Consider the following 80,761-nt stretch of genomic DNA (forward strand, 5'->3'; position numbering starts at 1 on the left):
CATTGGCTGTGCCCAGGCCCGCCGGAAGAGCGGGACGCTTATTCACGGCACGCTGCTCCTCCATCAGGATCCAGCCCTGTACGCCAGAGTATTTGGTGTTCGGGAAGAACGGGTTGCCCGGTCCATCGCCCCCATCCCCCTGGAAGAAAATGAAATCCCTGATCTGATCAAAGATCTGACAGGTGCATTTTCCGACGCTCTTCAAATTCCCTGCCGATCCATGGATCCACCCGAAATTCCTGAAGAATTAAAAACCCGATACCTCTCCGTCCGCTGGAATCCCCTCTTTGAAGCCTGAACCTTATTCTTGCGATCCGTTCAATTCCCGGATCACATTCCGGGCCAATGTCTGAAAGGCGATAGCCGCCGGAGAATCCGGAGCGATCATCACCAGGGGTGTGCCCTCGTCTCCGGACGGTGGAAGGGCCGGGTCGATAGGGATTTCCGCCAGGAGCGGTACATCGAGTTCTTCCCCTGTTCGGCGGCCTCCGCCCTGACGAAAAATCGGCGTCATCTCACCGCAATGGGGGCATACAAAGGTACTCATGTTTTCCACGATTCCCAGGACGGGGATCGATAGGCGTCGAAACATCTGAAGTCCCTTTCGGGCGTCCACGAGAGCGACATCCTGAGGGGTGGTCACAATGACGACCCCGGAGAGGGGCAGCGTCTGACAGAGCGTAAGCTGGGCATCGCCCGTCCCGGGAGGCAGGTCGATCACGAGAGCGTCCAGATTTCCCCACGCGACGTCTTTAATGAACTGTTCAATGGCCTTCATGACCATGAGTCCCCGCCAGATCACGGGGGAGTCGGAATCCGTGAGAAATCCGATGGACATGACCTGGATGCCATTTGCCTCCACAGGGAGGATCTTCTTTTCTTCATTCGCGTAGAGCTTTCCCTCCCGGATTCCCAGCATGATCTGCTGGGATGGACCGTAGATGTCGGCGTCCAGCATTCCGACCTTCCATCCCAGGGATTTCAGGGCGCAGGCGAGGTTTGTGGCAACGGTAGATTTTCCCACCCCTCCCTTTCCGGATGCAACAGCAATCTTATATCGAATCTGCTTGAGAAGATCACCCTCGGGATGGATAGGTCCCTGCTTCTGTGTCTGCGGTTTTTGCAGGTCCACGTCGACGGTGACGGTTTCCACCCCATCCAGGCCGGTCAGAACCTCCGTTATGCTTTCTGAAAGTTCCCGGTCCACGTTTTCCCGTTCGGAGGTCAGCTCCAGTCGGACATGGATCGCTGATCCCTCCGTGTGTATCTCCTTCACAAACCCGAAGGAGACGATGTCACGTGTCAAACCGGGGAAGGAAACGGTCTGTAAAGCCTGCAGAATCCTGTCTTTTTCAACCATCAGAGACTCCATCCCAGACGTTTCCGGGCTTCGAGCGAGGCCATGGACCGGGACCAGGGGGGATCCCAGACGATCTCCACAATGATCTCTTCGAATCCACTTCTCTGTAACGATTCTTCCACCATCTTCCTGATCTGGCTGTGGAGAGGGCATCCCCGTGTTGTGAGCGTCATTTGAATTCGCACGGAGGCTCCCTCGACATGGACACCGTAGATCAGGCCCAGATCGACAATATTGACCGGAATTTCCGGATCCATGACCGTGGATAGAATCTCCATAACTTTATCCTGCTGAAGTTGCGTCATCGTACACGTCCTCCTATCCATGTACAAACGGCAATGGGGATCACTTTCTTCCCGACCCGCCCTTCTCTTTCCGGATAGAATTCCCCATTTCCATAAATTTTTCATGCAATACATTTGTAAGAACTGAAACCCGGATGTAGCCGTGTGTCTGCAAATTCCAGGTCCAGCGACCAACCTGTTTTATGGTCAGAACTGCAGGACGAGGGTCAGAAGGCCGGCAAGGCTCCGAAATCCGTCCTGGACAAAGTCGGGAAGGACCGGACGTGACACGGCCCTTGTCAGAACAAGGGCCGTGCACAAAAGCGAACCGAGGAGAAGGAGAGAGGCTCCCAGTCGACGTCTCACTCGAGATCTTTCTCCTTCCGTTTCAGTTCACCTCGTTTCAGCTCGTCCACCTTCAACGTCGGGGTGATCGTACCCTTCTGCTGGGGAACCGGTGGACGCGTAGTTCGATCCATCACGTTGATCTGAACCGGAACGTTGATCTTTGCATAGTTTTTATCACTCGTAAAAACGGTGAGTGAACCCTGAAGGTCAAGGTCATCTTTGACCTCTCCCGTGTAATGCAAAAGAATCTGGTAGGATGATCCTTCCCGGATGGTCTTCCTTTCAATCTCCAGAGAAGGCACGTCCGTTGTCACATTTTCCACGGTAAAATCGGTGGCATCATGCTTGTTGACCGTTACGGCATAGGTGGTTCCAGGATAGACTGGGTCCACACCTCCGTCTTCGATCCAACCTTCCCCTACTCCGGGGATCCAGATCTTATACCAGCCGTCGCGGGTTTCGCGGACATTCAATGTCGTGCCCGGCTCAGCCACATGAATGACTTCGGCGTCAGCCTGCGGTTCCTTGTGAATGCTGACTTTTACATCCTTCACCCTGGCCTGATAGGCCTGGGTCCGAATGGTCATGCGGACCTGGTTGGGAATCGCGGAGACAAGCGGGTTCATTCGGACGAAGGCGTCGACAACCAGAAGAGGCATATCGGGAACGTCGGTCTTGATGGTGATCTTACTGCTCAGATTTCCCGTTGGAGCATCGGGCTTCACTTTCAGGGAAAGAGTGGCCGTCTGTCCCTCTGTAATGGCTGTACCCCATGCCGGATCGGAGGATACCTCCATATAATCCGGTTTCGCTTCAAGTCCCAGAAGTTTGAAGGTCTTTCCATCCGTGTGCTTGACCGTGACGGTCTGATCTCCACCCTTTGTTTCGTACCCTGTGAAACTCACGCGCTCCGGGACCAGGGTGAATACGGTTTTGATGGTCGCCTTCATGGTGAGTGTCGTCACGGGAAGTTTGGTGTCATTGGTTTCGACCCGTATGGTTTTGGATATGGGGCCGGAATAGTGGTCTGTCTTTACCTGGGCATGGATCTTTCCCTCCCCACCGGGGGGGATTTCCCGGTCAAACCGGGTGACTGCGCATCCTCACCCGGGTTTCGCGGAGAGAATCTTCAAGACCGCGGTCCCAGAATTTTTCACAAGAAAATCATGCTCCACAACCGTGCCTTTCATGACGATTCCGGCATCAAAGCTTGTCTGATCGATCGTCATACTCGGGGCACTGTCCTGTGCCATCAGCATAAATGCCGAAAGGAGGAGCAGGAGAAAAAAGATCCGTTTCATGGTGCCTCCTATTGAGATACAGAGGGTATTCTACCACAGGCCGCATTTCAACCCTTGCGACTCTGTCTCTGTTTGTACGAATCTCGAGAGGGTAGTGTTGGGACCCTATTTTTTCTTCCGGCGACTCCCGGTATCGTGAATCAGATAGTACGAAAGAGTCTCCAGGAAGATCTTCATGTCTACATATTCAAGGCGTACCCCGATCTTTTCCTGGATCCGCTTGGGGGCGAAATTCAGGATCGCCTTGATCCCCAGGGAAGTGAGCCGATCATACACATCCTGCGCACTTTCGGGATGAACCGCGATGACACCGATGTCGGCTCCGGTTTCCTGGATAATGTCCTTAAGATGAACGACATCCTTGATTTCCATCTTCTTTCGGGTCACGTGACCGATCTTTTTCGGATCCGTGTCAAAAAGCCCTACGACCTTGAACCCACCGGTGTTGAATCCCTTGAATCCGGCGATCGCCTGCCCCAGATGGCCGGCTCCGACAATGACGACGGAGTGCTCGACCGTGAGACCCAGAATCCTCTGCAGATGTTCACGGAGAAGCGGGACATTGTATCCGACTCCCCTGACCCCGAATTCTCCGAAATAGGCGAGGTCCTTCCGAATCTGAGCCGAATTGAGGTGAAACCGTCGTGCCAGCTCCTGCGATGAAACGGTAGAAGTCCCTTCGTCCTCAAGGGTAATCAGACACCGCAGGTAGAGGCTGAGTCGATTGATGGTTACATCGGAAATGTTTTGTAATTTTGTGTTCATTTACCATCCCCCCAGGAATGTACCGGCAATGTTTTGCGCCATGATCAGAAGCCGATCCGGGAAAACACCAAAAAATAGTAAAAAGAGCAGAGCGGTAAGGGAAGCAAAACCGACCCGCCAGTCCCCCGCCGGGAGATCCCGGTCTTCCGGAGATTTCATATAAAGGTAATAGACCACACGAATGTAATAGTAGATGGAAATGATGGAATTCAGAATCCCGATGAATACAAGCCCGGTGTAATGGGCGTTCAAGCCAGCCTTGAAGAGAGCGAACTTGGCCATAAAGCCCGCAAAGGGTGGAATTCCGGTCAGCGAGAAGAGGCAGGCCGCCAGAACAAAGGCGGAAAAAGGCCTGGAAAACCCCAGCCCGCCAAAATCACGGAGCGTGTGGGGCTCTTCTTCGCCGCGCCCGAGAAAACCGATCAGGGCAAAGGCGGTCAGGGTCATGACAACGTAAACGGGGAGATAGAAGAAAATGGCCGTGTAGGCTTCCGAAGTCCCCGCAACCACACCGATCAGCAGGTAGCCCATATGTGCAATACCCGAATAGGCCAGCATCCGCTTGACATCCCGCTGGGCCAGCGCCACCAGGTTTCCCATGATCATTGTGAGAATGCAGACAGCGCCCAGGATTTTGATGGGCACATCCCCCCCTGCCAGGGTGAAGAGCCGGATGAAAACCACAATTGCGGCCACTTTGGGCAGCGTGGAAAGGTAGGTTGTAACCGGTGAGGCCGAACCCTGGTAAACATCCGGAGCCCATCCGTGAACGGGAAAGACAGCCATCTTGAAGGCAAAGGCCGCAAGGAGGAAGAAGATGACGATGGTGAAGGTCGTCCCGTCGGACGGAATTTTCAGGATCAGGATATTCCCGGTGAGACCGTAATAAAAGGCCGCACCAAAGATGAGAATGGCCGAAGCGAAGGCCCCCATGAGAAAGTATTTCAGGGATGCTTCCGGGGCGACATCGGTGTCCCGGTAATAGGCCGTCAGGACATAGAGGCATACGGAGAGAAGCTCAAGGCCTATGAGGACGGACAGCAGGTTGGAACCTCGAACCATCCAGATCATCCCGACGGTCCCCCACAGGATAAGGGTGTAGAACTCTCCGCGGACGACACCGTCCCGCTTTAATAGGGCGGGGGCAAAGAGGATGGCGAGAAAGGTGCCCGCGATCAGCAGAGTATTGAGCCCCTGTGTAGCCAGAGAGGTATGGATGGAATCCATAAAGAACGAACCCGGGGCCTGGTTCCATTCCGCCCACCCGGAGAGGACGGTTCCAGCCAGGGCCAGGATCCATGCACCGGGCCTCAGGCGTTTGGCAAAGGCTTCCAGCAGAAGCATCAGAAGCCCGGTGACAATCAGGATAATTTCGGGGAAGAGGGACATGGGGTTCATGGAGCCACCCATAACTGATAATTCTTCAGAAATTCCTGTACTGCCGGTTCAATTCTGGAAAGGAAGGTGGAAGGATATACGCCGATCCACACGATAAAAATACCCAGGATCAGAACACAGATGATCTCACGAATCGAAAGATCCTGAAGTCCTTCGAGGGTTGCGGTGTTCACGGCGCCAAAAAAGACCTTTCGAACCAGGTAAAGAAGGTATACGGCGGCAAAAATAACGCCCGACGTTGCGATGATCGTTGCAGTCTTAAAGACGGGGAAGGCCCCTGCCAGTACAAGGAACTCACCGATAAATCCATTCAGTCCGGGGAGTCCCACCGAGGAGAGCGTGACCAGGAGGAAGAGCGCAAAGAAGACGGGCATGACCGCAGCCAGACCTCCATAATCTTCCATCATCCGGGTATGGGTACGATCGTAAATAAAACCAACCATAAGGAAGAGCGCCCCGGTGGAGAGCCCGTGGTTCACCATCTGAATCACACTTCCGGTAACCCCGAGGGAGGTCATGGCAAAGAGTCCCAGCATGACAAAACCAAGATGAGCCACGGAGGAATAGGCAACAAGCTTTTTCACATCCTTCTGGGCAAAGGACACCCAGGCACCATACGTGATTCCGACCACCGCCAGCACGACGAGCCAGGGGAGGGAGGCGGTATACGCCCGTGGAAACAAGGGGATGGCGAACCGGATAAATCCGTAGGAACCCAGTTTCAGCAGAACACCGGCCAGGATAATGGAACCGCCGGCAGGAGCCTCGACATGGGCATCGGGCAGCCAGGTGTGGACCGGGACAAGGGGAACCTTGATCCCGAAGGCAAGAGCAAAGGCCAGAAAACAGAGCATGGCTGCCCCGGTGGGGAGGTCTCCGTTGACATAGTCAGCCAGCTGAAAGGTGAGAATTCCCGTGGCGGCATGGTGCTGAACCACGAGGTACAGGATGGCGAAAAACATCAGAAAGGATCCAACGGCTGTGAATAGGAAAAACTTCACCGCGGCATAGATCCTGCGTTTTCCTCCCCAAACCCCGATGATGAGGTACATCGGAATCAGGAGAAGTTCCCAGAAGATATAGAAGAGAAAGAGATCCAGTGCGGAAAAGGCGCCGATTACGGCTGCTTCCAGCACCAGGAAAGCCACATGGTAGGCACGCACGTGAGTGGAAATGGAGCGCCAGCCAGCGAGAATCACCACCGGGAGCAACAGAGCCGTCAGAATGATGAGAAGGAGTGAAATTCCATCGACCGCAAGGTGGTAATGGACATTAAATTTCGAAATCCAAAGGAGGTTTTCTTCAAACTGGAACGAAGCGTTTGGTTCAAAGCGAAGAAAGAGTACAACCCCGGCTGCAAAAACCACGACACTGACCAGCAGGGAAAAGATACGCTGGGCGGTCTCGGATGTCCGCGGGAAAAAGAGGAGGAGAAAGGCTCCGGCAAGGGGAGCAAAGATCATGAAGGAGAGAATGGGCACACCGAAAAAGGTCACATCATCCTCCAAGGAAAAAGATCCAGATTACAGCCACGAGGGCCATGAAGAGGCCCAGGGCGTAATTCCGGACGTTACCGGTCTGGAAAAATCTCAGGATATCCCCGAACAGCTGGACAAAGAACCCGGTGAGATTGACCGTACCGTCGACGAGGAGGGTATCGATAACAAAAGAGCAGAAATCGGCCAGCTTCCGGAAGGGGCGGATTATGATCATCACGTAGAATTCATCCACGTAATACTTGTGAAAAACCACACTGTGAATACCCGGATGACGACGGACAAATCCCTTCACCTTTGTCCAGTCGGAATCTTTGAGATAGAGGGCCCGTGCGGTTAATATCCCGGCCAGAGCCACGGCGACAGAGAGGAAAATCAATACAATCTCCTCCCCGTGGGTCAGGTGCCCGGCATGTGCGATGTGACCATGAATCTCAGGGATGACCGGATCCAGGTAATGCTCGATTCGGTTCAGGGATCCGGGAATCCCGATCAGTCCCCCGACAATGGAGAGGATCCCGAGAACGATAAGAGGTATCGTCATGGATCGGGGTGATTCATGGGGGTGGGCCGAACCGCGGTAATCGCCATAGAAGGCAACAAAGACGGCCCGGAACATGTAGAAGGCCGTAATGAAGGCTCCCGCCAGGCCGAGACCGTAGAGGGTGAAGATCCAGGGAGAATGTTTCGCCGCCATAAAGACCGAGGCCAGAATACCGTCTTTGGAGAAAAACCCCGCGAAAGGCGGAATTCCCGAGATGGCCAGGGTTGCCGCCATGAAGGTCCAGAAGGTCGTGGGCATCTTCTTTCGAAGTCCGCCCATTTCAAAGATATCGTTCGTATGGCAGGCATGGATCATGGAGCCCGATCCCAGGAAGAGGCAGGCCTTGAAGAAGGCGTGGGTCAGTACGTGGAACATCGCGTACACGTACGCGCCCACTCCTGCGGCAAGGAACATGTACCCCAGCTGCGAGATGGTCGAGTAGGCCAGGATCTTCTTGATGTCCCGCTGCGCCACCCCCATCGTCGCCGCAAAAAAGGCCGTCACCCCTCCGACGATCGCCACAACGGCCATGGCTGTCGGAGAGAGGCGGAAGATGACGTTGCACCGCGTCACCATGTAGACGCCCGCGGTGACCATCGTGGCCGCATGGATCAGGGCCGAGACCGGCGTGGGACCCGCCATGGCGTCCGGCAGCCAGACGTAGAGGGGTAGCTGTGCGCTCTTGCCCGTCGCCCCGATAAAGAGGCAGAGACCGATGATCGTTGCGACGGGTGCATACACTTCCGGCTCAGCCAGGGCCTTTCCAAAAACTTCTCCAAAGGTCAGGGATCCGAAGGCGCCCATGATCGTGAAGATGGCAAGCAGAAAGCCGAAGTCTCCAATCCGATTCACGATAAAGGCCTTCATACCTGAATCGGCAGGCCAGGTTTCCTTGAAGAAGAAACCGATGAGGAGATAGGAACAGAGCCCTACACCTTCCCATCCGACGAACATCAGGAGGAAGTTGTCCGCCAGGATCAGGATCAGCATGGCCACCATGAAGAGATTGAGATAGGCAAAAAACCGGCTGTATCCCGGGTCGTCATGCATGTACCCGATGGAATAGATATGAATCAGGAATCCGACGAAGGTTACAAAACCGAGCATCAGGATGCTGAGGGCATCGATCTGAAACGCAAAGGATACGTGGAGACCCTTCAGTGAAATCCAGGGAAAGAATTCAACCGTGCGCGTGGATCCGTTGAAGTGGGTGAGGTATTGAACCACAACTCCGAGGGCATAGAGAGTGGCCAGCCCGACGCTTCCACATCCTACCCAGGAGACAAACCGTTTTCCAAGTCTGGCTCCGAAAAGGGCATTCAGCAGAAAACCGGCAAGGGGAAGGGCGGGAATTAACCAGAGGGGACCCATCTTACCACCTCAGGATATTGGCTCGATCAACATTCACCGTCTTGATCCTTCGGAAGAGGACGATGAAGATCGCGAGACCAACGGCCGCCTCAGCAGCGGCAATGGCGATTGTGAACAGCGTGAAGATCTGACCCTGGAGATCCCCAAGCTGGCGGGCAAATCCAAGAAAGGCCAGATTTCCCGCATTCAGCATGATCTCCACGGAAAGAAACATATGGATGGCGCTCTTCCGGGTCAGAAAACCCAGAGCACCGATGGAAAAGAGGGCCACGGCCAGGATCAGGATATGCTGGATGGGAACAATCATGACCACTCCTTCCTTGTCAGGATAAAGGCTCCCACAACGGCCGCCATGAGAAGAACGGTGACGGCCTCGAAGGGAAAGAGATAGGTGGAAAAGAGCGAATAGGCAAGATCACGCAGAGGATCGGGAACCATGGGTCGCTCGGGAAGAAAGGTGGTCAGGCGAACAACGCCTGAAATCACCACAAGAAAAGCAAAAAAGGAAATGTAGGATAGATATTTCTGAAGGGGGCGATCTTCCGGCTCTTCCACCTCTGCCCGGAGGTTTAATAGCATAATGACGAAGAGAAAGAGGACGATAATGGCCCCGGCGTAAACGACGATCTGAATGGCTGCGATGAAAGGTGCATCCAGCTGGAAGAAGATGACGGCAAGGGAACAGACCAGGACAACCAGGCTCATGGCGGAGGTCACGGGATTCTTGTGGAGGATCACCACCATCGAAAAGAGGAGGGCAATGAAGGCCATGGTGTAAAAGAGAATCACCGGCAGCATCAGATCACCCCCAGGATCAGGAGAGCGCTGACCACGAGAAAGTTGAGAAAGGCCAGCGGAATGAAGAGCGTCCAGCCCATTTTCATGAGCTGATCATAGCGGAATCGGGGAAGGGTCCACCGGACCCAGACAAAGAACCAGAGGAAAAAGGATGTCTTGACAGCAAATACGGCCAGAGACAATATCCCGCCAAGCATGCCCTCAGGGTGGCCGTAGGGAAGCTGCCACCCGCCAAAGTAGAGGGTGACGATCAGTGCCGACGCGGTGATCATGTGCGCGTATTCCCCCAGATAGAAGAGGGCAAATTTCATCGATGAGTATTCCGTGAAATAGCCGGCGACAAGCTCCGCCTCCGCTTCTGGAAGATCGAAGGGAAGACGGTTGGTCTCGGCAAAGGCGGTCACCAGGAAGACGCAGAACCCGATAAACTGGGGGAAGACATTCCAGTTCGGCAGAAATCCGAATAGAGTACCCTGCTGGGAGGAGACAACTTCCGTGAGCCTGAAACTCCCCGTGGTCATCAGAACCGTGAGGACGCTCAGCGTCATGGCGAGTTCATAGGAGATCATCTGGGCCGAGGATCGGATCCCGCCCATGAACGAATATTTATTGGATGAGGCCCAGCCGGCAAGAACCAGTCCGTAAACCGAGAGGCCGGAAAGGCCCAGGATCAGCAGCATTCCGACACTCACGTCGGAAATAATCAGGGGCACATCCCTTCCCAGGACAGGGAGGGAAGAACCAAAGGGGATGAAGGCAAAGGCGGTGAGCGCCGGCACAAAGACGAGCAGAGGAGAGAGAAGGAAGTAAAACTTATGGGCTTCCGAGGGAATAATCTCTTCCTTGAAGATAAATTTAAGGCCATCGGCAACGGGCTGAAAGAGACCAAATGGGCCGACTCGGTTGGGACCCAGGCGATCCTGGATCATGGCGCTTCCCCGGCGTTCAACCCAGGACATGACGGCAACAATCGTCAGCATTCCGCCAATCAGAACTCCAACCTTGACAAGGAGAATGAGGAGTTCAACCACGAATCTTCTCCAGCCGGGAAGGCAGATCGGCGTAGGTCAAACCCTGAAACGCCTCGATGGTCTGGAAGATGGCTTCGGCCGCAGGCCCGGGACATTCTTTTCCCATCCCGGCCAGTATCTCACTTCCATAACTCAAAAGCCCTCTCGTGCCTGCCGCGGGCTGAATGGAAGGACGAACATGCTGAAGGATCCTGTGGTCGTTCAGGTACGTTCCTTCCTTCTCGTGGAAGAGATGGCCGGGAAGGACGATGTCAGCCCGTTTCGCCAGCGGACCCCGGTGACGGGTTTCCGCAATCACGAAGGCATCCGAGGGAATGGATCTGACTTCCTCTTCCGTGAGGGGAGCCGGAAAGAGATTTTCCGACAGGAAGAGAACACGGGCATCGGCCGGGTATGCATCAAAAAGGGAAATCCCCAGAGCTGCCGCACCCTGTGTATTGGGGCCGGCGTTGTGGGAGACCATCCAGTGGCCCTGCTCATTCTTGATCTTCCGTTCCTCTCCCGGAGCCCGGCGAATCATGACCGTGTCCGCGATTGTCTTCAAAAGTGCCATCTCCTCGCAGGACTGGAATGGAGTAATGACGGCCACGGTTCGGTTGTCGGAGGAGAGTTTCCCGGCAATTTCCTTCAGGGCATCGGTCCAGGGAACGGGTTCTCCTCCCTGCATCGGTTCAAAAATATCTCCCCCGTTCATCCAGTCATAGGAGAAACGTCCGAAGTCACAGAGCCAGTGATGGTTGATCAACGGATTGGCCGCGGGAAGGAATCGTTTTACCGAACCGCTGCGGTGCTCCAATCGGATGGCACATCCATTCCCGCAATGGGGGCAGATGGAAGGGGTAGACGTCAGGTTCCACGATCGTTCATGAAACCGGAAATCGTAGACTGTCAGGGCCCCCACAGGGCAGATATCAGCCGTGCAGGCCGACCACGGGTTCTCCAGAGGCCTTCCATCGTGGGTATCGATGACCATTTTATACCCGCGCTCCGCAAAGGTCAGCTCTCCCGTCCCGGCAATCTCCTCGCAGAATCGAATGCAGCGGGAACAGTGGATGCAGCGGTTCATGTTCTGGAAGACGTGAGGTCCGATCTTTCGTCGTTCCAGCTTCGGGTTTACCCGCTTGGCCTCGGTGTACCGGCTTTTGGGAAAGGAATGCGCCTCGCAGAAATCCTGCAGGTCACATTCCCCTGCCTGATCACAGATCGGGCAATCCAGCGGGTGATTGATCAGAAGAAATTCCATCACCTGGGAACGGAGCTTTCGGACCCGGTCATTGTCGGTAAAGACGACCATTCCTTCCCGGACCGGCGTGGCACAGGCAGCCTGAAGCTTGGGGATCCCTTCAATCTCCACGAGACAGATTCGGCACTGTCCCACGACCCGTAATCCCGGGTGATAACAAAAATAGGGAATCTCGATGCCAACGGACCGCGCGGCTTCGATCAGGTTCAAACCCTCCCTGACCTCCACGTCTCTTCCATCCATAGTCAGCTTAACCATGGGTGCCTCTCATGGGACATCGGCCCCGGGATATATGAGCTTCAAATTCATCCCGGTACTTTTCCACAAAGGCCTTGACGGGCATGGCGCAGGCATCGGAGAGGACACAGATGGTTGTCCCCATCATTCCCTGGCAGATGTCAAGAATGAGTTCCAGATCCCCCTCACGGCCGTTGCCTTCCTCGATCCGTTTCATGATCAGATCGAGCCAGTGCGTGCCCTCTCTGCAGGGACTGCACTGGCCGCATGACTCATGGGCATAAAAGCGGGTGATGCGCTGGGTGAGCTTCACCATGCAGACGGAGTCATCCACAACAATGACGGCGCCCGACCCCAGCATCGTACCCATGGCAGCAAGCGTATCGAAGTCAAGAGAGACATCGATCTCCTCAGGTTTCAAAGGAGGTGCCGAGCTCCCACCGGGAATCACCGCCTTAATGGAACGACCATCGGGAATACCTCCACAGACCTTTTCAATCAGGTCCTTCAGGTTATAGCCCATGGGAAGTTCATATACCCCGGGCTTCCGCACATGTCCTGAAACGGCAAAGAGCTTGGTTCCGGTATTTTTAGGGTTTGGCCCGATCGAAGTAAACCAGTCCGCACCCCGGGTAATGATATGGGGCACACAGGCAAGTGTTTCCACGTTGTTCAGGATCGTGGGGCTGTCAAAGGCACCCACGACGGCGGGGAAGGGAGGCTTGAGCCGGGGATGGCCCCGGTGACCGGCAAGCGATTCCAGAAGACCCGTTTCTTCCCCACAGATATAGGCCCCGGCGCCGGAATGAACAAAGATGTCAATCTTCTTTCCACTCCCCATCACATTACGCCCCAGATATCCGTCCCTGCGGGCTTCCCTGACCGCTTTTTCAAGGATCTTGATGGCCCGGACAAACTCACCCCGAACGTAAATGTATCCGGCTTCAGCCCCAATGGAAAGGCAGGCGATCGCCATTCCTTCCAGGAGCATGTGAGGATCACATTCCAGGATCACTTTGTCCTTAAAGGTTCCGGGTTCTCCCTCGTCCGCATTACAGACGACGTATTTCGGTTTTGGGTGATCTTTCGGTACGAAGCTCCACTTGAGGCCGCACGGGAATCCAGCGCCGCCCCGACCACGAAGCCCCGACCGCTTTACCTCGTCGATAATGGAATCCGGGGTCATGGACAGGGCTTTTTTCAGTCCCTGGTACCCTCCCCGTTCCAGATAACTGGACAGGAGGTGCCCCCCCTCCACACCGACGGCACGGGTCAGAATCGGCTCCACGATCACGAAGGTTCTCCCGAAAGAATTTTTGCAAGGAGGAGATGGTCAACCGGACCCTCATAGTCATCGTTCACCATGAAAACGGGAGCACGGTCGCAGGCTCCAAGACACTCAGCCTCTTCCAGGGAAAACCTTCCATCGGCTGTGGTTTCTCCCGCACGGATCCCCAGCTGGGTCTCCAGCGCCGCCAGGAGATTATCGGCTCCCTTCAGCATGCAGGAGATATTGGTGCAGACCCGGATGTGCGTCTTTCCGGGTTTCTTACGATGGTACATTGTATAAAAGGAAGCGACCCCGTAGACTTTTGCCGGAGGAATTCCCACCAGTTCAGCCAGATAGTCCATGGTTTCCCGATCGATATAGCTCCAGGTTTTCTGGGCCAGGTGGAGGAGGGGTAACAGCGCACCTTCCCGGGTGGGATAACGGGAAAAAATCTCCTGTACATCTGATTCCATCTCCGGCGGAAAATGGCGCTTCATTTCTCCCACGTAAAGGCTCCCTCCTTCCAGAGATAGACAAATACGAGAGCCACGAAAGCAACAAAGAGACCCACCGCGGCAACCATGAACATCGGAGCGCCCCGGCTTGTGAGTGCCCAGGGATAGAGAAGGGCAGCCTCGACATCAAAGACGATAAAGAGGACGGCTACGATAAAAAACTTCACGGAAATCCGCTTTTTCACCGTATCCAGAAGGGGCATGCCGCATTCAAAGGGCTCGAGTTTACGCTTATGAGGTCGTTTCCGACCAAGGAGATGGGACATCACAATCATACTGATCCCCATTATCGTAGTGATCAGCAACATAACGACAAGAGCCCCGTAGTCCGATGTGAGCGCGTTCACAAGAACCTATCCTACCCTATACCCCCACCCAAGTCAATACAACCATGGACAGATTACGTTCCGTAAAAACTCTACAAACTACTGAATTTATATCATTTATCCTTCCGCCTTCCATCACCCTCCGACCCGGATGGTCACAGATGGGGAATCGACTTTGTCAGAAACCGTACATGATCCGGCTTCCAATCGGATGTCGCAGCGGTGGACCATCGACCTCGTCGGTGCTACCATGGAATCGTGACGGGATCCCGGTTTCGGGAATCCCCGGACAATCCCTAGGAGGAAGACCGATGCGTACCTTTCTTTCGTTCTCTCTTTTGCTCGTTTTCGTTTCCATACTGCCCGCACAAACCCCTGTACAGCCAGAGGATCCTGGAGCCTATGTTCCCAGGATCAAAGACAAGGTGCTGGAGGAGATAAAGGAGGCCAATAAGGAGAAAAAAAAGGAAGCTGAAGCAAGGACCGAGGAAATCCAGTCTGAGTGGAAGGAGCGGAAGAAAAAAGAAAAGGAGGACATGCCACAGTTTAAGGCCGTCATCGGGGAAATGGAGCGCCCGGCGTCCCTGGAAGACTTCACGAAGGTCTGGCACAATCCTCCCGTCGCCCAGTACCTGACCGGAACCTGCTGGTCGTTTTCCACAACATCGTACTTTGAATCGGAAGTGCATCGTCTGACGGGAAAATCGGTCAAGCTTTCCGAAATCTACACAGCCTATTACGAATATGTGGAAAAGGTGCGTTCCTTCGTGCAGACCCGGGGAAACACCTATCTTGGGGAAGGGTCGGAAGGCAATGCGGTCCCCCGGATATGGAAAGCATACGGGATCGTTCCTCTGCAGGCCTATCCCGGCGTACTCGCGGAAAACGGACGTCACGACCACTCCGTTCTCTTTGACAAAATTGAGGCCTATCTGGATTACGTCAAGGAACATGATTACTGGAATGAAGAGGAGGTCGTTTCGGTCGTTCGCGTGTACCTCAACGAGACCCTTGGGCCTCCGCCGGAAACCTTTACCTACGACGGTAAGACCTGGACGCCCCTATCATTCCTGAAGGACTACCTCAAGCTGGATCTGGACGCCTATGTGGAAGTCATGTCCACCCTGCGGTATCCCTTCTGGACCCGTGCGAAGTTTGAGGCCCCGGACAACTGGTGGCACTCGGAGGATTACCTCAACCTTCCCCTGGACACCTTCTACGCAGCCATTCGCCGGTCGATCGAAAACGGCTATTCCGTGGCCATTGGCGGAGATGTCTCTGAACCGGCCTATTCCGGAATGGATGAGGTCGCCTTTATTCCGTCCTTCGATATTCCCCAGTCCTACATCAACCAGACCAGCCGCGAATTCCGGATTGCCAACAACACGACGGAAGATGATCACGGGATCCATCTGGTGGGATACACCCGCATCGGGGACCACGACTGGTTTTTAATCAAGGATTCGGGCCGGTCTTCCCGGTGGGGACCCCACGAAGGCTATTACTTTTACCGGGACGACTATGTCCGGCTGAAGATGCTCACGTTCACGGTCCACAGGGATATGCTTACCGGGGAGCTCAATCGGCTTGTAACAAAGACAGAGTCCTGACAGGATCGAAGTAATCCGTTTCATGGCCATGCGGCTCCGCGGTCTGTCATCGCTCTATCTCTTCGAATGGGTTTCGATCGCATCCGGCCTCTTCTTGATTCTATTCTTCATCCTCTCGCCGGTCCGGGGTCCCTTTTACCTTGTGACTCTGGGAACTCTCTGGCTCTTTGTGAGAATTATTGCCCTGTCCCTCATTCTCCTGCTTCTCACTGTCGCGTTCCGCTCCCTTCGCCGCGGTCAAAATCAGACCTTTGTTGAAGCTCTCCAAGAAAGCGACCTGATCCGGGGCAGAACCTGGGGAGACCTGGTGAGGATTTCCCTTGCCTTCAGTCTCATGGAGACGGCCCATTTCTGTCTCAAAGTCTACATCCCGCTGATCCATTCCAGAACCTTCGATTCTTTTCTGTCGCAGGCGGATCGTGTCCTCCTGGCGGGAAGAGACGGCGTGGATCTGGTTTCCGCGATCTTTGCTTCACCGACCTCGATTCGGCTGATGGATCTTTTGTACAGCGGGTTCTATTTCTTTCTGGTGTGGGGATCCCTCATCCTCTTTCTGGCCCTCCTGCGGGGAAGAGAGCGGATCGCCTTCATGGATGCCTATGTGACCATGTGGCAGATTGGGCTGGCCATCTATATTCTCATCCCCTCCTGGGGACCTGTCTTTGTGGAACCCGAACGATATGCCGGTCTTTTACGCTTCATGACCCTGACCGTTTCCATTCAGAAACAGCTGTACCTGGAGACGTCTTCGATTATCCAGGGAAACTATGACATCGTGATTCGGTACTTCGGTATGGCCGCCCTTCCCAGCCTCCATGTAGCCGTTTTCACGATTTACACACTCTGGAGCCCAAGACTTTTTCGAGGGCTCGTCTATTTCTTCGGCGGACTTACGCTTCTATTTTTCGCCGGAAGTGTCCTGACAGGGTACCATTATGTTGTGGATGGTCTGGCAGGGATCGCCGTTGCCGGAATTGCAACGTTCATCGGACGTCGATTCCTGAAACGCCAGGGTTGAAACCTCTCCGGGATTGAAGAGCTATTTCTTATCCCTGGGTTCGTCCAGGAAGTCCAGCATCGGGAGGGGAACCACCACCGCCGTGGCGATATTGCCCAGATGGGAGGAGACACGCTTGCAGTACCGGGTCAGCAGAGCGTACCCGATGGCGGGATTGGCCGGCATGTCGGTCTTGTAGAGCTGGTCGATAAGTCCGTCACTCCGCTTGGTAATGTCCCGCATTCGATCCATCTGCTTCTGGGCAAGTTCCTTATCGCTGATCATGAAGGCTTTTTTCACATCGTCAAACATCGGAACCACGTCGTACTGCAGAGTTTTGATCTGATCCCAGTATTCAGAAACGTGCCTGCTCTGATCCAGGCGCTGAGCGACTTCATAGAGATTTTTGCAGTAATCCCCGACCCGTTCCGCGTCCTTCAGGACACTCATCAGGATCAGGGACGCAGGAAGGTCGACGATACCGGTCAGGGAGAGGTGCTCGATCAGGCGTCGCCGGACATCCTGGACCGAACGGTTGATCCGCTTGTCCGTTTCGTAGATAAAGTCATGGGCGTGGCTGATGTCTCCCTTTTCGTAAAGAAGAGTCAGGACCTTAACGTACATCGACTTGCTGTCTTCGAGGATCCGTGCGTGATCTTCAACGAGGTTCTTCAGAATCTGGTTGCTTCGATAGGTCTGGAAAAGCTTGGTCCACATGGGAGGCTCCTTAGAGATTGTAGCTGATCAGGATCAGCAGACCGGGAATAATGAAAAAGACACCGAGAATGAATACAGCGACGATCCACTTCTTCCGGGTTCCGTGATAGCCCATCCACCGGGCCATCGCAATTGGAATCCTGCGGATGGGCCGAATGGGGTAGATCAGAAGAATTCCGCTGATATTGAAGAGAAGGTGGACGATGGCGATGGTGAGCCCTTGTACGTTTCCGACCATGGAGGCAAGAAGGGCAGTAATCGTGGTGCCCAGGTTGGCACCGAGCGTCATGGGGAAGGCCTGCTCCAGTGTGAGGACACCCGCCGCCAGGAGGGGGACGAGGAGGCTGGTCGTCACCGAGGAGCTCTGGACAAGGACGGTGAACGACAGGCCCATGACAAAGGCGATGACGTCGTTTCTCGCGATGTACCGGTCAAAGACGATCTCGAGACGATTCATCATCAGGATTTTCATGAGACGGACCAGGAAGAAGAGGCTGAAGAAAAGCGTAACCAGGCTGAGGATCAGGATCAGGATGCCTGCCGGGCGCGCATGGATCCCCATGATGTCGACAAAGAGCTTCTCCACACCATGGGCCACAGGTTTGACGATCAGCTTCAGGGGACTCTGGTGGGTTGTCCCACCTCCCACGCCCACCAGAAGCTTGGAGATGCATTCCGCGGTTCTCTGGAGGTACCCTGTGGCCAGTTCCACTGGCAAAAGAACAAAGGCGGTGATCAGGTTGAAAAAATCATGAATAATGGCGCCGGAGAAGGCTCGCTCAAATTCGTCGGAACGCGTGATGTGCCCCAGGGAGACCAGCATGTTGGTCACGGAGGTGCCGATATTGGCGCCCATCACGATGGGAATCGCGTTCTCGATGGGAAGAACACCCGCGGCCACGAGACCCACGGTTATGGATGTCGTTGTGGAGGAACTCTGAATGATACTGGTCGAAAGCAGGCCGACAAAGAGGGCCACAAAGGGATTGCTGGTACTCTTGATCAGGCCAAGGGCGAAATCCTTCCCGAAGAGCTTGAAGGCCACGCCGATGAGATCGATGGACGTCAGGAAAAAGTACAGGAGAACGAAGACGGCGATCCAGCCAAGGTAACGTTTCAGGGATTCCACCGGACGATTATAGCAGGATGGTCAAGTGGTCTTCAGATAACCTTTTGACTTCGCCCGCGACGTGGTCTACACTCAGGTATCATCGACATTCAGGATCCGATTCCATGGTAACGGTACACGCTCGATCTCGACCTGTCGCCCGGTCGATTCAGGTTCTCATTCTCCTTCTTATCGGCGTCGCCGTCATCCTGTCCGTGTGGCATTTTTATCCCTTTCACCCCGTTCCCAGGAAGCAGCGCTCCCTGAAACATAATGTACTGACAGGTTTAATCTACCCGGACCATCCCGTCGCCGTTTTTGATTCGGAAGGAATCTTCAGGATCAGGGGAAATTATTCCATTCCCTATCCCCCACCGCTGCATCTCGATGCCGGATGGGCGCAAAGAACCGATTGGGGTATCTGGGCTCTTGGAACAAGATCCACGGTATCCTTCTACCTTTCCAGACCGGAACCGCAATACTTCTGGTTTCGATGCCGGCCGATGCGGAACGTGCCCGGAACCTCTCCCCAGACCCTTCAGATTGAGATAAATGGATACAGGAGTGAAACGGTTTCTCTCCAGGAGGAGATGCGTGATTACTCTATCCCCATTCCCCGAAGGGCGTTTCAAAGAGGGAAAAACGAACTGACATTGAACTTTCGATACGCCATCTCCCCGAAAGAGGTGGGGGAGAACAAGGACTCACGACCTCTCTCCGTTGCCTTCGCACGGTTTGGACTCCTTCCGGAAGACCTTCAGGAAGCGGCAAATTCACTCTATATAAATCCTACCTCACGGTTCGATGGTGAGTTCGTCTCTCTGAATCCGGGAGAGACGTTGAGCTTCAGCCTGGATTCGATTCCAGAAGTCGCCCATATCACATGCACGGTCGTATCAGATGGCACTGAATCCCCTTCGGCCTTATCGATGGTCCTCTTTGACGAAGAAACCGGTGCAAGAAAGAACGCAACGATTCCCGTGTCTCAACCATCCAAAAACTCCCGATCCCTTCCGGAGGCCAGAATCGAACTGGGCGCCTTTTCTGAACATCCCTGCACCGTATCTCTGCGTGCGGATCATCGTACGCATGATCCGATCCGCCTCGGCAACTTTATCCTCCGATACCGGGATAGAAAACCCGCACAGGAAGAGCGTGGATCATCAGCGAAAAACCTTTCCGGATCTCCAAACCTGGTGATGATCCTCTTGGACGCTGCCCGTCCGGACCATATGGGGATCTACGGTTACCCGAAGGACACAACACCCCATATTGACGCATGGGCAGGGAAATCCAGAATCTTCACCAACGCGGTGGCCACGGCTCCTTACACAGTAAATTCTGTTGCAACGATCGTAACGGGCTTGTCCTTTTTCACGCACGGCGTGGTCGATCTATCTGATCGTCTCTCATCAGAAGCCCTTACGATCGCCGAGTACCTGCATCATGCAGGTTACGAAACCGTCGCTTTTTCCTCAACACCCAACAATTCGCCTTCCAAAGGGTTTGGCCAAGGATTTGATAGGTTTTATGAAGTGTGGAAGGGTCAGGGGGGGCTGAATGGCCATGACCCCGGGCTGTTATGCCGGGAGGTGGAACAATGGATCGATACCCGGAAGTCACCCTCTCCCTTTTTTCTCCTGATCCACATGGTCCCACCCCATTCACCCTACAGCCCACCTCCGGAGCATGACCTCTTTGGGTCGCCTGATTTTCAGGGAACCCTGACCGGTGACCGGCCAACACTGGAAGCCATCGCGCAGGGAAGAAAGATCCTTTCAAAGGAAGAAAAGGAACGGATTATCTCTCTCTATGATGGGAATCTCCACTGGGCGGATGCCGCGGTAGGAACCCTTCTCTCCACTCTCGAATCCAGAGGCCTTGCAAAAACCACCCTGACCGTCCTGACCGCAGACCATGGAGAAGCCTTTTTTGAGCACGGCTCCACCGAACACAATACCACCCTCTATGAAGAGATGATCCACATCCCCCTTATCATCCGTGTTCCCGATCAGGAACGATCGGAACCGTCTTTCAGCGATGATCTTGTCAGCACTCTGGACCTCTCCGCGACACTGGCGGCCGCGGCCGGACTTCCTCCCCTTCCGGGAACGGATGGAAGAAATATCCTTCAGGATCCCCTGCCGGAACGCAATTCCTATTCCTGCCTGATGCGAAGTGCCGGGAACCATCCATGGCTTGGTTTTCGGACTCCGTGCTGGTCTCTGCTCCTGTCACCCGATCTTACATTCGAACTTTATCATCTTAAGACGGATCCTTACCAGGAAACCGATCTATCCGTGAAGAAGCAGAACATCCTGCGTTCCCTGCTGATTCGCTTCCATACATCTGCATCCATTGTTCCACCCCGGTTTGACGGAGGAACCTCGCCTCCTCCGGATGAAGAGACACAGGCCACGCTACGCTCCCTGGGTTATCTACAGTGAAAGGAAGGATTCTTATCCGGATTCCAGGGGACCTATTCCATTCCCGATCGCACATCTGGAGGGAAATACCGTGAACATATCGATACCCGCATTCCTGAAAGGGAAGATGGTCGCCATGACGCTCTGTTGCCTGATCGCCTTCGGGTTTCTCTTTGCCGGGGCGAATCATATCGTCTATGAAGTCCTGGGGGACGGCCACTATCACTACCTCTTTCTCGTTTCTCTCTTCGAGGACGGAGATCTGGATTTTTCCAACCAGTATGAAAGGTACGGTGACCCCTATGGAGCTGCGATTGCGAATCCCTTCCCACCCGGTTCCGCCATTCTGTGGGCTCCCTTCTACCTTTTCACAAGACTGGTTTTCCTTATTTCCGGAGATCCGTCCATCGATCCCTTCGCCTTTGCGTTCCAGAGTCGTGTCATGATTGGCACCGTCGTCCTGGCTCTCCTCCTGGCCGCGATGACATTCTTTTACCTGAGGCAGCGTTATGGTGCCGTGTGGGCCGCACTCGGCGTCGCAGGCGCAGCGCTGGCCACTCCATTTTTTCATTATGCTGTCATTGAACCCTCTTACGCTCACGTCCCTTCGGCCTTTTGCATCACCCTCTTTTTCTACTTCGCCCTGAAAGACCCGCCAAGACCTCTCCTTCTGGGAGGGATCGCGGGACTGGCAACCCTGACAAAGTTTCCCAATGGTCTCCTCTTCCCCATCTTCGGTCTGGCACTCCTGTTGAAGGACCGGACCCTGAAACGTCCCCTCCTGTTCGGCCTTGCCGGAGCCGTAACGATCTCGCCCCTTCTTCTTTATTGGAAATGGGCTTATGGTCACGCCTTTCTGATTCCCCAGGGGTCGTCCTACATGACGACTCATTTCCCTGGCATCTTCAACTCGATCTTTTCATCGCGCCACGGGGCTCTGACCTGGTCTCCTATCCTCTGGCTATCCATCATTGGCCTGGTCGTCCTGTCGTTCCGAAGGGATCTCTTTCTGCGCTGTGCTCTGATCTTCTTTCTCGGATCGATTATCGTGTCCGGTCTTCCATCAGACTGGTGGGCCGGAAGCGCCCTGGGAGCCCGCCGGTGGGTCGATCTTACCTTCTTCTCTGCGTTTGGACTTGCGGAGATCCTTCACAGGTTCTCCCGTCTGGCGATACGCTCTCCCCAAAAAGTTGCCATCACCCTGGCTTCCGTTCTGGTGGGAACCCTGATCGTAGTTCAGCTCACCATGGATCGCCTTTATGTTCGTGGAAGAATTCCCCACAATCAGGTCGTCACCTTTCCCGAACTCTATGAACCGGTCATGGAAGATCTTTACAGGAGGGTAGGAAACCCTTTCTCTTTCCCTGCATCGGCAGTTTTTGCCCTCCGTCACGGTGTCCCCCTGAGCGTCTATGACCGTTTTGTGGGGAAAATTCTCAACCGCGATTTCAACTCGGATGGGCCTGGACTGGATCCATGGCTGCCGGAACAGAAAATCTATTTTATCAAGGGATTTTCCTTCCGGAATGAACCCAGACTTCAGGGAAAGAACGCAAAGATCTTTCTTCCCCTTGCCCATCGTGCCGAATTATCCCTGACCCTTCTTCTTGACGGCAGCTCGAACCCGCCCCCCCTTGATCTGTCCTGGAATGGAACCTCCGTCGCCCGGATCCTGGAGTATGGCTGGAACGATCCAATTCGATTCAGGGTACCGGAATCGATCGTTCATTTCGGAACGAACGTACTGACCATCTCAAAGAAAACATCCAGTGTGACTCTCATTCCCGGGCCTCTCACCGTCGCACCATTCACGGGGGAATTTATTTCCGTCCTCCCTCTGGGCTATGTCGACTCCATCACTCCCGGTCCCGGGGGGGTCGGAATTACGGTTCAGGGTTGGGCTCTGGGACGAAGGGGTCCGGTAGAAGTTCGCGCTCTGAACTATCCGGGACGTCATGCAGTCAAAGCGCAATGGAGGGGATGCAGGGATGATCTTCGCTCCGTCCATCCTGACATGGTCGGATTTGAGCAGGCGGGATTCTCTCTTTATCTCAGGGGGGCAGGTGAGAGCCTCTCTTCCAGAACCGTCGTCCTTGAGATAGAGGAAGAGGGAGGGAAGTCGAATCTCCTTATTCGTACTGTTGCGGTGACGAATCCAGTGGACGCGGGAAATTCAGAACCATAACGAAAAAGGCAAGACCCGCACCGGTCCAGAGCGGAGCCATTTCACCTCCGGAAAGAACGGAAACGATCAGCCCGTTGATCGCCAGTCCCTCTACAAGGGCACACCCGATGATATGATTCATGACCGCCTCGCCCTGATTTGCAGTCACTTTTCGAAAAAAGGCAATTCCGATCAAGGCCATTCCGACCCCCGGGAGAAGTGCCAGCATCGCGGCCCCGGGCGGTATCACGGGCCTGGGAAGGTTCTGTCCCGATGACAGGATCCAGCCTACTGCGACGTAAATGATGCAGGAGATGAGGAACGCAATATGAATCAGGAGCAGGGAAGAGGGTGAGGATCGGTTCACGACGGCACCTCGCACAGGGTTTTTCCTAGTATACAATAGGGAAGAATGGAACCGGCCCCTGCGGATATTCTGACACTCCCTCAATGGGAGGAACTTCAAACCCGCCTCGGAGAATCGATACTCCAGATGGAAACGATTGCTCCCGACGTTTCAATCCGCAGGTTCTTCCGAATCTATCTATCCTCCATCACACGTGTTCTGATGGTCTATCCCTCCGATACGGAACGCGCGATCCTGGATCGGGACTTTACCATGATGACCTCCTTTGCCCTGGCCGGGCTCTCTCCTTCCGTCCTTTTTCGGGGACCATCATGGTTCCTTATGGAAGACGGCGGGACCATGGACCTTGCCGCATACATGGCTGAATCCGGAGAGAAAGGTCACAGCCTCCTCATTCGTTCAGCAGGATTGATTCCTTCGATCCAGGCCCTTCCAGGGGAGATTTCCACGATCAACCCGCCCTTTGATTCCACACTCTTCCAGCAGGAATTGACGATGACCCTGCGATGGTACATCAGACAATTTCTCGGGAACACAGCCAGTTCAGAGGTTGAAACTTTCTTTACAGACCTGGCGGAAACCGTGGCCCGGTTTCCGCGAAGATTTCTCCATCGGGACTTTCATGCCAACAATATTCTCGTTTCTCCTGCACAGACAGCTCTTGTCGTGGATGTTCAGGACGCCCGCCTCGGTCCGCGCGGGTATGATCTGGTTTCCCTTCTTCATGAACGTGCAGCTCTGTCTTTTCCTGAAAAGAGTCGCTGGGATTGGATCCGGGAAATCACGGAACAGTGTAACCTGGGTACATGGGATTCAGCGTTGGAGGAGGAATTCCACCTGACGCTGCTTCAACGAAACCTGAAGGCTCTTGGAACTTTCGCACGTCAGGTCATCTCAGGCAGAATGGCGTATAAGAACTTTCTCGAGGGAAGTCAGACTGTCTTGAAATCACTTCTAAACCGTCTCCACCTTTCGGCATTCCGCTCCCGTCTTCTTCCCTGACGACGTCTCCAGGTTCAGGTCGTTCCCTTTATCTTCCGCAGGCGTTCCAGATCTTTTCGTGAAGGCCTCCCCTTCCCTTCGTACCGGAGGCGCATCATCCGATCCACGCGTCGAATTTCAAGCTCCTCCTGAGTCGGCTCCGGTGTAACGTCTTCATAGAGCCTGCGGGCATCCTTTCGGGATACATTACCTTCCGTAACTTCGCGGATCACAACGTGCTGGACGGCCTCTCCGCGGTCAATTTCCAGACGATCTCCGATTTGTACCGTTCGGTGGGGTTTGACCCTTTCTCCCCTGACCCTGACCCGTCCCAGATCGATGGCCCGGGCGGCCTGGGATCGAGTCTTGAAGAGACAGGCAATATTCAACCAGGTGTCGAGACGCATGCCTTCCACAGCCTAGGATCCCTGGATCAGGTGTTTTCGGTAATAGAGAATTTCCGTGACTTCTTCATACCCCTCGGAGGAAAAGAGTGCCCGGGACGGATGGTTGTCCTCCTCGATCAGTCCGGCAACGATTCCGATTCCCTCATGGAGAAGAAATCTTTCCGCTTCCCGCATGAGAAGACGCGCCACTCCATGGTGACGGTGGTCCGGGTGGACCGCCAGCCGGTTTATCCAGCCTTTTCTTCCATCGTGGGTCACCAGTACGGCACCCACCAGGGCCGATTCATGGAAGGCGCCCAGAAAAAGAGACCGCGGATCTTCCATCTGGGAACAAAGCCTTGCTCGATCCTCCCTGCCTCCCGGTCGAATCGGGAGATCGGTCATGGACCAGAGATCGAAAAGTGTATCGAGATCTCCAGGCAGAAGAGATCGGAACTGGAGGTTCACAGCCGGGATTTGATCTGTTTCAGAATCTGAATGGAGAGTTCCCTGTCCCCCATATACCCGACACGGATGGACACCTCGGTCTGGTCCATATCTGTGGCCTTCAGCCAGATATAGATTCTCGTACCGTCGGCCATCTCAGCCTGGAGCTTTCCTTTTAGCTTGTCAGCGACTTCCCGGGTTTCATGAAATCCCAGTGCGATAAAGGACGATTTGACCGCTGCATGAACGGCGGGAAGAGGAGCCGGCACCGTTTCCTTCAGCTGACCGTTGACAAAGAGGTACCCTCCGGTAACCCCGATCACCCCGACAACCGCTGCGGCACAGGATGTGAGGAGAGCGGAGAGAAGGGCAAGAGTCACAATTGATTTCATGGCTTGGGAAACCTCCTGGACGGGTATGGATCAAAGTACGACATGGCAAGGGTCAGGTTGGTTCATCGTCAATCAGATCTTTATCCCTGAGTTTCGCAGGTTCGCGATCCCTCAAATATCCATGGTGACGGGCAAAATCGAGGAGCGTCTTTTCCAGCATTTTCCGTCCCCTGTACAAACGGGACATGACCGTACCGAGGGGGACTTCAAGAATCTGAGCAATTTCCTTATAGGAAAAATCTTCAATATCTGCAAGAAGAACAACCAGTCGGTACTCATCGGGAAGATTGCCCAGGGCATTCTGCACATCTTCATCCACAAGGGTTTCTAAAAACTCAAGTTCAGGATTCGATGAGGGTTCTCCCTTAATAAGAGATTCAAGAGATTCTTCAATCTCGCCGAATTCTACATTTTGCGGTGTTGACTTTCTTTTTCGATATTCGTTGATGAATGTGTTTTTGAGAATCTTGAAAAGCCAGGCTTTGAAATTTGTACCTTCCTCGAACTTATCGTAATACCGGTATGCCTTGTAATAAGCTTCCTGAACCAGATCTTCCGCGTCTTCCTGGTTTCGAGTCAGTCGATATGCCGTGGAATAGAGCGAATCCACATAGGGCAGGACATTGGCTTCAAAATCCCACTTTTTCTTGTGTCTGTTCTTCGATAGAATCATAGTCCCCGTGCCTGAAACGGTTTGGATATCAGTCGATCAGGTAGATTGATTATACTCTTGAGCAGCTCCCGGGGTCAAGGAAAGGAATAGATTTTCAATCTCAAATTTAGAAATAAGATCTTCAGAATCAGGCACACTCAGCCAAAAGATCCTGATTTCTGATCCTCTCCGGACGTACGTCTTTCAGGTAACCTCTCGATCTTCCATAATCGAAGAGAACCTGTTCCAGCATCTTTCGCCCCCGGTAGAGACGGGACATTACGGTTCCCATCGGAACACCGAGTATACCGGCAATTTCACGGTACGTGAGTCCCTCCAGATCGGCCAGGATGACCACGAAGCGATAATCTTCCGGAAGAGTCAAAAAGGCCTGATGCACGCTATCGGGGAGGGTGCCGTGCAAAGCACGCTCCTCCGGCGTATCTCCGGATGACAGAAAATCTTTCACATCCTCAAGATCCACGAGATCCGGAATTCTTCGCCTTCGCCGATACTCGTTGATGAAGGTGTTTCGCAGGATTGTGAAGAGCCAGGCCTTGAAATTGGTACCATCCTGAAACCTGTGCCGATACCGAAAGGCGCGAAGCGACGTTTCCTGAACCAGATCCTGGGCATCCTGGGGGTTGCGGGTAAGGCGGAGAGCCGTGGAGTACAGGATGTCGACGTAATTCAAAATTCGTTCCTCGAATTCTTCCTTCTGGGCGGATTGGAGTGTTCGTGTTTTCATGGCATCCAGGTAAAGAGCAAAATTCATGCCAGGTTTTTCAGTGATCCTGCGTCCCTGGTTGTCCCGGAGAAGTGACAGGCACTTCCCGCGGTGTCCCTCCTGAGGATCGGAACAAAAAAAAGGAAGGCAGCGCCTTCCTTTCAAGATGCGGTCAAAAAGGGTACAGAAATTCTTACTTGATCACAAAGGCGATCAACAGAGCGTAAATAACCAGGGATTCAATAAAGGCAAGACCAAGAAGAAGAGCGATACGGATCGGTCCTGCAGCACCCGGGTTCCGCGCCATACCCTCACATGCGGAGGAGATGGCACGAGCCTGCCCAAGGGCTCCGCCAAAGGCGGCAACGCCGATGGCAAAGGCGGCAGCAAGAGCACCCCACTTAACGCCCTGGTTTGCAGCGGCACCTTCCTCTGCCGCAAGGAGAGGCAGGGCAAAGATGAACAGTAACATGGCAACAAGTAAAATCGACTTTTTCACACGTTCCTCCTGATATTAATGTTCTTCACCCACGGCACCGCCAATATAGGCCATGGTGAGCATGATGAAGATAAAGGTCTGCATGGTTGCACCAATAATCCCGATCATCATTATCGGCCAGGGGACCAGGATGGGAAGAAGTTCGGAAAACTGGCCCGATACCGTATGTTCCCCGAAGATGTTACCGAAAAGACGAAGGCCGAGGGAAACAATGCGGACGGCATGGGAAATGGCCTCCACGGCGAACATAAAGAGGCCGATAGCTGCGACGGGTCCCATGAGCGTTTTGAGATATTTGAAAAATCCATGCCTCTTAATCCCTTCCGTGTTATAGAAGAGAAAGGCTGTGATCGAAAGGGCAAAGGTCGTATTCGGATTGGATGTGGGTGGGTTGAGAAAGAAGACGAGCCCCATGATGTTGGAGAGAAAGATAAAAAAAGTGAAGGCTCCGATAATGCCCAGGTAGGTGCGAGCCATACCGTGTCCGATCACATCCTCCATGAGGCCGCGCAGACCACCCACGATGGTTTCGAGCATGTGCTGCATCTTTCCAGGATGTTCCTGACTGATCTGTTTCCGGAACCAGAAGGAAAAGGCTGTAATGAAGAGAAGAATGACAAAGCCCATGATGACGTGGTCCGGGATTTCAAACCCCAGAACCGGCTCAAGCAAAGCATTGACCGGCCGAAAGAGGAAGGAATGGGCTTCATGCATGGAAGACCTCCTTCACGGCATAGGTCATGAGGGCCAGGACAAAGGTGGAAAACCCCAGAAGGACGCTCATCGCCCTTCCCGTCCAGAGGGCGAGCACGACAAAGAGGATGCTGACGATGAATAAAAACAGTACATTCTTCATAGAAAACTTTTTTGATTCTCCCCCGGCCGGAATTCCCATAATAGTCCGGCTCAGCAAAAGAAAGTTAACTATACCCAGAATCCCCCCACCTGTCAATGGCAGCAAATGGTCCGGCTTTCCAATCAGAATGGCGATCCCGTCACCCAGAAGGGTGTAGGCGAGGGTGAAAATCAGGATAAACCGGGTCATTCAGACAACGGGAAGCAGAGCAGAGCTCAGCACCTCGATAACCCAGTTGGGCATGAGACCGACCAGCAGGGTTCCCACGAGGCATATCACGACAGCCGTGGAGAGGCTCCAGTGTCGGCGAAGAGGAAGTTGCATGGTCTCGTCCCGCTGATACATGGCCACAATCGGCCCAAGGTAGTAGTAAAGGGAGACGGCACTCATCAGTACTCCCAGAACGGCAAGGATGACATAGCCGGCCTGAATGGCGGCCGCGAAGAGGAACAGTTTGCCTATAAACCCTGCGGTAGGTGGAATCCCCGCAAGTGAGAGCATGAAGACAAGCATACAGAAAGACAGGAAGGGGTGCGTGTGGTTCAGACCTCTGAAATCCTCAATCATCTCCCCTGCATAGGTTCTTGACTTCAGGAAGATCACCAGGGCAAAGGCTCCTGCCGTCATAAAAAGATAGGCAAGCATGTAGATCAGCACGGCTTTGATCCCCAGCTCACTGAAAGCCAGAAGACCCAGAAGGGCATATCCGGCGTGAGCGATGGAGGAGTAAGCCAGCATTCTCTTGATATTTTTCTGGACCAGGGCGACGAGATTACCAAAGACCATCGTGAGGGCAGCCGAGAGACCGATCAGGGTCGACCATTCCTGGTGCAGAGGCCCTAAACCTACGGCAAAGACTCGAAGCAGGACGGCAAAGGCGGCAGCCTTGGGACCAATGGCAAAGAATGCCGTAACGGGAGTCGGCGCCCCCTCATACACGTCAGGTGTCCAGACGTGAAAGGGCACGGCGGCCACCTTGAAGAGAAGGCCCGATGCGGTCAGAGCAAGACCTGCAACCAGCATCGGCTCTGCCCTCTGGATGGAGGAAGCGAGCACGGCGATATCCAGGCTTCCCGTCGCCCCGTAAATAAGGGAGAGGCCGTAGAGGAGAAGACCGGAAGAAAAGGCACCCAGAAGAAAATATTTGAACCCCGCTTCAAAAGATTTTTCCTGGTTTCTGCAGAAGGAGGCCAGAACGTAGGAAGACAGGGCCATCAACTCGAGCCCGACATAGATGGAGACCAGGTTTAGCGAGGTGACCATGAAGACCATGCCGGCAGTGGCAAAGATCAGGATCGCCGAATATTCGATGATCCCCCATCCACCTTCCTTGATGTATTCAAGAGAAAGAAGAAGGGTAAGAATTGAACCCGCTATGCACAGGCCGCTGAAAAAGAGGCCAAAACCGTCGATTGTCAACATTCCGGCAAAAGCGGTTCTCGCTCCTCCCTCCGCAGTCATGACCAGAGCCCCCATAGAGGCAAAGAGGGTCAGGAACGCAATCAGGATCCCCGGGCCTTTGGGTTCCTTTCGAATGAGAGCCGTCAGCAGCAGGATCAGGCCTCCGGCCGTCAGACAGAGTTGGGGAAGAAGAGCCAGGATATCAGTGTTCATCACCATGGCTCTCCTCGGAAGCCGGTTCCTTGGATACAGGTGCTTCCATCTTCATTTCGTGCTCGGGAAGCTGATAGAAACCTGAATCTACAATCTTGACGATGTACTTTACCGAATTTTCCAATCTCTCCAGGAAGGGCTTCGGATAAAGTCCGATCCAGAAAACCAGGATGATCAGGGGATAGAGAGTCCACTTTTCTCTGAGGGAGAGATCCTGGAGTCCTTCATTTTCCTTATGGGTCACTTCTCCGAAAAAGACCCGCTGGTACATCCAGAGCATATAGGCCGCACCCAGGACGATTCCGGTGGCGGCAAAGAGAGCCCAGACCCAGGATCGGTCAAAGGCACCCAGAAGGATTGTAAATTCGCCGACAAATCCGTTCATGGCCGGAAGGCCGATGGAGGAAAGCGTAATAATCATGAAAATGATGGCGTATACCGGCATCACTTTTGAAAGGCCGCCGTAGTCGGAGATCATTCGTGTGTGACGTCGCTCATAGACAATTCCGACCAAGAGGAAGAGGGCGCCGGTGGAGATTCCATGGTTGATCATCTGGAGCGTCCCGCCCGTGATCCCGGCCGGGTTGAGGGCAAAAATCCCCAGCATGACAAATCCCAGATGGGAAACCGAAGAGTATGCGACCAGCTTTTTCATGTCCTTCTGGGCCATGGCCACAAGAGCTCCGTAGATGATTCCGACAATGGCGAGGAAGACTCCTACCGGCAGCAATTCCCACGTCGCCTTGGGAAGGATGGGAAGAGAGAACCGGACAAAGCCGTAAGTTCCCATTTTCAGAAGGACGCCCGCAAGGATGACTGACCCGGCAGTAGGCGCTTCTACGTGCGCGTCAGGCAACCAGGTGTGGAAGGGAAACATGGGGACTTTGATCGCAAAGGCGATTCCGAACGCAAGGAAGATCCACCACTGCATCCCGGCTGGAATCATGGGAGCAATCTTATGGAATTGGAGCACATCAAAGGAGGGCGCATTCCCCAGACCCTCGATTCCGAAGAAACCCGTAGTGTTGTAAAAATAGAGAGCCAGGATGCCCAGAAGCATAAGTACGGATCCCAGCAGGGTATAGATAAAGAACTTGATCGCCGCGTAGAGTTTTCTGGGTCCTCCCCATATCCCGATCAGGAAATACATCGGGACAAGCATGATTTCCCAGAAGACGTAGAAGAGGAAGAAGTCCATGGACAGAAAGACACCCAGCATTCCCGTTTCCAGCATCAGGAGAAAGGCGTAATATTCCTTTTCCCGTTTTGTAATGGCCGTAAAAGAGCAGTATACCGAGATAAAGGAAAGCAGCGTCGTTAATAGAATGAGGAGCAGGGAGATACCATCCATGGCGAAGAAGTAATCCACGCCCAGGGAGGGTATCCACGAGATCCGCTCCGTAAACTGAAAGATGTCGAGTCCCGTGGCCTTCCAGTCATAGAGAGTCCACAGGGGCAGGCTGAGCAGGAATGTGACTCCCGTAAAGAAGGTGGCCAGCGTTTTGATCACCTTCGTTTGCTCCTTTCGGGTAAAGAGGATGATCAGGAGTGCTCCGGCCAGCGGAAGATAGGTGATGACGGACAGGATCGGTATGGTTTTCAAGGCATCCAGCATGGTCCCCTCACTTCATGAAAATGTAGATCGCGAGAGCGCAGAAGGCTCCCAGGCCAAGGATCAGGGCATAGTTGTGTACGACGCCGGTCTGGACTTTCCGGAAGACACGTCCCATCGCGTCCGCAAGCCAGGCCGACAGATTTACCAGCCCGTCGACAATTCGCAAATCAAAAAATCCGGAGAAGATACTCGTTCCCACGGTGGCATGGCGTGTGCCGTTGACAACACCGTCAATGGCCCGGGCATCAAAGGTTGCCGATCCATTGGCAAGATTCATGGTACCGGCCACTACGGTGGCGCCGTAAAGCTCGTCTACATAGTATTTATTAAAAACAACTCTGTGCAGGACGGGGTGACGGGTGACAAAACCTTTAACCCAGCCCCAGTCCCGATCCTTCATATAGAGAGCCCATGCGGTAAAGATCCCCAACCCCGCAACCGCCAGGGATCCAAGGATCAGCAGCCATTCCAGGGCCGGAGAGACATGGGCGGTATGGTGCTCCATGCCGTGAATCTCGGGGACAATCGTATTGAGAAAGTGCTTGATGAGGTTGAAACGTTCCGGAAATGGAAATCCCAGGCCGATCCATCCACCGACAAGGCTGAGCGCCGCCAGGACAATCAGCGGAAGGGTCATCGTGCGGGGCGATTCATGTGGATGAGCCGAGCCCCGGTATTCACCGAAAAAGGCGACAAAGACAGATCGGAACATGTAAAAGGCAGTAATGAAGGCTCCCCCCAGACCCAGTGCATAGAGACCGAAGACCCACCCGTGTCCCATACCCGAGGCAAAGACCGAGGCCAGAATACCGTCTTTGGAGAAAAACCCCGCAAAGGGAAAGATCCCCGAGATGGCCAGGGTTGCAATGAAGTAGGTACGGAAGGTAGTCGGCATGGACTTTTTTAGTCCGCCCATTTCAAAGATATCGTTCGTATGGCAGGCATGGATCATGGAGCCCGATCCCAGGAAGAGGCAGGCCTTGAAGAAGGCGTGGGTCAGTACGTGGAACATCGCGTACACGTACGCGCCCACTCCTGCGGCAAGGAACATGTACCCCAGCTGCGAGATGGTCGAGTAGGCCAGGATCTTCTTGATGTCCCGCTGCGCCACCCCCATCGTCGCCGCAAAAAAGGCCGTCACCCCTCCGACGATCGCCACAACGGCCATGGCTGTCGGAGAGAGGCGGAAGATGACGTTGCACCGCGTCACCATGTAGACGCCCGCGGTGACCATCGTGGCCGCATGGATCAGGGCCGAGACCGGCGTGGGACCCGCCATGGCGTCCGGCAGCCAGACATAGAGGGGTAGTTGTGCGCTCTTGCCCGTCGCCCCGATAAAGAGACAGATTCCGATAATCGTGGCAAAGGGCGCATAGAGTTCGGGATTGGCCAGAGCCTGGCCGAAAACTTCGTGATAGGAAAGGGACCCGAAGACCCAGAAGATGACAAACATCCCCAGAAGAAAGCCGAAGTCCCCGATCCGGTTCACGATAAAGGCCTTCTTTCCGGAATCAGCCGGCCATTTCTGCGTGTAGTAAAAGCCGATCAGGAGGTACGAGCAGAGGCCTACACCCTCCCAGCCCACGAACATCATCAGGAAATTGTCTGCCAGAATGAGGACAAACATGGCGAACATGAAGAGGTTGATATACGAGAAGAATCGTGTGAATCCCGGATCATCGTGCATGTAGCCGATGGAGTAAATATGGATCCAGAAACCGACGAAGCTCACAAAGAGAACCATCAGTGCGGACAGAGCGTCGATCTGCATTCCAATGGGAATGGAAACATCGACCAGAGTTCCGAAGATCGTGTGAAGCTGGCCCGCGGGAATCCAGAGGTACAGATTCAGATAGAAGGGTTGATGGATCCCCATGGACATGATCCAGTCAATCACGGCTCCAAAAGCCAGAACCGTGGAAAGCCCGACCGACGTGCACCCGATCCACGCAGTCGCACGTTTGGACATCGATCGCCAGAAAAGGCCATTGATAAGGAACCCGGCAAGGGGAAAGATCGGAATAAGCCAGATGAGGTTCTTCACTCAGCCCTCCAAGGATCTTATGACATCGGCTTCCACAGTTCGCCGCTGCCGGTAAATGGTGATGATAATGCCCAGGCCGATGGCTGCTTCTCCGGCCGCCACCGTGATCACAAAAATAACAAAAACCTGACCGGTCAGCTCTCCCCACTGCTGGGAAAATGCCACCAGGTTGAGGTTGACTGCGTTCAGCATCAGCTCGAGGCACATCAGAAGAGTAATGAGGTTCTTCCGCACCATGACTCCCACCATGCCGATGGAGAAGAGAAGGGCGGACAAAACCAGGTAATGGGTCGTGGTAATCATGGCTTCACCTCCCCCCTCCCCAGCAGAATTGCACCCACCATGGCAACAAGGAGAAAGACGGAAGCAACTTCAAAAGGTATAAGGTAGTTGAAGTAGAGGTGAAGACCCACGGCCTCCGTGTTGCCCCCGCCAGCCTGGAAGGCATCGAGAGGTACCGAAGGCGTCAGCACGGTAGCGGCCAGAAAGTGGATCAGGATAAAGGCAAGAAAGAGGGCAAGCAGAAAGGCCACAGGCCACTGACGATGCCATTTCCGGGTTCGCTTGAGCTCTTTCTGTGAGACAAACATGATGCCGAACAGGAAGAGCACCAGAATACCTCCTGCATAGACCAGAAGCTGGACGGCACCCAGAAATTCGGCATGGCGGAGGAAGAAGAGGGCCGCAACACCCACAAAGGAGACCAGGAGGCAGAGGGCAGCGCGCATCGGATTGCGCAGAAGGACTACCCCGACGGCCCCCAGGAGTGTGAGTGCCCCAAAGATATAGAAAAAGATCAGAGCCAGGCCGCTCATTCCTTACCTCCTCCACCTTCTCCGGATCCGGAAATCTCTCCGGGTGCCGGTTTTTCCAGAGCCTTATCCGGTCCAGCCGGTGCGGGCACGGGAGCTTTGGGTGCAGGTTTCTCCTCGGCGGGCGGATCGGGCAGGCCGGTATAGGTATGCAGCTTTTCCATGTCGAAATAGAGCTCTTCGTCCCGGCTGTATGTTGCCCCCTCATAGGTCTTGGTTGTCAGATAAATAGCAAGAGGCTTGGTCGGGCACGCTTCTTCGCAGAGACCGCAGAACATACAGCGTTTCACATCGATATCAAAGCGGTCCAGAACCTTTTTTCTCTTTCCTTCCGGTGTCTGCTCCGGATGCCATTCGATGTAGATAATATCGATGGGGCACGCCTTGGCACACATCTCACAGGAAATGCACACATCGGGAAGGAATTTAAAGATTCCCCGAAAGCGGTCGGTCGGATCAATCCGCTCTTCGGGGTATTGCACCGTGAACTTCTTACGGAACATGTGCTTCCACGATGTATAGAGTCCGACAAACAGGTCAATGAGAAGGAGGTTCCTGAACCAGCGTCCGAGGGATTGTTTCTCTTTCATCGTCCCTCCTCAGGCAAAGACCCAGAGCTTTAGCATGGCCAGGGCAATCACGTTCAGGATGGCGAGGGGAAGGAGCCATTTCCATCCCAGAGCCATCAGCTGATCGAAACGGTAACGGGGAAAGGTGGCACGGAACCAGATCAGAAGGAAGAGGAAAACAGCCACCTTGGCGAAAAACCAGAAGAGGGGAAGATCGATCATCGTTCCCCTTGTCACCGAAGGAAAGGGAGGAAGCCATCCGCCCAGAAAGAGAACGGTACCAATGGAGGATACAAGAACCATATTTGCGTACTCTGCCATGAAGAAGAGGGCGAATTTCATTCCTGAGTACTCGGTGTGGTAACCCGCGACCAGTTCCGATTCGGCCTCGGGGAGGTCAAAGGGTGTTCGGTTGGTTTCCGCTACGGCACAGACAAAAAAGATAAAAAAGGCGATAAACCCTGGAAAGATGAACCACATGCCCGATTCAGCCTGTGCTTCGACAATCCGAACCAGGGAGAGGCTTCCCGCAAGGATCAGGACGGCGACGATGGCAAACCCCTGGGGGATTTCATACGAAACCATCTGAGCAGCGCTTCGAAGACCGCCCATCAAAGAATATTTATTGTTGGAAGCCCATCCGCCCAGAATCAGCCCGTAAATTCCCAGAGAAGATAGCGCAAGAACCAGGATCATGCCGATGTTGACATCGGTCACGTAGAGGGTGACCGGTTCCTTCAAAAGACCGAAAATTGTGGATTCTCCTCCAAATGGGATCACCGAAAAGAGCATCAGCGCGGGGACAAAGACAAGGATAGGGCCAAGGAGATGAAGAAATTTTTCAGAGCGGGACGGAATGATATCTTCCTTGGTGATCAGCTTGATCCCATCGGCAATGGGCTGAAGAAGCCCGATGGGACCGGCCCGGTTTGGACCGATTCTTGCCTGCATGAATCCGAGGATTTTTCGTTCCGCCCATGTGGACCATGCCACGATAGTCATGACGATGGCTACAACCACCAGATATTTAATGAGCGGAATAACGACGAGACCCAGAAGAATGGAATTCATCGGTCGATCTCCCCGAGAACGATGTCCAGGGTCCCAATCACCGCTACGACGTCGGCGATGAGATGCCCTTTGCAGAGGGTTTCAATCGCCTGAAGGTTCACGAAGCAGGGCGGACGTACCTTGACCCGGTAGGGTTTATCGCTCCCGTCACTGACAATGGAAAATCCCAGCTCCCCTTTGGGGGCTTCCACCGAGAAATAGACCTCGGCAGGCTTGGGTTTGATAATCTTGACACCCTTGGCGATGATATCGCCCTCGGGGATCAGCTTGAGACACTGCTCGAGAATCCGGTTGGACTGCCGCATTTCCTCCATCCGGACGAGATACCGGTCATAGGTGTCTCCATTATTTCCAATTGGAATCTCAAAATCGAGGCGGTCGTAAACTTCATAGGGCAGGGCCCTTCGGACATCCCACTGGACTCCGCTTCCTCGAAGAGGAGGCCCCGTCAGTCCCCAGTCGATGGCTTCTTCCGGAGAGATGACACCGACGTCCACAGTCCGCAGTTTCCAGATCCGGTTCTCCGTCAAAAGATTGTGGTAGTCCTGCAGCTTCTCGGGAAAGAGCTCAACGAATTCCCGAACCCGGTCAAGCCAGCCCTCGGGTACATCACAGGGAAGGCCCCCGATCCTCATGCAGTTCAATGTAAGTCGAGCCCCGCAATATTCTTCAAAGAGATCGAGAATCATTTCCCGCTCACGGAAGCCGTAGAAGAAGGGGGTGAGAGCACCCAGATCGAGAGCGTGGGTTCCAAGCCAGACAATATGGCTTGCAATCCGTTGCAGCTCCGCAAGGATAATCCGGATGAACATGGCCCGTTCCGGAACTTCAATGCCAAGAAGTTTTTCAACGGCTCCGACGTAAGCCTGGTTATTGGTAGCGGCCGCCACATAATCCATGCGGTCCGTATGGGGGATATTGGCCTGGTAGGATTGATTTTCAAAGAGTTTCTCTGTCCCCCGATGGAGATAACCGATGTGAGGATCCACCGAGATAATGCGTTCCCCGTCGATTTTTAAAACCAGACGGAGTACCCCGTGGGTTGCGGGGTGCTGTGGGCCCATATTCAGTTCGAGTTCTTGAATGTCAAACATGTCAGTCCCCCTCCTTCGCGGGGGATTTTGCGGCGGGTGGGGCGGGGGCCTCTTTCATCACCGGTCCGCCACCGTCAGGATAACGATCCTCATAGACCGCAGCACCGGTATCGATTCCCCTGAGCGGAAAATCCTTTCTCAGCGGATGACCGTTAAAGCCTTCCCAGGTCAGAATACGGCGAAGATCGGGATGGCCGTCAAATTGAATTCCCAGGAGATCATAGGCTTCTCGCTCCAGCCATCCCGCCGTTTTCCATATGCCTGTTACTGTGGGTACGGCCTCCGATTCGGAAACCTCAACCTTCAGGCGAATCCGGTCCTGTGTGTTCATGTTGTGCAGGAGGTAGGCCACAGTAAAGGGTCGCTCCGCCTCGGGATAGTGAATCCCAATCAGATCGACGAGATAGGTGAACCCGGAGGTTTTGAGATGGGAGCAAAGGTCTGTGAGCTGACCGGCATCTACGGTACAGGTCAGTTCACCGGCATAGATCACGGCCGAAAGGACCGACTCTGCGAATTTTTCCTTTAATTCCACAACCCGTGGATGGTCCCACGCTTCGACAGCTTCGGGCTGGACCCTCTTGGCGGGGACAGCAGGAGGTTTCTGTTCAGCCACGGGAGGCCTCCCCGGCGCCAAACACCCTGGTCGCCATGATCTTTTTCTGCAACTGCATGATGCCGTAGATCAGGGCCTCGGGGCGGGGCGGACAGCCCGGAACATAGACGTCCACGGGGATAATCCGGTCCACACCCTGGGTTACGGCATAGGTCCGGTAGGGTCCGCCGCAAACGGCACAGGATCCCATGGCAATCACCCACTTGGGATCAGCCATCTGATCGTAGAGCCGTTTGACCACTGGAGCCATCTTCTCCGTCACCGTACCCGCGACGATCATGAGATCACACTGACGCGGAGATCCCCGGAAAACCTCGGCACCAAAACGTGCAAGGTCGTATCGGGGATCCATGGCGGCCATCATTTCAATGGCGCAACAGGCCAGCCCGAAGGAAAAGGGCCAGATCGAATACTTTCTGCACCAGTTGACGGCAAAATCGAGGGGAGTCGTTAAGCCCATTTCAATGCCTCTTTCTTCCATGCATAAACGTATCCAACCACCAAAATCGCCAGAAAGACAATCATTTCGATGAATCCAAAGAGGGCCAGCTTCTTCAGGGTAACGGCCCATGGATAGAGGAATACGGTCTCCACGTCAAAGATGACAAAGAGAACGGCGATGATGTAATAACGGATCGAGAATCTAAAATCGTGTGCCTGGTGCTCGATGGGATTACCGCACTCATAGGGTTCACTCTTGACGGGATTGGGCTTTCGACGCATCAAAATCCTTGCCAGGAGCAAAATCAGAATGGGAACGCTGAGAGCCACTAGTGAGGCGAGAAGAATCGGTACGTAGCCCTCCATAGTACGCACCTCCTTTCAGCGAATCGTGCCTATTGTAAGGGTTAGGGCCGATTTGTCAAGTTCAGGATACGCGCCTTTTATGTGAAATATTTCTTATATCAATTCATAGCAAACTACACAAGCATTTCGCGGCATGTTCGACGATACTTTCGGTCCTTTTTCACCATGCAGCAAGTAGTCAAAACAATAGAATGTAAGCACGAACTTACCCACCTTTAATTATGTGAAATATATCACTACATACCATAACCTCGCGATTTGACCCTGTCATGCAGATGAACGGTTCCGTCCCATCCATGGAAGGAATCATTCGTGGTCGTACTTACAGACGATACGCCTGCAGCGCAGGTGAAGGATTCGCAACCGGCTGCAGACCTGCATGCTAGAATGGCGAGGTGAGGATCTACACCGTTTCCGAGCTTCTTCAAAAGGTTCAATGGACGCTGGAGGACACATTCGGGACGGTCACGGTACGGGGAGAAGTTTCCCAGTGTACCCGATCCAGATCCGGCCATATCTATCTCACCCTGAAAGACGCTTCTTCCGCTCTCTCTTCCGTGATCTGGTCTACCACGGCAAGCCGGCTTCCCTTTCAGGTCGAAGAGGGGTTATCCTTCCTGGCCACAGGGCGTCTTACGATTTACGCTCCCCAGGGAAGGTTTCAAATGGTGATCTCCCACCTTGTTCCCGATGGGATTGGTGCCCTCCAGCTTGCCTTTGAGCAATTAAAAAAGAAACTGGCCGCCGAGGGTCTCTTCGATGGTTCCCGGAAGCGATCCCTTCCCGCACTTCCTCTTCGTGTGGGGTTGATCACCTCTCCCACGGGAGCAGCCATTCGAGATTTTCTTGCGATGGTATCCAGAGCTCCGGCACCTCTGGATATCACCCTCTATCCCGTGCGGGTGCAGGGTGAACTTGCCGCAAAGGAATGTATTCGAGGTCTGGAGGTCTTCGCATCTCTGAACGATGTTGACGTTATTGTCATTACAAGAGGTGGCGGTTCCCTGGAGGATCTTCAACCCTTTAACGAGGAGTCGCTCGCCAGGGCCGTGGCTGCAAGTCCCATTCCGGTGATTTCCGCTGTGGGGCACGAAGTCGATATGACCATCTGTGACATGGTTGCAGATCTTCGATGCCCGACCCCCACCGCAGCCGGAGAGACCCTCGCGCGACGCATGGAAACAGAAGTCCAACGGATCTCCGACCTGGAAGGAAGGCTTCAGAGCTATGTAAGAGGCTGGTTTGATGAGGAAATTCGGAACCTTCAAATCCTCCGTCGTCATCTCAACCTGAATCATCTTTCCCGAAGAGTCCTTGAGGCCCGGGAGAACCTGAACCGGATGAGACTACATATTCGCCGGGGACTTACCCTTGCAATGGACGATCAGTACCGATGCCACCGGGAGCGGGCCGTACAGGTGAAGGAGTGGATGACCGCACTCGTATTAACCCATGCTAAATCTCTCCCCACACGTCGTCAACTTTTTTCCCTTCTCCGCCAGAATTTTAAAAGGAACCGGGACTTCGTCTCGTCACTTTCCCGACAGCTAAAGCTCCTCGGTCCGAGACAGGTTCTCGCCAGGGGATACAGTATTACGAGGAAGAAAGATACGACTATAGTAAAATGCTCTACAGATGTGGATTCCGGAGAGATCCTCACCATCATGCTTCACGAAGGGAATCTGACATGCCGGGTCAACGAAAAGGATTAACGTACGAAAAGGCTGTCGCCGAGCTGGAGGCTATCATTCAGCGGCTGGAAGATGGAGAAGCCGGACTGGAGGAATCTCTCACCCTTTTTGAGAGCGGGATCGAGCTTCTCACATTCTGTGAATCCAAACTGAACGAGGCTCAGGGAAAAGTGGAGAAAATCCTTGAGCGTGCCGACTCCCTCTTCAGGGAATCCCTGCAGACTGAAGACAATGCTGAAGATCTGGAAAGCGAAGATTGAAGAGATTCTTCCGGTTCTTGTTCCCGAAGCGACGCCTCCGTCTCTTCGGGAAGCCATGCTCTACTCGCTCCTGGCTGGAGGGAAGCGGTTTCGCCCTCTTCTGGTTCTGGCCTCCGCCCACGCTCTTGGCCGGGAAGCCGACCCGCTCGTGGAAGCCGCCTGCGCCACAGAATTTATTCATACCTATTCTCTGATCCACGATGATCTGCCGGCGATGGACAATGATGTTCTGAGGAGGGGAAAACCCACCTCTCACGTTCGGTTTGGGGAAGCCACGGCAATCCTGGCAGGAGATGCCCTGCACACGGAAGCCTTTCATATTCTTTCCCTCCATCCTGCCACCGTTGCTCCAGAAATTCGTATTCGTTCCATCGAAACCCTGGCCCGAGCATCCGGTGCCGAAGGTATGGCGGGGGGCCAGGTTCTGGACATGGAGGCGAGTGAAGCCCCGGCCACCACAGCCTCACTGGAAGCAATCCACCGGGGAAAGACCGCACGACTCATCCAGGCCTCCGTACTCATGGGAGGTCTGTATGCCGGAGCTTCAGAATCGAGACTCTCCCAGTTTGAACAGTTTGGTCTTGACCTGGGCCACCTTTTTCAGATTACCGATGATATTCTGGATGAGACCTCCACCGCGGAAGCCATGGGAAAGAGTCCGGGAAAAGACCGCGAGCAGAACAAGATTACAGCCACCCGGATTCTTGGGCTTTCCGGGGCTCTGGAAAGCGCAAGGGGGCTGGCATCCCGTCTTGACAGCATACTTCAGACAATGGAAGGAGACGACCGACCCCTTCGTTCCCTTGTCGACCTCGTGACCTCCCATCTTCCCGAATGAACCTTTCCCCCTTTCTTCCCCTGACCCTTCGCTCCATCCTGGAAAAACACGGGGAAGACTGGCCTCCTCAATTTCTCATAGGGACGACTCTCTTTGCAGATATATCCGGTTTTACTCAACTCTCCGAAGCTCTGACGCGGATGGGACGGGAAGGATCCGAATATCTCACTCGAATCCTGAATGAAACCTTTACCGAAGTAATCGACCGGCTCCATTTCTGGGGAGGAGACGTCATGCGGTTTGCCGGGGATGCGGTGACGGTATTCTTTCCGGAATCCCGGGGTGAGCAGGCAGCCATCCATGCCGCCCTGGATATTCAATCCTTCATGAAAGCCCATCCCGAAGTACAGAGTCCCGTTGGAACCTTCCCCATCCGAATCAAGATCGGGATAGCCTCCGGTACTCATACCCTGATGATGGTCGGACAGGGAAACACCCGGGACTATGTCTTTGCGGGAGAACCTGTCGACGGATCGGCCGAAGCCGAGCATCACGCCGAAGCAGGTGATGTAATTCTTCATCCGACATGCCACGGTTCCGGTGGTACCTTTTTCAAAGTCAAACCTCGCACGCCGGCTTCCCCATCCAGTCACGGCATTTCGGACATTGTTTCCGTCTCGGAAGAACTTGGGCGTCCCTTTCTTCATCCCGCACTCTCAGATAAAATCCTCTCCGGCCATGCCCATCTGATGAATGAGCACCGAAAGGCCAGCATTCTCTTTGTTTCGTTTGGTGCCGTAAGTGATTATATGAACATTGATGAATTGACCTTCCTGCAGGATGTGTACTCCGAGGTTCGCCAGCTGATCGACCACTATGACGGCTATATCAACAAAGTGGATATGGGCGACAAGGGCAGTAAGTTTCTTATCACCTTTGGAGTACCCCGCAGCCACGAAGATGATGGAGAACGAGCGGTGGGCGCAGCCGAGGATTTGATGGAACTCTCCAGAAAACGTTCGATCCCCATGGCCATTGGAATTAACACGGGCGTTATTTTTTCAGGAATTCTGGGAAGTCAGCAGCGGTGTGAATTTACGGTCATGGGAGACGACGTCAACCTTGCGGCACGGCTTATGCAGCTGGCCGAACGGGACAGGATTGTTCTGAGTGAAGGAACGAAAAAAGCCGCGCCGTCCTATTCCTACCAGGCCCTGCCTCCGACAACCGTAAAGGGAAAAAAGGAACCGATATCGATCTTTATTCCTCAGAAACGGGGAGAGGGGCAGACGATACAGTCCCAGTTCTTTGTCGGGCGCACAGAAGAACTCCGAAATGCGATTGAATTCCTGGACTCCCAGAGGGGACAACCGGCATTGCTCGGCATCCAGGGTGAGGCAGGAATCGGAAAGAGCGCTTTCTTCAGCCGTCTCAGTGAGGAATTTGACGACAGGAGTACGCTTCTTTTCGGCCACAGTCAGCCTTTTACATCAAGGTTCCCCTTTCACCCATGGAAAAAAATCCTCTTTGACGGACTCAACCATCTCAAGGTTTCGGGTGCGGTTGATCCCGCAGGAAAATGGCCCGCTTATCTTAAAGATAAATATCCTGACCTTCTCGCCTTTGCTCCCCTTCTTCTGGACCTTCTGAACATACCTCACAGTCTCCCACCCATCCAGGCCGATGATCAGACACGGAAGAGCGTCATGAACCGACAGGTTCAGATCCTTTTGAACGGTCTTGCGGAGCAGGGGACCACGCGGGTCGTTCTCAACAACACCCAGTGGATCGATACGGAAAGTATCGATCTTATCCGTAATCTTCTTCGTATCATGGAACCTCCTTCTCCGGCTTTTATTCTCCTGGGCAGATCCCCTCTGGAAGGCATGGAAACTCACATCTCCACGCTGACCTTACTCCTCTCCCCCCTGAACCGGGAAGAATCCCTGGAAATTCTTGAACACCTCCTGGGTACCCGGCATATCCCCGAGAAGCTCCTGAACGAAGCCATGGATGCCTCTCATGGCCATCCACTTCTTCTCCGAGAAACAATCCGCACCTTCTCAGAATCGGGATATATCGCTCGAGATGCGGACCATCCAGAAATTCTCTTCCTGGACGAGACCCGCCGTCCCTCGATCCCGGCGACACTGGAAGACGTGGTCATGGCCAGATTTGATCGACTGTCTGCCAACAATCAGGCTTTGTTAAAAAAGCTCTCGGTTCTTGGAGACAACATCCCTCCAGGTCTGCTGAAACGGGTGATTTCCGACACCAGCCAGGAACGGCCTTCCCTGGAAGGACTGCTTATTGAGGGTGAATTTATTTCCAGACATCCAAAGACAGGCCATGTCTTTTTTGTTCAGAACCATATCCGTTCAACGATTTACGACAGCCTGGATTTTGGATCCCGACGAGATCTTCATCGTCTTGCCGCCCATGAATTTGATTCCTTTCTTCCCCGGAACCATCCGGACAGGGATCAGATCCTTGCCTTTCACTACATGGAGGCCAGGGATTTTGAGGGTGGGTGTGACTTCATCATCCGGGCTGCCCAGAAGGCCTATGTAAGTTATGCCTTCCCCACGGCGGTTCATTATGCGAAGGCCCTCCTGGATCAAGAATCGCTCCTTCTTCAGGGAGATCGCTTTACTGAAATGGCTTATACCTGCGGAGATGCTCTGATCAAGATGGGGAGGTTTCCGGAAGTGCTTTCCATCTTTCACGATGAATTCATCAGCAGAAGCCCGGAGGGAGACGGCAGGGCCCGCCTTCTCAAGATTGCCGCCGATGCCTATCGGCTCACAGGAAACTTTCCCCAGGCTTCGGAAAGCCTTGAGGATGCGCTGACCAATGCAGAGGATGATCTTCAGACCTTCCGTGTCCTGGAAACCAAGGGGACCATGCTGGCCCAGACCAGCCGATTTGAAGAGGCCATGGCACTCTTCACCTCTCTAACAATGGACTATCGGGAAAGGGTCTCTGCGGAGGACCTGGCCCGGACAGCCACGGTTCGGGGTCCCCTGCTCTTTATCACGGGGCAGAGGAACGAGGCTTTTGAACTCCTCGAACACGCGAAGGAAACCTTCATCAACCTGGGTGAGATCGCCACTGCAATCCGGATCCTCAACAACATGGGGAGTTTTCTGGGTATTTCAGGCGAGCATGAAGCTGCTCTTGAAGCCCTTCTGGAATCTCTTGAATATCAGGAAAAATTCGGCATCCAGCAATACCTCATCTCTACGATCAATGAAATCGGGACGGAATCAATGCTTCTGGGAAAATGGAAAGATGCTCTCTACCATTTCAAGCACGGACTCTCTCTATCCCGCCGATTTAATGACCCTCTGGACGTTCGGATCTACTGTAACCTTTCGGAGCTGTATCAGTACTGCGGCCGGTATAAAGATGCGATGCATTACTTACAACAGGCCCGCGAATCCGCCGAACGTCACCATTTCGAAACGATTCGTGTCACTTTTTACTGGGTTGAGTTTCTCTCCCTCGTCCGGTACAGTTCCGCTCTTCTTCGAATGACCCGGCGTCTGGAGCACGAAATTGAACAGGAGAAAGCCAATTATCTGAAACTTCTCTGTGACAGTTACAGGGCCCATGCCTTTTATCTGACGGAAAAGAGAGAAGAAGCCGCTTCGCTTGCTTCTGAAGTTCTTGAGAATGCACGGCGGTTCAACCTGAAAAAAGAGGCCTATCTCGCCACGCGAACTCTGTTTTCCTGCACGGAAGATGAACCTGTCCAAAGGGATTACATCAAGGAATTAAAGAGACTGGCGGCGGAAAACCACTCCGATCAATTTTCCCTGGAGACGCTGATTCTGGAACTGTCTGATCGAAAAGAGGAATCGTTGATTCAGGAAGGTGACGCGATCCTGGGACGGGCACCCTTTGCCCACCTGGCATGGATTTTCCATCTCAGGGTAGCCGAGTTTTGTCTTTCTATGGGAAATCGGGATGAAGCTGCATCCAGGATTTCACGGTCTCTTGGAATCTACAATTTTCTTGTGAGCCATTCTGGAAAGAACTCCATTGGATCGATTCTGGAACATTCAACGGAAGCCAATCTCCTTCACCGTCTGATTTCTGAACTTTCCATCGATTCCGGGAGCCCGCCTCCGGAACTCTATTCGATCCTCGATTAAACTCTTCGGTTTACGGAACGACCCGTACGCGATAGCAGGCGAAGGCGGCGCCGTCCGTAAATGTGTACCAGCACGTTACCGCGTCACACCACGTTCCGTCTCCCGCCGGGATCGTCTGCACCAGGGCCCGGCCAGATCCGTCCGGGTCCGTGTCCCGGTACACTTCGTAACTGAATCCCGTGTCCGAAGCCAGACGCTCCCATGTCACCGTCACGTCGCTCCCGCTCCAGACCACGTCACTCAGATAGGCAATGTACACCGGCGTATCCAGGCTCCCCGTGTAGTCGTCCGACCCTGAAGCGTTCGATCCCCACAACGTCGGAAGGACCACTTCCCCGGCCCCATAGTGATACACCACCGTCGGGCCCGATTCAAAGGTCCCCGAAAAGTCCCAGCTGTATCCCGTCATATCACAACAGGAACGATCGTCAAAGCTGAAGGCCGCGTCGTCCCATTCATCCTGACCCCACGTGTAGTAGGCCACCGGATTGATTCCCTCCGTGTCGATCGACGTCGAGGCATACGCTCCCTCGCATGACGTCCCCGAGTAGAGCGTCGTCCCGCTCGAGGTCAGCGTCGTCGAACTCTTGCAGTTCATCGCGTACCCGTTCTGAGACACGTCTACCCACGCGTACCCCTTCGAGTGGGTGTCCGTGAAAAAGACCCCTCCGTCTCCCGCTCCCACCGAACTCTCCGACACACCCACAAGAAGACCGTTCGACGACTTCGCGAAGGCTTCCACCGCGCCTGACGTCCCTTCCATACCCTCGTCCGAGGCTTCCCACGCGCACGTCCCCGAGGGCTCGCCCACGGTCGGGCACCCCTCTCCTCGATAGACCCGAATCCACGGGCTCGTCGGCGAATAGGCACATCCCAGAAAAACCGTCCCCGCACTCACCACCCCGATCGAATCCTGGTGGATCGCTTCAAAGTCGCAGTCCGTGTCCAGTCCCGCCGTCGCCTGTACTGTCCACGATCCTTCCCCGATCTTCAGCCATGCCGATCCGTCCCCCGACGCACGGGCCGGTGCCTTCACCCCCGCACGGGCACCCCACGTAAACCCGTTCAACGCGCGCTTCGGCGTGTAGCAGTCCCCGATCTCATAGACATTCGAAAACCCCGACGGCGCGTCAAAGGTCCACGTCCGACCGTAATCCGAGGAAAGGTAGGTACCCGAGTCCGCTCCTGCCCACATCTCGCAGTACGGCCCCCGGTACTCCACGTCGTATACCTCCCCCGTCGTCAATCCCGTGGATAGGCCCCAGAGATCACTGTAGAGAGGAGAGCTGGTCTCAAACTCCCGCCAGAAGGCACCATCTTCCTTTGTACCAGCGATCAGGGAGGCTGCCCCTCCTCCCAACGGTGTATCGGTCAGGGAAACAACAAATATATCGTGAACAACCGTTCCATCGGATCGACGGACCGAACCGGCAGGGTAGTAACTCAACCCGCTGTCAAAGGAAATCATAACCCCGTACCCCCGGGATGCGGCCGCGACAATCGCGGGTTCATCGGGCTTTACAGTCAGGTCGGTGATTTCCGGGGGAAGGTTGTAAAATCCATCGATCTTTTCCCACTGGGAGGTTTCCTGGCTGCATCTCCAGATCTTGTTGTTTGCGGTTCCGGCATAGAGATAGAGAGAGGAACTCGATCCCCGATGAAAACGGGGATCGAAGGCAAGATCGGTGATCTTCGTGTTCCAGAAGTTCATGAAGGGGTCGGCATCCACGGGCGCAGTCCAGGTTCCCTGTGCCTGGTTCAGGGAAGTCCAGTAGAGACCCTCCACCGTCCCAATCGTTGCGTTGTAGGAAACACCGTAAAAATAGGTCAACAGGTCCGGTGTGGAATTTGCATCCAGGGCAGGATGCATCCGGACGATCGGAATGATTCCCGTACTTCCGATCTGGACCTGGGCATAGGATCCCACACTTCCTTTCTCCACCGAATAGAGAAGACCCAGTCCCGAGGATCCCGCCATTACACTGGTATACTCTGAATTCGTTCCCATGTAACCATTGTCAAAAAAGGGTGATACCGCCACGCTGAGGATAGGAATACCCGGGAATTGCGCTGACGTCACGTTGGACCAGGAAGACTGACCGGTCCTCTTGTACAGGCCATCCACTGTGGCGGCAAAGAGGACATCATCAGAGGGAAAAGAGGGAGAAATCTCAAGGTCGTACCCGATGGGAACGACCGTATTATTGGGGGGCTGGGGAAAGGAAACTTCAAGGGCCCAGGTCAGCCCGGCATCTTCGGATCGGTACACCTTTGCCAGCCGGGTCATGGCAAAGAGTGTCGAGTCTGAAGAGAATCCAGGAGACAGCACAATATCGACGACCGGATCTCCCGGGGGAAAGGTATTAAGCCATATCCATGAAGAGCCGCCGTCATCGCTTCGATAGATGCCGTTTCTGGTCGTTCCCAGATAGAGGGTCTGTTTGCCCGGAGACTCTACCGGCTGAGAATCATCAAAGGCGGGATGGATGGCCACACAGGTCCCCTTGACACCCGACGGTGTGCCTGCGGGGACTCTGGGGTCGTAAAAGTACCGGACGAAGTATCCGCTTCCTCCCAGCCCTGCCGGATCATTCCAGATCCCGTACCGGCTCTTGTACATCCCGTCGGTCAGGGAGGAAGCAAAGAATACGGGCGGATTGGTGGGAGATATCGCCAGACGACTCACGTTTTTCGTCAGAATGGGATCGGTCGCGGCCGCCATCTGCCCTTCGTTCCCCAGTGGAATTGGCGGAGCAGCGGGTGCGTCACAGTCCTGTACAACAAGGCCGGTTCCCACCGTACCGACAAGGATTCCACCCCCACCCCCACTACCCTGGCATGCATCGGAATGAACCGATTTTGGAAAACCCCTGAATCCGGGAAAGGCCATATAGGGTTCTCCGGTAGCACAGGAATCGAGGGCATAAATTTCTTCCCTTGTCGCGGCAACGCTTTTGGCGCCGGTCTGGGGATCGACGGAAACGTCGATGAAATCCCCTGCGGGTATGGAGAAACCTACACCGCCGCAGTAGGGGGTAAAGGAGGAACCGTCATAGAGAAAGACTCCTTCATCTCTTGTTCCCGCGAGGACATCGAAGGGGCCAGATGTTCCATACATGGAATCGTAGGGAACGCCCGTTACGGAAAGATAATCGATATTGGTGGTGGCCAACGCGGACCAGGTCGATCCATCCCACGCAAAGATATTCCCCTCATCCGGACCCGAGGTTTCGGTTGCGGCAAAGAGGAGATCCCGGTCCACGTCGTAAAAGATGTCATTCAGGTTCAGGTTTAAACCCTGCGTATCCATAAGAACCCAGTCATTGGACTGCACGGTTTCACGGCTGATCTCGATCTCGTCGAGGTACCAGCCCTCCGCGGTATCCGCCGAATCGGAGGTGAAGAGAAACCGGATTTTCACGTTATTTCCCGTATAGGAACTCAGGTCGATGTCCCGAAAGGACCACCCGAAGGGAGGCCCTGAATAGGGAGGGAGGAGATTGGACCAGATCATGCCTCCATCGGTGGAAATCTGGGGGGTGCAGAAATCCTGCGCCCGGGTGTCATAATATTCGTTGTAATAGAGGTGGTATCCGTGACCCGGCATCGATCCCAGGTCGATGGGAGCAGCCAGAGTGAGCGTGGACCACTCGTTGTTATCGTAAAAGTAATAGCAGGCCGACCCGACCTGGCCTGCCTTGTAGGCGTGACCCGGGGAATAGTACCAGCAGCTGTCGATGTACCAGGACCCTGTGACTTCCCAGTTATTCATTCCCGATTCCGCTCCATCGGGATCAAGAAGACGTTCGGTTACCGTGGGTCCCACCCATGAACCCTGCCCCATGTTGTTGGAGAATGTGCGGGTAAAGATCCCGACACCCCGGATGGCAAGATAGACATCCCACGTACTCATGGCCCAGCCCGGAGCCATGGCGATGCTTACCGCATCCCGGTATCCCACCTGGTTTCCCGAACCATCCTCCAGTCCCGCCGTATCCGCCCAGACCCAGCCCGGGTCATAGGAAATCTTTCCATAGACTCCGTCTCCCGCCAGGGCCGCCAGCGCGCCGTCCGGGGTTCCATTAACTCCCGTGAGCTTCTTTACCGACAGATCGACAAGCCCGTTATTGTACGACGACCAGGAAATGGTGTTGTCATAGGGATCCCAGGAAGAATAGATACCTGCTTCCGTGGCAATCCAGATATCGACCTGGCTGGGAAAGCGGAAGATATCGTTGACCGATCCGGAGACCACACCCTGCTTTTCCCACATTGGCGTAGATCCGCCCCCGGCCATGGGGGCTTGAACAGGCTGGATTTCAATCAGGGGAGCAGAACGAACACGATTCTGAGCTACCGCCAGAGAACTGATCATGGCGAGAATAAGAAACCAGGGCAACCACCGCATAGGCCCTCCTCCCCCTTATCATACAATAAGCGCCAGTACTGCGATGTGATCTACGTCACATTTTCCCGCATGAATGCAGTGTTTTTTAATAAATCTACGGAACGACCCGTACGCGATAGCAGGCGAAGGCGGCACCGTCCGTAAATGTGTACCAGCACGTTACCGCGTCACACCACGTTCCGTCTCCCGCCGGGATCGTCTGCACCAGGGCCCGGCCAGATCCGTCCGGGTCCGTGTCCCGGTACACTTCGTAACTGAACCCCGTATCCGAAGCCAGACGCTCCCACGTCACCGTCACGTCGCTCCCGCTCCAGGCCACGTCACTCAGATAGGCAATGTACACCGGCTCATCCATGCTCCCCGTGAAGTCGTCCGAACTCGTGGCATTGGTGGCCCACAGCGTCGGAAGAACCACCTCTCCTCCAGGTGTGTAGTGATGCACCACCGACGCTCCCCAGTCAAACGTCCCCGAAAAGTCCCAGCTGTAGTCCGTCGTGTCACAACAGGAGCGATCCTCAAAGCTGAAGGCCGCGTCGTCCCATTCATCCTGACCCCATGTGTAGTAGGCCACCGGATTGATTCCCTCCGTATCGATCGACGTCGAGGCATAGGCTCCCTCGCACGACGTCCCCGAGTAGAGCGTCGTCCCGCTCGAGGTCAGCGTCGTCGAACTTTTGCAGTCCATCGCGTACCCGTTCTGCGACACGTCCACCCACGCGTACCCCTTCGAGTGGGTGTCCGTGAAAAAGACCCCTCCGTCTCCCGCTCCCACCGAACTCTCCGACACACCCACAAGAAGACCGTTCGACGACTTCGCGAAGGCTTCCACCGCGCCTGACGTCCCTTCCATACCCTCGTCCGAGGCTTCCCACGCGCACGTCCCCGAGGGCTCGCCCACGGTCGGGCACCCCTCTCCTCGATAGACCCGAATCCACGGGCTCGTCGGCGAATAGGCACATCCCAGAAAAACCGTCCCCGCACTCACCACCCCGATCGAATCCTGGTGGATCGCTTCAAAGTCGCAGTCCGTGTCCAGTCCCGCCGTCGCCTGTACTGTCCACGATCCTTCCCCGATCTTCAGCCATGCCGATCCGTCCCCCGACGCACGGGCCGGTGCCTTCACCCCCGCACGGGCACCCCACGTAAACCCGTTCAACGCGCGCTTCGGCGTGTAGCAGTCCCCGATCTCATAGACATTCGAAAACCCCGACGGCGCGTCAAAGGTCCACGTCCGCCCGTAATCCGAGGAAAGGTAGGTCCCCGAATCCGCTCCCGCCCACATCTCGCAGTACGGCCCCCGGTATTCCACGTCGTATACCTCCCCCGACGTCAATCCCGTGGAGGCATACCAGCGGGGATCCCAGGTCGGATCGGAGGGATCGGGATAATAGAGCGTTTTAAGGGAATCAAAGGTCCGGTAATGCATTCCGTCACCGAACGTTCCCGCCGCGATGAGAGCCGGTTCAGAAGGCGGTGTATCCGTAATCGTAAGGGCAGAGACGTCATGGATAATCGTCCCATTGCCCCTCTTTGGAATTCCGGCCGGAAAGAAGGTCAGGCCTCCGTCAAAGGAGATCATGACCCCATAGTCCATCGTTCCGGCCAGGACGATATTGGGCTCATCGGGCTTGACGGCCAGGTCGTTGATTTCCGGGGGAGAGGAGAAGAATCCCGCCATCTTGTTCCAGGTCCACTCCCCCCAGACGGCCCGCCACACCTTGGAATTGGAGTGTCCGGTATAGATGTAATTCGGTTTCGATGAATTGCTTCGATCGAATCCCGGTTCAAAGACAATCGAAGTAATCTTGAAATCGTCCTGTCCCCCGATATTCTGAGCCGGGTTCCACGTCCCGTTGGTCACGTTGTAGGTCGTGTACCCGAAGGTTGTCGATTCCCCCGAGGCAGAATAGACTCCCGAAGCAAAGAAGAGAAGAAGATCCCGGTTGCTGCCGACTGCATCTGAGGCCGGATGAAACTTCACGGTGGGTATAGAAGAAAAGGAGATATCGCCGACGGGAAAGATGGAGGAAAAAGTGGAGCCGAAATTTATCGAGTACAGCATGCCCTGCAATTCCGTTCCGATGACAATCGTACTGTTCTCATAATCCTGAATCGGAACCATGCTCTCATCGAACAGGGCTGAAAGATCGACACTGAGTACGGGTCCGCCGTCCCAGGCCTGGCTCCAGGTCCCCGGTGAAAGCCGTTTAAAAAGACCCTGGGTGGTCGCCGCATAGAGAATGCTGTCACTGGCATATCCCGGAGAGATGACAAGGTCGGTACCCTTTACGATATCAAGGGGATGGGACGGCACGGTCAATTGAGCTTCCATGGTCCAGTTGTTTCCAGCATTATTTGAACGATAAATTTTTGCGTTTTCAGTCAAAAGAAAAAGGGTTAGATCATTGGAAAAATCGGGAGAAATAACCATATCCACGATGGCTTCGGAGGACGGCATGTTGTCAAGGTGCGCCCAGGAACCGCCCCCGTCCCGGCTGGCAAAGACGCCGTCATCGAGAGTCCCGAGAAAGATCATCAGGCTGTCGGTATCCGCAACTCCCGTTTCGTCGTACCCGGGAGGAACCACGATACAGGAGGCGCGTACTCCCCCAAACTCCCCCGGATTATTCAGCGGATTGAAAAAATACCGGACAAAATATCCAAGATCTCCCAGGACCCCTCCCATGTTCCATATCCCGTACCGGCTCTTGTACATCCCGTCGGTCAGGGAGGAAGCCAGCATGACCGGCGGTTCCGAATCTCCGGGATCGGCATCGGTCACAATCAGCTTTGATACGTTCTTTGTCTTGATTTCCGATCCCTCCGTCATCTGGCCTTCGTTTCCCAGGGGAGACGGAGGCGATGCCGGTGTATTGCAGGGAAACCGGAAGAGACCGGTTCCCAGCGTCCCAACGATCAGGTCCCCTCCTCCTCCTTCTCCCACACAGTAATCGGACAGGACCGAAACCGGGGCACCCTTGAACGCGGAAAAGAGGATATAGGGTGTCGTACATCCGGAATCGAGCATATAAACGGAATGTTTTGTAACCGCCCCGCTTTTGAAGGAAGGGGTGGGCGGATTATCAATCGGAGGCGGATAGACCGAGACATCCAGGATATCCCCTTCGGGAAGTTGGAGGGGATCGGTCACACCGCACCAGGGGACAAAACCGGCTCCGTCAAAGACATGGACCCCATGGTCCCGGGTTCCCGCCAGAATTTCCCCCTGGACAGCACCAATCATTTCGTTACACGAAACACCGCCCAGGCTCAGGTATTCGATGCCGGCAGCACCCACCTCTGTCCACGATACTCCACCCAACGTGTCCAGCTGCCAGACGTTCCCCGTAAAAGACGAATCGTAGTACTTGGCCGAAGCGTAAAGAATTCCCATCCCGTCGATGTAGAGGTCGGTAACGTTGGGATTGGGAATCTGGGGGTTCAATTCCACCCACTCTTCCGCGGTCTCCGTTCCGATCGTAATATCATCGATATACCAGCCGGGGTAGAATGTATTCACGTCATCAGAAGCCAGGCGCCACCGGATCGAGACGGTCTGGCCGTTATAAGGGCTCAAATCGACCTTGACCTGGTAGGGCGTGCCGAGCATCAGGGTATCGCCGGACCACGCGGCCCTGCCGTCCAGGGGGTTACAGGCCGCTGAAATCGTGGAATTGTACTGACCGGTTATAATCTGCGGTCCGAGATCGGTCCAGACCCCGGCTCCAAGGACCGAGATTTCCAGGACGCCTCCATGCCATGCCATACCCCCCGCCTGGCCGTCCAGGCTGTAACTATGGTAGAAGGAGAGGATGTTGTCCGTTCCCAGGGTGATGTTGTTCAGCACGAGGGCATCGTCAATATACTGGTTGGTCACGAAGCCATCGGGTACAAACCAGGCATAGCTGCCGGTATGGGTGTAGCTTGTGGAAACAATCGACCAAGCATCCGGTTCGGGAAAGCCGCATGGGGGTGGGATCTGCGGGGGAATCTCCGCGTGGGACCATTCCGATCCTTCCGACTGCGAATCGAGATACTCTTCATAGATATAAGTAGAGGTCGTACACCACTTCCCGATAAAACCATCCCTGCAGAACGACTTGGTGTAGATCCCTTGTCCTGCGAGAGCAAGATAGATGGACCAGGGCTTCTGAGGATCGGGATTGGGACCGATTGTCACGCTCACGGCATCCCGGTATCCGAGTTTATTACCGCCTGAATCCACCAGACCATCATCGGGACTGTAGAGCCAGAGGCCGCCCGGACCGCCGGTCAGCCTTGCGTACACACCGTCACCCGCAAGAGTCAAGAGGGTCGTATCCATGTCCACGTAACACCCCTCCACCCGGGTGATGGACAGATCCCGGATGCCGAGGTTGTCGTCGAACCAGGGCTGAGCATTGTCCTGGGGGTACTGGGAGGCAAAAATTCCGCTCTCCGTTGAAATATAGGTTTCCAAAACGGGTCCCCCGGGTTTTACGACGGCATTGACGGATCCCGAGGCGATTCCCTGTTTTTCCCATGGAGTACTCTGGGCACAAAGCCCGCCCGCCATGATAAGAAATGACAGGCCTGCCAGGAATGATCGGCGCATAGTCCCTCCTGATTCAAGAATACATGATTCTTCCGCCCGAAGGTGTGACGGGGATCACATCTAAAAAAAACCGGGGCTCTGAGCCCCGGTTTTTAGTTTAAGAATTTAGTTATTCTACCAGGTCCCCCCCACCGGTCCGGCTCCGCAGACATACCCCGATCCGTTGGCCTGGATCCGGTAGAACGTATAGTTATTGCTGGCCCCGGCAAGGCTCCGGCTCGTCACATTCGCTGACGTGGTCGCAACCACACCCAGGCGTGATGCGGCGGTGTTGCTCACCCATATGCTGTAACCGCTCTCTCCGTCCAGATCGGTCCAGTACAGGGTCAGGGTATCGGTTCCAGAGTTGTACGTCACCTGATAAATCCCTTCGCCCGGCAGATCGGTATCCCAGTCCAGCTCTCCCTTCACGGTGAAGGTCCGTTCAAAGGGGGTCGGATCGGTACCATAGGCATTGGTAACCGAGAGGGACACGTCGAAGGCTCCCGTTCCCGTGTAAGTATAGCTCGGAGACTGAAGAACCGAAGATCCGATTCCGTCCCCGAAATTCCAGCTCTGGCTGGTTACATTCCCGGCCGAATAGTTATAAAAGGTCGTGGAGGAACCCAGGCAAACCTCGCAGGCCCCGGTGGCACACTCGAAGTAGGCGGAGGGGGTGAGAACGCCGATGTCTCCGGGCAGGGAAGACCAGATTCCGTCCCCCGTCAGCCCCGTATAGATTGTGGTTCCCCCTGAAGTCGCGGAAAGATCGTATGAGGCCGGGTCGGCGGCGGGAAGATCGGTCTTGACCCAGGCCCGGCCGTCGGAAGAGACATCGGAATAGTAGACACCGCCGTCATCACCATTTGTCAGGTAGGCGTCGCTTACGGCAGCCAGGATAAAGTGATCGACGGGATCCTGGTAGAAGGCCGTCACCTTCCCTGCATTCTGTCCACCCGGATAGGTGGGAAGGCCTTCGCTGGCCGGCTCCCAGGCCGCCCCGACAGCGGAACAGGAGGTGTCCAGCCGGTAGATCCCCTCGGTGTAGATATCGGGCGCACCCGATCCCACGCCGATCGATCCCAGGAGAACCGTCCCCGAATCGAGCTCCTTGATTGCCCGGAAATCTTCACACGGGTCGGGGATCGTCGCGTCACATTCCTGCCAGGCACCAAAGGAAGGCTGATAGTACCAGGCTGCGCCCGAGCCGATGCAGTCGCCGGGTCCCCGGGTGGGGGCAACCTGCTTACCCGAGGAACATCCCCAGGTAAAGCCGTTCAGGGCCCGTTTCAGACCGTCACTGAAGGAGACGTCGGTGAGGCCCCATCCGGCGGGAATTCCGGATACCGTGTCCCAGGTCACGCCAAGATCGGCAGAGTGTAGATCACCATTGGGGACGTGGGCGGCCCGCATGTCCTCGTTCCGGGAGATGAAGCGGACTTCGTTCACCGAACCTGTTTCGATGTTGGAAGGCGTGAAATCCCCGAAATACTGGTTTTCGGTGTGATCGGCGTAGTAGATTCCGTGTCCCCGTGTTCCCACGACCACCCGACGGGTATCGCTGGCGGGTGAGTAAAGAGTCACATTATCGACGGCCCATAAATAATCGTAGGCCCCCCAATATTGAAAAAGAAATTGTGTACCATTTCCTATGTAAGCTGAAATATCAAATGCCACATGCCCGGAACTACTTCCACCCGCTTCATCCCAATGAGCACCCGGAACCTGATACCAATATCCGGTTGAGGGATTCTTAACCCATACTTCAGCGATATCACTTCCGTAACCCGAGAACATTGTAAAAATATGATCAAATTCAAGCCAGAGTTGTTCAGATAGTCTTGTATCAATAGAAGGAGAGTAAAGTGCGTCATTTTGTGTACACCCACTTCCCTGATTATCAGAATCGATTATGGCGTATGGTGCTTGCAACGGTGAACCCAGGTTTCTATTTCCATAATCGTACGTATTCCAAGTATATTGTGGTGCTCCAGTACATGATCCCCCATCGATTGCATACCACCCTGACGGCCAAGATGGTGCCGCATCAAACTTTTCCTCCATGTAGATCATTCCCGGATCCATGTTGGTGACAGCGATCGAGAGCATTTCAGGAATGGGGCAGTCCTTCCCGGCCGTCGTGTCGTAATAGGTGAGGTTGGCACCCCAGGGCTGGAAGGTGTCCCCCCCGTCCCGGCTGATGAAGACGCCCTCGTACCGGCTCGTCGCAAAGAGAAGCGAAGCGTCGTCGGGAGCGGCGGCAATCCCCGTGATGTCGGGCGGCACGTTCAGAAAGCCATTGGCCTGGTCCCACCCCTCGAAGCCGTTCCCGTAGTCCCAGCGGGCGGTGAAAAGCCCCTGCGTGGCGTGGCCGCAGAAGATGGAAAGAGAGTTGTTCGGGTACCCGGGGGCGAAGGCAACGCTCTGGACCCGGCGGTCGGAGGGAAGTCCCAGGTTGGCCTGCGTCCACTCTTCGCTTGAAGGATCCGTATCCACCGTGACGTAGACTCCGCCGTTGCTCGTATTGCTGGGTTCCGCTGCAATGAGGACGGCGGGAACGTAGGAGTCCCATGACGGCGAGACCTTCAGGTCGTTGATCTTGGGCGGAATCGTCTGGCTCGTCCCGTTGAAGTCAAAGAAGTCATCGTTGGTCATCCCGTAATCTCGACCGAAAAAGACGCCATTGGCCTCTGTACCCACGTAGAGGTACCCGTGGCTGTTGTAGCTCGGGGGAAGGCCGATGGCCGTAACGCTCTTGTTGAAAAAATAGGTCTGGCCGACCCTCTGCCATCCCTGTGATAAATCGAAGCGGAAGAGACCGAACTTCTGGTCGATGTCGGAGGTGTTATTGATATCATAGGGCCGGCACCCGGCGTAGATCCACGGCTGGGATCCACCCTCGGCGGCGGCCAGGGAGAGAATCTGCTTGTTTGCGATCGATCCGAGCTGGCTCCAGCTTCGCCCCCCGTCATAGGAGCGGTACACTCCCTGGTTGTATACCGCGGCCAGGAGTGGGCCATCCGGGGGGACCATGACCAGGTCGGTGACGATCGTCCCAGCGAGCTGATCTCCGTCCCCGTTGGCAAAGACCCAGGAACGCCCGCCGTCGTCGGACCGGATCACCCCCCGGCCGAAGGTTCCGGCGTATACCGTGGTGGACGTGGCGGAGGAGCACGATCCCTCGAGGTAGTTCAAGTCGGTTTCCACGGCAAGGACGGGAACGGTGCCCCACGAATCGGGATCTCCGACCATCCGGAAGAAGTACCCGACGGGGGAGGATCCCATCTCGATAAAGTCACGGTTCTTGTATACACCCCCGACACCCGAGGCGGTATAGATCGTCCAGTCCCCATTAGAAAAGTAAGGGCTCGGCGCGATGTCGAGGATGTTGTAATCGTAGAAATTACAGCGTCGGTTGGAAACTCCCGAAGAAGGACTCGACGGGCTATAGAAGAGGGGGCCCTTGCCGGGGCCGCCGGCCCAGGCCGCCGTGCCGGAGCCGTGGGCCAGGGTGCGGATGGCGCCCCGGAAACCGGGAAAGGCCTCGTAGGCAGGCGATCCGCAGTTGGAGGGATCGTCCACGGTCCAGAGGCCGCGGCGCGTCCCCGCCGTAATCCTGTAATAGGTACCCATGTTCGTGTAGTCGACGGCCCAGATTCCCTGGTCGGGGGGATCGGAACAGACGGGTGTCCACGTACCCAGAGACCCGTCGGACGTGTAAACGCCGTACCCCGTCCCGCTCGAATCGGTGGAAAGGCCGACAAGGGCAAAGGTCAGTTCATGGAAGGCAACGGAGAGGATGGAAACCCCTGAGGGAAGCTGGGACTGGGAGACCATCTGAAGCCCGTCGTTGGGATCCATCGCATAGTAAAGTTCCGTTCCTCCCCCATTATTGAGGGTTCCGGCAATAATGCGGTGCTTGGCTCCCGTTGTCGTTCCCTGGGTCAGGGCCGCGACACAGAGAAGGTATTTATTGTTGGCGGAAACGACACTGGAATTGTAGGCCGCCCACTGGGCGGTCGTACCCCACCCGGTCTGGCGAAGCATCCCGGCCCCCAGCGTGGACATATACGTGTAATAGGTGCCATGGGCCTGGTCCCATACGACCGAAAGGTCCGTCGGGATAAATGAATCCTGGATCAGGTTCAAACCGAGGCTGGCCGGATACCAGTTTGTCCCGTAATTGTTTGAAAGGAAGACCTTTCCGGAGACCGTCGCCGCCATGAGGCGGCCCTGGAACGCCGATCCGGTATTTTCCCATCGGGCCGCGATTGCCGTAACCTGGAGATCGGTGAGGCCGTTGGATCGGGTCTGCCAGCAGATTCCGTCGGTGCTGTAATAGACACCCGAACCGTTGGTGGCGGCAAAGATATGGCCCGTCGACCCGTTCCAGGCTGCCACAAGAATATCGGTCACATCTCCCTGGATGTCGGCCCGCTGGACCCAGCCCTGCGCATGGAGTCCACCGGCAAGGAAGAGAAGAACAACCATACCAAGATAGCGTCTCATAGGATCTCCTTCGGGCATCCATGGCATGTGACACGATGCCCTCCATTCCTATGATAACGTATCCGCTATCCCGAAAGTGTGATCCCGGTCACACAATGCCCGATCCCGAAAGAGAGCCGCCTTGTTACCAGCTGCCCCCCACCGGACCGTTTCCGCAGGCATATCCCGAACCCAGCGGCTGGATCCGGAAATAGGTGTAGCCGGATGCCGTCGCCGATGTCGTATCGGGGCCCACGGGCGATCCATACGTCGATCCGCTGGATGCGCTGTTGGAGGCCCAGACCTGGTATCCCGTTTCGCCCGCGTTCAGATCATCCCAGGAGAGGGTCACGGTGGACGAATCAATCCTCGAGACCGTCAGTCTGTCTGAGGTTCCATTGAAATCGAGTTCTTCCTTTACCTCGAAACCCCGTGTATAAGGGGTAGGATCGGAACCGTACGAATTGGACACGGTCAGGGACACCGTATAGGAACCGGAGTACGGATAAATGTAAGTTGGGGAAGCCTGGGAAGAGTAACCGAAACCGTCTCCAAAGCTCCAGCTGTACCCGGTCACGTTCCCGGCGGAATAGTTCCAGAACGTCGTGGAGGAACCGAGGCAGACCTCACATGCCTCTGTTGCACATTCGAAGAAACCGGCCGGGGACAGGACACCGATCGATGAGGGTAGGGAAGACCAGATTCCGTCGCTGGTAAGACCGGTGTAAACCGTGGTTCCTCCCGATGTTGAGGTCAATTCAAAACTCCCCGGCTCCACGGCCGGCAGGTCAGTTTTTACCCAGGCCCGCCCGTCCGATGATGAATCGGAGTAATAGACGCCTCCATCATTACCGTCAGTCGTATAGGAGTCATTCACTGCGGCAAGCACAAACTGGTTGATGGGATCCTGATAGAAGGCTGTGATCTTACCCGCATTTTCCCCGCCGGGGTAGATGGGCAGACCTTCGTTGGAGGGTACCCACTCCGCCCCCGAGGCCCAGCAGGCCGTATCCAGGCGATAAACCCCTTCGGAATAGCTGTCGGGAGCACCGTTGCCGACCCCGATCGACCCGAGGAGGACGGCTCCGGAATTCAATTCCAGGATGGCCCGAAAGTCCTCGCATGTATCGGGAATGGTGGCTCCACATTCTTGCCAGAATCCCAATGAGGGCTGATAATACCAGGCTGCCGCCGTGTTGATGCAGTCTCCCACCGCCCGGACGGAGGCAACCTGTTTTCCCGAGGAGCATCCCCAGGTAAAGCCGTTCAGGGCCCGTTTAAATCCATCCCCGTAGGCCACATCGGTCATCCCGTACCCTCCGGGGATTCCCGGAACCACATCCCAGGTTTCTCCGAAATCGGCGGAATGGAGGTCTCCATACTGGATATGGGAAGCCCGCATGTCCTCGTCATAAGAAGAGTACCGGAGTTCCGTCACTGATCCGATGTTGATATTGGAAGGATTAAAAGTTCCGAAGTAAGCCGAATCGTCATAATCGGCAAAGTAGATCCCGTTATCCTCGGTCCCGACAACAACCCGCGGCGCAAGTTCACCGATCGTGACGTTATCCACAGCCCAGAACCAGTCGTAGGTGGCATCGGTATAGTGAAAGGCTACCCGGAATCCCGTTCCCCTGTATGGTGTCAGATCAATCGTGGTTCTTCCGATAAAATCATCCCCGTTGTAGTCCATGACTGTAACCCAGTCCCCCACATCGTCCCCGCAGTTGCCGCCGGTGGCCGAGGAGCAGACTTTGACATAGCCATGCTCATTCCCCGAATAGGTATAGAAGAGATGACTGAAGGAAACGACAAGCTTCTGAGCCGATGAGGTATTCAGGTAGGGTGTAATCAGCCATTCATCCTGAGTGGCGCCCCCTCCCTCGCAATCGGAATCGGCGATCACATAAGGATCGGTAAAGAGATCAGGATAGTATTCATCTTCCTGTCGATCACAAACGGTTCCGTCAACCATCCAGGTCAATCCTGGCCCTCCCACAGCGCCTATACCACCATTAATAATGGTCCATGTCCCCGGAATCCCGCTGGAAAAATCTTCCTCCAGATATGTTGCCCCGGAGACTGTCTCCGTCACGGCGACGGAGGTCACGCTTTCCACCGGACAAAGGTTGCCTGCGGCAAGGTAGGGCCCCTTCGACCAGGGCTGAAAGGTATCCCCGCCGTCCCGGCTGATAAAGACGCCTTCGTTGGATGTGGCGGCGAAGACAAGGTTTGAATCGTCCGGGGAGACAGCGAGGCCCCGGATATGGGGAGGTACGTTGAAAAAGCCGCTGGCCGCCTGGAAGGGACAGGTCGGGTCGGTATAGTCGATATCGAGATAGGCGGAGAAGAGCCCCTGGGTCGCGTGGCCGGCAAAGATCTCTCCCCGGAAGAGAAATCCCGGGGCAAAGGCCGTACTCAGGACCTGGTTGTCCGGGAGGTCGCCTCTGTTGATCCGGTTCCAGGACCATCCGTAATATTCACTGGCCCAGAAAATTCCGCTTCCCCCCGCGGAAGAGCGAATCGTCGTCAGGACCATCTGGTCATTGACATACCCGGGGGACATTTTAAGGTCATCCACGTGGGTCGGAGAAGGCAGGGAACCGGTGATGTCGGTCCAGGTGTCCCCACCATTGATAGAATAGCGAATTCCGTCCGGGGCCCCCGGCCTCTCTTCCAGGCCGATAATGACCCGAGGATAGGTAGAAAACTGCGGGCTCAGCTCAATTTCCGCGACGTTCATTCCATAGGTGTCCGGGTAAACGAGCCATTCCCCGTTTTCATACTTGTAGAGGCCGTACTCCTGTCCCAGAACGCTGGTTACGGGGCGAAACCCGGCGTAGAGGGTCGGATTAGCATAATTACAATTGTCCGGAACCGCGAGGCTCAGGACCCTGGGATTGGGTATTGATCCGAGGAGGGTCCAGGTATCCCCCCGGTTGGGACTGCCATAGACTCCCTTTCCATAAGCAGAAACGTAGATATACGCTTCATTGGTCGGGTGAAGGACAATATCAGTGATGACCGCGTTGTCGAGCTCCCCGTTCAGGCCGTTCCTGTACCTCCAGGACCGGCCCCCATCGTCACTGCGCATGAGACCTTTTCCGAGGGTTGTCGCGTAGACCACCTGCTGGGCATAACATCCCTGCTCGTTATAATTGATCTGGGGCTTCACTTTCAGGATCGGGACCGTACCCCACGAGTCGGGGTCCCCGATCATCCGGTAAAAGTATCCGTTCTGGTTGTTGTTGCAGTTGATCGGATCCATATTTTTGTAAACACCGCCGATTCCCGATGCCGTGAAAACGGTTGTGTCCGAACTTCCGAAGTTGGGGCTGGGCGCGATATCGACGATGTTGTAATCCTTCAGATAACATCCAGATGAATTTCCCCGGACATTGGTCACGGCCCCCGACACGCTGGTTGGATTGAACCGCACGGGACCCTTTCCCGGTCCCCCCGCCCAGGCCGATCCGGAATTCCCGATCCCCAGGGCAGCGATCGATCCGCGGAACTGGGAAAAGCGCGAATACCCCACGATGTTGCAGTGCCAGGGGTCATCCACCCACCAGATCCCGCGGGGTGTGCCGGCGGAGATCCGGTACCTGGACGCACTGGAATCATAGTAATAGTCCACTGCGGTAAAAGGCTGATTGGGAGGAAAGTTACAGATTCTTTGAAAGGTCGGACTTGAATCGAGATCAATGGAGTAATAGACTCCCTGTCCGATACCGGATGCATTGGTGGTGGTGCCGACGATGGCGAACCCGGATTCATGGAAGGCCACAGAGGGAAAAGATACGTCATCCGGTGTGCCCGTGGCCTGCCACCATCCGTTGTCCTGTGGATCCGGCATCACGTAAACAGTCGATGGATGCTGGCTGTCTCCGACTCTCCCGCGGGCACCGGCAACGACCTTGTGCTTCCCCGTCGAAGTATCCTGGGCCGAGGCGATGGAAAGGATATCGAGATTGATCAATCCTCCCGCTCCTCCCATGATGTTGTACGGCTGCCATAGATCGTTGATAAATTCCTGCCGGAGAACTCCCGCGCCGATCGTGCTCATGTACGTCAGCCAGGTGCCCAGGTAACCGTCGTAGATCATTGTCAGATCTGTGGGTGTGTAGGAAAGGTCAATCGAATCCAGCCCGAAACCGTCAAGGTACCAGTTTTGCCCGTAGTCCGGGCTGTAGTAGACCAGGCCGGATAGCGTGGCCGCCTTGACGTAGTTGGGACAACAGTCATTGGCCCAGGCAAGGGCGACGACCTGGAGATCCCCCAGCCCGTTGTTTCGTTCGCTCCAGCAGACACCGTCGGTTGAATAGTAGACCCCCGACCCGTTGGTCGCCACATAGATATCGCCCGAGCTCCCGTTCCAGCCGATTACCAGTACATCCGTAATATCCCCCTGGATGTCGGCCCGCTGGACCCAACCCTGCGCAGAGAGCATCCCTGAAATACCAATAAGAAACAGCGCCAGAAAAGCCTTTTTCATGGCCATCTCCTTTTCTCCTCCAGGTATCCGGTACCCGGGGAGAGACTCGACCCCGCACCTCATTCCTACGGGGTCGACACATACCAGACTCGAGTTCCACCACAAACCCGTGTCGGGGTTGACCCCGACATTTCTACCATACGGCCTTTTACCTCGAAATTGTGTGACGGTGATCACACCCGGGGTCACCCGCTGTTGTTATGAATTCATTGTATCACGGGGCCCGTCATCCCTTGACTTTTCCATTTCATGGTGATAGGATCCAAAGGGTGTTGAAAGTGGGCGTGACGCCCACTTTTTTCTTTCTTACGAGGAGTCTATGCTGCCTGAAAAGGTAATGAGGGAAATGAAGGAGGCCGTAAGGGACCTCGGGTATGATCTCGTCCACGTCGAGTGGAAGGGCGGGAGAGGCCGGGGAGTGCTCCGTCTCTTCATTGAGCGGGATGAGGGCATTACCCTGAGTGACTGTGAGCGGGTATCCCGTGAAATCTCGGCCCTTCTGGATGTCCTCGATCCCATTTCCCATTCCTACAGCCTGGAAGTATCCTCACCGGGCGTGGAACGCCCCATCTTTCATGAAAGTGAATATCCAAAATTTGTCGGACGTCCCATGAAGGTAACCCTCACGGAAGCCGTGGAGGGAACACGGGTCCTTCACGCCACGCTGGAAAGCTGTAAAAAGGAAACGCTGACCTTTCGCCGTTCTTCCGGCACCCTGACCGTACCCAAACGTATAGTCCGCGCGTCCCGGCTTCTGGGACCGTGGGAGGAGGTTGATTAACCATGGATCTCATTTATGCCATCAAGGAGACCGCTCGCGAGAAGGATCTGGACGTTGAGCTGATCATCCATGCCCTGGAAGACGCGATGGCCGCGGCCGCTCGTCGATTCCACCGCATCAAGGGAAGAGTGGTGGCCCATCATGATCCGGAAAAGAACATCTTCAAGGTGTTCCACGTCAAGGATGTGGTGGACGAGGTAGAAGACCCCGTGGAGCAGATTTCCCTGGAAGATGCACAGAAGGATGATCCCGGCCTCAAGGCGGGTGATCTCTGGAAAGAGGAGCTGGAGACCACGGGCCTGGGAAGAATTGCGGCCCAGACAGCCAAACAGGTACTCTTTCAGAGAATCCGGGACGCCGAACGCTCCAAGATTGCTGAAGAGTACAACCAGAAGATTGGAGATCTCATTACCGGCTCGGTGAAACGCTTTGAAAAGGGTGAAATTGTCGTGGACCTTGGAAAGGCCGAGGGGAAAATCACACGGGAAGACCAGTCCCGCATGGAGCGATGGTCCATCGGAGAACGAATCCGAGCCGTCGTGGTTGGCATTTCCCCCAAACCGTCGGGTCCACAGGTCCTCCTTTCCCGAACCGATTCCCGGCTCCTCATCCGGCTCATGGAGATGGAAGTTCCCGAAATTTACGATGGCACGGTCATTATCAAGAATGCCGTACGGGAAGCCGGTGAGCGTGCCAAGGTTGCCGTGTTTTCCCGGGACCGGGACGTGGATCCCGTTGGAGCCTGCGTGGGGATGAAGGGAGGACGCGTTCAGGCCGTAACCCGGGAGCTTCGCGGGGAAAAGATTGACGTTATCCCCTTTGCGGAAGATATTGTCACCTATGCCCAGAACGCCCTCGCCCCGGCCAAGATCAATCGCGTACTTGTAAAGGGTATGGGGCAGTCGGAAAAACAGCTCGATGTTGTTGTGGATGACGAACAGCTTTCTCTGGCCATCGGGAAGAAAGGTCAGAACGTCAGGCTGGCATCACAACTTATCAGTGTGAGGATAGAAATCAAGAGCGAACATCAGGTTAAAGAGGAGGTATCCGAAGCTCTGGCACGGATTATTCAGGGCCAGGAAATCGATGAAGAAGAGGAGGGAGCCAGTGACCTCACTCTGATTCCCGGTGTCGGACCCTCCATAGCAGAAAAGCTCATCGATGCCGGATATCCCACGATCGAAAGCCTCCTGGAAACCGATGCCGAGACCCTTGCGGGGATCGAAGGGATTGGAATGACCAAGGCTCAAAAGATTCTTGACGCTATTGAAGATCTTGAAGAGATCGAGGTCGAGGACGAGGAAGAATAGAGGGTAAACAAGATGGCTGGAACGATCAAGATTCAGGATCTCGCGAATGCGATGAATAAAAACCCCAAGGAGCTCCTTTTTGAGCTTCAGAGTATCGGGGTCAAAGTGCAATCCGTGGATGACGTAATTCCACCCGAAGTGGTGCAGGCCCTCATTTCAGGCAAACCTCTTGAGGCGCCCAACCAGGTTATTATTCGTGAGGATCGTGGCCGTGAGCGAAAAGTCAAGAAGACGCTGAAGACCAGGATCCCCAGGGTTAAAGTCCTTACACAGAAGGACATTCCTGTCATCGACATTCCCAAGAAAAGCACGCTTCAGGAAGTCGAGGAGATGATCCCCGCCTCTGAACCCGAGGCACCGCCAGTACAGGAAGTTCCCGTCAAAGAGGAGGCGCCGGCTCCATCCAGGCCTGCAAGGCCCGCCAAACCATCCAAAAAGGTCATCAAGGTTCCGCCCAAGGAAGAAGCGGCTCCATCCAACCTGCCCAAACTGGCGGAAATCCAGGTGAAAAGAAGACCGCCACAACCAAAACCCGCCGCAAAGCCCGCAAAGCCGCCGGAATCCAAACCGGCCCCAAAGACAGCAGCAAAGGCCGGCACGACCCAGCCCGGGCGGGCCAAACCTGTCCGCCCGCCCAAGGGTCCTGCGCCGCGGGAGGCTACGGAAACCACAGAGACCAAGGAAACCAAAAAAACAGTTAAGAAAAAAACAGATAAACGAAAAGCAAAAACCACTCCGGATCCAACCACGACCGAGCGCGTTGATGTACGGAAATTTGTAGGATCATCCGCCGAAACGGCCCGCCGCCTTCAGGAAGCCGAGGAACAGAGATCAGCCCGCCTGCGTTCAAAAAAGCGAAAGGTGGAGGAAGAGGAAGTGGAAATTCATGTCCCTCTTACCCTGGACGAGCAGGTAGCACGGCTCAAATCGATGATCCCGGAGGATCACGAAGTCACCCTCACGGAAGGTGCGACACTCAGGGACCTGATTGACCGGCTCGGGGTAAAAGTCAAAGATTTCATGCCCTATCTCTTTCAGAAAGGCATCATTCTCTCCGTAAACCAGCCGGTCCGGGAAGAATTCGTGAAGAAGCTGGGCGAAGATCTTGGATTTACCTATACAACCCAGACCTTCGAAGAAAAGGTAGCCAGTGACGTCCAGAAGCGCCAGAAACCCAAGGAAGGCACAGCCCGGGCTGCCGTAGTCACCGTTATGGGCCATGTCGATCACGGCAAAACATCCATTCTGGACTATATCCGGAAAACCCGCGTAGCGGCCGGTGAAGCGGGAGGCATCACCCAGCACATCGGTGCGTACCAGGTCTTTGTCGGTGATAAGAAGATCGTATTCATTGATACCCCGGGCCACGAAGCCTTTACTCATATGCGATCCCGGGGATCCAAGATTACTGACATCGTTGTTCTGGTCGTTGCCGCGGATGACGGAGTGATGCCGCAGACCCTGGAAGCGATCAATCACGCGAAGGCTGCCGATGTTCCCATCATTGTTGCGGTCAATAAGATCGACAAGGCCAATGCCGACCCGGATAAGGTAAAAAAGCAGCTGGGGGATCGAGGCCTTCTGGCGGAAGATTGGGGCGGAGACACAATCGTCGTTCCCCTGTCCGCCGTTACGGGAGCGGGAATCGATACTCTCCTGGAGATGATTCTTCTGGTTGCGGAAATGCAGGAGCTGAAGTCCAACAGCACGATTCCGGCTAAGGGAACCATTCTTGAAGCCCGGAAGGAAACCGGACGCGGCATGGTGGCCACCGTTCTCGTGCAGGAGGGAACCCTCAACCGTTCCGATTATTTCATCTGCGGAAACACCTATGGAAAGATCCGCTCCATGTACGATGATCGAGGAAATCAGGTCAAATCGGCAGACCCCAGTACACCCGTTGAAATCAACGGTTTTTCGACCCTTCCCTCCCCGGGCGATCTCTTTCAGGTTGTCGCCAACGAGAAAGAGGCAAAACGCATCGTGGAACTTCGTCGTCAGAGCGCCAAGGATGACCAGGCTCGAAAGACCACCGTTTCCCTGGAAGATTTCTTCTCTACCGTCCAGGGAGATGAAAAGAAGGTCCTTCGTTTCGTGGTCAAGGCCGATGTAACCGGGACTCTAGAAGTTGTAAAGAGTGTGATCGAAAGCAAATCCACCGAGGATGTCGATGTTGTCGTCATGCACGAGGGTGCGGGAACCATCACGGTGAACGATGTTGCCCTGGCTCAGGCTTCCCGGGCCGTGGTCATCGGCTTTAACGTCAAACCGGAAAAAATGGCCCAGAAAGAAGCGGAAGTACTCGGCGTCGAAATTCGCCACTACAGCATTATTTACGATCTCATCGAAGACATCGAGGCCGCAGTCACGGGAGCCGTCGTACCCGAAACAAGGGAAATCGTTACGGGAACGGCCCAGGTTCTCAAGGTCATCCGTATTCCAAAAGTGGGTTCCATTGCGGGATGCATGGTCAATGAAGGCATCATTAAGCGTGGCTCCCAGGTCCGGATACTCCGGGACAACACCCTGGTTCGGGCCGCCAAGATCGTCTCCCTGAAACGATTTACGGAAGACGTTACCGAAGTCCGGAAGGGCTTTGAATGCGGCATCGGTGTGGACCGATCCAAGGATGTCCAGGAAGGAGACATCCTGGAATGTTTTGAACGGGTGACCGCGGAGGACTGATCCTTCGTTCATGTACGTAATGGTTATGGTCCTGGAATGTCGTCTCCCGTATGTCCACTCCCTCAAGGGGAAACGTGTGATCCGGACTCGTCTGGTCGAGCGTCTCAAACGGGATTTCCAGGTTAGCGCCTCGGAAGTTGCAACGCAGGATCGTCACCAGGAACTTACGGTGGGAATGAGTGCGGTATCGTCGGATGCAACCTATCTCCGAAATCTTCCTGACAAAATTCGTAATGCAGCCGAAGGGGTACTTGAGGGATTCGTTGTTCAGTCTTCATGGGATGTGGTGCCTTGGCCATAAAGGGAATGCGCCCGCTTCGCATGGCACGATTTATTCAGCAGGAGCTTGCCATGATCCTGCTGACCCATACCCGGAATCCTCTTCTCCAGGAAGTCGTGGTCACCCACGTTAAGATGTCACCCGACCTCCATCTGGCCACCGTCTATTATCGCGTCATGGGGAATACCCCGGTGGAGATCTACCAGGAGGCCCTCGACGGGGCGCGTAAATTCCTGGAGCATACCCTTGGACCCAGTCTCCGGTTACCGTTCCTTCCAGAACTGATCTTTGTTTTCGACGAAAAACTGGAAGAAGCACTGCGCCTGGACCGCCTTTTCGAACGGATCGAGCGGGAGAGTGAAGATGCTGAGTGATGTGAAACGCGTTATCGATAACGGTCATCGGTTTCTGGTCACGACCCACCTTCACCCCGATGGTGACGCCGTCGGCACTTCCCTCGCCCTTCAGCAGATTCTCACCGAGCTGGGCAAGGAAGCCCGGGTGATTCACCGGGAAACCGTTCCTTTTTCTCTACGAAGACTGCCCCGTCTCGATCTCTGGAATATCACAGACACCCTTCCCCCTGACTTTCCCGATGGCTGGGACGCAGTCTTTGTCATCGAATGTCCAAAGCTGGAACGGACGGGCTTTGAGGGACTGGATCTGGGCACCATCATAAATATCGATCATCACATTTCCAATATCCGGTATGGTGCGGTGAATGTTGTCGATCCAGACATTCCCTGCGTGGGTATGCTGATCTGGGACCTTGCCGTACAGACCTACGGTCTTACACTTCGGCCTCCCGTCACCGATCATCTCTATGTAGCTCTTTCAACGGATACCGGTCAGTTCTGTTATGCAAACGCAGGTCCGGAGGCGTTTTCCATGGCTTCGGATCTGGTTCGATCCGGTACACGTCCCGACCGAATTGCAACGATTCTATACGAAGGTTTTCCTGCATCCGCCACCAAGCTGAAGGGATTGATTCTTTCCACGCTGGAGATCTCCTTTGGAGGCCGGGTTGCAATGATCCGATTTCCAAGAAAGTTTCTTGCGGAGGCTGGAGCTGAAGAGGGAGACGCGGAGGGCGTCATTGACGAACCGCGGAAAATTGACGGTGTCGAAGTCGCCGTTCTCCTTCGGGAGCAGGCAGACGGGTCCATTAAGGTTTCGATGCGCTCCCAGGGGACCATCGATGTGGAATCCATTGCGAGGGAATATGGCGGTGGCGGCCATCACAATGCCGCCGGTTTTGTGCTTTCTCGCACTCTTGAGGAATCAGGGACTTTCGTTCTTCAGCGTCTGGAGGAAGTGTTGACCCATGAAAATTAACGGACTTTTACTCGTAAACAAAACTCCGGGAGGAACATCCCACGATGTTGTGGACGGAGCCAGGAAGATCTTTCGTCTCAAACGGGTGGGCCATACGGGAACTCTCGATCCTCAGGCAGAAGGGCTCATGGTGCTCTGCCTGGGCCGTGCGACCAAGCTTCAGCAGTTTCTGACCGGGATGGATAAGACCTACGAGGGTCTGGTTCGTTTTGGCCACTCCACGACCACCTATGATGGTGAGGGAGATGTCACATCCGACCCTGTCGAGTTCAGGCCGGAGCTGGAGAAGCTGAATCACCTCGCATCGGAATATGTGGGTACCTTTCTTCAGACTCCTCCGCCGTTCTCCGCCAAACGGTACAAAGGAAAACGCCTCTATGAACTGGCTCGATCCGGCGAGGCGGTTCCCGAGCTTTTCAAGGAAGTCACCGTTCACGCCTTTGAGTTTGATCGCGTGGACGATAACCTCGGCCATTTCAATATCCACTGCGGGTCCGGCACCTATCTCCGGACGATCGCCCACGAGCTGGGTCAAAAGATCGGGTGCGGTGCCTACCTGTACCACCTGAAACGTCTCCGAATCGGGCCCTTCCACCTCTCCACTGCTCTCAGCCTTGAAGAGCTGAACGGGCGAGAGGATCAGCTGGACGGACCCCACTTCATTGACCTTAAGAAGGTCAGGCTGCCCTTTGCAGAGCTCAAGGTGGACTGTCTCAGCGGCACAAAACTCCTCGGAGGCCAGCGCATTACCTATTACGATCCCGATTTTAAGCCCGAACCCCGGGAAGGGACGATCCAGGTCGTCTCCCCATCCGGTCATCTCATCTGCATTGCATCCTATACGCTGGATGGTCGGGAAATGATCGCTCTGGAGCCCAGAGTTGTCGTTGCAGATCGTTGCGATTGAAGCCATATTGTGATATTCTTGATGCCCGCAAACGCGATCTTAATGAATCCAAGGAGTAATCTTTACCATGGAACGTATCTATAAGGAAGAGGTAATCACAAACTTCCGCCGCCACGAAAAGGACACGGGGTCTCCCGAAGTCCAGGTCGCTCTGTTGACCCGTCGTATCAATGATTTGACCGAGCATTTGAAGACCCATAAGAAGGACCATCACTCCCGACGCGGTCTCCTCATGATGGTCGGTCGGAGGCGAAAGCTTCTGAATTACCTCAAGGACAAGGATTTCAATCGTTACGCATCCCTTATCCAAGAGCTCGGGCTGAGAAAGTAAGCTCGTATGAGCTCTCCCATTCAAGCCACTGTTACCTTAACAGGCGGGCGATCGCTTCACTTTGAACTCGGACAGATGGCCATGCAGGCGCACGGATCGTGCGTCGTGCGGGGCGGGGATACAGTTGTTCTCACGACAGCGTGTTTCCGGGCCGGTGCGAAAAGCACCTTTCCCTTTCTTCCCCTTACCGTGGATTACCGGGAGTACACCTATGCCGGTGGACGGATCCCGGGCGGATGGTTCAAGAGGGAAGGCAGACCGTCGGAGAAGGAAATCCTCACCTGCCGTATCATCGATCGTCCCATTCGCCCCCTCTTTCCGGACTGGTATCACCTTGAGACTCAGGTCATCGGAATGGTATTCTCGGCAGACGGCGTCAATGATCCCGATATTCTTGCACTGAACGGGGCTTCTGCTGCTCTCTCCGTTTCCCCCATTCCCTTTCTGGGCCCCATTGCAGGTGTACGGGTGATTGAGCTGGATGGGAACCTGATCGTAAACCCCACAACGGAAGAGCGTGAATCCGCCACCCTGGAGATCGTTCTCGCAGGAACCCGGGATGCGGTCATGATGGTTGAGGCCGGAGCCCAGGAAGTCGCTGAGGAGCGCCTCCTGGAAGCCATCCTCTTTGGCCACGGCGAAATTCAGAAAATTATCGATTGCATTCTAAAATTGAAGGCCGATGCGGGAATACCCGTAATATCCGCGCCCGAAGGTGAACCGGAGCCCACAGTCCAGGGAGAAGATATCTCCACGACACTCGGTCCAAGACTGCGCGACGCCCTGTTGACCCGGGAGAAACAGGCCCGAAATACGGCCATGGACTCTCTCCTTTCCGAACTTCTCGAAACCATTCCTGAAGAAGAGGAAGACCGAAGAAACCAGACCAAAAACGCATTTGAAGAGGCCGTAAAAAAGGCGACTCGACGTCTCATTCTTGATGAAGAGATGAGGCTGGATGGCCGGGGGCTCACGGACGTTCGCCCCATCGACTGCAAGATCCAGCTTCTCCCGCGCACGCACGGTTCCGCCCTCTTTACCCGGGGTGAAACCCAGGCCCTCGTCACCGCGACCCTGGGGACCTCCCAGGACGCTCAGATCATTGAGGACTTTCTCGGCGAATCGTCCATGCGGTTCATGCTGCACTACAACTTCCCACCCTTTTCAACGGGGGAAGTCAAATTTTTACGCTCACCCTCGCGCCGGGAAATCGGCCATGGAAACCTCGCCCGCCGTGCACTGGAAGCGGTCTATCCCTATGACGACGAGAACTTCCCTTACACGACACGCGTCGTGGCCGATATTCTCTCATCCAACGGATCCTCCTCCATGGCCACAGTATGCGGGGCCAGCCTTGCTCTCATGGATGCCGGCGTACCGATTGCCAAGCAGATCGCCGGCGTCGCGATGGGGATGGTCGTGGAAGAAGAAACGGTTAAAATTCTCACCGACATCGCCGGTCATGAAGACCATTTTGGTGACATGGATTTCAAGGTGGCCGGAACCCGTGACGGTGTGACGGCCCTTCAGATGGACATCAAGGTCGGCGGGATCTCTCCCGAAATCATGCGCCAGGCCCTGGATCAGGCCAGGCAGGCCAGGTTTCACATCCTGGACATCATGGATCAGACGATTTCGTCTCCCCGGGAAGAGATGTCCCCCTACGCCCCCAGGATCTGGACGATTTTCATTCCCCGGGATAAGATCGGGGACGTCATCGGATCGGGCGGCAAGATCATCCGATCGATCATCGAGGAAACCGGTTGTAAAATCGAGATCGACGACGACGGCAAGGTCCTGGTGGCCTCAACGGACGGTGCTTCAGCGGAACGAGCCATCCAGCTGATCCGAAAATACTCCGAAGTCCCTGAAATCGGCAAGGTATACCACGGCGTGGTTCGCCGAATCGAACCCTACGGCGCCTTTGTGGAAATTCTCCCGGGAACCGACGGGCTTCTTCATGTTTCTGAGTTCACAACGTTCCGAATCAAGGATATTCGTCAGGCCCTGAAGGAAGGGGACGATCTGGACGTGCAGATCATCGAGATCGACGATTCCAACGGAAAGGTCAAGCTTTCCCGAAAGGTCCTGATTCGGGACCATCCTGAACTGGTTGCCCGGGACCGGGAGCAGTACGAAGAAGACATGTCTCCCCGCACTCCCCGCCCCCATCAGGATCGCGGAGACAGGGGAGACCGAAGGGATCGAAGGGATTCCCGATCCAGGGGAGACCGTTCCCGGCGTTGAGCTGACTGCGGGATGAAACGGCGTCTGCCCCTTCACCTTGGATACCAGGTTGCCCTGATCACGATTGGACTCCTTCTATCCGTCACCCAGGCTCTTCCAAGGCTCTTTCATCCCTTTGATTCTCCGCTTCCCGAAATGGGATTTCCCGTTATTCTTCTCCTTGTCCCGATTGTCGGATCAGTGGTCCTCTTTCAGGTCGCCTATCATTACGAGCACTCCCCCCGTTTCTGGGTTCTTCTGACGTGGGCGCAAAATCTTTCCGCTCTGGCGATCGTCGGAACCGCGGCTCTGACCCTGGGGACCAGGACAGCGTTTTCCGGGGAGGTTCCTTCCCTTCTTGTTTCCCTGAACCTTGTCCTGCACTGTCCTCTTCCCGGAGACGAGACCATGCCCGCCGAATCGGAGCTTGCTTCACCTGAACTCTGACGCTTCGACGCCAGGTCTGTGTTAGACTGAACCCGTGGCCAAGGCTCTGGACATCCGCGATCCGGTTCACGGGTACATCCGACTTACTCCCCTGGAAGCATCGATCCTGGACACACCCGAGTTTCAAAGGCTCCGCTTTGTCTCACAGCTCGGCCTGACGAACCTGGTCTTTCCCGGAGCCACCCATACAAGATTTTCCCATGCCCTCGGAGTCATGCATCTGGCAGGGCGTCTCTTTGACCACCTTATTCACCAGTCTCCGGAAACCCTCCTGCCCCCACCAGGCGAAAGGGAGCGTCTCCGCCACCTGATCCGGATCACGGCCCTTCTCCACGACATCGGGCATTCCCCCTTCTCCCATGCTCTGGAAAGTCTCTTCCCGGAGGGCATGAATCATGAACGGATGGCGGTCCGGATCATCCAGAATTCCGCCATCTCCGAAGTGATCAGGGAGGCGGGATCGGTTATCGGGATTACCATCGAAGACATTGTCAACCTGATGACCGGCCACCTTCCCCCCGAACAAATCTTTCTGTTCCAGTCTCTGAACGGGGAGCTTGACGTGGACAAGATGGACTATCTCCTCCGCGATTCCCTTTTCTGCGGCGTGGGGTACGGTCACTATGATCTGGAACGCCTCCTCTATACGATCACACTTCTTCCAGGTCCGGAGGGGCCGAGAATCGGGGTACTGGACGGTGGAATTCACGCCCTGGAGGCCTTTGTCCTGGCACGGTACTACATGTTCACCCAGGTTTACTTCGATGCGACCAGCAAGATCATTGAAAAACACCTGGAACAGTTTTTTTCAACACGCAGCTTTCAATGGCCGATGGAACCGTCACGGTTTATCGAAACCGATGACACCGATATACTCTCTCAGCTGCGCGCCTCATCCACCGATCCCCATGCCCGAAGGGTCCTTCAGCGGAATCACTATCCCATCACGTACGAAACCGATGAGCATCTCGATGAAGTTCAGGAGCAGAGATTTGTTTCCATTCTTTCCTCCGTACAGGAAGCCCTTCCGGCCGGCTCTCTCTTCTGCTCCAATGCCACCAAGGATCCTCATCACTTCTCCCAGGCCAAGGTCATGGTCCTGCGGTGGGACGGATCTCTTCAGGACGTGACGGAACGCTCGTCCTTCATCGGACAGCTGAAACGAATTAACCAGTACCGGATTTATGCCAGAGAGGATCTTCGCGAGGACATCCAGCATCGATTCATGACGGCATTGAAAGATGGCGTCTGAGCAGATTTTCAATCTGCGCATTTGAAAAGGGTTTTGCCAGAATCTCTTCCACACCACTCTGGTAGCAGGCCGCCATATCCTTTTGACCGATGTGGGAGGTGACGATAATCACCGGTATGGAGGTACACGATGGATCCTGCTTGAGAAGCCGGGTACACTCCGCACCCGTCATTTCGGGCATTTCAAGATCAAGGATGACCAGATCCGGTTTCTCCGACCAGGTTCGCTGAATCGCCTCGGCCCCATTTTCCGCCGTGATGACGGTTACACCCATCGATGTGATGAGGTCCCGGTAGAGTGACAGGAATTCCTTCGAATCGTCGGCGACAAGGATTTTGGCCATGGGCAAAGTATATCAAGATTCTTCCGGCCGCGCACCGGGCTCGAGACAGGAAAGTAAAACGGGGCCGCATCTCTGCGGCCCCGATAATGGTTATAAAAGAATGGATCAGTTGACAGGTTCTTCGGCTTTTTCCTCTTCTTCAGGCTCTTCTTCAGGTGAGGATTCTTCCGCAGCTACTTCTTCCTCTTCCGCCTCAGCTTCGAGCTCTTCCGCACTCTCTTCCGGCTCGTCCTCCGCAGTACCCTCGGCCTCATAGGCCGCACCCTCGTCTGCGTAAGCCGATTCGAGCTGGTTCAAACCATCCAGAACCGATGTCGCCATGGCGCCCACGAAGAGACGAATGGCACGAATCGCGTCGTCATTTCCAGGAATGACCACATCGACGAGTTCAGGATCACAGTTGGTGTCCACGACCGCAATGACGGGGATGCCGAGCTTGCGGGCTTCCAGAACCGCGATTCGTTCCTTTTCGGGATCGATAATGAAGAGAGCATCGGGAAGCTCTTCCATATCCCGGATCCCCTTCAGGTTCTTTTCCAGTTTCTTCTTCTCGCGGTCCAGACCGATCCGTTCCTTCTTGGTGTAGTGGCGGAGAGTCTCTTCATCCTGGAGAATTTTGTCAAGCTCTTTATAACGATCGATACTCCGGCGAATCGTCTTAAAATTGGTGAGCGTGCCCCCGAGCCAGCGGTTGTTCACATAGTACATTCCACAGCGTTCGGCTTCTTCGGCAACGGCTTCCTGGGCCTGACGCTTCGTACCGACAAAGAGGATTTTCCCGCCTTCGGCCACGATTTCACGGATGAAAGCTGCAGCCTGCTGAAAGAGCGCCAGGGTCTTCTGGAGATCAATGATATAAATCCCGTTGCGCTTTCCAAAGATATAGGGGCGCATCTTGGGATTCCATCTGCGGGTCTGATGACCAAAGTGAACGCCCGCCTCCAGCAGATTCTTCATGTTGAGTTCGGTTGACAAGCGATCCTCCTAGCGCTTTGAGAATTGGAACCGGGCGCGAGCTTTACGCTGCCCGTATTTCTTTCGTTCCACTTCGCGGGGATCTCGAGTGAGAAATCCTGCGGTTTTTAGTTTCTTTCTGAATTCGGGGTTGTACTGCAGGAGGGCCCGGGCAACACCATGGCGCGTCGCTCCGGCCTGTCCGGCGACACCGCCACCGGCCACATTGACCAGAATGTCGAACTTGCCCTGCACTTCCACGGCATTCAGAGGCTGCTGAACCATGTACTGAAGACGGTCCGTCGGAAAATATTCCGCGACCGGCTTCCTGTTGACCATAACCTTACCTTCACCGGGTCGGATGTAGACGCGGGCCGTTGCCCGTTTCCTTCGACCCGTTCCGTAATACTGAATGAGTGCCACCGGTTCCTCCTCTACTTGTCCAGCGTCAGGGGCTCAGGATTCTGGGCCTCGTGGGGATGTGCAGATCCTTTATAGACTTTCAGTTTTTTTAGGATCTTGGCGCGAAGACGATTTCTTGGAAGCATCCCCTTGATCGCATTTTCGATGATGCGCTCGGGGTGCTTTTCCATTAGTTCGCTTGCGGTCTGCTCCTTGAAGCCACCCGGATAACCGGAGTGACTCTGGTAGAGCTTGTCGTTGAGCTTGTTTCCCGTCAGCTTGACCTTTTCCGCATTGATTACGACGACGAAGTCACCCATATCTACATTAGGCGCATAGCCCGGTTCGTCCTTTCCGCGAAGGATCGTTGCAATCCGGGTTGCCATGCGGCCCAGTACCTGACCGTCCGCATCGACGAGAAACCACTTCCGTTGAATGTCCGCCTCTTTCGGCGCATAAGTCTTCATTTTCACCTCAAACGTAGAACTATCCTGAGGAATTTTTGGAAAGCCCTAACATACACCATCTGCATGAAGTTGTCAAGTTTACAAGGCAACCTCGAGTCATTACGATGACGTCCGGACAGGGATTTTCACCCGGGATTGAAACACTTTTCACCGACTTACCGGCCGCTCCCGTCGAAATTTTTCCGGGCTTGCCGTACAGAAGAACGATTGTGTCCCCCAGGACTGTTCCCATCCAAAATACATTTGAAATCTGGGATAATAGGAGTCCCGTGGCCATATTGATCAATCCTGATACCGGCATTCTTACCCTCAGTGTGGGTGATCTTCTCCAGGAGGAAATTACCTTCAAGATCGGATTTTCAGGTGCGATGAGCCTGCGCAGGATGTGGGTCGGGCAGGGAATTCACCAGGTCTATCAGGAAGAGTGCATGGGACGCATTCCCTCCTATCGCCGGGAGGTCCCCATCATGTATACCTTTCAGGCAGCCGGCCTTACCGTAATCCTTCAGGGGAGGATCGACGGGCTCTTCGTTGACTCTGACGGAGTTACGATCCTGGAGGAGGTCAAGTCACTCCATTTCGGGCGGGACCTCGACCGAGTCTACCGGGGAGCCCTGGGCGAAGTCTATCGGCGTCAGGTGGCCCTATACGGGTGGATGTGGAGCCGGGTGAAGGGGGATCCCGTTGCGTGCCGGCTCGTCCTTGTGGATATCACAACGGGGGAACGCAGAATCGAAGAGGTTCGTCCCGATTTCGATCAGGTCGCATCCTTCGTCCGGGGTCGAATCGTTCGCCTGGTTCGGACCTGGGAGAAGGCAAAACGGGAGCGGGACCGTAAAAGCCGGGCATCAGAATCCATTTCATTTCCCCATCCGACCTTTCGCCCATATCAGGAATCGATGACCCGGAATGTCCGGACTGCCCTGGAGGAAGGCCGCCACCTTCTGATCGAAGCCCCTACAGGTATTGGAAAGACGGCGGCAGCGATCCATCCTACCGTGGTCTTTGCGCTGAAACAGGGCTTGAAAGTCTTTTTCCTCACCGCCAAAACCCTTCAGCAGGACATGGCGGTCCAGACCCTTAAGGCCATGAACCGGGAGGGATCCTTCCGAAGCCTTCGCCTTCGGGCAAAGGCACGGATGTGCGCCAACTCAGAGATCATCTGCCACGAAGACTTCTGCCCGTACGCGAGGAACTACGCAGAAAAGGTCCATACCCATGGAACCGTGGATAAGCTCCTTGCGGCCTTCTCCCACCTCGATCCGGACACCATTTATTCCGCTGCGGTATCCGACGAAGTCTGCCCCTTTGAAATTTCCCTCGACCTGACCAAGCATACCGATGCAATTGTCTGCGACTATAACTATATTTTTGAACCGAGTGTTTCCCTGAAGGACACGAGGGAAGGCCTTGGCCTCACTGACACGGTTGTCATTGTGGACGAAGCGCACAACCTGGTGGACCGGAGCCGGGAATACTACTCCCCTTCGATAAGCAGCACCCTGATTCGACAGGCATCGGCGTTCCTGACCTTCATGGCGTCGGACATCGCGGAAATTCTTCGCGGTATCCTCCAATCCCTTGAGGAGAAACTTACGGCCTGGGCCAATCACCAGTTCGATCCGGGTGAGACCGAAAAGCCGTGCGGTCCTCCCGATATCGATCTTCCGGAGTACCTCCTGCAGATCGAAGGACAGATTCTCGAGTACATCACTGAAGTCCATGAACGGGGAACGAGAAGGGGCGAAGATCCTCTCCTTGAACTCTACTTCCGCCTTTCCCGGATGGTCATGCTCCATCGTGAGGATTACGAAGAGTTTACCTGGACTCTTCGTCGGACTGGAGATTCGGTGGAACTGAAGCTCTTTTGCCTCGACGCCTCCCGGTTCCTCGGGGCAATCGTGGACCAGACCTGGAGCACCGTGGCCATGTCGGCCACCCTTCAGCCCTTCGAATTTTACGAGTCCCTGATCGGGTTTGCCCATGACCGGACAGATCGAGAAGCGTACCCCAGTCCCTTTCCCCGGGAAAACCGCCTGATCCTTGTCGTTCCTACGCTCAATACGACCTATCGGCACCGAACCCGCTCGATCGGGAAGCTTGTCACCCTGCTGCATGATATGGCCGGCCGGGTGAAGGGTAATTCCCTCATCCTTCTCCCTTCTTACGCGTACCTCGACATGGTACGGGGCAACTGGCCCTCAGGTGGAAACCGTCTCCTCGTTCAGAAGGCAGAGATGGCACCCGATGCAAGGGAGGACATCATCCGTGAACTCCGTGCCGTGAAGGAACCCCTCGTCCTCCTTGCGGTAGCGGGCGGGATCTATGCGGAGGGAATCGACTATCCCGGGGAGATGCTCCGCGGTGTTTTCATCGTTTCTCCCTCCCTTCCCCAGGTCGGCCTGGAACAGAACCTGTTGAAGGAACACTATGAAAGGCGGTACGAACGCGGGTTTTCTTACGCCTATCTGATCCCCGGCATGCGGCGAGTCATTCAGGCTGCGGGCCGGCTGATTCGGAGTGAGGAGGATCGGGGCGTAATTGCCCTGATCTGCGAACGCTTCACCGACTCCCGCTACACCCGATTCTTTCCCGAATACTGGTACGAATCCTCTCCCGATGAACTTGTCGAAGAGAACCCGATCACGACGATGGAAACCTTCTTTGGAGAATCCCATGAAACCTGAGACCCCCCTTCTCACCGTAGACGGCATCGTTCTTGACGGAAAACGGATTGTACTGATCCGCCGCCTTCACCCTCCCTTCGAAGGGCAGTGGGCCCTGCCCGGGGGATTCGTGGAGATCGGGGAGACCGTGGAGGAAGCCTGCGTCCGGGAAATACGGGAGGAAACGGGCCTGGACGTGGACATCGTCCGTCTCCTGGGCGTCTATTCCGATCCCGGGAGGGACCCGCGAGGCCACACGGTCTCTGTCGTCTTCCTCTGCTATCCCTCCGGCGGGGAGCTTCGCGGGGCCGACGATGCCGCCGAGGCCCGCTGGTTCACCCTCCCGGTCACCGACCCCCTCGCCTTCGACCACGAAAAAATCCTGGAGGACCTGAATAGAATTCTCAAAGGATAGGCATACGATTAATAGATTTAATGAATTTTGTGGATTTTATGGATTGTAAAAGAGAAAGAAGAGGGTAGAAAGTAGACCATGGACCGTAGTAGGAAATCGTCAGGGCGTCATAATAATATTGTTTTGCCTGTTCAAGACTGAAAATATTATCCATCTCAGGGCTCCCCAGCACGGCCCATTGATACGCTTTTGTGCCAGGCTCACGTTTGACAGTTCATTGGGGGTGACACCCCGAAAGTGCAATAACCACGG

General features: G+C 54.9%; 69 protein-coding genes (1 of these 69 running past the window's edge). 23 read left to right on the forward strand and 46 right to left on the reverse strand.

Annotated elements, in window-relative coordinates; all coding sequences use genetic code 11:
• Positions 1-298: the 3' end of a biotin/lipoate A/B protein ligase family protein gene (locus PLD04_06080; protein ID HXK67893.1), read on the forward strand. The gene continues 497 nt to the left of window position 1, outside the view; 298 of the gene's 795 nt are visible here — the last part of the coding sequence; its start codon lies off the left edge, out of view; the stop codon is at positions 296-298.
• Between the two features lie 3 nt (positions 299-301).
• On the opposite strand, the gene PLD04_06085 is transcribed toward PLD04_06080, so the two are convergent.
• The 16 genes from PLD04_06085 to PLD04_06160 form a co-directional block, all read right to left on the reverse strand.
• The gene (locus PLD04_06085; protein HXK67894.1) at positions 302-1,360 is read right to left on the reverse strand and encodes an Mrp/NBP35 family ATP-binding protein; all 1,059 of its coding nucleotides are present in this window, start codon (positions 1,358-1,360) and stop codon (positions 302-304) included.
• A complete protein-coding gene (locus tag PLD04_06090; protein HXK67895.1) occupies positions 1,360-1,665 on the reverse strand; it encodes an iron-sulfur cluster assembly protein in 306 nt (101 codons plus the stop codon). Before PLD04_06090 ends, PLD04_06085 begins: the two co-directional genes overlap by 1 nt.
• 186 nt (positions 1,666-1,851) lie before the next feature.
• Entirely contained in the window at positions 1,852-2,010 is a 159-nt protein-coding gene (locus tag PLD04_06095) for a hypothetical protein (GenBank protein HXK67896.1), read from the reverse strand.
• Positions 2,007-2,942: an SH3 domain-containing protein gene (locus PLD04_06100; protein HXK67897.1), complete on the reverse strand. Its 936-nt coding sequence runs from the start codon at positions 2,940-2,942 to the stop codon at positions 2,007-2,009. Before PLD04_06100 ends, PLD04_06095 begins: the two co-directional genes overlap by 4 nt.
• 153 nt (positions 2,943-3,095) lie before the next feature.
• The gene (locus PLD04_06105; GenBank protein ID HXK67898.1) at positions 3,096-3,293 is read right to left on the reverse strand and encodes a hypothetical protein; all 198 of its coding nucleotides are present in this window, start codon (positions 3,291-3,293) and stop codon (positions 3,096-3,098) included.
• Positions 3,294-3,398: 105 nt separating this feature from the next.
• On the reverse strand, positions 3,399-4,058 hold the full coding sequence (locus tag PLD04_06110) for a redox-sensing transcriptional repressor Rex (protein ID HXK67899.1): 660 nt from the start codon (positions 4,056-4,058) through the stop codon (positions 3,399-3,401).
• Entirely contained in the window at positions 4,059-5,456 is a 1,398-nt protein-coding gene (locus tag PLD04_06115) for an NADH-quinone oxidoreductase subunit N (protein HXK67900.1), read from the reverse strand.
• A complete protein-coding gene (locus PLD04_06120; GenBank protein HXK67901.1) occupies positions 5,453-6,952 on the reverse strand; it encodes an NADH-quinone oxidoreductase subunit M in 1,500 nt (499 codons plus the stop codon). Before PLD04_06120 ends, PLD04_06115 begins: the two co-directional genes overlap by 4 nt.
• Position 6,953: 1 nt before the next feature.
• Positions 6,954-8,867, reverse strand: coding sequence for an NADH-quinone oxidoreductase subunit L (nuoL, locus tag PLD04_06125; GenBank protein ID HXK67902.1), 1,914 nt, complete (start codon positions 8,865-8,867; stop codon positions 6,954-6,956).
• A 1-nt stretch (position 8,868) separates the two neighbouring features.
• Positions 8,869-9,174 (reverse strand): NADH-quinone oxidoreductase subunit NuoK, encoded by a 306-nt coding sequence (gene nuoK / locus PLD04_06130; GenBank protein HXK67903.1) that lies wholly within the window; start codon positions 9,172-9,174, stop codon positions 8,869-8,871.
• The gene (locus tag PLD04_06135) at positions 9,171-9,665 is read right to left on the reverse strand and encodes an NADH-quinone oxidoreductase subunit J (protein ID HXK67904.1); all 495 of its coding nucleotides are present in this window, start codon (positions 9,663-9,665) and stop codon (positions 9,171-9,173) included. Before PLD04_06135 ends, nuoK (PLD04_06130) begins: the two co-directional genes overlap by 4 nt.
• The gene (nuoH, locus tag PLD04_06140; GenBank protein HXK67905.1) at positions 9,665-10,696 is read right to left on the reverse strand and encodes an NADH-quinone oxidoreductase subunit NuoH; all 1,032 of its coding nucleotides are present in this window, start codon (positions 10,694-10,696) and stop codon (positions 9,665-9,667) included. The genes PLD04_06135 and nuoH (PLD04_06140) overlap by 1 nt, the downstream gene beginning before the upstream one ends.
• Positions 10,689-12,197 (reverse strand): 2Fe-2S iron-sulfur cluster-binding protein, encoded by a 1,509-nt coding sequence (locus PLD04_06145; GenBank protein HXK67906.1) that lies wholly within the window; start codon positions 12,195-12,197, stop codon positions 10,689-10,691. Before PLD04_06145 ends, nuoH (PLD04_06140) begins: the two co-directional genes overlap by 8 nt.
• A complete protein-coding gene (gene nuoF / locus PLD04_06150; GenBank protein HXK67907.1) occupies positions 12,190-13,467 on the reverse strand; it encodes an NADH-quinone oxidoreductase subunit NuoF in 1,278 nt (425 codons plus the stop codon). Before nuoF ends, PLD04_06145 begins: the two co-directional genes overlap by 8 nt.
• A complete protein-coding gene (locus PLD04_06155; protein ID HXK67908.1) occupies positions 13,467-13,943 on the reverse strand; it encodes an NAD(P)H-dependent oxidoreductase subunit E in 477 nt (158 codons plus the stop codon). Before PLD04_06155 ends, nuoF begins: the two co-directional genes overlap by 1 nt.
• Positions 13,940-14,308: an NADH-quinone oxidoreductase subunit A gene (locus tag PLD04_06160; GenBank protein HXK67909.1), complete on the reverse strand. Its 369-nt coding sequence runs from the start codon at positions 14,306-14,308 to the stop codon at positions 13,940-13,942. Before PLD04_06160 ends, PLD04_06155 begins: the two co-directional genes overlap by 4 nt.
• 290 nt (positions 14,309-14,598) lie before the next feature.
• Here PLD04_06160 and PLD04_06165 point away from each other — a divergent pair, with 290 nt between their 5' ends.
• Positions 14,599-15,897 carry a C1 family peptidase gene (locus tag PLD04_06165; protein HXK67910.1) on the forward strand — a complete coding sequence of 433 codons (1,299 nt, stop codon included), beginning with the start codon at positions 14,599-14,601 and terminating at the stop codon, positions 15,895-15,897.
• A gap of 22 nt (positions 15,898-15,919) precedes the next feature.
• Positions 15,920-16,915: a phosphatase PAP2 family protein gene (locus tag PLD04_06170; protein HXK67911.1), complete on the forward strand. Its 996-nt coding sequence runs from the start codon at positions 15,920-15,922 to the stop codon at positions 16,913-16,915.
• Between the two features lie 21 nt (positions 16,916-16,936).
• Here the strand turns inward: PLD04_06170 and PLD04_06175 are convergent, their stop codons facing one another.
• Together PLD04_06175 and PLD04_06180 are read right to left on the reverse strand one after the other, a co-directional pair.
• The gene (locus tag PLD04_06175; protein HXK67912.1) at positions 16,937-17,611 is read right to left on the reverse strand and encodes a PhoU domain-containing protein; all 675 of its coding nucleotides are present in this window, start codon (positions 17,609-17,611) and stop codon (positions 16,937-16,939) included.
• Between the two features lie 10 nt (positions 17,612-17,621).
• Positions 17,622-18,740 carry a Na/Pi symporter gene (locus tag PLD04_06180; GenBank protein HXK67913.1) on the reverse strand — a complete coding sequence of 373 codons (1,119 nt, stop codon included), beginning with the start codon at positions 18,738-18,740 and terminating at the stop codon, positions 17,622-17,624.
• 104 nt (positions 18,741-18,844) lie between these two features.
• Between PLD04_06180 and PLD04_06185 the strand changes: the two genes are divergently transcribed.
• Together PLD04_06185 and PLD04_06190 are read left to right on the forward strand one after the other, a co-directional pair.
• A complete protein-coding gene (locus PLD04_06185) occupies positions 18,845-21,166 on the forward strand; it encodes a sulfatase (GenBank protein HXK67914.1) in 2,322 nt (773 codons plus the stop codon).
• A 70-nt stretch (positions 21,167-21,236) separates the two neighbouring features.
• Entirely contained in the window at positions 21,237-23,330 is a 2,094-nt protein-coding gene (locus tag PLD04_06190) for a hypothetical protein (protein HXK67915.1), read from the forward strand.
• Here the strand turns inward: PLD04_06190 and PLD04_06195 are convergent.
• Positions 23,275-23,691 (reverse strand): hypothetical protein, encoded by a 417-nt coding sequence (locus tag PLD04_06195; protein ID HXK67916.1) that lies wholly within the window; start codon positions 23,689-23,691, stop codon positions 23,275-23,277. The two genes, PLD04_06190 and PLD04_06195, sit on opposite strands and share 56 nt — an antisense overlap.
• A 30-nt stretch (positions 23,692-23,721) precedes the next feature.
• On the opposite strand from PLD04_06195, the gene PLD04_06200 reads away from it, so the two are divergent.
• Positions 23,722-24,678, forward strand: a complete 957-nt coding sequence (locus PLD04_06200) for a phosphotransferase (GenBank protein ID HXK67917.1) — start codon at positions 23,722-23,724, stop codon at positions 24,676-24,678.
• Positions 24,679-24,692: 14 nt separating this feature from the next.
• Here the strand turns inward: PLD04_06200 and PLD04_06205 are convergent, their stop codons facing one another.
• The 19 genes from PLD04_06205 to PLD04_06295 all read right to left on the reverse strand — a co-directional run bounded on the left by PLD04_06205 (position 24,693) and on the right by PLD04_06295 (position 38,858).
• A complete protein-coding gene (locus PLD04_06205; GenBank protein HXK67918.1) occupies positions 24,693-25,064 on the reverse strand; it encodes a S4 domain-containing protein in 372 nt (123 codons plus the stop codon).
• Positions 25,065-25,076: 12 nt separating this feature from the next.
• Positions 25,077-25,511, reverse strand: a complete 435-nt coding sequence (locus PLD04_06210; protein ID HXK67919.1) for a GNAT family N-acetyltransferase — start codon at positions 25,509-25,511, stop codon at positions 25,077-25,079.
• On the reverse strand, positions 25,508-25,882 hold the full coding sequence (locus tag PLD04_06215) for a DUF3568 family protein (protein HXK67920.1): 375 nt from the start codon (positions 25,880-25,882) through the stop codon (positions 25,508-25,510). The genes PLD04_06210 and PLD04_06215 overlap by 4 nt, the downstream gene beginning before the upstream one ends.
• A 52-nt stretch (positions 25,883-25,934) precedes the next feature.
• Positions 25,935-26,555 carry a sigma-70 family RNA polymerase sigma factor gene (locus PLD04_06220; GenBank protein ID HXK67921.1) on the reverse strand — a complete coding sequence of 207 codons (621 nt, stop codon included), beginning with the start codon at positions 26,553-26,555 and terminating at the stop codon, positions 25,935-25,937.
• Between the two features lie 127 nt (positions 26,556-26,682).
• Positions 26,683-27,282 (reverse strand): sigma-70 family RNA polymerase sigma factor, encoded by a 600-nt coding sequence (locus tag PLD04_06225; GenBank protein HXK67922.1) that lies wholly within the window; start codon positions 27,280-27,282, stop codon positions 26,683-26,685.
• 172 nt (positions 27,283-27,454) lie between these two features.
• The gene (locus PLD04_06230; GenBank protein HXK67923.1) at positions 27,455-27,760 is read right to left on the reverse strand and encodes an ATP synthase F0 subunit C; all 306 of its coding nucleotides are present in this window, start codon (positions 27,758-27,760) and stop codon (positions 27,455-27,457) included.
• Between the two features lie 15 nt (positions 27,761-27,775).
• Entirely contained in the window at positions 27,776-28,474 is a 699-nt protein-coding gene (locus tag PLD04_06235; protein HXK67924.1) for a FoF1 ATP synthase subunit a, read from the reverse strand.
• The gene (locus tag PLD04_06240; GenBank protein ID HXK67925.1) at positions 28,467-28,805 is read right to left on the reverse strand and encodes a hypothetical protein; all 339 of its coding nucleotides are present in this window, start codon (positions 28,803-28,805) and stop codon (positions 28,467-28,469) included. Before PLD04_06240 ends, PLD04_06235 begins: the two co-directional genes overlap by 8 nt.
• Positions 28,806-30,230: an NADH-quinone oxidoreductase subunit N gene (locus PLD04_06245; protein ID HXK67926.1), complete on the reverse strand. Its 1,425-nt coding sequence runs from the start codon at positions 30,228-30,230 to the stop codon at positions 28,806-28,808.
• Positions 30,220-31,845, reverse strand: a complete 1,626-nt coding sequence (locus PLD04_06250; protein ID HXK67927.1) for an NADH-quinone oxidoreductase subunit M — start codon at positions 31,843-31,845, stop codon at positions 30,220-30,222. Before PLD04_06250 ends, PLD04_06245 begins: the two co-directional genes overlap by 11 nt.
• Positions 31,846-31,852: 7 nt before the next feature.
• Positions 31,853-33,889, reverse strand: coding sequence for an NADH-quinone oxidoreductase subunit L (gene nuoL / locus PLD04_06255; GenBank protein HXK67928.1), 2,037 nt, complete (start codon positions 33,887-33,889; stop codon positions 31,853-31,855).
• On the reverse strand, positions 33,890-34,192 hold the full coding sequence (nuoK, locus tag PLD04_06260) for an NADH-quinone oxidoreductase subunit NuoK (GenBank protein ID HXK67929.1): 303 nt from the start codon (positions 34,190-34,192) through the stop codon (positions 33,890-33,892).
• Positions 34,189-34,704, reverse strand: coding sequence for an NADH-quinone oxidoreductase subunit J (locus PLD04_06265; protein ID HXK67930.1), 516 nt, complete (start codon positions 34,702-34,704; stop codon positions 34,189-34,191). The genes nuoK (PLD04_06260) and PLD04_06265 overlap by 4 nt, the downstream gene beginning before the upstream one ends.
• The gene (locus PLD04_06270) at positions 34,701-35,291 is read right to left on the reverse strand and encodes an NADH-quinone oxidoreductase subunit I (protein ID HXK67931.1); all 591 of its coding nucleotides are present in this window, start codon (positions 35,289-35,291) and stop codon (positions 34,701-34,703) included. Before PLD04_06270 ends, PLD04_06265 begins: the two co-directional genes overlap by 4 nt.
• A gap of 9 nt (positions 35,292-35,300) precedes the next feature.
• Entirely contained in the window at positions 35,301-36,341 is a 1,041-nt protein-coding gene (gene nuoH / locus PLD04_06275) for an NADH-quinone oxidoreductase subunit NuoH (GenBank protein HXK67932.1), read from the reverse strand.
• Positions 36,338-37,435 carry an NADH-quinone oxidoreductase subunit D gene (locus PLD04_06280; protein HXK67933.1) on the reverse strand — a complete coding sequence of 366 codons (1,098 nt, stop codon included), beginning with the start codon at positions 37,433-37,435 and terminating at the stop codon, positions 36,338-36,340. Before PLD04_06280 ends, nuoH (PLD04_06275) begins: the two co-directional genes overlap by 4 nt.
• A gap of 1 nt (position 37,436) precedes the next feature.
• Entirely contained in the window at positions 37,437-38,051 is a 615-nt protein-coding gene (locus PLD04_06285; protein ID HXK67934.1) for an NADH-quinone oxidoreductase subunit C, read from the reverse strand.
• Positions 38,044-38,511: an NADH-quinone oxidoreductase subunit B family protein gene (locus PLD04_06290; GenBank protein HXK67935.1), complete on the reverse strand. Its 468-nt coding sequence runs from the start codon at positions 38,509-38,511 to the stop codon at positions 38,044-38,046. The genes PLD04_06285 and PLD04_06290 overlap by 8 nt, the downstream gene beginning before the upstream one ends.
• On the reverse strand, positions 38,502-38,858 hold the full coding sequence (locus PLD04_06295) for an NADH-quinone oxidoreductase subunit A (GenBank protein HXK67936.1): 357 nt from the start codon (positions 38,856-38,858) through the stop codon (positions 38,502-38,504). Before PLD04_06295 ends, PLD04_06290 begins: the two co-directional genes overlap by 10 nt.
• Positions 38,859-39,253: 395 nt before the next feature.
• Here PLD04_06295 and xseA point away from each other — a divergent pair, with 395 nt between their 5' ends.
• From xseA to PLD04_06315, 4 genes are read left to right on the forward strand one after another with little or no spacing between them, the layout of a single operon-like run.
• On the forward strand, positions 39,254-40,570 hold the full coding sequence (xseA, locus tag PLD04_06300; GenBank protein ID HXK67937.1) for an exodeoxyribonuclease VII large subunit: 1,317 nt from the start codon (positions 39,254-39,256) through the stop codon (positions 40,568-40,570).
• Positions 40,546-40,809 (forward strand): exodeoxyribonuclease VII small subunit, encoded by a 264-nt coding sequence (xseB, locus tag PLD04_06305; protein ID HXK67938.1) that lies wholly within the window; start codon positions 40,546-40,548, stop codon positions 40,807-40,809. The genes xseA and xseB overlap by 25 nt, the downstream gene beginning before the upstream one ends.
• On the forward strand, positions 40,781-41,647 hold the full coding sequence (locus PLD04_06310; protein ID HXK67939.1) for a polyprenyl synthetase family protein: 867 nt from the start codon (positions 40,781-40,783) through the stop codon (positions 41,645-41,647). The genes xseB and PLD04_06310 overlap by 29 nt, the downstream gene beginning before the upstream one ends.
• Positions 41,644-45,744, forward strand: a complete 4,101-nt coding sequence (locus PLD04_06315) for an adenylate/guanylate cyclase domain-containing protein (GenBank protein ID HXK67940.1) — start codon at positions 41,644-41,646, stop codon at positions 45,742-45,744. Before PLD04_06310 ends, PLD04_06315 begins: the two co-directional genes overlap by 4 nt.
• 10 nt (positions 45,745-45,754) lie before the next feature.
• Here PLD04_06315 and PLD04_06320 read toward each other — a convergent pair whose 3' ends face one another.
• From PLD04_06320 to PLD04_06335, 4 genes are all read right to left on the reverse strand, one after another.
• Positions 45,755-50,152: a hypothetical protein gene (locus tag PLD04_06320; protein ID HXK67941.1), complete on the reverse strand. Its 4,398-nt coding sequence runs from the start codon at positions 50,150-50,152 to the stop codon at positions 45,755-45,757.
• Between the two features lie 94 nt (positions 50,153-50,246).
• Positions 50,247-54,746, reverse strand: a complete 4,500-nt coding sequence (locus tag PLD04_06325) for a hypothetical protein (protein HXK67942.1) — start codon at positions 54,744-54,746, stop codon at positions 50,247-50,249.
• A gap of 114 nt (positions 54,747-54,860) precedes the next feature.
• Positions 54,861-59,234 carry a PKD domain-containing protein gene (locus tag PLD04_06330; protein HXK67943.1) on the reverse strand — a complete coding sequence of 1,458 codons (4,374 nt, stop codon included), beginning with the start codon at positions 59,232-59,234 and terminating at the stop codon, positions 54,861-54,863.
• A 124-nt stretch (positions 59,235-59,358) separates the two neighbouring features.
• Complete coding sequence (locus PLD04_06335; protein ID HXK67944.1) at positions 59,359-63,708, reverse strand: choice-of-anchor J domain-containing protein; 4,350 nt, start codon at positions 63,706-63,708, stop codon at positions 59,359-59,361.
• Between the two features lie 319 nt (positions 63,709-64,027).
• On the opposite strand from PLD04_06335, the gene PLD04_06340 reads away from it, so the two are divergent.
• The 11 genes from PLD04_06340 (at position 64,028) to PLD04_06390 (ending at position 75,262) form a co-directional block, all read left to right on the forward strand.
• Complete coding sequence (locus PLD04_06340) at positions 64,028-64,489, forward strand: ribosome maturation factor RimP (protein ID HXK67945.1); 462 nt, start codon at positions 64,028-64,030, stop codon at positions 64,487-64,489.
• Between the two features lie 2 nt (positions 64,490-64,491).
• On the forward strand, positions 64,492-65,799 hold the full coding sequence (gene nusA, locus PLD04_06345; protein HXK67946.1) for a transcription termination factor NusA: 1,308 nt from the start codon (positions 64,492-64,494) through the stop codon (positions 65,797-65,799).
• A 12-nt stretch (positions 65,800-65,811) separates the two neighbouring features.
• The gene (gene infB / locus PLD04_06350) at positions 65,812-68,484 is read left to right on the forward strand and encodes a translation initiation factor IF-2 (protein HXK67947.1); all 2,673 of its coding nucleotides are present in this window, start codon (positions 65,812-65,814) and stop codon (positions 68,482-68,484) included.
• 10 nt (positions 68,485-68,494) lie between these two features.
• Positions 68,495-68,785: a DUF503 domain-containing protein gene (locus PLD04_06355; protein ID HXK67948.1), complete on the forward strand. Its 291-nt coding sequence runs from the start codon at positions 68,495-68,497 to the stop codon at positions 68,783-68,785.
• A 5-nt stretch (positions 68,786-68,790) separates the two neighbouring features.
• On the forward strand, positions 68,791-69,138 hold the full coding sequence (gene rbfA, locus PLD04_06360) for a 30S ribosome-binding factor RbfA (protein ID HXK67949.1): 348 nt from the start codon (positions 68,791-68,793) through the stop codon (positions 69,136-69,138).
• 1 nt (position 69,139) lies between these two features.
• A complete protein-coding gene (locus PLD04_06365) occupies positions 69,140-70,099 on the forward strand; it encodes a DHHA1 domain-containing protein (protein HXK67950.1) in 960 nt (319 codons plus the stop codon).
• Positions 70,089-71,006 (forward strand): tRNA pseudouridine(55) synthase TruB, encoded by a 918-nt coding sequence (gene truB, locus PLD04_06370; protein HXK67951.1) that lies wholly within the window; start codon positions 70,089-70,091, stop codon positions 71,004-71,006. Before PLD04_06365 ends, truB begins: the two co-directional genes overlap by 11 nt.
• Positions 71,007-71,073: 67 nt before the next feature.
• Positions 71,074-71,337, forward strand: coding sequence for a 30S ribosomal protein S15 (gene rpsO, locus PLD04_06375; protein ID HXK67952.1), 264 nt, complete (start codon positions 71,074-71,076; stop codon positions 71,335-71,337).
• 6 nt (positions 71,338-71,343) lie between these two features.
• Positions 71,344-73,584: a polyribonucleotide nucleotidyltransferase gene (gene pnp, locus PLD04_06380; protein HXK67953.1), complete on the forward strand. Its 2,241-nt coding sequence runs from the start codon at positions 71,344-71,346 to the stop codon at positions 73,582-73,584.
• Positions 73,585-73,596: 12 nt separating this feature from the next.
• A complete protein-coding gene (locus PLD04_06385; protein HXK67954.1) occupies positions 73,597-74,010 on the forward strand; it encodes a hypothetical protein in 414 nt (137 codons plus the stop codon).
• A gap of 34 nt (positions 74,011-74,044) precedes the next feature.
• Positions 74,045-75,262: an HD domain-containing protein gene (locus PLD04_06390; protein HXK67955.1), complete on the forward strand. Its 1,218-nt coding sequence runs from the start codon at positions 74,045-74,047 to the stop codon at positions 75,260-75,262.
• On the opposite strand, the gene PLD04_06395 is transcribed toward PLD04_06390, so the two are convergent.
• The 4 genes from PLD04_06395 to rplM form a co-directional block, all read right to left on the reverse strand.
• Positions 75,234-75,605 carry a response regulator gene (locus PLD04_06395; GenBank protein HXK67956.1) on the reverse strand — a complete coding sequence of 124 codons (372 nt, stop codon included), beginning with the start codon at positions 75,603-75,605 and terminating at the stop codon, positions 75,234-75,236. The genes PLD04_06390 and PLD04_06395 overlap by 29 nt on opposite strands.
• 105 nt (positions 75,606-75,710) lie before the next feature.
• Positions 75,711-76,562, reverse strand: a complete 852-nt coding sequence (rpsB, locus tag PLD04_06400) for a 30S ribosomal protein S2 (protein HXK67957.1) — start codon at positions 76,560-76,562, stop codon at positions 75,711-75,713.
• A gap of 27 nt (positions 76,563-76,589) precedes the next feature.
• Positions 76,590-76,982 (reverse strand): 30S ribosomal protein S9, encoded by a 393-nt coding sequence (rpsI, locus tag PLD04_06405; protein ID HXK67958.1) that lies wholly within the window; start codon positions 76,980-76,982, stop codon positions 76,590-76,592.
• Positions 76,983-76,993: 11 nt separating this feature from the next.
• Positions 76,994-77,428, reverse strand: coding sequence for a 50S ribosomal protein L13 (gene rplM, locus PLD04_06410; protein HXK67959.1), 435 nt, complete (start codon positions 77,426-77,428; stop codon positions 76,994-76,996).
• 269 nt (positions 77,429-77,697) lie between these two features.
• Between rplM and PLD04_06415 the strand changes: the two genes are divergently transcribed.
• Both PLD04_06415 and PLD04_06420 read left to right on the forward strand, forming a co-directional pair.
• Positions 77,698-80,115 carry an ATP-dependent DNA helicase gene (locus PLD04_06415; GenBank protein HXK67960.1) on the forward strand — a complete coding sequence of 806 codons (2,418 nt, stop codon included), beginning with the start codon at positions 77,698-77,700 and terminating at the stop codon, positions 80,113-80,115.
• Complete coding sequence (locus PLD04_06420; protein HXK67961.1) at positions 80,105-80,509, forward strand: NUDIX hydrolase; 405 nt, start codon at positions 80,105-80,107, stop codon at positions 80,507-80,509. Before PLD04_06415 ends, PLD04_06420 begins: the two co-directional genes overlap by 11 nt.
• Positions 80,510-80,761: the final 252 nt, after the last annotated feature.

Source organism: Thermoanaerobaculia bacterium (genome assembly GCA_035593605.1).
GTDB lineage: Bacteria > Acidobacteriota > Thermoanaerobaculia > UBA2201 > DAOSWS01 > DAOSWS01.

Excerpts from the sequence above, each read along its gene's own strand:
- PLD04_06250 (HXK67927.1), bottom strand. The coding sequence starts at position 31,845 with ATGCTGGATGCCTTGAAAACCATACCGATCCTGTCCGTCATCACCTAT.
- PLD04_06340 (HXK67945.1), top strand. The coding sequence starts at position 64,028 with ATGCTGCCTGAAAAGGTAATGAGGGAAATGAAGGAGGCCGTAAGGGAC.
- PLD04_06235 (HXK67924.1), bottom strand. The coding sequence starts at position 28,474 with ATGCATGAAGCCCATTCCTTCCTCTTTCGGCCGGTCAATGCTTTGCTT.
- PLD04_06315 (HXK67940.1), top strand. The coding sequence starts at position 41,644 with ATGAACCTTTCCCCCTTTCTTCCCCTGACCCTTCGCTCCATCCTGGAA.
- PLD04_06290 (HXK67935.1), bottom strand. The coding sequence starts at position 38,511 with ATGGGCTTAACGACTCCCCTCGATTTTGCCGTCAACTGGTGCAGAAAG.
- PLD04_06085 (HXK67894.1), bottom strand. The coding sequence starts at position 1,360 with ATGGTTGAAAAAGACAGGATTCTGCAGGCTTTACAGACCGTTTCCTTC.
- PLD04_06395 (HXK67956.1), bottom strand. The coding sequence starts at position 75,605 with ATGGCCAAAATCCTTGTCGCCGACGATTCGAAGGAATTCCTGTCACTC.
- PLD04_06090 (HXK67895.1), bottom strand. The coding sequence starts at position 1,665 with ATGACGCAACTTCAGCAGGATAAAGTTATGGAGATTCTATCCACGGTC.
- rpsO (HXK67952.1), top strand. The coding sequence starts at position 71,074 with ATGGAACGTATCTATAAGGAAGAGGTAATCACAAACTTCCGCCGCCAC.
- nuoH (HXK67932.1), bottom strand. The coding sequence starts at position 36,341 with ATGAATTCCATTCTTCTGGGTCTCGTCGTTATTCCGCTCATTAAATAT.
- PLD04_06170 (HXK67911.1), top strand. The coding sequence starts at position 15,920 with ATGGCCATGCGGCTCCGCGGTCTGTCATCGCTCTATCTCTTCGAATGG.
- PLD04_06245 (HXK67926.1), bottom strand. The coding sequence starts at position 30,230 with ATGAACACTGATATCCTGGCTCTTCTTCCCCAACTCTGTCTGACGGCC.
- PLD04_06115 (HXK67900.1), bottom strand. The coding sequence starts at position 5,456 with ATGAACCCCATGTCCCTCTTCCCCGAAATTATCCTGATTGTCACCGGG.
- PLD04_06270 (HXK67931.1), bottom strand. The coding sequence starts at position 35,291 with ATGAAAGAGAAACAATCCCTCGGACGCTGGTTCAGGAACCTCCTTCTC.
- xseB (HXK67938.1), top strand. The coding sequence starts at position 40,546 with ATGCCGGGTCAACGAAAAGGATTAACGTACGAAAAGGCTGTCGCCGAG.
- PLD04_06215 (HXK67920.1), bottom strand. The coding sequence starts at position 25,882 with ATGAAATCAATTGTGACTCTTGCCCTTCTCTCCGCTCTCCTCACATCC.
- PLD04_06205 (HXK67918.1), bottom strand. The coding sequence starts at position 25,064 with ATGCGTCTCGACACCTGGTTGAATATTGCCTGTCTCTTCAAGACTCGA.
- PLD04_06185 (HXK67914.1), top strand. The coding sequence starts at position 18,845 with ATGGTAACGGTACACGCTCGATCTCGACCTGTCGCCCGGTCGATTCAG.
- PLD04_06105 (HXK67898.1), bottom strand. The coding sequence starts at position 3,293 with ATGAAACGGATCTTTTTTCTCCTGCTCCTCCTTTCGGCATTTATGCTG.
- PLD04_06200 (HXK67917.1), top strand. The coding sequence starts at position 23,722 with ATGGAACCGGCCCCTGCGGATATTCTGACACTCCCTCAATGGGAGGAA.
- PLD04_06330 (HXK67943.1), bottom strand. The coding sequence starts at position 59,234 with ATGAGACGCTATCTTGGTATGGTTGTTCTTCTCTTCCTTGCCGGTGGA.
- PLD04_06100 (HXK67897.1), bottom strand. The coding sequence starts at position 2,942 with ATGAAGGCGACCATCAAAACCGTATTCACCCTGGTCCCGGAGCGCGTG.
- PLD04_06240 (HXK67925.1), bottom strand. The coding sequence starts at position 28,805 with ATGACCCGGTTTATCCTGATTTTCACCCTCGCCTACACCCTTCTGGGT.
- PLD04_06265 (HXK67930.1), bottom strand. The coding sequence starts at position 34,704 with ATGAGCGGCCTGGCTCTGATCTTTTTCTATATCTTTGGGGCACTCACA.
- PLD04_06220 (HXK67921.1), bottom strand. The coding sequence starts at position 26,555 with ATGATTCTATCGAAGAACAGACACAAGAAAAAGTGGGATTTTGAAGCC.
- truB (HXK67951.1), top strand. The coding sequence starts at position 70,089 with ATGAAAATTAACGGACTTTTACTCGTAAACAAAACTCCGGGAGGAACA.
- PLD04_06280 (HXK67933.1), bottom strand. The coding sequence starts at position 37,435 with ATGTTTGACATTCAAGAACTCGAACTGAATATGGGCCCACAGCACCCC.
- PLD04_06355 (HXK67948.1), top strand. The coding sequence starts at position 68,495 with ATGTACGTAATGGTTATGGTCCTGGAATGTCGTCTCCCGTATGTCCAC.
- infB (HXK67947.1), top strand. The coding sequence starts at position 65,812 with ATGGCTGGAACGATCAAGATTCAGGATCTCGCGAATGCGATGAATAAA.
- PLD04_06385 (HXK67954.1), top strand. The coding sequence starts at position 73,597 with ATGAAACGGCGTCTGCCCCTTCACCTTGGATACCAGGTTGCCCTGATC.
- rplM (HXK67959.1), bottom strand. The coding sequence starts at position 77,428 with ATGAAGACTTATGCGCCGAAAGAGGCGGACATTCAACGGAAGTGGTTT.
- PLD04_06175 (HXK67912.1), bottom strand. The coding sequence starts at position 17,611 with ATGTGGACCAAGCTTTTCCAGACCTATCGAAGCAACCAGATTCTGAAG.
- PLD04_06320 (HXK67941.1), bottom strand. The coding sequence starts at position 50,152 with ATGCGGTGGTTGCCCTGGTTTCTTATTCTCGCCATGATCAGTTCTCTG.
- PLD04_06225 (HXK67922.1), bottom strand. The coding sequence starts at position 27,282 with ATGAAAACACGAACACTCCAATCCGCCCAGAAGGAAGAATTCGAGGAA.
- nuoL (HXK67902.1), bottom strand. The coding sequence starts at position 8,867 with ATGGGTCCCCTCTGGTTAATTCCCGCCCTTCCCCTTGCCGGTTTTCTG.
- PLD04_06165 (HXK67910.1), top strand. The coding sequence starts at position 14,599 with ATGCGTACCTTTCTTTCGTTCTCTCTTTTGCTCGTTTTCGTTTCCATA.
- nusA (HXK67946.1), top strand. The coding sequence starts at position 64,492 with ATGGATCTCATTTATGCCATCAAGGAGACCGCTCGCGAGAAGGATCTG.
- PLD04_06335 (HXK67944.1), bottom strand. The coding sequence starts at position 63,708 with ATGAAAAAGGCTTTTCTGGCGCTGTTTCTTATTGGTATTTCAGGGATG.
- PLD04_06145 (HXK67906.1), bottom strand. The coding sequence starts at position 12,197 with ATGGTTAAGCTGACTATGGATGGAAGAGACGTGGAGGTCAGGGAGGGT.
- PLD04_06420 (HXK67961.1), top strand. The coding sequence starts at position 80,105 with ATGAAACCTGAGACCCCCCTTCTCACCGTAGACGGCATCGTTCTTGAC.
- pnp (HXK67953.1), top strand. The coding sequence starts at position 71,344 with ATGAGCTCTCCCATTCAAGCCACTGTTACCTTAACAGGCGGGCGATCG.
- PLD04_06155 (HXK67908.1), bottom strand. The coding sequence starts at position 13,943 with ATGAAGCGCCATTTTCCGCCGGAGATGGAATCAGATGTACAGGAGATT.
- nuoK (HXK67903.1), bottom strand. The coding sequence starts at position 9,174 with ATGATTGTTCCCATCCAGCATATCCTGATCCTGGCCGTGGCCCTCTTT.
- PLD04_06110 (HXK67899.1), bottom strand. The coding sequence starts at position 4,058 with ATGAACACAAAATTACAAAACATTTCCGATGTAACCATCAATCGACTC.
- PLD04_06135 (HXK67904.1), bottom strand. The coding sequence starts at position 9,665 with ATGCTGCCGGTGATTCTCTTTTACACCATGGCCTTCATTGCCCTCCTC.
- PLD04_06295 (HXK67936.1), bottom strand. The coding sequence starts at position 38,858 with ATGGAGGGCTACGTACCGATTCTTCTCGCCTCACTAGTGGCTCTCAGC.
- rpsB (HXK67957.1), bottom strand. The coding sequence starts at position 76,562 with ATGAAGAATCTGCTGGAGGCGGGCGTTCACTTTGGTCATCAGACCCGC.
- PLD04_06325 (HXK67942.1), bottom strand. The coding sequence starts at position 54,746 with ATGCGCCGATCATTCCTGGCAGGCCTGTCATTTCTTATCATGGCGGGC.
- PLD04_06310 (HXK67939.1), top strand. The coding sequence starts at position 40,781 with ATGCTGAAGATCTGGAAAGCGAAGATTGAAGAGATTCTTCCGGTTCTT.
- rbfA (HXK67949.1), top strand. The coding sequence starts at position 68,791 with ATGCGCCCGCTTCGCATGGCACGATTTATTCAGCAGGAGCTTGCCATG.
- nuoK (HXK67929.1), bottom strand. The coding sequence starts at position 34,192 with ATGATTACCACGACCCATTACCTGGTTTTGTCCGCCCTTCTCTTCTCC.